Below are 114,335 nucleotides of genomic sequence, written 5' to 3'. Positions count from 1 at the left end.
CAACTTAACCTGGCTTGTGAGCGTTGCATCATTAACTTTTTTTATGCAATCTTTGGATACCACCATGTTATATCTGGCTATCCCCTCCATGGCGCAGGCATTACATCAGTCCTCCCTTAGCATGGGGATGGTGGTGGTGTCTTATATGCTGACAGTGATGGTTTTTACGCCGGTATGCGGCTGGCTGGCGGATACATACGGCTATCGGCGAATCTATCTCTTAGCGTTGGGCTTATTTAGCCTTGGCTCGTTTTTGTGCGCCGCGGCGGATACGTTAACCGCCATTATCCTGGCGCGTTTTTTACAGGGCATTGGGGGAGCGCTAATGCTGCCGGTGACGCGCGTGGTCATTTTAAAAACGACCCTCCCGGCGGATAAATTATCCGCCTTAAATAAGATCACGTTATTGGGGTTGGGCGGAACGCTGCTGGGACCGCCGCTAAGCGGACTGCTGATAACCACATGCTCCTGGCGCATGATTTTTCTGGTAAATATTCCTCTATGCCTGATCTGTGTCGTCCTGGCAAAAAAATATATGCCCGAACAGCTAACATCAAGTATGCGGGGAAAATTCGATACCATAGGATTTATGCTGGTGGTACCGGCATTGTTATTAATCTTGCTTGGCTTGTTGGGCATCGGTAAACACTATTTTACCGGAATGTGGGTAATTATATTCTTCCTAATAGCAATGCTGTTGTTATATCGCTATAAAAACCACCAAGATAATACCAATGATCCTCTATTCACTCTTTCGCTGTTTCGTCACAGAACCTTTGCCGTAGGCATAGCCAGTAATATTTGCGTGCGGATTTTTATAGCGTCGGTACCTTTAGTCCTGTCGCTGATGCTGCAACGGGAATTTAACTATTCACCGAGGGGTGTCAGTATCATTATGCTGTCGCTGGCGTCGGGTTCGATAAGCGCCCGGTTCCTGCTGCGCCCGGCATTGATATGGTGCGGCTACCGGTGTTTGTTGCTTATCGCGACGACGGTAAGTGCTGCGTTAATCTATTCTTTGACTCTTCCTGGGTTGAACGGCTCGCTGGATAGCGTCGTTATATTGATATTTATTCTGGGGGTGTTTACTTCTGTCCTGTATGCCACCATGAATACTCTGACGTTCAGCGAGTTAACCAATGAGACCTATCACGCCGGCAACAGCTTGCTGATACTGAGCCAGCTGCTTTCAATCATAATAAGCGTTACGTTAACATTTACGGTGCTTCATTATGTTAACTACGCCGCTAACGCCAGGGGGCTGGAAAATTACCATGTGTCATTTTTAATGATGAGTTTTGGCTTGTTTTTATGTTGCTTTATTTTTTTACGCCTGGATAAAAACGATGGCGATGTTTTTGTGCAGGAAACGCAGAAGTAATAACGCGGTTATTTAAAGAATAATCCTGACTGCCAGTAATATTAGGTAGTTATGACATCTGATGTTTTAACAAAATGTAATTATCGATGATAACCAGAGCCGGAAAAACAACGCGCTGATAACGCGCCCGGAATAGGGCATGCTATCGCGGTTGGGCCGTCATTGAATATATTCGTGGCCGGCCGTTTCCGTCCTATTACCTCAATGGGATAGAACAATGAAAATAACGCCTCATAATATATGGAATCGAATGCTATGTTCCGGCGCGATCGCCTGCGGCATAGCGCTGACAAGCAGCGCGGCGTTTGCCGCCAGCGACGCGGAATCTTCAGGACGGCCGCTGTCCGATGCCGGGGGATGGCTGTCGGAGCACGGCGTTACCCCACATATCATGGCCTCTCAGCTTTGGCTGGGCAACCCCAGCGCGGGCACCTCCACCGACGAGCAGCAGGCCTACACGATGTTTTTCGCCGGCGCGGATTTCGATCTCGATCGTATGGGATTCATACCCGGCGGCACGGTCCACTTTATGCAACTGTGGGTGCCCTTCGCCCATAATACTCTCTATGGCAATAACGCCGGCGGCATGTTGGCCGGCGATCCGCCGCCCTATATCCCCAAGGTCTCGCATTTGCTGCGTTTCGGTTATGAACAGCAACTGTTTAACGATCGGCTCTCCATTGAACTGGGCAAGAGCAATCCCGGCCAGTTTGTCGGTTTCAGCAACTGTAACGTGCCGTCGTCCTGTATAAATACCGTACTGAATAAAACCGCGGGGTTCGCCCCCGCGCCTTACGCCGGCTGGGGCGCACGCGCCAGCTACCACTTTACGCCGGCGCTGGAGTCCAATATCGGTGTCTGGCGCACCTACCAGGCGTTTCCGTTCACCAACGGCTGGGAACGGTGGGACGACGACTTAGATACCGGCAGTACCCTGCTGGTCGCTAATTTAGCGCGGCGCGCCAGCTGGCGGCAGGAGCCCTATCCCTTCAACTGGGAGGTCCTGGCGTTCCACAATAATTTGCAATACAACGATGCCTACGCCACGGTAAACGGCACTTCGAAGGTATACGACGGCAGCTCGGCGGTGCGCACCCATAAAGGGGTATCCGGCTTTTATCTTACGGCCAAAAAAGCTTTATGGCGGCGCGATGGCGGGGCCGATCCCCACAATCCCGCGCCCAGCGCCGTGAGTCTGCACGGCAGCTGGTCGCAAACCCTGCAATCGGATGCCTACACGGGAATAGCCACGTTGGCTGATGTCGGGCTTATCTGGTCGGGCCCCTGGCAGAGCCGTCCCGATGACAGCTACGGCCTGACTTTCCGCTGGGGCAGGCTGACGGATGGCGAACACCGTTATTTGCAGGATATGTACGATTCCCAGGGAGGAACGGGGTGGCAGGTGCCGCGTAACGAACAGCAGGTCAGTATCGACGCATCCTTTATGCTCACGCCGGAGGTCAATTTAACGATGACCGGGTCTCGGGTCTGGAACAACACCAATTACCAGTATGCCTATACCAACGTCAAACCAGAGGATGGCTACACATTCTGGATCCAGGTCAACGTCATGCTGGAAAAACTGCTTGGTCTGTGAGGGCTGCGAACAGGGAAAACTGCCGGCCCGTCCTGGCGCCGGCAAAATGTGTTTACGGTTATCATTGCTGATGGCAAATCATATTCGTATCCGTACCGAACCTTCTGCGTCCCAGCCCCAGGGATTGCATTTTCCTGACGATGGTGGGCTGGGATACGCCCAGGGCGGCGGCAATATGATAGGTGGTTTTATATTTATCCTGGGCCAGCGCCAATACAGTCCTTTCAATTTGCGACAGAATATCCGGCAGGGTATGGTTAAGACGCAGCTGCCTGGCGCAAAAATTCAATGCTTCGTCATCCAGATGGTCAGGTTGCGGATGCTGTTCATTCTTGCATAGCAGTGGAGAGATGATTTCTTCGGTAATGAAATTTTCCTCGGAACAAATATACAAATATTCAATGATGTTTTCCAGTTCGCGGATATTGCCCGGCCAGGCGTAATTGACTAACAGTGTCAACGTCGGGGCGGGGAATCTGATTATTCTGTTATAAAGAGCATCAAATTTATGCAGGAAATGTTCAGTCAGTAACGGAATGTCGCTTTTTCTTTCCCGTAAAGGGACGAGATGAATCGGAATAAGGTTAATGCGGTAAAAAAGATCTTCACGGAATTTTCTCTCGGCGACTTTTTTATCCAGATCGGCATTGGTGGCGGCAATGACGCGCACATTCAGTTTGACAGGTTTAGTTCCGCCTAAGCGGACGATTTCTTTTTGCTGCAAGACGCGTAACAATTTCGCCTGGGCCTCGAAGGGTAAATCGCCGATTTCATCCAGGAATATTGTTCCGCCGTTGGCCTGCTCAAAAAAACCGGCTCTTCCTGAACCGGCGCCGGTGAATGCGCCTTTTTCATAACCGAAAAGCTCACTTTCTATAAGGCTGACCGGTATTGCCGCACAATTAAGCTTGATAAAAGGCCGGTCTGCCCGCGCGCTTAGTTTTTGGATATTCTCAGCCACCACTTCTTTACCTGTGCCGGATTCTCCGCGTATTAAAACGGATGCATCCGTTTTTGCGACCCGCAGCATGATCCGCTTCAGTTCTTCCATCGGTCTGCTGACACCGATAAAATTAGCGAAAGGTGGGGAAGCCGGCCCTGCTATTTTTTCCAATGGTTCATGATAGGATTCGAATGAATAAATCGGATAGTTGAATTTGGCATGCAGTTTCTGGAAAAAAGATTGCGCATACAAGATAGACACCACATGTTCAATCTCGTTTTCTTCATCAAGCACCGGCATACCTGACACAAAAGCCATTTTTTCCGGTAACAGATGATGAACAAAAAACGCCATGGCCTCTTTCTTTTGTTTGAGGACTTCGGTGGTAATCGCGCTTTTGAAATATTTTCCTTCTTTAATAATATCGTCAATGCTCCGGCCAAGGATGGCATCAGCCTCTATGATGGGGTTTTCCCGCAAGTAAGCCAGGTTGATATATTCCGTTACGCCGCTGGAGTTGGTTATATAGATAGGGCATTCCAGGGTATCGACGATTTTCTTGAAATCTATCCCAGCCTCGTTAGCCGTTTGGAGAAAATTTGCGCTGGACATGATGGGCCTCTTGAAAACCGGTGATGGTAAAACAGACTATACCGGCTCAAGGAACCAGCGAATGTTAGATCAAGTTATAAATAAATTTGATGGCTGGATATGTGAAATAAATCACATATCGATCCGGTCTTAAGCAGCATTTTTATTTATGTTAAGAAGTAATAGATTTCAGGTAAAGATAATGAAAGAAGATCACTTATATTAGGCGAAAGGGCCTCATGGTCTCTTATATTGGCCATCGCCCGCGCTTCAAACCGTCTCCACGGGCGAGGGAGGGTGGCGCATCGCCGTACCCCATCACGGCGCCCACCATCAACCGGCAGGCGGATGCGCCACTAAGCGCAGGAGCGTGACTTCAGAGGGTGCGGCCAGTCGTATCGGCGGTCCCCAATAGCCCGTGCCGCGGCTGGTGTATACCCAAAGATCGTTGAGCTTGTCCAGCCCGTGTACGAACGGCTGCTGCAAACGGACAAAGAACTGCCACGGCAGGAACTGGCCTCCGTGCGTGTGGCCGGACAATTGCAGCGTGAAGCCCGCTTCCGAGGCGGCCGTCGCAGAGCGTGGCTGGTGGGCAAGCAAAAGCCGGAACAGGATATCGCCAGGGGCGCCGCGCATGGCTTTCTGCGGATCGCTTGCGTGCGCCGGGTCGAAGTTGCCGCCGCTGTAATCCGTCACGCCCGCCACGATGGCGCGCGCGCCGCCGTGGTTAACCACCACATGTTCGTTCATCAACACCTGGAAGCCAAGCCGGCGAAACTCAGCGATCCAGGTATCCGCGCCGGCATAATATTCATGATTGCCGGTGACGAAGAAGGTCCCGTGCCGCGCCGATAACGCGCCAAGGGGGCGGGTATCCGCCTCGAGCTGCGGCACGGATCCATCGACGACATCGCCCGTCACAGCAATCAGGTCCGCTTCAAGCGCATTCACGGTTGCGACGATTTTCTCGACATAACCGCGTTTAATGGTCGGGCCGATGTGGATGTCGCTGATCTGCACGATGCGAAAGCCGTCCAGCCCCGCCGCCAGTCCCGCGATAGGGATGTCGATATTTTTCACCGGCGCATTCCGGCGCGCGTTGTAAACGCCCAACAGCGTGAGGAGTATGGCAACGAGCGGTACGCACAGCGCGCTGACGGCGGTGAACTCCGCCGTCGCCGCAGTGACGCCCGGCAAACTGTCCACGGCATGCAGCAAAAGCAACCCTATATCGCGCAGCGCTGTCAGCACCAGCAGCGACGAGAAGAAACCCATCGTGAGTAATCCCGCCCACGCCAGCCGGTCCGACAGCGGCTGTTTTTTTATATTGCGCGCGGCCATGCCGACCGGGATCAGCACAGCAGACATCGCCAGCAGCAGCGCCGCGAGCCATTTGAATGGCGTGCCGACAGGCAAGGCGGCAATGAGCCGCACGCCGATATACACATGCAACAGCGTGACTATGCTGATGAGGCGAATGAAAAATGCGGAACGGAGCATAGATAATCTTTCCTTGTTACATGATATCACCTCTCTCAGGATAGCCGAATTCACTCTCCCGCGTCAGCGTCTGACGTTATCCCCCAGCGGGCGGCGGGGCACTGCTGACGCCGTTTAAGGACGTGCAGATGCCTGACGGTATAGCCGGTTATGACGGCACAGAGACGGCCGGCGGGCATAGGCCGGGCCGCCGCAGGAGGGCAATGGTATTGTGAAGGAGATCAAATAATAGTTAAAACACGGTTTCATTTTTTTATAGTTCGGTGGAGAGTGCTCAGTGTTTAACGGGAAAAGTAGTGTCTAGTGTCTAACTATTCCTTCCGGGCATCGTTTCTCTTACGGATTGTCACCATGACCATGTCAGCAAAAGATAAACTGTACCAGTCCATATTGACCCATTATTCGGGCAATCACAGCGGTTTTACCGCGCTGGATTGCGCGAATTTAGTGCCGATCGGCCGCAGTGTAATCAGTCATTATCTCAATCGGTTATGCGATGATGGGAAATTAATCAAAGAAAACACCCGGCCCGTACGTTTTTTTGTCAATACGGCACAAACACGATCCGTGCTGGCGCGGGTGGAAAAAAAAGCACTGGATGCCTTCAGCCGTCTGATTGGCGTTGAGGGAAGTCTGGCGCAAGCGGTATTAATGTGCCGCTCGGCGGTAGATTATCCCACCGGCGGCCTGCCGGTGCTGCTGGCCGGTGAAAGCGGGGTGGGTAAAAGCCATCTCGCCAGCGTGATATATGACTACGCGCTGGAACGGGGCGTTATCGCGGCTGATAAACCGCTTATCGAGCTGAATTGCGCCGATTATGCCAATAATCCTGAGCTATTGTCCGGCACATTATTTGGTTATATCAAGGGGGCGTTCACCGGCGCCGACCGGGAGAAGCGCGGCGCCTTCGATGAGGCGGACGGCGGTTTTTTATTTCTTGATGAAGTCCACCGGCTCTCCGCCGAAAACCAGGAAAAGCTGTTCCTGTTTATGGATAAAGGCTATTTCTACCGCCTCGGTGATAATCGTACCCGTCGTCCGGCCAGCATTCGGTTTATTTTCGCCACCACAGAAAATATTGATACCGTGTTGCTCAATACTTTCCGCCGCCGCATCCCGGTGCGCGTCACGCTGCCGAATTTCATCTCACGTCCGCTCACTGAACGGGTGGCGCAGGTCGAGTATTTTCTGCATTGCGAGGCACGCAGCCTGGCAAGGGATATTCATCTGGATGCCGCCCTTATGCATCAACTGGTCATGTCGCCGATCAGGGGCAATATCGGCGAATTGAAAAACCAAATTAAGGTGATGTGCGCCAGCGCATGGAGCGACGGGGATAACGCGAAATTTATCACCCTGAATTCGCCGCACCTCCATTCCGGCGGCGGTGAAATGCTGCTGATTTCCCACCGTGACCGGGCCGGTGACGTTGATGTGTCGATGTTGCTGCCTAAAGCGATGCGCGATGACGTCATTTTCAAAGAGTTCTGCCACAGCGGCAATACGCTGTTGCTCAATCGCAAGCTGGAACAATTGCTGACGACGATTGGCGGCGTTCTGAATCCGGCCTCGCCTTACAGCGGTTATGTCTGGCAAAACACCATGCATGCCATCAATGAGCTGGAGAACTTAACCGGCCTGACGTTCAGTCAGGATCACCGCAAAGCTGTCTGGCTGTGCCTGAATTACGCGTTACATCATGCCGGCGGCGCAGCACAGGCCGATGAACTGCGGGCGATAACCGATTATGTTTCCAGCAAGGCGCGGTTGCTGGCCGGTGAGTGCGTAGACCTGTTGCGACAGCACGTCGTTAATGAGGCTTTTTTACTGTTGCCGCCGCTGCTCGGCAGCGCATTTAACACCCTGGCCGGTGACGATGACCTCATCCAGGGGGTGATTGTTTCCCACGGACGCTCCACGGCGTCCAGTCTGGCGGGTATCGCCAATCAGCTGACCGGCGGTTATATATTTAAAGCTTTCGATATGCCCAACGCGACCTCGACACGCGAGATCATTGATATGCTGATCAAGCACCTGGACGCCATCAAGCAGAGCGCCGGATTGATAATCCTGGTGGATATGGGGTCGCTGAAGGCGATTTATGAGGAAATAAAACTCCATCTGCATGGCGAACTGCTGGTGATCAATAACGTCAGCACCGCCATGGCGCTGGATATTGCCTCAAAGATCCAGTCACGCCTGGCGATGAAGGACATTATCGACAGCGTCAAAGGCGCCTATGAAGTGGAAACCCGCTACTACGCCGGCGTGCTGCCGGGAAATAAAATTATCATTACCTGTATTTCCGGCGAAGGCATCTCGCACAAACTCAAAGATATCGTGCAGCGTTATCTGGCCTGCGATCAGATTGATATCGTCACTATGGAATATGACGATGTGAAATGGAAAATCGCCCGCTCTGACCCGGCGCTGAACGGCACGCGGCTTATTATCACTACCACCGATCTGGATGCGGGCTATATTCCGCTGTTAAGCGTGGAACAACTGATTAAAGAGAAAACCGCCGTATTGCGCCGCGACTATTTTACCGATCTGCTGACCTCGGACGGACTGGAAACAATGATTGACGAGGTGGTTAAATTATTTACTGTGGAAGGCGTTGCCGGCAGGCTTAACTTTCTCAATCCGGTGGTGATCATTGATGAGGTGGACGCGGTCATTAAGCAGTACGAATCCTTTTATAAAATACATTTCGAAAGTTATCTGCGCATTAATTTATTTATGCATCTTGCCCTAATGATTGAACGCGTCATGGTCAATGCCGGGATGCGTAACCGTGATGACGCGCAGCTAACCGCTGACCAACACGCCTTTGTCGCAGGGCATGACACCTTTTTCCTGGCGCTGAACCGCAAATATCACATCGCGCTGCCCGTCACCGAGGTTCTGATGATTTATGAAATCATGGAGCCCTGGATCGCCCCACAGCCGGCGTGACCCTGTCCTTTGGCCTTGCGGCATACTTTACCGTCGGGCACATGTTTCCACACTCGGTTTTCCAGTGCTTTGAACAGAAATATTAGTGTGGAAAACAATAATTAATCCTTTGTTTTTAAACAAAATTTATTTAATGGCATAGCTCTTGCATTGCCAGGGCGGGTTATCAGTAATCATTTAAGGAAAGCGGAATGCGAGAGGTCTTTATCGCCAGTCATGGCCAGTATGCTAAAGGCATTATTTCCGGGCTTGATTTACTTATCGGCAACGATCATGGCGTCACTCCCATATGCGCTTACTGTGGCGACATTGGCTCCACGGCTGATTTGACACGGCGCTTCAACGCTATCGCGTTGGAAGCGGCGCGGCGCGGCAATGAGCTGGTGCTGTTTACCGATATGAAAGGCGGTAGCGTTAATAATACGGCGATTCAAGTGATGATGAATTTTCCCCATATGCATGTGATTAGCGGCGCTAACCTGATCATGCTGATGGAGTTCTGCATGTCGGAACTCGCGGAAACGGCGGCGCGCATCGCGGAAGCTATCCATATGGCCACCCAGGCCATGCAGTATATGAATACGCTGCCGGAAATTGTCAGCGCGCGCCAGAATCTGGGCGGCGCTAACCGCGATGACGATGATTTCTTCGCCGCGGAGGAAAAGCAATGAGCGTCGTGCTTGAATCCCTGGACCCGCGTTACGCTGCGGGGCAATCCTATTTGACGCCGGCATGGCTGCAGGCCGCGATTGGCGACGTGCTGAAAAGCATCGATGCCATGTTGCCGCGTTTTACCGCCACGTTCCCAGCGGCCAGCGCGCGGGACGGGCGTTACCCGGCGGTAGAGAAAGTGGACTGGACCGAGGGCTTTTGGACCGGCCTTCTATGGCTGGCGTGGGAGGTCACCGGTGACGACAAATACCGCCGCTGCGCGCAAGGGCTGCTGGTAAGCTTCGAGGAGCGTCTCGACCGGCTGATCAAAGTGGATACTCACGACCTGGGTTTTCTGTATCTGCTTTCCTGCGTCAATGCCTGGACGCTGACCGGCAATGAACGTGCACGCGACCTGGCGTTACGCGCCGCGGAATTGCTGTACCGCCGCTTTAACCCCACCGCAGGCGTTATCCAGGCGTGGGGGGATTTAAGCGATCCGGCGCGCCAGGGGCGCATGATTATCGACTGTAATCTGAATGTGCCGTTGCTGTTCTGGGCGGCGAACGAAACCGGCAACCGGCAGTGGCGGGAGGCGGCCCGATGCCATTTGGCGCAGGCTTCACGTTATCTGGTGCGCGACGACGCCTCCACCTTTCATACCTTCTACCTGGATATCCACAACGGGCAACCGTTGCGCGGCGATACCCATCAGGGGGTCAGCAATGATTCCTGCTGGTCGCGCGGGCAGGCTTGGGGGATGTACGGCTTTGCGCTCGGCTTTAATCACACCGGCGATGCCGCCTATACCGAGCTGTCGCGCAAGCTGAGCCACTACTTTCTTAACCGCTTGCCTGATGACTATGTCTGTTATTGGGATTTGATATTCAAGCCGCAGGACCACGCATTCCGTGATACCTCCGCCGCCGCGATCGCGGTGTGCGGGCTGGCCGAATTACTGAAACAACTGCCGCTCAGCGATCCGCTGCGCCCCGCTTATATCAACGCTATCGGCCTGATGATGCGCAATCTGCACCATCATTATTTCGCGCATCATGAAGATGGCCTGCTGCGCGAGGGGGTATACAACCATGGCCGCAATATGGGCATTAATGTGCCTAATCTCTGGGGCGATTATTTCTATTTCGAAGCGCTGGTGCGCCTATCCCGTATCTGGACACCCTACTGGTAAAGACGAATAACAGGAGAAAAAAACATGATTTCATTGGTTCGTATTGACGATCGATTAATCCACGGCCAGGTGGCGGTGGTATGGACTAAGCACCTGGGCGTGAACCGCATTCTCGTGGCGAACGACCAGATCGTGGCCAACGACGTGCAGAAAATGTCGCTGCGCATGGCGGCGCCGGATACGGCGAAATGCGCCATCATGGCGGTTAAGGACGCCGGGGATACCCTTAACGATCCGCGCTCCGCGGACATGAAAATCCTGGTGATCGTCAACAATGTGGCCGATGCCCGCCGCCTGATTGAGCAAGTACCCGCCATCAAGCACCTGAACGTCGCCAATTACGGACGTATCACCGATAACCTGGCGGCTAAAACCAAAATCAGCGACACCGTTTATGTGACGCCGCAAGACGTGGCGGATTTCCTCGCCATTGCCGGGTGCGGCGTAAAAGTGGACTACCAGGTGTTGCCTTCCCACCCGGTGAAAAATCTCATTGAGATGCTTAATAACGCCTGAAAAGCGAGGACAGTATGTTAACTCCGGCATTACTTGTTGCTCTGGTGATGTATATCGCCAAATTCTTCGACCACACCCTCGGCCAGCCGTTAATTGAACGTCCGCTGGTCTGCGGCGCCATGGTGGGATTGGTGTTGGGCGATTTTCAGCAGGGCATCATTATCGGCGCCAGCCTGGAACTGATTTTCCTCGGCACCATCACTATCGGCGGCTCGGTGCCCGCCGATCTGGCGGTGGGTTCGGTGCTGGCCACCGCCTTTACCATCCTGACCCATGCCGAACCGGCGGTGGCCGTGGCGCTGGCATTGCCGATAAGCCTGCTGGCGGTGTTTGTCTACCAGGTGCTGAAGCTGGTGTACACCGCTCTGGTGGAAAAATATGACGCCCTGCTTGAACAGGGCCATGATCGCGCGGCGCTTGGCCTGACCTTCGGCATGACGATGTTTTATGGCGTGCCGTTTGCGATCATCGCCTTTTTCGGCGTGCTGTTCGGCACCGACGTTATCCGCAGCCTGGTGGAGAACATCCCCGGTACCGTGATGCGCGGCATGACCGCGGTGGGCGGCATCCTGCCGGCGCTGGGGTTCGCCATCCTGCTTAGAGCGCTTTGGCATCGCAATATCGCCGCCTTCTTTTTTATTGGTTTTGCGCTGGCGGCGTATTTGAAACTGCCGATCATGGGTATCGCCATTATCGCCGCCTCCATAGCGGTTTACCTGTGCTTTAACGAATTCAATCAACTCAAATTAAACAAACAAAACGCCGGCAATGCGCATGCGGTTTCCGTCGACGATAAGGATGGGTTCTTTAATGACTGATATCCAGATAAGAGACACTGTCGCCTATAGCAGCGATAAAGACGAAAAGAAAATGTTCCGCCAGTTATTTATCCGCCAATTCCAATTGCTGGGGGCGATGAATTTTACCCGCATGGAGGGCTTGAACTATGGCTGGGCGCTGGCGCCGATGCTGCGCAAAATCTATCCAGAGCCTCATCGCTATCTGGATGCGCTTAAGCGCAATAGCCAATTTTTCAATACTAACCAGCATCTGGCGCCGTTTATTATGGGTTTGACGTTATCGATGGAAAAGGAGAATGCCGGTAATCCGGCATTTGATACCTCGAGTATTAACGGCATTAAAGTGGCGCTGATGGGTCCATTTGCCGGTGTAGGCGACTCATTTTTTTACGGCGTGCTGCGTATTATCGCCACCGGCATAGCCATTGGCTTGTCTTCGCAGGGTAACCCTCTCGGGCCGCTGTTGTTCCTGCTGATATACAACATTCCCAGCTATTTGATTCGATATTACGGCGGGGTCATGGGCTACCGGCTCGGGTCGAAATATATCGCCGAGGCCACCCAATCTGGGCTGCTGGGGTGTATCACTAAGGCGTCCTCCATCATGGGGTTGATGATGGTAGGGGCGATGAGCGCCTCGATGGTAAAGTTCACCACCACGTATAAAACCACCATTGCCGGGCAGCCATTCGTGTTGCAGGAGATCCTCGATAAAATTTGCGTTGGGTTGATTCCGCTCCTGCTGGTGCTGGTTTGCCTGCGTCTGCTGAATAAAAAGGTCAGCCCGAACAAAGTGCTTATTGTCCTGATTGTGCTTGGCTTCGCCGCCGCCGGCATCGGCATTGTCTAACCCCCATCCCCTTTTCATGCGAAGAGGGGATGACTTATGGACTCAGGATATGCTTTGTCACGCCGCCTGCTTTTCCAACCAGCCTGAAAAATTTTTGCACGTTTTCTCCCGTGGCCGTTGGCAACGGCTTTCCGCGCTATGCCGGCTTTACCCGCGTATCGTGACGCAGGATATGCTGGCGCAGGAATTACCAAAGCTGGCGCAGGTTGAGGTGATCTTCTCAAGTTGGGGAATGTTTCCACTGAGCGAACGGCAGCTCGATCAATTACCAAAACTGAAAGCGGTGTTTTACGCCGCCGGGACGACGCAAACGTTCTCAGCGCCATTGCTGTCGCGGGGGATAACCGTGGTCAGCGCCTGGCGGGCCAACGCCGTGTCGGTGGCGGAATTTTGTCTGGCGCAGATCCTGCTGGCTTGCAAAGGCTATTTCCGTAATCATCGCGACTATGGCGCTCCCGCGGTATTTGATGACCTGAGTAACCGGCATCCTGCGCCCGGCGCTTATGGGGAACAGGTGGCATTGCTCGGCGCCGGAGCGATAGCACAAACGTTAACCGGCTTGCTGGCGCCATTCGAGCTTGACGTCGTCAGCGTGCCGTCGCGCGCTGCGCGCCGGACGGTATCGCTGGAGCAGGTGTTTGAAACGGCGTTCGTTATCAGCAACCATCTGCCGAATCGTCCCGATAATGTCGGCGTGCTGAATGGGAGTTTGTTTCGCCGCATGCGCCCTGGGGCGGTGTTTATCAATACCGGGCGCGGCTTACAGGTGAATGAGCCGGAGCTGATTGAGGTATTCAGCCGGCGCCCGGACCTTACCGCGTTGCTGGATGTCACCAAACCGGAACCACCCGTGGCCGATTCGCCACTCTACCAACTGCCGAATATCCAATTAAGCAGCCACATCGCCGGCGCGTTGAATCATGAAACCCAGCGCCTGGCTGACTGTGTACTGGCGGAATTCAGTCGTTGGCTACAAGGAGAAGCCCTTTGCCATCAGATAATGACATAACCGCTGCTGCGAGAGGTAGCTGCTATCGCCTGGTTGTTTTTGATCTGGATGGTACGGCGTTGACCCCGCAAAAAAAACTCACCCCGCGGTTCAAAGACGCGGTACAGCGCGCAGCCAAGCTTGGCGTCACGATCGCCCTGGCCTCGGGACGTTCATTGGACAGCGTGCGCAATGTGCTGCGGCAATTACCGTTGGGCGATATGCCTGGTTACGTCATCGCCTGTAACGGCGCTATTATCTGGAGCCAGCAACAAAGACAGTGTATTGCCGAGGAATGTCTCGACCACCGCGATGTCCTGATATTGAGTCAGCTCGGCCGGCGGTTGGGGTATGCCTGCTATATGCTCGAAAATAATCAGCTACTGACTGATTTTCCGCTCACCTCAGACGCGGGCGGGCATCTGTTTAGTCAACTGCCGGTGATGACATTGCCAGACGGTTGGCAGAATACGCCGCGCCGCCCGCCAAAAATGATGTTTATCGAGCAAAAGGAAAAAATCGACGCGTTACCGATATTGATCCCTGCGGATATCGCCGGATGCTATCATTTTGTTCGCAGTGAGCCTAACTATTATGAAGTGATGAAAAAGGGCGTACATAAAGGTTCCGCCTGCCGAACTTTGGCCGCACGTCTGGATATTCCAGCGAGGCATATTATCGCAGTGGGCGATGAACAAAATGATAAAGAAATGCTTTTCTTTGCCGGCGTAGGGGTGGCAATGGGCAATGCTGCGCCAGAAATAAAATCACTGGCCGATTGGGTGACGGATAATAACGAACATGATGGGGCGGCAAAGGTTCTTGAGCATTTTGTTATTAACAGTAAATTATTTGAGTGTGATTAGGTTCAAATTTAGTGTTGATGATTGCCCTGAGTTTTTTAAACACAATGTTATAGCGGGCGTATTATTTTTGGAGTGTAGAAAAAATAACGATATATACAAATAACCCATTGTAAATAAAGCAATTAATAATCTGGCATAACAATTGCTTTATTGTCATGTCGGCGAAAAGTTTTAACTTTATTTCTTTTGGCCGATAAGGATAAGGTAATGAATTTTTTGATGAGATAAACAATATCGTTGTCATTTAATAAGCTGATACACGGAATGGCTGTTTCCGTGGGTCCCTGTTTATCACAAATGATCAAACAAAAATAAGAGCAGGATAGAATATGAAAAAAATAACTTTTCTGGCCATAGGTCTGCCTGTGGCCTGTTGTACCCTGAACGCCATGGCATCCGCTACCTGGATCGATAACCGTTATGCACATACCACCGCATCAGAGAAAAACCAGTATAAAATTGGCGCCGGTCATATTTTTGATAATGGGGCTGGTGTGCTGGTCTCGTCAATGTATGATTTGGGCCAGGATTTCGGTCAGTTGAGAAGTTCTTTTCAGGAATATGAGGGATGGTATCCGGTACCTTTAGCCGATAAATGGAGTATTACCCCAGGCGGCTTAACGGATATTGATAGTGGCGGCACCAAACTGGCGCCCTATGTCAGCCTGGATTATAAATTCAGTAAAGTTTTTAATGTATCAACGCGTTATCGTTATAATCACATGACCCACCAGGAAAGGGACTATAATAATGAAATGGATTATAATGATAGTCATCAAATTGATCTGTTCCTGAACTATCAGGCCACGGATAAATTATGGCTACAGCTTAATCCTGAGTTTTTCATTAATACAGGCGATTATTATGCTTCCAATGGTAAAAAAACCCATTGGGAACCGAGCATTGTCGCCCGTTATCGTGTTAATCAGCATTGGATGCCCTATGCGGAAGTGGCATGGCTGGACCAGGATCAAAATAATGATAATCAGGTGCGGTTCCGTTTAGGAATTCGCTATTATTTATTCTGATAAAGGGGGTGGGTGAGCGGCCCACCCAAACGCTATGAGAGTAAAACAGGTGGCGCTATTATTGGCGCCGGGATTTGAAGAGGCCGAGGCGATTATTATCCTTGATGTGCTAAAGCGGCTTGATATAGCGGTAACCATGCTGGCCTGCTGCGCCACTCGCACGCTGGTCAGCTACCACGGCCTGCATGTAACGGCTGATGCGTTAATCAGCGAAAGTCCAACGGCGCTGTACGACGCGGTCGTGATCCCGGGCGGCCCCCTCGGGGCGCAAAACCTCGCTGAGAACCAGGCCGCGATCGATTTTATTCGTCGCCATGATAATGCGGGAAAATGGCTTTGCCCGCTATGCTCAGCGGCCGCACGCGTCCTTGCCCCGCATAAGCTGTTAAAAGGACGCCGTTATGTCTGTTCCGGCACTTTGTCGGCTACCGTTACTGACGGCGTGTATGTCGACGCCCCGGTAGTGGAAGACGGTAATTTATTAAGTGGACGGGGGCTGGGGACGGCGTTCGATTTTGCCTTTTCCATTGCAATGCGTCTAACCGGCGATGAGGCGCGGATACGCCGGCAGGCCGAACATATTTACCATCGCTTATCCCTTGGGCTGTAGCGTCTGTGGGGCGGATTTACCGCCCCCGGCGTTATTTTTTCTTAACTGTAAAATAGTCAAAGTGGATATTTCCGTTGGAATGGTGATTCGTTGAAGCCGCATAGATACCCATTTTAGCGCCGACCCATTTTCCCGCGCCGGCGGAAAACCGTGGCGATACCGTTGCCCAGGCCTGCCCAGCGGCGTGATAGCGGAAATGGCAAATCCCGTCATCGCCGACATCGCAGGCCAGCGCCAAAAGCCGATAATCGGTGACATCAGCGACCGGCGCCCTGTGCTCCGTCAAGATACCGCGCTCGCTTATCCAGCCATGGCGCAAGCCAAGCCATAGGCGCTTTTGTTCTAGATACAGCGTCAGCGCGGCGTAGCGTTCTCCATAAACCATCAGCCCGCCTTCATCCCCGGGTTGCAGAAAGTGCGGGGTAACGCCGCAGCACACGGAAAAACGGACGGCTGGAAATTTCTGCAGCAGGAGCTGTGGCGTCGTATATAACGCCGGTACGCCATTCCAGGCAGCTAAGGGCGCGCAGCGCAGCCGTAGCCCCGGCCGGCCGGGGCTTATCCAGTCGTCAGCGGGATTGGCCTGCCATTGCCACTGCTTACCGGGGCGGCCGTCGGCAAAATCATCGCTGGACTGGATTTCGCCGGGGCAGTAAGGCAAATCGGGTATCGGATGTATGAGCACCGGTTGCCCTTTGCCGGGTTCGTCGCTGGTCTCGCCGATCAGCGGCCAGCCGTCGTCGAGCCAACGCAGCGGCTGCAAATGAACTATCCGGCCATACAGGCCTTTATCCTGAAAATGGAGAAACCAATCCTCGCCATTCTCCAGCGCCACCCAGCCCCCCTGATGTGGACCGTTAACAGAGGTGTCGCCCTGGTGCAGTACATCGCGACTTTCCCACGGCCCCTGAAGGCGGGCGGCGCGCAGCACGGTTTGCCAGCCGCGTTTTACTCCGCCGGCCGGAGCGAATATCCAGTATTCGCCTGCGCGTTTGTACAGCTTTGGCCCCTCAAGCGTCGGATGGGAGGGCGTGCCGTCAAAAATAATCTGCCCGTCATCCAGCAAACGCGAGGCATCTGGCGTCATCTCGATTAACTGAAGCTTATTTTTGATGCCGCTGCGGCTATAGGCGAAGGCATGGACCAGCCATGCGCGGCCGTCGTCATCCCAGAACGGGCAGGGATCGATCCAGCCGGACACTTTTTGCAGGCAATGCGGCGCGCTCCATTCCCCCAGCGGATCGGTGCTGTGACAGACAAAAATACCCTCGTCCGGGGTACTGAAAAAAACCCAATAGCGCCCGGCATGATAACGAATACTGGGGGCCCAGATGCCCTTGCCGGGTTGCACTGCGTTATAGCTGGCAAACGGCAGCCGCGGCACCACATGGTTGACCAGCGTCCAGTGGATCAAGTCGCGCGAGTGCAGCAGGGGCAGGCCGGGAACGTGATTAAAACTGGACGACACCAGCCAAAAATCGCCGCCGGTCCTGATGATATCCGGGTCGGCATAGTCGGCGTGGATAATGGGATTTTTATAAAATAAAGACATTGGCCTGTTCGCTGTTGTGTAGAACCTGACAGGATGAGAAGCAATTTTTACGCCAAGAATTAAAATTCATATATATCAATATATTGAGATTTATCGTGACCAGTAATCGCCCTGGGCGGCCTTGTGTTGAATGCCTGCGCCTTACAACTTACTCGCGAAAACTCAGCGTGACCTTAAATGCCGCGGCCGGGGAAACAACAACCCTGTTATGGGTTGCGCTGAACCGGATATCTCCTTTCTCCAGGACGGCTCTTACCTGTGCCAGGGACGATACCCGAAACTCCAGTGCGCTCATTCTCGTTTCCCCGGCGTAATCCTCCGGCAGGGCGATAAACGCCTGTCTGGCTTGCTCGGGAGTGATAAACCGCAGCCGGGTTTTCCCCGCCTGCAGGAAATATTCCCCGCCCATTTTGCTGAACGCATGTTCCGGCCCGAACAGCTGCGCATAGATCTGCATGGCGTTTTCCGTATCGTCCGCCACCATCACAAACCCGCAGAGATCCTGCACGCCATTCGGATGTTGCTGCCACGCTGGCTGCCATACCGCATCGGGCGTCAGATGCTGGCAGAAAAAACTGAAACCGTTGGGGATCCGGCGGGCATCGATACGGGTGATGCAAAACCGGGCTTCAACAATGCGGCTATCGGGCAGGGTAACCCGGCGGGAAAAAGCGGTCGGCGGCTCGGCTGCCAACCGGCAGGCTTGTAACTGCCGAAAGGCCGCACCGGCATCGCCCGTTTTCCAGACCAGACCGGCTAAGCCCAACGGCGGTTGCCACAAACCTTTAGCGGCGCCGGTGTTATCTTGTTCATAGCCCAGCAGTTCCAGGTAGTTTTCGCCAAAAATCGCCAGATGATTACTCGAACCCATCGAGTGATGCCCGCGTGCGGTCAACTGAAATCCCAGGCGGAGAAATAACGCCCGCGCATCGTCAAGATGATCGTCAACATTGATCACCGCGTGATCGATCACCGGGGTTAACTGAGACATAGCCTATTCTCCCAATCTGTTTGTATTGGCGTCGTTGAACATGGGGTGGAGGATAAAAGCATGGTTTACGCGGTGCGCCCTCCAAAGTAGAGTTCGCTCATGCGCGTATCGCTAAGTAAATCACGGGCATTGCCGGTCAGCGCGACGTTGCCGAGCGCAAGAATATAGGCGCGGTCGGAGATATGCAGGGCTTCCATCGCATTTTGCTCGACCATCAGAATAGTGACTTTTTCCAGCTGGCGAATGGCCTGAATCGCGCTGAATACTTCGTCGAGCATTTTCGGTGACAGCCCGGCTGAAGGCTCATCCAGCAGCAAAATGGCCGGTTCGGGCATCAGCGCGCGGGTGAGGGCCAGAATCTGCCGTTCGCCGCCGGACAGCGCCGAGGCCGGCGCCTGCCATTTTTTCCGCAACAAAGGATACATTTCGCAGAGTTGTTCCATGCGCCGTTTACGTTTGGCCGGCGGCAAAAACTGGCCGCCGGTTTGCAGATTTTCCGCCACGCTCAGGCTATTGAACACATTATCGAGCTGCGGAACAAAACCCAGCGAGCATTCGCGGACTTTGCGGTGGATCGGGATGGTGCCGGTTTCCTCGCCGTTAAGACGAACCTCGCCATGGCGCGGCGTCAGAAACCCGGCGATGCATTTGAGCAGGGTGGATTTCCCACAGCCGTTTGGCCCGAGCAGGGTGACGATTTCCGCCTGGGAAACGTCCAGCGAAATGCCCTGCAGAATATCCACGCCCGGGGTGTAACCGGCGACGACATCATGAATTCTGATCATACGGCCTCCTTCAGGGCTCGGCTTGCGCCGCCGAGATAGGCATCCAGCACTTCCTGGTTTTTAGATAAATCATCGGGATGGCAACTGGCGACGATATGCCCGCGATCCAGCACAATGCAACGCTCGCAAAGCGATGTTATAAAGTGCATATCATGCTCGATGATAACCAGTGAAATACCGTTGCCGCTAAGGGTTTGCAGCGTCGCCACCAACTCCTGACGCAGTGTCGGGTGTACACCGGCCATCGGTTCGTCAAGCATCAGGATGTCCGGATCGCCCATCAGCGCACAGGCAATGCCCAGCAGTTTTTTCTGGCCGCCGGAAAGCGCCGCAGCGGGCAGATCCCGTACTTTGGTCAATAGCAGTGTGTCGAGCAATCCGGTGGCTTTCATATGATCTTTCCTCTCAGCCCGCCGCCCGGAAGGCAGTGAAAACAGCCCGTTCCAGATACCGTGATGACGGGTGCCGGCGGCCATCACCACCTCCATGACCGTCATTTTCGCCGGCATGGCCGGGAGCTGGAAGGTGCGCGCAATGCCTGCCCTGATGATGCGGTGTGGGGGCATTTTGTCGATGCGCTCTGCGCCGGCGGTAATCGTGCCGCTGTCGATGGCGGTAAACCCGGAGATCGCGTTGAGCAGGGTGCTTTTTCCGGAACCGTTCGGCCCCAGCAGCCCCAGGATCTCGCCTTTTTGCAGGCTAAACGTGACCGATTTCAGCACCTGATTGCCCCCGAAGGCTTTGCTGATGTTGTCCACGAACAGAGATATCGTCATGGCATGATCCTCAGCTTTTCAGGCAGAATACCGCCCGGACGCAGTAACAATCCGATCAGCATCACCAGCCCCACCAGCCCGAGGCGCAGCGCGCCGGTCAGATCAGAACTCATCTGCAGCCAGTCTTTGGCGAAGGGAATAAAGTTGTATAACCCTTCGACCACCACCACCCCAGCCAACACCCCGCGCACATTGCCGATGCCGCCGATCATCACCATGCTCCAGATAAGGAAGGTTTCGGAAGAAAGCAGGTAATCCGGGCTGACGTAGTTGGTGTACCAGGCAAGCAACATCCCTGCGATAGCGCACATTACCGCGCTGCACATCAGTGCCCGGCATTTGAGCCACAGCAGTGAATATCCCAGGCACATCGCCAGTTGCGGCTGTTCGCGCATCAGCCGTAAAGCACGCCCGAACCGGCTGTTGCCCACGCGTACAGAGATAACAGTGCAAAGAGCGATACACAGCAGGACCAGCACGGTGAAGATCAGTACATCCTGTTGTTGCAGACCCGTAGACCACGGCGCGGAAATGTTGCCGATCCCCTGGCCGCCGCCGGTCAGTCCTTCTTCGTTGATCACCGCAATACGGATGATTTCCGCCAGCGCCAGCGTGGCGATCCCCCAGTAATCGGCGGAAAGCTGACGCCCGAGCAGCGCCATGACGGCGCAGACCATCATGGCCAGCACGATCCCGGCCGGGATCACCAGCCATAAAGGCAAGGAAAACTGGCTGCCGATCCCGATGGCGTAAGCCCCGATACCGACAAACGCGATATGACCGAAGTTGAGCAAACCGGCATAACCGGCCTGCAGGTTAAGCGCCAGCGCAATCATCGCGTAAATGCCGGCGATGCAGAAAATATGCAACAGAAATTCAGACACGGCGCACCTCCCGGTTGAATAAGCCATAAGGGCGTAGCAGCAGGGCCAGCAGCAGCATCACGAACGACGCCGCGTTAATCCAGGTGGTTGGCATAAACACCATTTCCTCGCCATACAGCCATCCCCAGTTAATGTTGGTGACCAGTGTTTCCGTCACGGCAATCAGCAGCGCGCCGAAAATGGCGCCCATCGGGTTGCCCAGCCCGCCGAGAATGGCGGCGGCCAGTACCGGTAGCATCAGGTCATTTCCCTGGTTGATATACGCGCTGCCGTTCATGGCGATCAACGCGCCGCCGACGGCGGCGATCATGCCGGCGATCATATTGACGGTGTGGATGATGGCTTTGGCATTCAGACCGGATGCCGCCGCCAGCTCGCGGTTACTGGCCAGCGCGCGAATGGAACGCCCCTGCGGGGTGAAAAACAGTAAAAAGTTGAAGATAAGAATGATGGCGACCGTGGCGACGAGGCTCCAGCATTCGTCAGCGGAAATGCGGATTTCGCCCCACTGCCAGGTATTGCCGATCGGCAGGTGATAGCTGACGGGCGCCGATCCCTCGACGCCTAATATCAGTGCAATCATGACCATCGAGACGGCGAGGGAGCCTATCATGGCATTCGCCGCCCCGGCGTTAAGCAGGCGCTGAAACACCCAGTGATGCAGCAGCACGGCTAAAATGCCGCACGACAGCGCTGAAAACAACACCGCCAGCGAAAAAGGCATGCCCATTTTCATGCCGCCGGCGGTCAGGAAGGCCCCGACCATGGCGTACTGTACATGGGCGATATTGGCAAACCGTACCAAACCGTAGACCAGGCTCAGCCCGAGCGCGACCAGGGACAAATCGGCGGTGCGGATTAGCGTATCAACAATAAACTGCAACATGATGCTTTCCTGAACAAAATGACACAAGGAAACGATCGCGGCCGGTGACCTTAGCGCGCTACGGGTTCGCCGTTAAAGGCTTTCACCTTCAGGTAAGGTTGGGTCTGGCGCTGATTATCAGCGTCCAGATTCAGCGTGCCGGTTATGCCGGTAAATGTCGGCGCGACCGTTTTCATGGCGGCGATCAGCGCCGCCGGGCTGGCGTCGTGGGCTTTATCGATGGCCGCCGCAGCCAGCATGATGCTGTCATAGGCGTAGCTGCCGTAGACGGAACGGGGTTTTTCGTGGAAACGCTGCTGATAGTTGTCGCCGTAACTCTGGCCGTCGGTTTTTTGCGCCATGCCGGACACTTCCATGCCGATCTGCCCGTTGGTGTATTGCGCCGGTGAATCGGCAATCGCCATGGTCAGATACATGCCATACCACGGCGTTTTGCCCATGCCCAGTTCCCAGGCTTCACGGTTCAGGACGATGGCGTCCTGGCCGTAGCTGGTGTAGACATAGGCGTCAGGTTTGGCGCGGGATAGTTGCTCCAGTTCGCGGCGGTAGGAAGGCTGGCCGCTGGCGTACAGCACTTTCGCCGTCACTTTACCGCCCAGCTTTTCAAACGCCTGCCTGAACTGCTGCGCCATGCCCTGGCCGTAAGCGCCATCCGGCGCGATAAAAGCGACATTGTGATAACCCTGTTTCCACACGTCATCGGCGGAAAAACGGGCGGAAAGATCATCCAGGCCGATCACGCTGTAAGAGGATTGGCCTATTTTTCGTACATCCGCGCTGGTGCCGGAAATGTTGATGTGGACCAGATTGTTCTTCACCAGATACTGGCCGATGGGAATGGTGACGCTTGAGGAAAAATCGCCCACGACCAAGGGCACTTTATCCACCTGGGTGAGTTTCCTGACCGCATTCAGCCCTGTTACCGGGCTTCCCGCCGAGTCTTCCACCACCACATCCAGCTTTTGTCCCGCGACGCCGCCTTTGGCATTGAGCTTCTCAACGGCCAGTTCAATACCACGACGCTGATCTTCACCAATGCTGGCGCTGGTACCGGTTAAGGGCAGGATGGCGCCCAGTTTGATATCGGCTAAAGCGGGGGGAACGGCGCTCAGCAACGGCAGGCTGGTCAACGCAGACAGAATAACGATACGGCGAAAGCGGGTTTTCATTAGGGTTCTCCGGAGCTTTTAGTACTACGATAAAGTGAATGAACAAGTGAATACACTTATGTTCAAAGGCAAGTTTTATGCCATGTGTACACTTATTAAAAAAACAACGCGTGAAGGGTGGGGCAAAAAGATCAAATAATGAAGGAAAACAACGGAAAAAGGTGTAATAAAAAAGGTTAAACCGGGCAGGGCGCTATGATTCATTTATCCAGATTTAAAATATCTCTTTCCGCGACAGGACTATTTTTTCACTTTTTTAGAGCAACAGTCGCACTGCAATAGTGCAACTTGATAATTAATGGATAAATAATAGGCTTAAATAACATATTGTTATTAATTACCTGATATATAAGTATTAATTAAAGTGAACGCAAAAGTGTATGCAATCATGTGTTGAGTGAAGTTTATTCCTGTGATATCACTTTAAACATTACCTATTATTGAATATCTGCTGCAATGTTAAATATTGAGTATTAGCACGGTGTCAGCAAAAAAATTAAGCGCAACAGGAGACTCAGTGATTGTTCCAAAGAAAAAGCCCCGAAGTGCCGACAGCGTTGAGAAGGTTTACGAGAAGGTCAAACTACTGGCTATCGACTACCACTTCCGACCGGGCGAACGTGTTAATGAGGTCGAGCTGTCCGGCCAGCTCGGTGTGTCAAGAACACCCGTACGGGAAGCGCTGAACCGCCTGTCGAAAGAGGGTTTTATGCGTTTTGTCCCCAATCGCGGATTTTATGCCCGTGACATTACGCCGGAAGGCGTGCGCGAATTATATGAAGTACGCATGGTGATTGAGCAGGCGACATTCCGCTTTGCCTGCCAGCGCGCGACGGATGAAGAAATCGCCGTGACCGCCGCTATCTGGGAAGCGATCAGCGACAAACAGCCGGACGCCGGTGAGATCACTGACTGGACGGAAATAGCCAAAGCCGATGAGAAGTTCCATATGGAAATTGCCCGCATCTCGCATAACTCGCGTCTGTACGAGATGCTCGACAGCCTCAACTCACTCATCCGTTTCTTCCGCCGTATCGATCTGGAAACGCCAAGTCGCCGGATTAACGCCTACGATGAACATGTCGACATTATCTCCGCGCTGCGTCACCGCGATGCTGTCAAAGGCGCGCAGTTAATTGAACGGCACGTCTCGCTCAGCGCGGAACATGCGGTTGAAGTGACGAAAGAAGGGCTGGCACGTATTTACTTCGGTAAAAAACAGACGCTGTGACGTTGTCGCCGGATTTGTGAAAAAACCGATATATCAATGCAGATCACCACAGAGGATCTATGGTCGTCATTTCCCAACACATTATCGACCAGGCAAAACAGTTGCGCCGTGAATTCCACGCCCGGCCTGAGCTGGGTCTGAAAGAACACGGTACCGCCAGGAAAATCAGCGAGCGTCTGTTGTCCTTCGGCCTGGAAGTACACAGCGGCATTGCCGAAACCGGTATTGTGGCGACGCTGCGCAACGGCGCAGGGCCATCGATTGGCTTACGCGCGGATATCGATGCGCTGCCGATTCAGGAACTGAATGATTTTGCTCATATCTCGCAAAACCCTGCCCTGATGCACGCCTGCGGTCACGACGGACATACCGCCATTTTGCTTGGCGCGGCGCGTCATCTGAGTGAAAACCGTCATTTCCGCGGCACGGTGCATTTCATTTTCCAGCCTGCCGAAGAAAACGCCGGTGGCGGGAAGATGATGGTGGATGAAGGGCTGTTTGAACGCTTTCCGATGAGCAGTGTTTACGCGCTGCACAACTGGCCGGGTTTGCCGGTCGGCGACGTCGCCGTTAGCCAGGGGCCGATGATGGCCTCCCAGGATAATTTCTATATCACGCTGACCGGAAAAGGCTGCCATGCCGCCATGCCGGAGCTCGGCGCCGATCCGGTGGTTGCCGGCGCGCAACTTATTTTGTCGCTGCAAAGCCTGATTTCACGCCGCTTATCGCCGCTGGAACAAACGGTGATCAGCCTGACGCAGCTTCAGGCGGGGGAGGCTATCAACGTGATTCCCGAAACGCTGCATATGTCCGGCACATTGCGCTGCCTGAGCAACGAAACGCGCGTCACCTGCTGGCGGCTGATTGAAGAGTACGTCAACGCCGTGCCGTTGCCCTATGGCGTGCGAGGCGAGGTCCGCTGGGAATGGGGTTATCCGGTGACAAAAAATCATCCGGAGCAGGCGGAAGCGGTGCGCGCGGCGGCGCTGCATTCCCCCGGCGTGACGCGGGTGCATTTCAATAATGCGCCGTCGATGGCGGCAGAGGATTTCGGCTATCTGCTTGAGCGATGTCCCGGCGCGTATTTCTGGCTGGGCGCCGATGGCGCAACCCCTTCTGCTTCCCTGCATAACGCGCGTTATGACTTTAACGACGATCTTATCCCGCTGGGCATCGGTATATGGGCAACGCTGGTGAACAGATTGCTGAAAGACTAATTCTCACACTGTTTTCATTTTTACGGAGTCAATTATGAGTCAGATTCATTTTGTCGGCGCCGGTCAGATGGCGGAAGCGATTATTCGCGCAGCCCTGAGCCGCCAGGCCGTTTCGGCCAGCCAGATTACGCTTATGGATATTGATGCCGGGCGCATTGCCGCGCTGCGCGAGCGTTATCAGCTTGCTTCGCCGCTGAATGACGGCGAAGCGCTGGCGGCGGCGGAATACATCGTGCTTGGCGTCCGTCCGCAGGACGATATTGCCGGCGTGGCGAAGCATATCTGCCAGCTCGCCTCGCCGCAGGCGACCATCATTTCGATCATTGCGGGCGTTACCCTTGAACGCCTGGGCACATTGTTCGGGGCTACCCGCCCGATTGTGCGCACCATTCCCAACACCCTGACTGACACGGGTTTTGGCTACAGTGGCGTGGTGTTCAACCCGCACGTGCAACCCGAGCCGCTGATGCCGTTTCTGGAAAGTTTCGGCAAAGTGATGCTGCTCGAGGAACGGCTCATTGACGCCTTTACCGGTTTTGCCGTCGCCGGGGTGAATTATGTGTATTACTTTATTGAATCGCTGACGGATGCCGGTGTGTTGAGCGGATTGTCGCGGCCGCAGGCCAGTAAAGTGGTTTGGGAGAATCTGATCGGCGGCGTGGAAATGCTGAAAGCCAGCGGGAGGCATCCGCGTCAACTGATGGACATCAACAATTCGCCTGCCGGTGTGGGAATCAACGGATTGTACGAACTCAACAACAGCGATTTTGCCGCGGGGTTGCAGCGCAGCGTGATGACCGCAGTCAGAAGAACGACGGAGCTTTCTAAAGGTTAGACCGACTATAAATAAAGCTACCGGGCCCTGTTAAGCCAGGGCCCGGTGGTTCTGCATCAGAATTGATAAGACGCGCTGACCGAGAAATTACGCGGCTCGCCGTAAACGTAGTTGTTCATATAGGTGTAGTAGGTACGGTCAAACAGATTATTAACGTTTGCCTGTATAGCTACCTGTTTGGTGACCTGATAGCGTGCAAACAGGTTAGCCAACGGGTAGCTGCTCTGGTAAACGCGTCGGGTGCTGCCATCCGGCCCGGTCACATCTTCAAACACGCGGTTCTGCCAGTTGATGCCGCCGCCAATGGCCAGGTCCGGCAACCTGGGCATTTGATAACGCGTAAACAATTTGAAATCGGTTTGCGGCTGGTCCGGATTATAACGGCCCTCTTTATCGCGCGCGACATAACGCGTCGCGCCAAACGTCAACTGCAGATTATCGGTGAGCGCGCCGTTCAGCTCAAATTCCGCCCCTTTGCTCCGTGCTCCCTTGGTTGCCTTGTAGGCCTGCTCACTGCTGTTATTGACATAAACACCATTCTGTTCAGTACCGACGCTGTTCTGCTCGATACGGAACACCGCGACCGAGGCGGTCAGGCGCCCATCCAACCAGGCGGATTTCAGGCCGGTTTCATAGCTTTTACCGGTAACCGGCGACAGATAGCGGCCGGCGCTGTCGCGATAGGTCTGCGGCTGGAAGATCGAGGTATAGCTGGCGTAGGCCGACCAGGTATCGTTAATGTCATACACCAGGCCCGCGTACGGCGTGATGTTGTTTTTTTCCATATCGCCGCTGCTGCCGTTGGTGCTCCATTGGGTATAACGCGCACCCACAATCAGCGCCAGCGGGTCCGCCAGAGAGAAGCGCGCGGCGGTATACGCTGATTTCTGGCGGATCACATCATCCGCGTTCAGATACCAACCCTGCCATTCCGGCTCGGCAATATTGCCATTCCAGCCATTGTTAAACGCGCCCATATCGCTGGCGGCGATGTTGTAATTGTCGGGATCGGTAATGCCGTCCTGGCTGTAGGTGGCGTTATGCTGGCGGCTGTAGCTGATTCCGGCCATCAACTGATGCCGGCGACCAAACGCCTTGAACGGACCGCTGGCATAGCCATCCACGGAGGTCAGTTCACGCTTGCCTCGGTCCATGCTGCCGTAACCGGTCACACCTTCGCCGGTGCTCTGGTCCGGATAATCCATGACATAGAGCAGATTATCGCTAAAGGTGTTCTGGGCGTGGGTGCCATTAACGTGGACGTTCCAGCCGTTATCAAAGTTATGTACCAGGTCGGCATACGCTTTGCGCGCGTTGGTGTGATAAGACGTCCAGTCGGCGGAGGAGTTCAGGCTGCGGTTGTAGTGCGTCAGTGAACCATTGCTGTAAAACATCGGCAGGCCGCCCCAGGTGGGGTTTGCGGTGTCGGCGTCCTCATAGTCGTAGCCAAGCGATAGGGTGGTGTGATCAGTGATATCCGCATCCACCACACCATAGAGAAATTTTTTGTTTTTCTGGTATCGGTCCAGCCAGCTGTCCTGATCCTGGTAGCCTGTCACCACACGACCTCGTACCGATCCATCTTCATTCAGCGGGCCGGCAACATCGGCAACATAGCGTTGTTTGTTCCAACTGCCATAGCTGGCGCTTACCGTGCCGGTGGGCTCTTTGCTGTCCGCATGCTTACGTACCATGTTAACGGACGCCGATGGGCTGCCTGCGCCGGTTATCAGGCCGGTGGCGCCGCGTACCACTTCAATACGGTCATAAATCGCCGTATCTGAAGCGGCGTCGCCGTAGTTCCACGCATCGCCAACCGAAGTGGGAATGCCGTCAAAGGTGAAGTTGGTGATTTTGAAGCCGCGGGAAAAATACTCGGAACGTTCGCTGTCAACCAGGTTGCTGGTGATACCTGTAGTGTTATTCAGCACATCGGTAACGGTTTGCAGCTGCTGATCCTGCATGCGCTGCTGAGTTATCACGCTGACGGACTGCGGCACATCGCGTGGCGTCAGCAGCAGTTTGGTCCCCGCGCGCGTGGTGGGTACCTGGTAGTCCTGTTTCTCTTCTGCAACCTTGTTGTCGGGGCTTGCGTACACCACCAGCTTCTGCTGGTCATCGCCGGTGGTTGTCGTGTTGTCTGTTTCGGTTGCCTGCGCCGGCATTGGGTTGAGCAGGGCATGTACCACCATTGCCAGCAACGACATCGTGAATGTTTTACGGATGTCGGACGCGCGTGATTCAGCGCGAGTTTCCTTGCGATTCAAAGACATAACCTTACCCGTCAGAAATAAGCGTGACCCGCTGTCATACTGCTTTTGTTGTTTTAGGTGGTGACCCCGTAATAGCGGGAGAGGATTGCCATTGCGAAGCCCGGAAAGTAAAAATACGCACCAGTTGAGAATACCAATGATAATCATTTGCTTTAATAATTATTAATAAGTTTCATTTCTAAATGTAAATGGACGCGGCTTTGCGGGTCAGCGATCGATTGGATTTGCTTAGTTTTCGCGAATGTGTATTATTCTCATTCATTCTTTGACCTGTCCGTGCGGCGATAGCCCGCCGGAAACCGTTCATCCATTGATGGAGTACAGAATGAAATCGTTTTTCAGTCCGGGCAAAGCCGCGGTTGCTGCTGCGGTCGTTGCCTCTTTAAGTCTGACTGCTTGTCAGATGCCGGCCAAAAAAGCGGAAAGTCCGGTAGCTGCTGCTGCGGCAACACCGGTTGATCAGACAGTTAAGCAGCGTGTATTAGGTGATGGACTGTATGAACTGGCGTATTCCGCGGCCGCCAACGCATTGTATGTTGCCAGTGCGCAGAGTTTTAAGGACGTGAACGGCGGCATACTGTATCGCCTCGACCCGGCTACCCTGGCGACCAAAGGCGAGACCCATACCGATCTGAAAAACTTCGGCATGGCCATCGATGACGAAGGTAGCCTGTTCTATACCACCAATTCACTGGATGGTAGCCTGTCCAAAGTGGATGCGCAGAGCGGCAAAGTGCTGCAACGCTTGATGCTGGGTGGCGGTAAAGATAAAGACGGCGATGCGGTAGGCGCACGTGAGATATTCCTGCACGGCGACGAGTTGTATGTCGGTCGTGTGGCTGATCCGGGTTTCATTACCGTGATCGACACCCACGCTTTCAAAGTAAAAACCACCATCAAAAACGCAGGGAAATGGGTGACCGGCATTATCTATTCGCCGCTGACCGATCGCATTTATGCCGCCAATGGCGCGGGTGAGATTGTGGTTATCAATCCGCGCAGCCACAAAATTGAGCAGCGCTGGAGGCCGGATGATGGCCAAGAGTATCTGTTTCTCAATATGGCGGAAGACCCGGCCACCGGTCGCCTGTTCGTCACCGATGACTCTAAAGCCAAAACCACGCTGGTGCTTGATGAGCGCACCGGCAAAGTGATCAAACGTATTGAAGGTGATGCGTTGGGGATTAAATTCAACGCCAAACGCAATGAGATCTACATCAGTCAGCGTGGGACGAAGAAAGTGTTGCAACTGGATGCCACCAGTTATGCGCTGAAAAAGAGCTGGTCGTTCGACACCCATCCGAACAGCCTGTTGGTATCAGCAGACGGTGAAACGCTGTATGTTTCTTTAAAACAAGCGTTTAACAAAGATAATTCTACCCAAGGGCCGGATAGTGTCGCGCGTATTGCGCTGAATTAAATCCGCCAGAGGAGGCCTGAGGGCCTCCTTGGTGTTGCGCCTCGATCCCTACAGTGGCGCGGTGAATAAATCTAACCCGGCCGGGCATTATTCCCCGGGCAGGGGTTTAAATACCGCCCGTTCCCGGGCGTGTAATCTATCCCATAAGCCCTGTTCCCAGGCCAGGTATTGCCTGGCGGCGTCTTTATTGCCCGCGTGGCGGTCATGGGTGAAAAACAGATAATCAATGCGTTCGGCGTCAGCGGGCGCGTCGGGGGTGACGGCCACCGGCAGGCCGCCGTCCCGCCAGGCCGCAAATCCCCCGGCCAGCAAATACACCCGGGCCTGCAATGGCGCGGGGATATCGGCGGCGGCCCAGGCGGCCAGGGCCGCATCCTCCGCCAGCAGGACGATTTTTGCCGGCCCGGCGGCGGGCAAGCGATCCAGCAGCGGGCGGATCGACCAGCGGCTGCCGGGGATATGGCCATTGCGGTAGTGCTGGCTGGCGCGCAGATCCAGTATTTCCACCGGCTGCCCCCGGTCCAGCTCGCCGGCGAGTTCGCGCGCGCTCACCGTTGGCCAGGCGGGGACCCCGACGGGTTGCGGCCGGGGCAGGGACACCCCGTCGGCCAGCCCTTGCGCCAGTCCGCCTTTCAGCACAAAGGCCTGATGCCCCAATTGGCGCAGCCAGCTCGCGGTGACCGGCGCCCGGACGCCGTCATTATCGAATAACACCACTTTGGCGTTTCGGACCCCCAGGTATTGATCGGTGGCCTGTTGCAACTGTCCGCCCGGCGCATGGCGGGCGCCGGGCAAACTTCCGCTGGCAAATTCCTCGGCGGTGCGCACATCCAGCAAAAAGACGGTATGGTTTTTTTGCCGCCATTGCCGGATATCGCGCGCGCCGATCCACGCCACGCCGGCCCGGGCCGCCAGGCGTTCCGCGGCCCGGACCCGGGCGTTATCCGCGTGCAGCGCGTCGGGATAACGCCGCTGCTGCCCATGTTCCAGCTGCCGGTCCGCCAGCATCCAGCCTTGGGTGCCGTTTTCCAGCGCCAACACCGGATTGGCGATCCCCAGATCGATCAGGGTCTGTGCTCCAATGATGCTGCGGGTGCGCCCGGCGCAATTAATCACAATGGTGGTGGCCCGATCCGCCACCAGGGCGTCGACCCTGACGCCCAGTTCGCCGTTCGGACAGCAAATGCTGCCCGGAATGCTCATTTGCCGGTATTCTTCAAACGGGCGGCCGTCGAGCACGATCAACGGGTCGCCGGCGGCCTGCCGGCGCGCCAATTCGTCGGCGCTCAGGTGGGGGGTGGCGCGCCGTGTTTCCACCCATTCGCCAAAGGTTTTGGACGGCAGGTTAACCCCCTGGAACAATGTGTAGCCCGCCGCGGCCCAGGCCTGGGCGCCGCCGGCCAGCACATGCACCGCGCTGTAGCCCAGTTGCCGCAAACGGCGGGCGGCCCGCTGCGCCACGCCTTCGCCCGCATCGTACACCACCACTCTTACCGACGGGTTGGGCGCCAGCTTCGCCGCCTCGGGTTCCAGCCGGCTGTAAGGCAATGATGCGGCGAAAAACAGATGCCCTTCGCCGAATTGTCCATGTTCGCGCACATCAAACAGCGCCAGTTCGCCGCTGTCGTCCAGCCATTGTTCAAGGGTGCTGGCAGTTATAGTGGTAATCATAGGGTCTCTGAATTGTCTGGAAACGGGTTATCCCACCATAACGGCATCAATAGCCATAACCGATGGGGGGCGCCCGGTGGTTCAGCCGATAATCGCCGATCGCCCGGTATTTATAGGCCACGGGATCGTGGGTGGTATGGGTGCGGGCATTGCGCCAGTGCCGGTCGAAATCATGCTTACGCAGCGTGGTGGACGCGCCGCCCACGTCGAATAAGGTCTGGCCGGCGAACAGGGCGGCCTCGGTGGCGATAACTTTCGCCTCGGCGGTGGCGATGGAGGCTTCCACGGCCAGCCGCTCTATCTCTTGCGCGCCGGCGCCGGCGAAACGCGCCCGGGCGGCCAGCTCGATTTGCGCCGCCGCCGCCAGCACCAATGCATGCGCTCCGTGGGTTTGAGCGGCGATTTGCCCGACATAATGCAGCAGATAAGGATCGTCCCGGCCGCGGCTGACGCCGCTTTCCTTCACCGGCCGCACGCCGCCGCGCGCCCAGGCGGCCGCATCATCCAGCGCCGCCATGGCGATGCCCACTTCGATGGCGCAATGGAGGATTTGCGAAGCGGCGCCGGTGTGATGCCGTTCGGTTTGCCAACGCTGCGCCCGCATGACTTCCGCTTCATCCACCAGCACGTCATTTAGTTCGGTGCGGCCGCTCAGGGTGCCGCGCTGGCCCATGCCCTGCCAGTCATCGTGGCGGATAATGCCGGGGCGATCCGCCGGCACCACTGCCAGCACCGTCTCGCCCTGTTCATCCACCGCCAGCACTTTCAGCAGGTCGCCCATCAGCGCGCCGGTGCTGTAATGTTTCAGGCCATTGAGGCGATACGCATCACCGTGCCGGCTTAGCAGCGTGCGCACCTCGCCGCGGAACGCGCCGCCCAATTCCGCCGATGCGCCGCCCACCAGTTTCCCCTGCGCTACCTGGTCAAGATAAGCAGTGATTTGCGCCGGCGTACCCATCAACAGCGTGCGCTCGACAAACACAAAATGCGGCAGCAGGGATTGCGCCACCGACGGGTCGCCTTTGGCCAGCGCAATCATCAGCGCCACCACATCGCCGATCTCGCCGTTGGCCCCGCCATAGCGGCGGGGAACGCGCATCGCGCCAAGGCGCAGCCGGCGGATATGCTCGAACGCGGGCATATTGGCCTTGGCCAGGCGGTCATGCTCCGCCGCCTGGCAGGCCAGCTCCTGGCCCAGTTCGCGGGCCCGGGCCATTAATAATGGGGGTGTCAGGGACGTCGTCGGCATGTTATTCCTCCAGCCAGGCGTCGGCCAGGCTTGAATAGAACAGCATGGGCCCTTTGCGCAGGCCCTGGAGTTTTTTGGAATAAAACCCGAAGAATTTCAGCTCCAGCAAATTGATCGACGCGGCATCGGTTTGCACCAATTCCTGCATCTGATCGATATACTGTTTGCGTTTGGCCACATCCCCTTCCTCCTGGATGCCTTCAATGATGCGATCCATTTCCGGATTGGAGTAACCGGAGCTGTTGCTCGACGGGGTGCCGGGTTTGATATTCTTGGTCCAGAAACGGCGGGTGACCCCGATTTGCGGGTCTGGATAGGCGGAATACCATTGGGAAAACGTATCGAAATCATATTCCCCGAAGACCCGGCGGATCATGGCCGCCAGCTCCAGATTGACCAACTCCATTTCGACGCCGATATGTTTGAGCTGCTGCTGCATATATTCCGCGGCGCGCAGGTAGACCTGCCCGTAAGAGACTTCGGTAATATGGTTAATCCGCAGCCGCACCCCGTCGGCGCCGCGTTTCAGCCCGGCCGCATCCAGCAATTGCTCGGCTTTTTTCGGATCGAATTCATACTGCGGCAAGCCGGGCTTGAAGAATTGTTTCTGGAAGCTCGGCACGCAGCTTTCCGCGACGTTGGCCAGGCCATACCAGACAATCTCCGCCAGCCCCTGCCTGTTGATGGCGTGGGCGAAGGCCTGCCGGACGCGGATATCCTGGAAGGTTTTGCGCCTGAAATTAAAATCGAAAAAGAAAATCGGCGCGGGGACTTCCCAGCCGCGGGTATCCAATTGCAGCGCCGGGTTTTGGCTCAGGCGCGCCACGTCGCTTTCGGCCACTGGATTATTGGGCGCGTATTGGATCTCATTGCTCTCCAAGGCTACGCCCCTGGCGCCGGCGTCCGGCAACATTTTAAAGATAATGCGATCCAGATAGGGTTTGCCGGTATCCCAGTAATCCGGGTTGCGCTCCAAAACGATATGACTGCCGCGCACCCATTCCTTGAATTTGAAGGCGCCGGTACCGATGGGCTTGGCGTTCCAGGGGTTGGTCAGCGGATTGGTGCCTTCATATAAATGTTTGGGCACAATCTGGGTTTCTGTGCCGAACAGCACCGACCAGAGCACCGGCGCGGGGCCGCTGAGCCGGAAAATTACCGTATAATCGTCGGGCGTTTCCACGGCGGTGACTTTGGCGAAGTTGGAGGCGCCGCGGGGATGGGTTTTCTTCACCACGTTCAGAATGGAATAGTGCACATCGGCGGACGTAAAGGGATGGCCGTCGTGCCATTTGACGCCCTGGCGCAGCTTGAAGGTGATGGTTTTGCCATCGGCCGATTGTTCCCAGGATTCGGCCAACTGCGGCTGGGGCCGGTAGTTATTGTCATAGCTTACCAGCCCGTCGAAAATGCTGGACGAGACCACGACCGCCGGGCTGGAAATATTAATGCCCGCCACCAGGCCGGCGGGCTCGGGGTTTACGTTGGCAAACAGCGTTCCCCCTTTGATGATGCCCTCCCCGGAGGCGGCGGCGGACACCTGGGCCGCCAGCGCCGACGGCAGGAATCCCGAGGCCGCCATGGTGCCTGCGCCAATCGCCATCAGCTCCAAAACCTGACGGCGGCTAAACTTGCGTGGATCGGTTGTCATAGGTTTTCATCCCGGATGATTAATAAGAAAAAGTCAGCGGCGGCAAGGTGCCGTTAACGTAGAAATCTCCCAGCGCGCGGTATTTGTAGGCAATGGGATCGTGCGTGGTATGGGTGCGGGCGTTACGCCAATGGCGATCGAAATTGTGCGTGCGCAAGGTCGTGGAGGCGCCGCCGATGTCAAACAGCATTTGCGCCACTTCCAGCGACACGGTGGTCGACCATATCTTGGCCTCGGCCACCGCCAGCGAGGCATGGCCGGCAGCCGCTTCGCAGGCGGCCAAAGAGGATTCGCCCGCGGCGCCGAAGCGGAGCGCGGCGGCGGTTTCCAGCAGATCGGCGGCGCTGAGCACTATCGCTTCGGCGGCGCGGGCGCGGGCCGACATGCGTCCCAGCGCATGCAGGATATACGGGTCGTCGGCGGCCTGCTGCACGCCGCTCTCTTTCACCGGCCTGACCCCCCGGCGCGCCCAGGCAACCGCATCGTCCAGCGCCGCCAGCGCGATGCCTGCGTCGATGGCGCAATGAATGATCTGGGCGCTGGCCCCGCCGTGATGGCGCTGGGTTTTCCAGGCCTCCATCGGTAGGATTTCCCCGGCGAAGACCGCCACATCCCGCAGCTCGGTCGTGCCGCTGGCGGTGCAGCGCTGCCCCATGCCGTCCCAGTCGTCCAAACGCACGATGCCCGGGCGATCCGCCGGCACCAGCGCCGAGATCATGGCGCCGTCCCCGTCAATACAGCGGATTTTCAGCAGGTCGGCATACCATGCGCCGGTACAATACTGCTTGGTGCCGTTGAGCCGGTACTGCTCGCCGTGCCGGGTCAGGCGCGTGGCCAATTCGCCGCGGTACTGCCCGCCGCGTTCCGCTGTCGCCGCGCCGAACAGTAAGCCCGCCGCGGCCTGCGGCAGATATGCCTGCCGCTGCGCTTCGCTGCCCATCAGTCGTATGCGTTCCACCGCCACGAAATGGGAAAGAAAGGCCTGGGCGATATTGGCGTCGCCGGCGGCCAGACGGAGAAACAGGCGCGCCACGTCATGCCAGGTGCCGCCGGCGCCGCCGTAGGCGACGGGGACGCGCAATGCCCCCAGGCGCAGCCGGCGGATTTGCGCGAAAACCGCCACCGGCAGTTCGCGGTTGGCGTCGCGTCCGGCTGATGTTTCGGCCAGTTGCGCGGCCAGGCGATCCGCTGCGGCCAGCAGGGCGTCGACGGTGGGCGGACCATCCTGGCCGGCGGGGGTCGCAGGCGATCCCGGCACGCTGTCCGGGGCATGATGAAGGGGGTTCACGATAGGCTACTCCTGATAATGATATGGGCGGGCTCCGGAGGGATAATCGCCGGATTGTGCAAATGGCAGGCCACCGACTGCGTCTTATCAAGGGGAAGCAGCTGCGGGGCGAGCGCACGGCAAACCGGCTGCACCAGCGGGCAACGTTGCTGGAAACGGCAGCCCGGCGGCAGGGCGTACGGGCTGGGCGGCTCCCTATCTTCCGGCGGGATGGCCTGCAGCCGTCGCGTATCCGGGCTGGCGCCGGGGATGGAATTGAGCAGCAGGCGGGTGTACGGATGCGCCGCCCGGGTCCACAGGCGATCTTTGGGCAGGATCTCGACGATCTGGCCAAGATACATCACCGCGATCCGCCCGGCGATATGCGCCACCACCGACAGGTCATGGCTGATAAATAAAAACGACACGCCGGTGCGCTGTTGCAGGGAACCGAGCAGCGCGACGATTTGCGCCTGCAGGCTGACATCCAGTGCCGAAACCGGCTCATCGCAGACAATCAGCTCCGGCGCGGGGGCCAGCGCGCGGGCGATATTTAACCGCTGGCGCTGGCCCCCGGATAACTGATGGGGAAATCGCTGTAATAATGCGGTCTCCAGCCCCACTTGATCGAATAATTCGCGAATGCGGGCCTGCCGGCCGGCGCGGTCGAGCCTGGTGTGCAGCCGCAGGGGCAAATCGACGGCTTTATACGCGCGCTGGCGCGGATCGAGCGCCGACAGCGGATCTTGGAACACCATCTGGATCGCCTGGCGCCAGGGACGTAATTTGCGCCGCGACAGCGGGGCCAGATTAACCTCGTGGAACAGGATTTTCCCGCTGTCGGCCTTCTGCAGGCCCACCAGGGTTTTGCCCAGCGACGTTTTACCGCAGCCGGATTCGCCGATCAGCGCCAGCGTTTCGCCGTAGCCGATATGAAAACTGGCGGCATCGACGGCGATCAGGGTGCCGCTGGCGGTATGATGGCGCACATTGAGATCCCGGACATCGAGCAAAACAGGATTCATGGCCGGCCTCCCACCGGCGGCCGGGCCGCCAGCAATTGCCGGGTATAGGGGTGACGTGGCGCGCGGTACAGCGCGGACGCGCTCTGGAGCTCCAGGCATTCGCCGTAGCGCAGCACCGCCACCCGGTCGGCCATTTCCGCCACCACCCCCAGGTCGTGGGTAATGAGCAAAATAGCCATCCCCAGTTCCCGTTGCAGCGTCAGCAGCAAACTGACGATTTGCGCCTGGATGGTGACGTCCAGCGCCGTGGTGGGTTCGTCGGCGATAAGCAACGAGGGATTGCCGGCCAGCGCCATGGCGATCACCACGCGCTGGCGCATGCCGCCGGAAAGGCGGTGCGGATAATCGTCCAGCCGGCTTTCTGCCTGGGGAATACGCACTTTTTGCAGCAGTGCCAGCGCCTGCTGGCGGGCGGCGCGCCGGTTGACGCGCTGGTGTATCCGCACCGCTTCGGAAATTTGATCGCCCACGCTCATCAGCGGGTTAAGGGCGGAAAGCGCATCCTGAAAAATCATGCCGATCCGTCCGCCGCGGATCTGCTGCAACCGGCGTTCGTCCGCCCGCAGCAAATCGGTGCCTTCAAAACCCAGGCGCCGGGCTTCGACGGCCGCCGCCGCGGGCAACAGGCCAAGCAGGGCATAGCCGGTGGTGGTTTTGCCGCTGCCGGATTCGCCGACCAGCGCCAGCGTTTCGCCCGCGGCCAGTTCAAAGCTCAGATCCTTGACCGCGGGGGCGGCGGGTTCGCTGCCAGGGGCGCGATAAGTCACCCGCAGGCCTTCCACCTGCAGCAGGGGTGTGGTTAACGTCATTATGGCAATCTCCCGCGCTGCGGATTAATCCAGTCATTAATGGCGCCGCCCAGCAGGCTCAGCGATGCCACGGTAAAGAAAATCGCCACGCCGGGGATGGCGCTCATATACCAGGCGCTTCGCAGGACATCCCGCCCCTGGCCGATCATGCTGCCCCAGGACACGACGTTCGGATCGCCAAGTCCCAGGAACGATAACGCGGCTTCGGTTAGGATTGCGTGGCCCACCAGCATCGCCAGCATGGCCACCACCGGCATCAGGGCGTTGGGCAGGATATGGACAATCAAGATGCGATAATCGCTCATCCCCATCACGTGGGCGGCTTGAATAAAGTCGCTGTTGCGCAGGCGACGGGCTTCCCCCCGGGCCAGGCGCGCCACGTTCGGCCAGGACGTGGCGGCGATGCCCAGCGTCAGGGTATTGACGGTCGGGCCCAGGATAATCACCAGCACCAGGGTAAAAATCAGCGACGGCATAATTTGAAACAGTTCAGTGAGCCGCATAAGCTGATTGTCAACCCAGCCGCCGAAATAGCCGGCGACCGCGCCGATCAACAACCCGACCAGCGCGGTGAGCAAGCCGGTGGTTAAACCGATCCGCAGCGATAGCCGTGCGCCGTAGGCGATGCCGGCCCAGATATCCCGCCCCAGGGTATCGGTGCCCAAAACATGGGCGATATCCTGACCGGGGAACAGATAAGGGCGCGCCACCATGGCCTGCGGATCGTCCCCGGCCAGCAGCGGGGCGAACACCGCGATAGCGACCACCAGCAACAGGCTCAATCCCCCCAGCCAGGCGCGGGGCCGTTTGCGTAATGCGCCGGGCAGGGCGCTCAACAATTCAGTCATCGGCTACCCGCCAATCCGGTGCGGGGGTCCAGCGCGGCGTGCACCACCTCGGTGAGCACATTCACCATCACCACAAACAGGGAGGTGACGAACAAAATGCCCAGCAGCAAATTGACATCCCGAGTCGTGACGGCGGACAGCGCCAGCTGACCAAGGCCAGGCCAGGCAAACACGGTTTCAATGGTCACCGAGCCGCTGAGCATGGCGCCGAATTGCAGGCCGGTCAGCGTGACGATGGGCAGCAGGGCATTGGGCACGATATGCCGCCAAATCAAGCGCCGGCGGCTACAGCCTTTCGCCTTGGCTGTGCGGATGAAATCCTGCAGCGCCACGGTAAGTACGGATTCCTGCATCAGCCGGATATACAGCGCCAGATAGCTGAAGGTCAGGCAGCCGGCAGGCATCGCCAAATGTTTTACGGTATCGGTAACGCGGGCGAAGCCGCGGTGATCGGCCCCCATTTCGCTCATGCCGCTGGACGGCAGCCAGCCCAGGTGCACGGTGAACAGTACGACAATCATCAGGCCCAGCCAGAATACCGGCATGGAAAACCCTAGGGTCTCCAACAGCGCGATCAGTCGTTCAACATACGGGCGTTTGGTGACCGCCGATATCACCCCCAGTATCATGCCCAGGATCACCGCCAGCACCAGCGATACTCCCATTAGCAGCAGCGTGGCGGGCAGTCGTTCCAGGATCAACTGGCTGACCGACGCGCTATAGCGGAACGACCAGCCTAAATCAAACTGCGCGATGTGTTTTAAATATGAAACGAACTGCACGGCCAGGGGCTGATCGCTGCCGAACTGCGCGCGCAACTGGGCCATAAACTCGGGCGTCGCCGCGCCGGCCTCGCCGGCGATAACATCCGCCAGATCGCCCGGTACGCTTTTTAGCAGGAAAAAATTGAGCACCACCACCATCAGGGCGATGGGAACGGCCTGCAGTATCCGCCGAGCTATGAAATATAATACTGTCATCATGGTTACCCAGCCGGTTCAGCGCCGTAAACCCGCGTCTTTAAGCAGGGGGAGTACCGCCTCGCCGAAATACGCCAGGTCAGGTTCGAAATCATAAAACGTCAGCTGCGCGCCATCGCACCCGGCGGCTTTCAGGCGCTGGAGATAACGGGCGATTTGCGCGGGGTCGCCCACCAGTTGGATATTGCCGCCGACGGCTTTTTGATCGCGCTGGTGGCCGAGGAAGGCCTGGCTGTCGCGCTTTTTCAATGAGGCGAAAAAGTTGTCCACCGCCACGTGGTCCTGTGCGGCGACAATGGCGTCGTGGTACTCCCAGGCTTCCCGCTCCGTCGGCCGGCAAATCACCATAGGGTTGATTAACGTGCGCAGGGTGCGGTTGCGGGCGGCGGCGGCGGCCCGGATTTTGGCGGTATGGGCGGGCAGCGCGGCCAGGGAGGCTTCGATCTCCGCTCCCGCCGGGCTGGTGATAAACACCAGATCGGAATGGCGCGCCGCATATTCTATGCCCGCCGCCGAGCCGGTGGCGTTAACCAGCAGCGGCCGTCCGTATTTGGGCTGCGGTGAAATATACGCCTGTTCGGTGGACCAGAATTCCCCGGTAAGGGTGATATTGTCCTCGCTGCTCCAGTAAGCTTTGAGGAAGTCGATAAATTCTTCCGCCATGCGGTAGCGGGTATCATGTTCAATCTGCGGACTGCCGAACATTCTGGCATAGCTGTCCTGGTTGCCGGTCACCATATTCAGTCCCCAGCGGCCGCCGGTAATACTGTCAAGGGTGGCGCCAAAGCGCGCCAGATGCAGGGGATGCCATGGCCCATAAAGGATATGCAGGGTGGATATCAGCAGGATGCGGCTGGTTACCGCCCCCAGGGCCGCGGTGGTGATAAACGGGTCCAGGCTGTTGGCCCGGTAGCCGATCTCGCCGCCATAGCCGCCTTTTTGATTCCACTCCGCCAGGCCGAACACCAGATCCAGCCCTAGCGCTTCGGCTTTCAGGGTCAGGGCTTTGTTGTATTCAAAGTGCCAGTCGGTGGTGCGGGGCAGCGTCGACGGGCTCCAGCCGCCGCTTTGGATGGGTAGAAATAACCCCAGCAGGAAAGGCTGTTTAAGCACTTCATAAAGCGGACTGCCCGGGATCTCCGCGGGTGTCCTGGCGCGGGTTGCACGTTCTGCGCCGGATAAGTGTCTGTTCATACCGCTCCACACGGCCAACATGGGCCTTTTTTAAGGTGAAGCAATACTAGAGGCGGCCGGGAAAAGCGGAAAATGCGAATAACGGATATATTTATGCGTTTTTACCGCTTAAAGGGCCAGCAATGCAGAGAGGACTTAATAACATTCTGTTTTTAATAGATAAAAATAAAATCCTTTTGAGCGATCATGACGGATATACATCCGGAATGCTAATAGATAAATTTATTTCCCTTAACCATTCCTTTAACGGTTGGCATGCAGCCGTTTTTGCCCCGACAGGCTGTTGGCCAGCACGTCGAATGCTTGCCGCACCAGGGTATTACCGCTGCCCGGCCGGCACCACAGATAAAACTGCGTGTCCGGCAAGCGCGGCAAACCATCCCCTTCGCCGAGTACGCGCATATCGCCGTCCAGCATCTCGATGCTGCGCGCGGTGATGCCCAGCCGCGCTTTGATTGCCGCCTTGATGCCCAGCAAATTGGAGGTGGTGTAAGCCTGGTGCCAGCGCACCTGGGCCGCATCCAGCGCCTCCACCGCCACCCGGCGAAAAATGCTGGGATAATCCGCCAGCACCAGCGGCAGCGGCTCCTGCGGCACATGCACATACTGGGCGGCGCACACCCAGACGGTGGGGGAGGTGCGCAGCAAAATCCCGTCCAGCGCCGGGTCCAGCCGGGTGGAAATGGTCATGTCGATTTCGCCCCGGTGCAGCGCTTCCATTAAAAACGGACTGCGCCCGACGTCCAGTTGCAAACTCAGCTTCGGCGCCCAGCGGGCAATATGGCTTAACAGCGGGGGCAGCAGCGTTTCCGATACATCGTGCGGGGAGCCGATGCGCAGCACGCCGGAAAAACGGCTGTCTTTCAGCGATCGGAAGGCGTCATCGTTGAGGATCAACAGATCCCGGGCGTAGCTTAATAATTGCCGGCCCTGCTGGGTGAGCTGCTTATTGCGCCCTTCTTTTTGAAACAAGGTGGTGCCCACCAGCGTTTCCAGCCGCTGCATTTGCTGGGTGACGGCCCCCTGGGTACGGCCGACCTGGGTACCCGCCCGGGAAAAGGTTTGTAAATCGGCCACCGCGACAAAGGTTCGTAACAATTCAATATCCAGATTTTCAGTATTCGTCATGTTCAGGATCGGCCATTGTTTTTCGCGGGTTGCAATCCGCCCGGGGAGATTGTCGTCGGGTAAGGTAAAAGATGTCAAAGAACATAATTAACTAACTAATGTTGCACTACTGACTCTGTTTTCGTGTTCTGCTATCTGATTACAACGCCGCAGGACAGTCACTCTCACGATATCCAGATTAATCATGTCCAGCGTCTCATTGAGTGGTTGATCCCGAAAGCTGCCCTGTAAACCTTGGCCAGCATTATTAATAAGAGTATCAACCACAATATTTCGTTGCTTTAATCGACTGTGCAGATCGCTGATAGCAAACATATCGGATAGATCTACCTGTTCAACGATCACTTTAATTTTGTCACTTTCGCGTAATTCCTGTGCCATAGATTCAAGCTTAGTCAGTCGCCGTGCCACCAGAATGAGCGATTTTCCCTGAGCGGCAAACTGACGCGCACACTCTTCACCAAATCCGCCAGAGGCTCCGGTAATAAGTACCCATTCCTTATTGATGGTTGTCATATTAATCACTCAAGTTGTGTCGTGTAAGGTGTGCCGGAAGCTGTTGCGTTCACCGCGTACGGTTACGTCATTGGCCGGTGTTATTTTCTTTGATAAAGGCTGTACTTTGTCATTGCCGTGAAACCCTACCTATCCCTCACTGGTCATCTACGGCTGGATACCGGCCAAAAAATCAAATTCCGCATCGTTAGTCATTACGCAGGCCTGGCCCAGCAGGGAACAAAAACGCTGTGTTTTTTCACTGGCGTTTGTCAGGAACACTATCGGTTTATCGATTTCTTCGCCATAAGCCAGCCTTATCCTGACGCAGTCAGAGTGCCGGAACAAAGCGCGCAGGGTCTGACAGGAAACATCCGGTACCAGAGAAATTAATGTCTGTGTACTGCGCATTTTCAGCCGGTTTGCCATATCCGCTAAGGCGTGGGGGGCAACGCTGAGAATGATGATTTCAACTTCATCAGTTACCGCCTGATGATCGTCCAATGTCCAGCATGGGAATGCCCGTGCCAGCCTTTGAGCCCGCTCACCGTTTCCGGGCGAGAGAAATACCTGCAGGTCGGGCACGGCCAGAAATAATGCTGTTATTATTTTTTCGGATAACGCATCTACACCAAGAATCCCTATCCTGCTCATGACGCCCCCGGCTATCAGTATCTTTCCGCTGTGTTATCAGCGGTAAAAGTGGGCCACATCTGCGGCGGTAAATGCACTCGGGTCCCTGAAAATAGGCTGCATCTCATGGCGTCTCAGTTTGGGTTGCTGGCGGCTGCCAGCCTCCTCCGAGCGCCCTGAACGCGGCGACAGCGGCGCGGGCAGACTCAGTCTGAGCCTGCGCACGGGTGTCGGAAGCCTGCAGCAGAGTTTCATCATCATGGAGAACATCAATCAGACTCGCCGTCCCTTGCTGGTAGGCGATAAAAGACGACTGGCGAGCGCTTGCCAGGGCGTTTTCACCGCTCATCAGCAAGGCGGTCTGCGTTTCATGGTTGACCAGAGCGGAGAAGGCATTTTCAACATCTTCAGTGGCGCGTAACACCGAAAGACGGTAGGCGGCGAGCGCCTCCGCTTCCTGGCCTTTCGCCTGGTCTATCTGGGCGTTGATACGGCCAAAGTCGAAGAGCCGCCAGCGTAGTCCCAGTATTCCTGCCGACTGGCTGGCGCCGCTGGAGAACAGATTGTCGCCGGAAACCGCCGTCGCGCTGCCGAGTAATGCGCTGAGAGAAAACGTCGGGTAATACTCGCTGACGGCGGCGCCTATACGTGCATTGGAGGCCGCCAGATGGCGCTCCGCCACGATAATATCGGGTCTGCGGCGCAGCAGGTCGGCAGGTGTGCCCGTTGCGGTGATCTGCGGGGCCTGCGGGATGGCCTCCTGCGTAGCCAACTGGGTGCGATGGGTGCCGGGCGGGGTGCCAAGCATAACGTCTAATGCATTCATCGCGGCATCGATGCCTGTCCGCAGAACCGGCACGGTGGCCTGAACCTGTGCCAGCGCCCCTTCGGTCTGGCGCACCTGATACTCGGGAGCCAGTCCTTTATAGTGGAGCAGTCGCACTTTCTCCAGCAGCGCCTGTTGCGTACTGATCTGCTTATTCGCGATGGCCAGCCGGGCCTGTAACCCGCGCAGGGTGATATAGATATCGGCAGTCTGGGCCGCAACGGCAAGGCGGACCGCGGTAACGCCTGCCTCGGAGGCCTGATAATCAGCCAGTGCGGCCTGGCGACCGCGTCTCAGTCCCCCGAAAATGTCAATCTCCCAGCTGGCATTCAAATCGGTTTCATAGCTGTTGCCGTAGCGATTATAATCCGGCGTTGAGCTGAGGACCTGGCCCAGCGGCGTTTCGACCGACTGATACGCCCGCGCGGCCTGTCCGCTGATGTTACCGGACGGCAGGAGGGCAGCGGTTGCCGCGCCAAGCCCGGCGCGGGCCTGTGCCATTCTGGCCGTTGCCTGAGCGAGATCGAGATTCTGGGCGAGCGCGTCAGACACGAACGTACTTAACCGGGGGTCGTTAAAACCTTCCCACCAGACAGCAAAACTGGCGGGGCGGGATACCTCTCTCTGCGTCACGGCGGGCTGAGAAAGATATTGCTTTGAAAGCGGTGCATCGGGACGATGATAATCCGGCCCGACGGCACAACCTGCCAGTAAGCCGGTACTTACCGCCAGGGCAAGAGTACGCAGGAGGAACATTGGTAAGCCTTGAGTCAATTTTGTATTGTGACTACATTACCAAATGGTCACGTGTTGTCAATCGGGGGCTATTGAGCTAAGCTGGAAAAATGACAAAACACACAACGGTACATCCCCCACGGGGACCTTCGGACCACAGCGTTCGGGATCAGGTCGTGGAAGCCGCCACGGAGCACTTCGGGCATTTCGGCTATGAGAAAACCACCGTGTCAGACCTGGCTAAAGCAATTGGTTTTTCAAAGGCTTATATTTATAAGTTTTTTGATTCCAAGCAGGCAATCGGCGAGGTGATCTGCTCTAACCGGCTGGACATGATCATGGCGATTGTCAATTCAGCGATCGCCGGGGCGCCGACGGCATCCGAAAAGTTAAGGCGCCTGTTCAGGGCGCTCACTGAAGCTGGCAGCGATTTATTTTTTCACGATCGCAAGCTTTATGACATCGCGGCTGTGGCAGCGCAGGATAAATGGCCTTCCGCTCAAATACATGAAGAACGTTTGCGGCAACTCATTCAACAGATCATTCAGGAAGGGCGGCTTACGGGCGAATTTGAGCGGAAAACGCCGCTCGATGAGGCTACCCATGCCATATATCTGGTCATGCGACCTTATATCAGTCCGGTACAACTGCAATACAACCTGGAGACGGCCCCGGCGGCCGCTGCACTTTTGTCCTCACTCATACTGAGAAGCCTATCGCCCTAGATTGTGACTATTGACATTATTAGTCACTAGTCTGAGAATGAGGTTACTGTCCAGTTGACTTCATTAAGGGAACCCATGCTCAGGCTTAAACCCGCCACCTTAGCTGTTTGCCTGCTGCCGCTTGCCCTGGCGGCATGCGGCGACACTACCGGCACCGACGATCCACGTACTCAGCCTCCTCTGGTCAGGGCTGCGACCGTGGTGAGCGCTGTCGACGTCTCCCGCGCATTCACCGGCGTTGTTGTCGCCCGTATTCAAAGCGATCTCGGCTTCAGGGTACAGGGAAAAATTCTCGAACGTCTGGTGGATACCGGTCAGGCCGTTAAACGCGGTCAGCCGCTGATGCGTCTGGATCCCGTGGACCTGGGCCTGCAGGCCCAGGCGCAGCAACAGGCTGTCGCGGCGGCGCGCGCGCGCGCCAGACAAACTGCTGATGACGCAGCCCGTTACCGTGGTCTGGTCGCTGCCGGTGCCGTTTCCGCATCGGCCTACGATCAGATAAAGGCCGCGGCAGATACGGCTAAAGCTGAACTCAGCGCTGCTCAGGCTCAGGCTAATGTGGCGCAAAACGCGACGGGCTATGCCGTGCTGCTGGCCGACGCCGATGGAGTGGTCATGGATACGCTGGCTGAACCGGGTCAGGTGGTCAGCGCCGGGCAGCCTGTCATCCGGCTGGCCAGGGCGGGCCAGCGCGAGGCCATCGTACAGTTACCTGAGACGCTAAGACCTGCGCCGGGCAGCGAGGCTCAGGCAACGCTCTACGGCACCGGTAATCAGCAGGTTGCGGCAAAACTTCGCCTTCTTTCCGATGCGGCTGACCCGGTGACGCGCACCTTTGAGGCGAGATATGTGCTGGAGGGCGCGCTGGCTAATGCCCCGCTGGGGTCTACCGTGACGCTTCACATTGCCGAAGACAAAACAACGCTGCAGGTCATGCAGGTGCCCTTAGCGGCACTCTATGATCCTGGTAAAGGGCCGGGCGTCTGGGGCATTTCCGGTCAGCCCGCAAGGGTGTCCTGGCGACCGGTTCAGGTGCTCGGCCTTGGGGATGACGCCGCAAGGGTGACCGGGAGTCTGAAGCCGGGTGAACAGGTGGTCGCCCTGGGGGCGCACTTGCTGCATGACGGTGAAACCGTACGCACGGCTCAGCAAGGCGATGACAGCGTTGCGGGGAGTAAGCCATGAGTAGCGGGCGCTTTAATCTCTCGGCGCTGGCCGTTCGCGAGCGATCCATTACCTTATTCCTGATTATCCTGATTACGATCGCCGGTATTGTGTCGTTCTTTGCACTGGGGCGGGCGGAAGATCCCCCGTTTACCGTAAAACAGATGACGATTATTTCCGCCTGGCCGGGTGCGACAGCGCAGGAAATGCAGGATCAGGTGGCCGAACCGCTTGAAAAACGTATGCAGGAGCTCAAGTGGTATGACCGTAGTGAGACTTACACGCGTCCGGGTCTGGCGTTTACCATGCTGTCGCTGCAGGACAGCACGCCGCCTTCACAGGTTCAGGAAGAATTTTATCAGGCGCGTAAGAAGCTCGGCGATGAAACAAAGAACCTGCCGGCAGGCGTGATCGGGCCGATGGTCAATGATGAATTTTCCGACGTGACCTTCGCACTCTTTGCGCTGAAGGCGAAAGGGGAGCCGCAGCGGCTGCTGGTCCGCGATGCGGAATCGTTGCGCCAGCGTCTTCTGCATGTGCCGGGGGTTAAGAAGGTCAATATTATTGGCGAGCAGGCCGAGCGCATCTTTGTCTCCTTCTCGCATGACCGTCTGGCTACGCTGGGCATTTCTCCTCAGGATATTTTCGCCGCCCTTAACAGCCAGAACGTACTGACGCCAGCCGGTTCCATTGACACCAGCGGACCGCAGGTCTTTATCCGTCTGGATGGCGCCTTTGACAAACTGGAGAAAATCCGCAAAACGCCCATCGTCGTTCAGGGCAGGACGCTGCAGCTTTCGGACGTGGCAACCGTTGAACGGGGTTACGAAGATCCGGCGACCTTCATGGTCAGAAACCAGGGCGAGCCGGCCCTACTGCTGGGTATCGTTATGCGTGAGGGGTGGAACGGTCTGGATCTGGGTAAGGCGCTGGATGCGGAAACGGCTAAAATCAATGAAGGCATGCCACTGGGCATGACGCTGACGAAGGTGACCGATCAGTCAGTCAACATCAGCTCCGCCGTTGACGAGTTCATGATCAAATTCTTTGTCGCGCTGCTCGTGGTGATGGTGGTCTGTTTCGTCAGCATGGGCTGGCGGGTGGGGGTGGTGGTCGCCGCTGCGGTGCCGCTGACGCTGGCTGTGGTTTTTGTGGTGATGGAGGCTTCCGGCAAAAACTTTGACCGTATTACGCTGGGTTCCCTGATCCTGGCGCTGGGATTACTGGTGGATGATGCCATCATCGCCATTGAAATGATGGTGGTGAAAATGGAGGAGGGCTACGACCGCATCAAAGCTTCGGCCTATGCCTGGAGCCATACGGCCGCCCCCATGCTTGCCGGCACGCTGGTCACGGCCGTCGGGTTTATGCCCAATGGGTTTGCGCAGTCCACCGCCGGTGAATACACCAGCAATATGTTCTGGATAGTGGGTATCGCCCTGATTGCTTCCTGGGTGGTGGCGGTGGTGTTTACGCCTTATCTGGGCGTGAAAATGCTGCCAGAGATCAAAACGGTCGAGGGCGGACACGCGGCCATCTACGACACGCGTCATTACAACCGCTTTCGCCGCGTGCTGACTCGCGTCATCGCGCGAAAATGGCTCGTGGCTGGTACCGTTATCGCCGTCTTTACTGTCGCTATCCTCGGTATGGGGCTGGTAAAAAAACAATTCTTTCCCACCTCTGATCGACCGGAGGTGCTGGTAGAAGTGCAGATGCCTTATGGCACCTCTATTGAGCAGACCAGTGCCGCAACGGCGAAAATCGAAGGCTGGCTGAAACAACAGAAAGAGGCAAAAATCGTTACGTCCTACATAGGGCAGGGTTCGCCGCGTTTTTATCTGGCCATGGCGCCAGAGCTGCCCGATCCGTCGTTTGCGAAAATTGTCGTGCTGACGGACAGTCAGGAGGCGCGTGAGACGCTCAAGTTTCGACTCCGTGACGCGGCCGCCGGCGGATTGGCTCCTGAAGCGCGCGTGCGCGTGACTCAGCTGGTGTTCGGTCCGTATTCACCTTATCCGGTAGCTTACCGTGTCATGGGGCCTGATCCCGCCACACTGCGCGAAATCGCAGACCAGGTGGAAAGGGTGATGCAGGCCAGCCCGATGATGAGGACCGTCAACACCGACTGGGGGCCGCGGGTGCCGACGCTGCATTTTACGCTCAATCAGGACCGTCTCCAGGCGGTAGGGCTGACATCAAATGCTGTTGCTCAGCAGCTTCAGTTCCTGCTCTCCGGCGTACCCATCACGTCGGTGCGTGAAGATATCCGTTCGGTGCAGGTTATGGGACGTGCGGCAGGAGATATAAGGCTCGATCCGGCAAAAATAGCCGGTTTTACCCTGGTGGGGTCATCAGGTCAGCGTATCCCGTTGTCTCAGATTGGTCATGTGGACGTGCAAATGGAAGATCCCGTTCTGCGTCGTCGTGATCGTACCCCGACCATTACCGTACGGGGGGATATTGCTGAAAACCTGCAGCCGCCGGATGTCTCCATGGTAATCATGAAGGCATTGCAGCCTGTCATCGCTACGCTTCCGGCAGGATACCGGATAGAGCAGGCCGGCCCGATAGAAGAATCAGGCAAAGCCACCAAAGCGATGGCGCCGTTGTTCCCTATCATGATGGCCATGACGCTGTTGATTATTATCCTGCAGGTGCGGTCAATGTCGGCAATGGTGATGGTATTTCTCACCGCGCCCCTGGGGCTGATTGGGGTGGTGCCAACGCTGTTGCTGTTCAACCAGCCTTTTGGCATCAATGCGCTGGTGGGGTTGATCGCGCTGTCGGGCATCCTGATGCGTAACACCCTGATCCTGATAGGGCAGATCCATCACAACGAGCAGGAAGGGCTGGCGCCATTCCATGCGGTAGTCGAGGCGACGGTGCAGCGAGCCCGACCGGTATTGCTAACGGCGATGGCGGCCATTCTGGCGTTTATACCCCTGACGCACTCGGTGTTCTGGGGAACGCTGGCGTATACCCTGATTGGCGGGACGCTTGGCGGCACCATTATCACGCTGGTCTTCCTGCCCGCAATGTATACCATCTGGTTCAGAATACGTCCCGATCAACAGGCGTCCGCTGAAAACAAATCTACGACGTAATACCGACTGCATGGGGCCGCTGGCACGACGGGCAATAGATAAAATTATGAGGATCTAAGCGGTTTATTTTCCTCAAAGAACGCAAGAAAACCAGCGGCTTGATGTGCCGCCGCAGGCGGACAGGCCGGCTCGTGCGGCCCCAGGCAGCGCTCTTCGCGCGGCAGGTGGGCCGGACGGGGCGACGGGCCGGAGAGTGGCGTTAAGGCCGCCCTGTAACGACGCGATGGAGGCCTGGGTAGCAGGGCTTAGCTTTTAAGCGCGGCGCAGGCGGCGGCTATACGGCGCCCCGCCTCGGCAACGGTGGCATCATCGGTGGCGATGGAAAGGCGGAAATAAGGTGACAAACCATAAGCGCTGCCGCCAATGCCTGATACGCCGCGCTCCAGCAGGTAATCAAGCACATCCGCCTCGTTTTCCAGCCGGCGGCCGTCCGGTCGCCGTTGTCCCAACAACCCCGCGCAACGGCAAAATACAAAAAAACTGCCTTGGGGCGGCAGCAGTTCCAGTCCATCCACGGCGCTAAGATATTCCACCAGCGTATCCCGGCGCCGCTGATAGCTGGCCACCTGCGGCGGCAGGAAATCCAGGCCGCCTTCAAACGCCGCCAGGGCCGCCGCCTGGCTCACCGAGCTGGCGCCCGAGGAGATCTGCGACTGGGTGACCACCATGGCCTGCGTCAACGTGGCCGGACCGGCGCCGTAGCCGATGCGCCAGCCGGTCATGGCATAGGTTTTCGACACGCCGCCCACCAGCAGCGCGCGGTCGCGCAAATCCGGCGCGACGTTCAGCAGCCCGATATGCCGGCGGCCGTCGAACAGGATATGTTCGTACAGTTCATCCAGCATCACCAGTACCTGGGGATGGCGGCGCAGCACCGCCGCCAGCGCCTCCAGCTCCTGGTGGGTATAGACCGCGCCGCTGGGATTGCCCGGGGTATTCAGCACCAGCCAGCGGGTACGCGGCCCGATGGCCTGTTCCAGCTGCGCCGGCAGCAGCTTGTAGCCCTGCTCCAAAGGGCAGGGCAGGAAACGCGGCTCGCCACCGTTAAAACGCACGCTGTCGGGGAAGGTGGGCCAGTATGGGGTAGGTACCAGCACGTCATCCCCATCATCCAGGGTGGCGGCGAATGCGTTGAAAATGATTTGCTTGGCGCCGTTGGCGATAACCACTTCCGCCAGGGGATAGATCAGCCGGTTTTCCCGCGCCAGCTTGCGCACAACGGCTTCCCGCAGTGCGCGCACCCCGGGGGTGGCGGTGTATTTGGTTTCACCTTTGGCGATGGCCCGGTAAGCCGCCTGCTTGATGGCGTCGGGAGTATCGAAATCCGGTTCGCCGGTTGTCAGGTCAAGGATATCCACCCCGGCGCTTTTTAATTCATTGGTACGTTGCTTGGCGGCGGCGTTGGCGGAGAGGGTCACCCGCTGGACACGGCGCGAAAGTTGGATACTCATTGTGGTTCCTCTGAAAAACGTTCTTTACGGGCGGGGCTCTTGGGCCGCGCTCAGGTCGCCGCCGGTAGCCCCAGGTTCTCGCGCAGAGTGGCGAAAGGGTAGGCGGTACGGAACAATCCGCGGCGCTGAAGTTCCGGGATCACCAGTTCAATAAACAGATCCAGCTGTTCCGGCATGATCGCGGGCATCACGTTAAAGCCGTCCGCCGCGTCCGCCTCCAGCCACTGCTGGAAGTCGTCGGCGATATCCCCGGCGCAGCCCACCACCACCCGGTGTCCACGGGAACCGGCGGCCACCGCCGCCAGCTCGCGCAGGGTCAAGCCATCGCGCGCCGCCAAATCGGTCAACAGCTTGATGCGACTTTGATTTCCCTCGCCGTCCGGCACCGGCGGTACCGGCCCGTCCAGCGGGTAGGCGCGCAGATCCAGACCAAAGCGGGCGGAGAACTGGTCAAGCCCGTTGTCGATATCCACCAGCGCGTTAAGCTGACGCCAGGTTTCCCGGGCCTCCTCACGGCTGCGGCCGACGATCGGCATCACCCCCGGCAAGATCAGCACTGCTTTGGGATCGCGTCCGGCGGCCGCCACCGCCTGTTTCTGGCTGCGATAAAACGCCCGTCCTTCCTCTAGGGAGGCGCTGGCGGTGAACACCACCTCGGCGGTCTGCGCCGCCAGCGTCTGGCCATCGGCCGAGGACCCGGCTTCAATAATCACCGGCCGCCCCTGGGGGGAGCGGGAAATGTTCAGCGGTCCCTGCACCGAAAAATGTTCGCCGTGATGGTTGATCGGCTGGATCTTGTCGTCGTCGAAATAGCGGCCGCTGGCCCGATCGGCCACCACCGCCCCATCCCGCCAGCCGTTCCACAGCTTAAATGCTACCTCGAGGAATTCACGCGCACGGGCGTAGCGCGTCGCGTGGTCGGGCATATCTTCCCGGCTGAAGTTGCGCGCCACATCAGTGGAATACGAGGTCACCACGTTCCAGGCGATCCGGCCCCGGCTGATATGATCCAGTGATGAAAATGCGCGGGCCAGCGTAAAGGGATCGCTGAAAGTGGTGGAGGCGGTAGCCGCCAGACCGATATGACGGGTGGAGACCGCCAGGGCGGCCAGCAGCGTCAGCGGCTCCAGCCGCGCCATGGTGGACGGCAGGCGGTGTACGCTGGTGGCCAGCGCGTCACCGACAAAAAACAGGTCAAATTTGGCGTCTTCGGCCTTACGCGCGATGCGCGTCAACCAGGCGATATCCGTGGGCGAACCAAGGTCGCCGGTGGCGCGCCAGCCGCCGACATGATGGCCAAGCGGCTGGACAAACAGTCCCAGCCTCAGTTGACGCGGCGGGGAAAGTTGAGATGACATACACACTCCTGTAAGGTCAGGTTCGGCCGGCGTATCCGCCGGCCGCCCTCGTCAGAACGTCTGGTCGGCGGCGGTGATAACAGCCCGTTCGATGGCCGCGGGCGCAAGCGAAAAGGGCAACAACGCCGCGCTGGCGGACGGAAACTTAAAACTGGCGGCAATATAGCGCGCCGCTTCGGTAAGACGATCGCCCAGGGGGATAAGATGCAGCGGCGCGTCATAGCGGCGCAGTTGTGTCAGCAGTTCGGCATCCGGCCCGTCGTTGCCCCGCGCCAGCAAGGATTGCACCAGCAGGCCGAACCCGACTTTTTCGCCGTGCAACCATCCGTGCAGTTCCGGCAGATGGGTCATCCGGTTGTGAATGGCATGAGCAACTCCCGGAGACGGGCTGTCGTCGCGCATGCTGTTGGCCAGGCCTGCCCCGGCGATATTGGCGTCGATCACTTTTTGCAGCGCGGGCGTTACCTGTTGGCGGGCGTTGGCCGCCAACGCCTGCTCGCCCCAGGCGTTAAAGATATCGCGCGCAAAGGCCGCCGCGTGGATTTTAAAATTGAGCGCGAGGCTGTCACCGTTTTTCGCCTGGTAGGGCTGGAATTCATACCATTTGGCCAACGCGTCGACAATGCCGGCTTTCAGGTAACGCACATCGCTGCGCGCGATGATTTCGCTGTCCACCAGCACCAGCGCCGGCATGCGTTTAAGCGCCAGGGTTCCTTCATGGCCGCCGCGTTCGTTATACATAATACTGATCGGGGACCAGGCCGCGCAGGTCGCGGCGATGGTGGGCATGGTGGCGACATTGCCGCCCTCCAGGCCGTCCGCCACCGCTTTCGCGCAGTCCAGCACGCGTCCGCCGCCGATGCCAATCACAAACGGCGCCGGCTGCCCGGCCAGCCGCGCCTGATGTTCAGCCACAGCAGCCCGGGTACATTCGCCTTGCAGATAACTCACGTCATAACCGATGCCGCTGGCCTCAAGACTGGCGGCGACCTGCGACGCCACCGCCTGCCAGGCGCGCGGGCTGGTAATGATGGCGACCCGGTCGGCAAAGGGCGCGATAAGGCCGCCCACACCGGCGCACAGTCCCGGTCGGGAGTAATAGGTTTGGGGCGATTTAATTGCGAGCACGGTATTACCTTAGTCGATTTCTTAGGAGTGCTTACCATAAGTCAGCGAGAAATAATAAAATCTCCTCACTCATTTGTAACCTTATTAAAAGATATAACTTATAGCGGGTGAATATAAAAGCGCCCGGCGCGACATGGTATATTCCCGGCCATTCTTCATACAGGACAATGAAAATGGCTTTTAATACGCGATGGGCCGCGCTGGCGCTGGTTATGGGCGTGGTTACTATGCTGATAGGCTGCGATAATTCGGGTTCGGCGGGGCAGGATAAGGTGATCCGCATCGGCGCCACGGGACAAAGTTTCCCCAGTTCCTATAAAGAAAACGATAAACTGGTGGGCTACGATGTGGAAGTGGCGGAAACCATCGCGCACGACCTGGGCTATAAAGTCGTCTGGACCACGGCCGATTTCAGCGGCCTGCTGGGACAATTGGAAGCAGGCAAGCTGGATAGCATCGCCAATAATTTCGTGGTAACGGCCAAACGCCAGGAAAAATATAATTTTTCCACTTCCTACCTGACCTACTCGTCGCAGATCGTCACCAGCACGCAGAATAAAGATATCAACTCGCTGGACGACCTGAAGGGCAAGACGGTGGCCGGGGTGCTGGGGTCGAATCATATTACCAACCTGCGCGCGGCGTTCCCGGACAATAGCATTGTCATACGTACTTATGAAACCCGCGACGGCGCCATGAGCGATACGCTGAATAACCGGGTGCAGGGCTATGTTAACTCCAAGCCGGTGCTGCTGGCAGAAATCAACAAGCATCAGCTGCCGCTGAAGCTAGTGGGCCCGGCGCTGACGGACGAAGGCGTCAGCTTCCCGTTTGCCAAAACGCCGCAAGGCGATCGGCTGCTGGGCCTGTATAACCAAGAACTGGATAAAATGCGCCAGGACGGCCGGTTGAAGGCGCTGTCGGAAAAGTATTTCGGCGACGATTTGAGCCAGGTGAAATAACGCCAAATTCCTTAGGATTATATCCCAGGCTAATGCGCCACCGGCTCCCCGGCCGGTGTTGCTATATCCCGTTGGGATTAGGATATATATTTCTGTTATAAGGCGCATTATTCTTCCGTGCTATAGTCCCACACTTAAAAAATTATTTAATCCGAGAAGTGTATGGCGTCCCATTTGATTGACTTTGTCCTGATTGGTAATAACTTTGGCACCCCGGAAATGCGCGAGGTGTGGTCGGAAAACAGCCGCCTGGCCCGGCAAATCGAGGTAGAAGTCGCCCTCGCCCTGGCGGAAGGCGAGCTGGGTGTGATCCCCGAGGCCGCGGCCCAAGCCATCGCCCGGCGCGCCGATGCCAGCCAGCTCAATCTTGACGACATTGCCCAATCCGCCGCCGAGATGAAACATTCCCTGATGCCGACCCTCGCCGCCCTGCAAAAACAGTGCGGCGACGCCGGTGAATATATTCATTATGGCGCCACCACCCAGGATATCGTCGATACCGCCACCGTGCTGCAACTGCGCCAGGCGTTTGGCATCATCGAACGCGATGCGACGTTGCTGGCGGTGGAACTCAGGCGCCTGGCAAAAAAATACCAGCACACCCCCATGACCGGCCGTACCCACGGCATGCAGGCGTTGCCAACAACGTTTGGCTTTAAGGTCGCGGTATGGCTGGATGAGTTTGTCCGCCACCTGACGCGCCTGCAGGAAATCAAAGCGCGCGCGCTGACCGGTAATATCAGCGGCGCGATCTGTACCTACGCCTCTTTCGGCCCGCAGGGTCCGGCGATTGAGCGGCTCACGCTCGACAAGCTGGGGCTGAACACCCCCAATATCGGCTGGCAGGCGGCGCGCGACCGTTTTTCCGAGTTTGCCTCGGTGGCGGTGCTGATCAGCGGAACGCTGGGTAAGATAGGCAATGAATTCTATAACCTGATGCGTTCCGAGATCAATGAAATCGAAGAGGCGTTCTCCGCCGGTAAAATCGGTTCCACCACCATGCCGCATAAACGCAACCCGGCGGCGCTGGAAGGTCTCGCCAGCCTGACGGCGCCGGTGCTGAAAAGCGCCGCCCTGATCTATGAATCGATGCATGTGGAACATGAGCGTGACGCCATGAGCTGGCGCGCGGAATGGATCGCCCTGCCGGAAATCTGCATTTACCTGTCCGCCCAGTTGCAGAACGCGCTGGGCATCCTACGCGGCATTACCGTCAATGAAGCGCAAATGCTGGCTAACCTGCATCTGCAGGGCGGGCTGCTGCTGTCGGAAAAGGTGATGTTTGAACTCGGCAAGACGCTCGGCAAACAAACCGCCCATCACCTGGTTTATGAATGCTCGATGCAGGCCTATGAACAAAAACGCCCGTTTAAAGAGGTGCTGCTGGCGCACCCGACGCTGCGCGCCACGGTGACGGAAAACCAACTGGACCATTGGCTCGACCCGACTAATTATCTCGGCAGCGCGCCGGAGAAGGTCGACGAGGTGATCCTGGCCGCCAACGCGTCCGGCCTGCTGCCGGCTGCGGACCTGGAGGCCAGATGAGCGCGGGGTATCGCCAACTCACGGTGGCGGACGCGGAGCCATTTCTGGCGCTGATGCACGCCGCCTATGCGCCTATCCGCGAGTTGGGCATCCACTTCGACGCCGCCACGGCGGATCTGGCGCGGGTCAGCCGTCATCTGGATGAGCATGGCGTCTACGGCATGTTTCTCGACGGTAAGCTGGTGGCCTCGGCGACGCTGCGCTATCCCTGGGGACCTTTGCCCGGTCCGTTCGGCCTGCCGCATATCGGCTGGTTCGGCGCCGATCCGGATTATCGCGGCCAGCGCCTGGGCAGCCAGATGCTGCAATGGCTGGAGCAGGCTATACTGTTGGGCCAGCTCAGGGCGCCGGCGGTCTCGCTGGGCACGGCCGAGAGTCACCCCTGGCTGGCCGAGATGTATCAGGCGCGCGGTTTCAAACCGATGCACAAGACGGATTTAGGCAAAGGTCATATCACCCTTTATATGAAAAAAATACTTGATGAAACACGCCATGCGATATGGCTGCAACGCACAGCGGCACAAGAGGCGGTAAAATGAAAACAGGTTCTATGGTATTAACCGCGCTGCTGGCCGCCACCCTGCTGTCAGGCTGTGACAAGCCGGGCGACGGCGGGAGTTCCGACGCCAAAACCATCCGCGTAGGCGCCACCGGGCTGAGTTTCCCCACCGCCTATAAAAAAGACGGTAAGCTGGTGGGCTTTGATGTGGAGTTAACCGAACAAATCGCCAAAGACCTCCATTATCGCGTCGAATGGGTCAACGCTGATTTCAGCGGTCTGATGGGGCAACTGGAAGGCGGCAAGCTTGATACGGTGGCTAACGCCGTCGCCATCACGCCGGCGCGCCGGGAGAAATATGATTTCTCCGGTCCGTACAGTTATTACGGCAGCCAACTGGTCACCAGCAGTACCAACACCAATATCAATACCCTCGACGATCTGAAAGGCAAAACCGTGGCCGGGGTGTTGGGTTCCAACCACGTGGCCAACCTCAAGAAGGCGTTCGGGGACAATACCATCACCATCCGCACGTATGAAAATCGCGACGGGGCCATGACCGACACCATGAATAAGCGCGTCGACGCCTATGTCAATGCGCGGCCGATACTGCTGGCGGAGATCAAGGAAAAGAGCCTGCCGCTGAAACTGGTCGGCGCGCCGCTGGTGGTCGAGCCGGTGGGGTATCCGTTCCATAAGGATGATAGCGGCCGGGCGCTTAAATCGGCGTTTGATCGGCAAATTGACGCCATGCGCGCGGATGGTCGTCTCAAGACGCTGTCAATTAAGTATTTTGGCGAGGATATCACCACTCCTCCAGCCGGCGCGGCTCACTAGGCCGGTTCTCGTTTTCACGCCCGCCAAGGTATCAGACGGCGGGCGTTATCTGAGTGCTTCTGCATGAATATCGATATCAGCTATTTGCTTAAAGTCTTCCCGCTCATCATCAGCTATTTGCCGATGACGATGTTTCTGGCGGTGGTATCCATGATCATCGCCATGGTTGTCGGCCTGATGCTGTCGCTGTTGCGCACCAGTAAAATCTGGCTGCTCAGTAAAGCGGTCGAGCTGTATATTTCCCTGTTTCGCGGCATGCCGGCGCTGGTACAGCTGTTTATAATCTACTTTGGCTTACCGCAGCTTATTCCCTCGCTGACCGGCCTGACGGCCACTGCGGCGGCCATCATCGGCTTTAGCCTCAAGACGTCGGCGTATATGGCGGAAATCTATCGCGCGGGGCTGGCCTCTGTAGATCCGACCCAAACCGAGGCCGGGCTGTCGATTGGCATGCGCAAGGGGCAAATTTATCGTCGCATCGTGCTGCCGCAGGCGATGCTCAATGCGCTGCCGGCCACCGGCAACACTTTTATCTCGCTGATCAAAGAAACGTCGGTGGCGTTTGCCCTGGGCGTGTCCGAACTGTTTGCGGAAGGCAAAATGATCGCGGCCGAGTCCCTGCGCTATTTTGAAACCTTCCTGGTGGTGGGTCTGGTGTACTGGCTGGTAATCATCTGCTACGCTCGTCTGCAGGCCCTGCTTGAGAAAAAACTTAGCCACTCGCTGCAACGCTAGGATGACATTATGATCACAGCCAAAAATCTCTATAAACGTTTTGGTGACCAGGTAGTGTTGGACAATATCAGCATCGACATCGCCGCCGGCGAAGTGGTTGCCATTATCGGACCTTCGGGCTCGGGGAAATCAACGCTGCTGCGCTGCCTGAACCTGCTGGAAAAACCCGAATCCGGCATCATCCAGATTGACGACGTCACTCTTGATACCGAGCATTATACCACCCGGGAAGAGTACGCCCTGCGCAGCCAGACGGCGATGGTGTTCCAGAACTACAGCCTGTTTAAAAACAAAACCGCGCTGGAAAATATCACCGAAGGCCTGTTGGTGGTGAAAAAGCTGCCCCGCAGGCAGGCGGTGGAAATGGGCATGTCGCTGCTGGAGCAGGTCGGCCTGGCGGATCAGGCGCATCAGTATCCGGTGACCCTGTCCGGCGGCCAGCAACAGCGGGTCAGCATCGCGCGGGCGCTGGCGGTCAACCCGAAAGCGATTTTGTTTGACGAACCCACCTCGGCGCTGGATCCTGAACGGGTGCATGAGGTCTTGCAGGTGATTCAGACGCTCGCCAAGCGCAAGACCACCATGGTGATTGTCACCCATGAAATGCAGTTTGCCAAAGAGGTGGCCGACCGGGTGATCTTTATGGCGGACGGACACATTATTGAACAGGGGCCGGCGGAACAGATCATCAATTTTTCCGACAATCCGCAGACCCGGCGCTTCCTGAGGCAGTTGATCAATATCGAAACCCCCAGCGAGTTTTCTATTTAGGTGATTTACCGGCGCAGCGCCCGCATCCCCCCGGCGGTATGCTGGCAGGCCGCGTCCGGCCAGCGCCCGCCAGGCTGCGGGCCAATACGCGTTTTGACTGATGGAGTAACGCAATGACCATCCCTCCCGAGTATCAGGACCTGGCGCAACAGATCCAGGACTTTCGCCACCACCTGCACCGGCACCCCGAACTGTCCAACCAGGAATTTGAAACCACCGCGAAAATCCGCGCCGCGCTCGAGCGTGAGGGCATCCGCATTCTCGACTTGCCGTTAAAAACCGGCCTGGTGGCGGAAATCGGCGGCCTGCAGCCCGGCCCGCTGGTAGTACTGCGCGCCGATATCGACGCGTTGCCAATCAACGAGGAATCCGGCGTCGAGTACACCTCCGAAAACCCCGGCGTGATGCATGCCTGCGGCCATGATTTTCATAGTTCGGCCGCACTCGGCGCCGCCATCCTGCTCAAGCGCCGGGAGGAGGGATTACAGGGCAGGGTGCGCGTGCTGTTCCAGGCGGCGGAAGAAACCGGCCTGGGTGCGCCGGATCTGATTGCCACCGGCGCGCTGGACGACGCCGCGGTCATTTTCGGCATCCATAACGATCCCACCCTGCCGGTGGGCGTGGTGGGCGGCAAGGACGGCGCGCTGACGGCGGGCGTGGACAGGTTCGAGATCAAGATCGCCGCCAAAGGCTCCCATGCCGCCAAGCCGCACGAGGGCAACGATCCCATTATTATCCTCGGCCAGCTGATCGGCGCGGTGCAAACCCTGATCAGCCGCAACGTGCCGTCCAACAACAATGCCGTGGTATCCATCACCCAGGTCCACAGCGGCAGCACATGGAATGTGATCCCGGATACCGCCTATATCGAGGGCACGGTGCGGACTTTCAGCCAGGACGTGCGCGATCTTATCGAGCAGCGCTTCCGCCAGCTGGTGCAAGGCATCGCCGAGGCCTATGGGGCGCAGCTGGAATTTTTATGGCACGCCGGGCCGCCGTCGGTAGTGAATACGCCGGAATGGGTGGCTTTTGCCCTGGAACAGGCCACCGAGACCGGCTTTGAGGCAAGGCGCGTCGACGCCAGCCCCATCGGCGAGGATTTCGCCTTTTACCAGCAGAAACTGCCCGGCACCTTCATGATGGTCGGATCCGGCGGCCCCCATGCGCTGCACCACCCGAAATTTCGCGTGGACGATCGCGCTTTATTCCCCACCGCCCGTTATCTTGCGCGCCTGGCCGGCGAAGCGCTGAAGTCGCTGGCGTAGCATGAGCGAAACGCTCACCCGGCGGCTGGCGACGCTTATCGTCGACACCCGGCCAGACGAAACGGCGCGGGGAAAATCCCGGGCCGGAGTGCTGGACTATCTGGCGGTGACCCTCCCGGTGCTGCTTGGACGCGTGGCTGACAGCGGCCTGGTTTGCCTGCGCCGGGTCTATGACGGCCGGGATGCGCGCACGCGGGCGCTGCTGCTGGGTTATGCCGGCCATGCGCTGGACTATGATGATTTTCACCCCGACTTTCGTGGCCATCCCAGCACCGTGATCCTGCCGGCGCTGTTCGCCCTGGCCGCAGAGCATCCGACGGTCGGCGCCGCGAGGTTTCTCGACGCCTATGCCGTCGGGGTGGAAGCGGCGGGGCGGCTGGGATTGGCCGCCGGCCGCCGGCATTACGCCATGGGTTTTCACAGCACCGGCACCCTGGGCACGCTGGCGGCAACGGCGGCGGCGGCGCGGCTGGTGAAGGCCGACGCCGGTGCGACGGCGGTGATGCTGGGCATTGCCGCCACTCAAGCCAGCGGGCTGCGCGCGCAGACCGGTTCCGCAGCGAAACCCTTGCATGCCGGACTGGCGGCGCAGGCCGCGGTGGCCGCTTGCCAGCTCGCGTTGGCGGGGTTTTCCGGACAGCCTGACGGGATTATCGAGGATTTTCTGGCGGCCAGCTGTGGCGGCCGACAGGATCCGGACCTGTTGACCGACCGTTGGGGCGAACCTTGGCGCATTGTCACTCCCGGGCTGGAGTTCAAGCCGTATGCCGCCTGCAGCGGTACCCACAGCGCCGCCGATGCGGCGCGCCGGTTACGCCGGCAGTGGCTGGACAGCGGCCATACCCTCGACGCGCTGCTGGATAGGCTTGATCATATCGAGGTGGCGTTTCCGCCGGGCGGCGATCTCGCGCCCTCGGTGCGCCGGCCCCGTAACGGTATGGAAGCGCGCTTTAGCCTGGAATACGTTATCGCCGCCGGCCTGTTGCTTGATGATCTTACCCTTGCGGAATTTGCCGAAGGGCCGGTGAATCCGGCGATTTCGGCGCTGGCGCAGCGGGTCAGCCGCTGTCCCGACCCACTGGCGCCTCCCGATGAGCTGGACCCCTCCGCCCGTTTCCATCAGGTGACGCTATTTTTCCATCACGATGCGCCGCTGCGTTGTAAGGTGACGCGCCGGGAGAGCCTGTCCCATCCGGTGGACCTGTCGCATAAGCTGCGGCGCTGCCTGGCGGGTGAAACGGATGCGACGATCGACGCCATCGAAAGCCTGAGCCGCCTGGATTCACCCTCGGCGCTGTCCCGGCTGGGGACGTTACTCCTGTCGGCGCTTCATCAGCCCCGCCGATAGACGCGCTTTACGCTTGACTCATCCCGCCGGCCTCCGCGTTTCACTTGCGCGCCGCGGCCGCTCCCTGCCCGCCGCGCCCCGGCACGCTTAATGATGTCCGTGCCGCAATCGATGCTTACCCACCGCTGCTTTCCGGCCGACGTGACACCGCGACCGGCGGCTCAAAGACCCTGACTTCCGGCGCCTCGCCCGCAAAACGGCCGACGCGCACCACGGTAATCTGACCGGCGCAGCCCTGGCTGAGCGAAGAGGTGCCGATGTCCAGCGTCAGCACATTGGGATTGCCATGGCGGCAGACGGGTCTCTCCGCCAACGGATCCACCGGATCGTACCAGGCGCCGGTCGGCAACTGTACCACCCCCGGCATAATACGCGCGCTCACCTCAGCGCTAGCCAGCACCGTGCCGCGGCCGTTGACCAGCTCAACCACGTCGCCGGTGGTTATGCCGAGGCGCCGCGCGTCGTCGGGATTCAGGCAACATATCTCGCGCCCGCCGCGTTTGCGGCTGACGCTGTACTGTCCGAAATCAAGCTGGCTGTGCAGACGCGATTCGGGCTGGTTGGCAATCAGATAAAAAGGATGCTGTTCGTCGGGCCGTTGTTGCGGCTCAAGCCACACCGGATGTCCCGGACAGTCCGCATAACCAAAGCCGGCGATGGTCTGGGAGAAAATCTCGATTTTGCCGCTCGGGGTCGGCAGCGGATTGCGCTCCGGATCCTGGCGAAATGCCCGCAGCAGCCGGCCTCCATCCCGATCCTGCGGCAGTTCCAGGATGCCCTGCTGCCAGAATGTGGCAAAATCAGGCACGCTGACGTCACGTTCACGCAGACGTTCACGCATCTGCTGATAGAGATGCGCCAGCCATTCTCGGGCGCTGCGTCCCTCGGTAAACGCCGCTTCCCGGCCGAGCCGCCGAGCCAGTTCGGTAAAAATGGCGTAATCATCCTTCGCTTCGCCGTAAGGCGTGGCCGCCTGCTGCATGGCAACCAGATACCGGTCCGTCGGTGCGCCGCCGATGTCTTCCCGCTCCAGCGTCATGGTGGCGGGCAGCACGATATCGGCATGACGCGCCGTTGCCGTCCAGGCGGTCTCATGCACGATCAGCGTATCAAGCCGGCAAAACGCCCGGCGCAGGCGCGCCAAGTCCTGATGGTGATGGAACGGATTGCCGCCCGCCCAATAGGCTAGCCGGATGGTCGGATAGGTAAGATGGCGCCCGTTGTAAACGAATTTTTCACCGGGATGCAGCAGCATATCGGCCACGCGCGCCACCGGGATAAACCGGTCGATACCGTTTTTACCCTGCGGCAGCGCCGGGAATGCCACCTGGTTGTGGTGCTTGCCGTAATGGCCCAGCGCGCCCAGCGCATAAGCGTAGCCCCCGCCCGGCAGTCCCGGCTGCCCCAACGCCGCCGCCAGCACGAGCCCGAGCCATACCGGCTGCTCGCCGTGCTCCGCCCGCTGCAGCGAGTGCGCCACGGTCACCATCACCCTGCGTCCATGTAACTGGGCCGCCAGCGCGTCGATACGCGCTGCGGGGATGCCGCAGATGGGCGCCGCCCAGGCGGCATCGCGGACCTGTCCGTCCACGTCGCCGCGGATATAGGCCACCAGCTTTTCCCAACCGACGCAGTAACGTGCCAGGAACGCCGCATCAATCCACTGGCGGTTTGCCAATATGTGCAGCAGCGCGAGGATCAGCGCCGCGTCGGTGCCGGGACGTATCGGCAGCCACTCACCCCGGGCCTCGGCGGGCAGATCGCTTTCCAGCGGGCTGACCGAGATAAAAGTTGCGCCGCGCCGCGCCGCCTGGTCTATAAAACCGCGCTCAGTGTGTTCGCTCATCCCGCCGCTGGCCACCTGGGAGTTTTTTAACGCCAGGCCGCCGAAGGAGATCATGACCTCGGTGTGCTGCGCGATTTCCTGCCAACTGACGCCGCGGCGGGCGATTTCGTTGATATCGCCGATGATATGCGGCAGCAGGACAGACGACGCGCCGGAGCTATAGCTGTTGACCGAGCGGACGTAACCGCCGAGCGTGGTATTAAGGAAACGATGCACCTGGCTTTGGGCGTGATGAAAGCGTCCGGCGCTGGACCAGCCGTAGGAACCGCCAAATATCGCCTCCGGTCCGGATACACCCGCTACCCGTTGCAACTCGGCGGCCACCCGCTCATAGGCCTCCGGCCAGCTCAGGGCGACATACTCGTCCGCGCCCCGGCGGTTATCGGGGCCCGGGCCCTGTTCCAGCCAACCGCGCCGCACCATTGGACCCGCGATACGCGCCTGATGGCTGAGGGCGTTGGCCATGTTCTGCAGCAGCGGGCTGGGATCGGGATCGCCGCTGAACGGGGTAATGACCAGCCGGTCATCCTGCCAGCGGGCGGTGAAAGCCCCCCAATGGGAGCTGTGGGTTTTGTGATGGGTCGAGGTCATCATGGGTATCCAGGTGAAATAGCAAGCCCGTGATTTACAGCACGGTTGCCAGAAAGTGCCGCACGCGATGATTTTGCGGATCGTCCAGCACACGGTTCGCCGGACCGGCGGCGATAATTTTACCTTCTTCCATAAAAACGACGTTATCCGCCACTTCACGCGCGAAACCAATTTCGTGGGTAACAATTACCATGGTGATGCCTGAGTGCGCCAGCGCTTTAATCACCTGCAGCACTTCTCCCACCAGCTCCGGATCCAGCGCCGATGTCGGCTCATCAAACAGCAGAACCGCCGGATCCATTGCCAGCGCACGGGCAATGGCGACGCGTTGCTGCTGCCCACCGGAAAGCTGCTGCGGCCAGTCGTTTTCCCGTTCGGCCAGCCCGACCTGCCGCAATAGCAGCCGCGCCTTGTTGGTAGCCTGCTGGCGGCTCAGTTTTTTCACCAGCATGGGCGCATCGATGATGTTCTGCAGCACCGTGCGGTGCGAAAAGAGGTTAAATTGCTGGAACACCATGCCGATCCGGCTGCGCTGAAGCGCAATCTCGCGGCTGCCTAATTCATGGAGCGCCTGTCCTTTCTGCCGGTAGCCCACCAGTTCTCCGCCGATAAGAATGGTACCGCCATCAAGCTTTTCCAGATGGTTGATGCACCGCAGCAGGGTAGATTTGCCGGATCCGGACGGCCCGAGGATCACCGTCACCGAGCCGGCGGGAATCTCGAGGGTAACATTATCGAGGATCGTGTTGCCGGAAAAGCGTTTGGTGACTTTGCGCAGGGTGATAGTCTCAGCCATTGTTTAGCCTCCCGATCTTCAGGCTATAAAACAACAGATTGCGTTTCGCCCGATCCTGGCTTGGCTGGCGGATAACGCTGCGGCTAAAATAACGCTCAACGTAATACTGGCCCACCGACAGGACCGAGGTCATCAGCAGATACCACAGCGTCGCCACCAGCAACAGCGGGATTACCTGGTAGGTGCGCTGGTAGATAATTTGCGCCGAGAACAGCACATCCTGCAGCGCGATCACCGAGACCACCGCGGTGGTCTTCAACTGGCCGATAATTTCGTTGCCGGCCGGCGGCAAAATGGCCCGCATCGCCTGCGGCAAGATGGTGTGGCGAAAGATCTGCGCCGGGCGATAGCCCAGCGCCCGCGCCGCTTCCAGTTGGCCATGCCCGACGCTTTGGATCCCTGCGCGCACGATTTCCGCGGCATAGGCGGACTGGTGCATCACCAGCGCGATCACCGCCGCGCTGAACGGGCTTATCAGGGTGTTGGCGTCGGCGCTCCACAGCGCGCCGACGCCGGGCAGGGCCAGGGAAATCTTGGGATAGAGCGCGGCGATATTGTACCAGAGGAACAGCTGTACCAGCATCGGCACGCCGCGAAAGAACCAGGTATAAGCCCAGCTTACCGCCACCAGCAGCGGATTGGACGAAAGGCGCATCAGCGCCAGCACGGTGCCGAAGGCAAAACCGAACAAGACTGAAATGACGGTCAGTTGCAGCGTCATCAGCACGCCGCGCAGGATGGATTCCTCGGTAAAGCTCCCGATAATAGTCTGCCACTCGAAGCGGGGATTGGACATCATAGAATGGATGGCGGCGCACAGCAGGAGCAGCACGAAAAACGCGCTGACCCAGCGGCCGTAATAGCGTTTGCCGACGATCCTCAGCTCATCGGCTTCGGTTTCCTGCGGTGTACTGTTCATTGGAATATCTCTTCGTTTCGTTTTGCTTCTTTCACGGCGCCATAGCCGATCCCCCAACGATCGAGGATTTTTTGATAGCTGCCGTCCTGGATAAGGGAATTGAGCGCGGCCTGCACCGGTTCTTCCAACGGCGACTGTTTGGGGAAAGCGATGGAAACCGGCGCGTCATCCACGCTGATCTCGCCGCTCATGGCCAGCGCTTTCACCAGGTTGACCTGCCAGGTGAGTCCTTCGTAAGGGCCGAAAAACAGCGGCACGCGCCCGCTGACCACGGCCTGCACCCCGGCGGGGCGGTCTGGGAACACCGCGATGTTAATCGGCGGTTTGCCCTGCTCCACGCACTGTTTGCTGGCGGCGTCGAGACGGGTCAGCTGGGTAGTGCCGGCCCCGCCGCCGACCTGTTTGCCGCACACCGCCAATAACGAGGTAAAAGGGGCGACATTGGCGTCTTTACGGGAAATAACCCCGAGCCGGGAAGCGTTGTAATAGCCGATAAAATCAATTTGCTGCAAGCGCGTCTTGGTGGCGTTGATATTGGACAGCGCCACGTCATACCGGCCCGACTTCAGCCCGGGAATAATGTTGTCGAACCCGCCGGTATCCTGCCAGTGCACCGTCACGCCCAGCCGTTCGGCAACGGCGTTCATGATATCGATTTCACGTCCCGCCAGCGTGCGGTTGTCTTCCTGGAAAAAAGTAGTGGGCGGCGTATTGGGGTTGGTGCCGGCAATAATATAGCCCCGGGTCACAATATCGGCGGGCAGTTTATTTTTCAGCCTTTCATCGCTCTTGACGTGAAACGAACTGGCCGTGGGAACATTCTGCTCGGCCGCCCAGGCGTTATGCGCGCCCGCCATCATGAAAAGCGATATAAAACCATGGGATAACTTCATTAAAGGCTTCTCTCCAGATGAAATATGACAAAGGGGCCTGCGTGCAGACCTTAGATAGATAAACATTCAAATTAGATAAAGGCGGAAGCGGTCAGGGCGCTTAGGCAAACGTCGGTCTGGCAACGGTTTCGGCATATTGTCCACTCATTAATAGATTGTCATGGAATACCGACGACCTTCACAAGTGACAAAATTCGCTAAGCTTATAAGAAATTTTGGAATGACCCGCGCCGGGAACGGTGATTGCGCCCCTGAGGCCGGGCCGTGTGACCCTACCCCAATAATGAGCGGAGCAAAGTCGGGGGGCAGGTCAATTCTTTCTCGCCACATGCGTTAGAATGCCTGGAATATGTCGATGTGATCACTCCGAATAAAACCGAGGCCTCACCGCTTTCCGGCAGCGATGTACAGGATTTGACCAGTGCCAAAGAAGCCGTGCAACGCATTGTCAAGCAGGGTGCGCAGCGGGTGATTATCACCATGGGGCCGCTGCTGCTTGATGCGGGCCAGTTCCAGCAACCGGGACACCACCGGCGCGGGTGACGCTTTTAACGGCGCGTTTGCGGCAGCATTGGCCCGCGGCGAGTCGGTGGTGCAAGGAGAATGAGATGACTAAAATTGGAGGTATTGTGCCGGTTATGTTGACTCCCTTTACCCCCGATAACCACATTGACTATGACGGCCTGGCGCGCCTGATTGACTGGTATCTGGAGAAAGGCGTCGATGCATTATTCGCGGTGTGTCAGTCGAGCGAAATGCACTTCCTCAGTCTGGATGCGCGGGCGGAACTGGCACGATCCGTGGGGTGACGGTGGTTAAACTCGGCGAGATTACATGGCCGGCGCCGCCCATCGAGGTCTCTGCGCAGCCGGCGAAGCCCCTGCCGGCAGCCATCGTTAAACCCTTGGCTAAGCCGATTGCGCCCTGGGAAAAATACGTTCTGCTGGTGGTAGGAATAGTGCTGTTTGGTCGGCTGGCCAACGTGGCGCCGCAGGCGTTCTTGTCGCATTTTACCGTATTCGCGCTGGCGTGCGTGGTGGGCGATTATGTGGTTTGGAACGTCAGCCATGCGCTGCATACGCCCTTGATGTCGGTAACCAACGCTATTTCCGGGATCATCGTGGTGGGGGCGTTGCTGCAGATGGGTCACCGCGGCCGCGGTTGGCGCGCCGTTCCCGCAGCGCCGGTCCGCCCTAGGTGTCCTTGGCGTGGATGCCGCGTCTCATCTTGGCCAGAATTTGCACCAGGGCCTCGCGTTCTTCGGGGGACAACGTCTGCAATAAGCTGTCCGAGACCTGTTCAGCCACGGGCCGGGCAAGATTCAGCATAGTGCGGCCCTGCTTGGTGAGCCGGATAAGACGCCGGCGGCTATCGGCGGCATCCGGGTGCCGGACAATCAGCTGCCTGGTTTCCATGCGTCCAAGCATTTCCGCCAGGGTTGCCTTGGTGGTGGCGCTAGCCTGCCCGAGCGCGGCCTGATCGAGTCCTTCGGGCGAGGTGGCGAGCGCTTCCAAAACCGCATATTGCGGTTTGGTTAGTTCGGGCATCAGCAAGGTCCAGCGGGCGGTATGCTCCTGCAGGACAACGCGCATGAGGTGGAATAAGGTCTTGTCAAACATCCGCTCTATATCCTGTCCGGTAGTTCCCCGTTCACGCCCGTTTGGCGGGGCGGGTATTATCTCCGCTACGTTTGGCGTGCACAAGCAAATCCCGCCATTGATGCATGCCGGGCTTGACGTTCGTATACGAACTAAATAGAATTTTCCGTGAAGCCTGGGGCGGAGTCTGTTCGTCCGAACATATAGTTCGTATACGAACTATATGTTGTTGCCTTGCTTCGTTTATGCGACTTATCCTCGTTATATCGCGGGCCGCTGACGTTGGGGAAGGGCTGACCGGCGCCGGGTAAAACGGCAGGGTAGATGAGTCGACCCGCCTTTTCACATTGGATACGGGATTTAACATGATATTCGACGATTTGCGCCAGTTTCTGCAGGCGCTGGATGAACATGGCCAGCTGCTGCATGTGAAAGACTCCGTCCAGGCCGAGCCGGACCTGGCGGCGGCGGCCAATGCGGCCGGTCGGATCGGGGATAAAGCGCCGGCGCTTTATTTCGATAATATCGCGGGTTTCACCGACGCCAAGGTTGCGCTTAATACCCTGGGTTCGTGGCCTAACCACGCTATCGCCTTGGGCATGGCTCCCGGTACCTCCACCAAGGATCAGGTTGCGGAATTCATCCGGCGCTGGGACGAGTTCCCCGTATCGGTGGAGCGCCGCGCAAATCCGCCCTGGCGGGAAAACAGCGTCGAAGGCGACGATATCAATCTTTTTGAAATACTGCCACTGTTTCGCCTCAACGATGGCGACGGGGGTTTTTATCTGGACAAAGCCGCGGTGGTCTCGCGCGACCCGCAGGACCCCGATAATTTCGGCAAGCAGAATGTCGGCATTTACCGTATGCAGGTCAAGGGCAAACGCCGTCTCGCCATCCAGCCCGTGCCGGTGCACGATATCGCCATCCACCTCAAGGCGGCGGAGGAGCGGGGCGAGGACCTGCCTATCGCTATCACCCTTGGCAACGATCCGATCATCACGCTTATGGCGTCGACGCCCCTGGGCTATGACCAGTCGGAATACGAAATGGCGGGCGCGCTGCGGCAGGCGCCTTATCCGATCGCCACGGCCCCGCTGACCGGATTTGACGTCCCATGGGGGTCGGAGGTGGTTATCGAAGGCGTGATCGAAAGCCGCAAGCGCGAACTGGAAGGCCCGTTCGGCGAGTTCACAGGCAATTATTCCGGCGGGCACCGGATGCCGGTGATAAGGATCGACCGGGTTTCTTATAGAACGCAGCCGATCTTCGAGTCCCTTTATCTTGGCATGCCCTGGACGGAGGTGGACTATCTCATCGGTCCGGCAACCTGTGTCCCGCTTTACAAGCAGCTCAAGGCCGATTTTCCCGAGGTGCAGGCCGTTAATGCCATGTATACCCATGGCCTGCTGGCGATTATTTCCACCAAGAAACGTTATGGCGGATTCGCGAAAGCGGTAGGACTGCGCGCCATGACTACGCCCCATGGATTGGGTTACGTAAAAATGGCGATTGTCGTGGATGAGGACGTCGATCCCTTCAATTTACCCCAGGTTATGTGGGCTTTGTCCACCAAGGTGAATCCCGCGGGCGATCTGGTACAACTGCCCAATATGTCGGTGGTCGCGCTTGACCCCGGCTCGACGCCCGCAGGCGTGACCGACAAGCTGGTCATTGATGCGACGACCCCCGTCGTTCCGGACACGCGCGGCAATTACGGTCTACCGGTGCGCGATCTTCCCGAAACGGGCCGCTGGATCGAGCGGCTGAACACGCTGATCGCCAACAACCGTTGATCCGATAATAGATAATAAATGAAAAGGAACATATGATGATTTGTCCTCGTTGCCAGCATCCGGAGACGGACGTTTTGTTTGAAAGCCCGGTCCCGGGCGTATTTACCGTATTTCAATGCGGGCAATGCCTTTACACCTGGCGTTCGACCGAGCCGCCGCGCCGTTCCGATCCCCGGTTTTATCCGCAAGCGTTCCGCCTGGACCCCGGGAGTCTGGAACACGCCGAGGAAATACCACCGGTTCCGGTCCTGCGGAAAGTCACCGGAGAGTAATACACCTCGTATCCGGTGCGCCTGGGTAAGGGGTTAAATCATTCCCGCCACACCGCGTCGCGGACTTCAATGGCCCGCGGGGGCAGACCCAGCGCGTAGAAGCGGCCGGCAATTGCCTGCTGCTCGCGAAAAATGGTCAGGTCCATGCGCTGGGTCTGATGGCTGCGACGCGTCAGCACATGACTAAGGGCATCCGTCGCCAGGCCGAGCTCGCCAGAAAGCAGGGCGGCCGCCCCGGCCCGGTGGTGCTGGCCTTGCCGGAGGACACGCGATGGCAATGTTCAGACGTTGGCATAGTTGCCTCAAGCCCACGCCTGGAATCCCATCCGGGCATGACGCAAATGGCGATGCTGCATCGGCTGCAACAGGCGGAACGGCCGTTTCTCCCGGTGGGGAGCAGCGGCTCCGTTAATGCCCAGCATCGGCTACAGTAATTCGCCCACCGATCGCCGCAATAATGACCATGGCGGTATTTTGGGCTTATCAGTGGGAACCCGTATAAAGATCTGAGTTTCAGTGAAACGCGCTTTCTTCATAATGAGGCTCCCGTTGGTTGCATTTTAATCAGAGAACTTCATCAAGCAGTAAGACTAAATTTCGGGGGGACTACACACAACCTGATTTGTTATATGCGAACCAGCCCCATGTTGAAAACCTGAGGTTGGTTTTTCCCAGAGATAGATTGATGAAATCTTAGAATTTGATTTGTATCTTTGACGATATCGTTTTATCGGCGGCGGCAATCAACGCGCTCTCGATGGCTTCCGGCTGATATTCGCCGCTCAGCAGCGGCAGCGGATTGATGCGACCGTCCTGCAGCCATTTCACCGCGGTGTCGAACTCATCTATAAAACGGAAAGATCCGACCCAGCGTATTTCTTTCACCAGCATCGGCATCACCGGGTATTCTACGCTGCTGGCGCCCATGCCCACCTGCACCACGGTGCCGGCCGGGCGGGTGAGGGCGACGGTAGAGCTGATGGCCGCCGGGCTGCCGGAAGCTTCAAACACCACGTCAAAATAGCCCCGGTCCCGCTGATAGAAAGCGGCGCTGTCTTTATTCATCGGGTTAAATGTCGCGGTGGCGCCCATCTGAGCGGCCAGCGTCAGGCAGCGGTCGCTGACATCGCACGCCACGGCTTCGGCCGCCCCGGCGCTTAACGCCGCGGCCAGGATCAGGCAGCCAATCGGCCCGGCGCCGATCACCAGCACTTTTTTGCCGACCAGCGTGCCCGCCGCGTTAACGGCGTGGATCGCCACCGCCAGCGGTTCGGCAAAGGCGATGACTTTCGGTTCGGCGTGCTCATCATAAGGAATACACTGTTTTACGGCAGCCACCACATATTCGGAGAATCCCCCGTTTACATGCGGATCGAACTGCGCGCTGCCCATAAAACGCATGGCGGAGCACAGGTTTTGCTTGCCCTCCAGGCAGAACACGCAATGGTTGCAGGGTTGCGAAGGATTGACCGCCACGCGCTGGCCGACCCGCAGGTTAGAGTCCACCGGCGCCTTGCTTACAACGCCAACGAACTCATGGCCGACCACCATGGGATGTTTGAGTACCGACATCCCGGCGCGTCCATGTTGGTAATAATGGATGTCGGACCCGCAAATGCCGCCGCGGTCCACCTTCACCAGCACATCCTCATCCTGGTATTCCAGCTCGCGTTGTTCTACGCGAATATCTTTCTCACCGTAGGCAAAGCAGGCTTTGCAGCTGATTGTATGGGTGCTCATTATTTGACCTCGATTTTAAGTGCGTCTGGGCCGGGTTGCGGCCGGACAGGTTCAGTTGATTTCGGCGGGACGATCACGTCGATTTTCCCGACCAGGAAGGTGTAGGCCAGCAGGCCGGCCAGTGCGACCGCGGCGATATACCACATCGCGTACTGGAAATTATTGGTGCGCTGCAGGATCACGCCGATGACAATCGGACTGATGATGCCGGACAGGTTGCCGCAGATATTCAGGCAGCCGCCCATGGTGCCGAGAAAGTTGCGCGGGATAACGTCGCTCCATACCACCCAACCCAGATTGGAGAAGGCGTTGGCGAAAAAGGCGATGGACAGGATGGCAATGGCGATGAGGGGCTGGTCTTCAAAATAGTTGACCAGGCAAATCACCATGGTCAGGCACAGCCCGGACATCACGGGCAGTTTGCGGGCCAGCGTACGCGATGCGCCTTTTTTCAGCAGCATGTCGCTCAGGGTGCCGCCGCACAGCACGCCGGCCATGGCCATCAGGTATGGAAAGGAAGCTCCCAGGCCCGCTTTGGCGATCGACAGGTGCAGCCCCTTTTCCAGATAGACGATAAACCAGGTCAGGAAGAAATATAGCGTGGAGGAACAGGCAAACTGGGCAATAAACAGACCCCAGATGGTGCGTTTTTTCAGGAAGAAGCGAATATCGGCCCAGCGTACTTTTTCGCTGACGTTAGCCTGGTTTAGTGAACCGTAGCCGCCGCCGTCGCGGATATAATCCAGTTCTTGCCGGTTGGTCTTGACGCTATGCTGCGGATCGCGGTATTTCATCAGCCAGAAGATGCCGAACAGGACGCCGGCGGCGCCGGAAAGGTAAAATGACATTTGCCAGCCGAATTCCGCCACGATAAACGACAGTGCCGGAGTGAGCAGCGCCAGCCCGATGTATTGCGCGCTGGAATAAATGGCGGTGGCGCGCGCCCGTTCATGATCGGGAAACCAGGTGGCGATTATCTTGGTATTGGACGGGAAAGAGGGCGCTTCGGCTATGCCGATCAAGGCCCGGCAGCCCAGTAACATCAGGAATGACGCGGTAGCGGTGGCAAACAGGTGATGCGAGGCAAACCCCATCAGGAAGGTAAACACGCTCCACAGGATGATGGCGCTGCCGTACAGGACGCGTGAGCCGATGCGGTCCAGCACATAACCTACCGGGATCTGGCTGGCGGCGTAGAACCAGGTGAACATGGAGAACAGCAGCCCAAGCTGGGTGGGACTTAAATCGAAATCGGCCTGGATTTTACTGCCGGCGACGGACAGGTTGGCCCGGTCCATATAATTAATTGCCGTTACGATAAATAACAGCGACAAAATAAAGAATCGCGACTTGGTTGCTTTCATTTTATTTTCCTGGTCAAAAGGTACCATTTTTTTATAAGCAGACGGATACAGGGATATAGCCCACAGCGGCGATGCTGTGGGCATAGGTATATTCAGATCAGGCTGGGCGGGTTACAGCACGGCCAGCCAGCCGCCGTCGACGTAGATAATCTGGCCGTTGATGTAGTCGGACGCGGTGGAGGAAAGGAACACCGCGGTGCCGATCAGTTCTTGCGGCTTGCCCCAGCGCTTTGACGGGTTGCTGGCTTTGACCCAGGCGTCGAACTGTTTATTGTCGATAAGCGCGGTGTTCATATCGGTAAGGATATAACCGGGGCCGATGGCGTTGGTCTGAATGTTGAATTCCGCCCATTCGGCGGCCATTGAGCAGGTCAGCATCTTGATACCGCCTTTGGCCGCGGTATAGGGCGCCACGGTGGGGCGGGCGGCCTGGCTGGTCAGCGATCCGATATTGATGATCTTGCCGCCGTTGCCGCGGGCAATCATCCGTTTCGCGGCCGCGCGCGAAACGATAAAAGCGCTGGTCAGGTTAGTGTCGATGACGCGTTGCCACTGTTCCAGCTCCAGCTCCACCATGGGTTTGCGGTACTGGATGCCGGCATTGTTAATCAGGATATCCACCGGCAGCCCCTGTTGTTCCAGGGCGGCAAACGCGCTTTCCACCGCATCCTCATTGGTGACGTCGAAGGCGACGCCCTGCGCCTGATAACCTTTAGCACGGAGTTTTTGTACCGATTCATCCAGCAGCTCCGCGCGGATATCGTTCAGGACTACGCTGGCGCCAGCGGCGGCCAGCCCTTCGGCGTAACAATATCCCAAACCTCGCGCCGAACCGGTCACCAGTGCCGTTTTCCCGGTTAAATCAAACAAAGCAGACATAGTAATTCCTCATCAGGTGATCCTGGCGATGGATATCGCCCGTTAACTTGTATGACATCATTCATATTTAAGGTGAAGTAATGGATTTTTTAAAGCAATGCACATAGGTTTTTTTTGCAATCAAGATCACAAAATAATTTATCTGTATGTTTTTTATTTTATTTAAAATGTTTAAAAACAATAAAATAAAACAATATTGTTAATTTTATGACCAGGTGCACATTATTGGATTCTCGGGCTTTGCGTCGCTCACTTTCAGGGGTATAACAAAAATAACTTGTAGGACAACAGGTGAGATGCTAGATCTGATAACACGAGCCGGTTGGGTGTCCGGGCGGTTAAGGCGAAGGAACACGCCGCCGTGAAATGAACACGGATGTTAACGGGCAAACATTAAATTTAAGGAGTGACTGTGAGTAATTTGAAAATCACCGCGGTGAAAACCATTCTGACCGCCCCGGGCGGCATCGATCTGGCGGTGGTGAAGGTAGAAACCAATCAGCCGGGATTATATGGCCTGGGCTGCGCCACCTTTACCCAGCGTATCCAGGCGGTGAAAAGCGCCATCGACGGCTACATGGCGCCGTTCCTGATTGGCAAGGACCCGGCGCGCATCGAGGATATCTGGCAATCGGCCTGCGTAAGCGGTTACTGGCGCAGCGGCCCCATCATGAATAACGCGCTGTCCGGCGTGGACATGGCGTTATGGGATATCAAAGGCAAGCTGGCCGGCATGCCGGTGTATGAGCTGCTGGGCGGCAAATGCCGCGATGGCATTCCGCTATACGTGCATACCGACGGCAGCGACGAATTTGAAGTGGAGGACAATGTCCGCGCACGCATGGAAGAGGGCTATCAGTACGTCCGCTGCCAGATGGGCATGTATGGCGGCGCGGGTACCGACGACCTGAAGCTTATCGCCACCCGGCTGGCCCGGGCAAAGAACATTCAGCCGAAACGCTCGCCGCGCGCCAGCACGCCGGGGATTTATTTCGATCCGGATGCCTACGTGAAAAGCGTGCCGCGCCTGTTCGACCATCTGCGCAATACACTCGGCTTCGGCATCGAATTTATCCATGATGTGCACGAGCGCGTGACGCCGATGGCCGCCATCCAGCTGGCCAAGAATCTGGAACAGTACCAGATGTTTTATCTTGAGGACCCCGTGGCGCCGGAAAATATCGATTGGCTGAAGATGCTGCGCCAACAATCGTCCACGCCGATTTCGATGGGCGAATTGTTTACCAGCGTCAATGACTGGAGACCGCTGATTACTCACAACCTGATCGATTATATCCGTTGCCATGTCAGCACCATCGGTGGCATCACCCCGGCGAAAAAGCTGGCGACGCTGAGCGAAATCCACGGCGTGCGCACCGCCTGGCATGGCCCGGGTGACATTTCGCCAGTGGGCGTTTGCGCCAACCTGCACCTGGATATGAGCGTGACCAACTTCGGCATCCAGGAATACACGCCGGTCAACGACGCGCTGCGAGAGGTGTTCCCCGGCTGCCCGGAAATCGAGCTGGGTTATGCGTACCTGAGCGACCGCCCGGGGCTGGGCATTGATATCAATGAGGAAAAAGCGGCGCAATACCCCTGTATCGGTGGTATCCCGTCCTGGACCCTGGCGCGTACTCCTGATGGGACTGCGTCGCGGCCATAGGGAACGCGCGGCATAGGAGGATGGCATCCTCTTATAGCGGCCGGGCGCTTATGCGTCCGGCGCCGACTGTTTCAGTTTCTCAATCGCCGCCACGTTTTCCGACATCGCTTCATTGAGCACCGCCACCGCGGTGGAGGAGTCTCGGTTCTTGATCGCCATGAACACCTTGATATGGGCCTCGACGCTTTCCAGCGAGATGCCGAGTGCGCGGTTCAGCTCTTCCAGATAGTAGTAGTAGATGTCTTTGATGGAATTCATGACGTTGTAAAACACTTTGTTCTGCGATGCCTTGGCGATCGCCAGATGGAAATCAAAGTCGGCCTGTGAATACTTTTTGTAGTCGTCCTTGTTCACCAGCATGCGGTTCAACGCCTGTTCCAGGGCGGTGATGTCGTCGGGCGTGGCGTTGCATACCGCCAGCTCCATGCATTTGAACTCCACCGTTTGGCGGAACACCATCATATCGTGAAACTCTTCGCGGCTCAGGTGCATGATGGGTTGGTGTTCGTTTAACAGACTTTGCTGGTTAAGGTCCTTGGTGACAAAGCTGCCTTTGCCCTGGTGAGTGATGACAATACCCAGATCGCGCAGGCGCTGTACCGCGCTGCGGATGCTGACGCGGCTGACGTTGAACGAGGCGGTCAGTTCGGCCTCGGAAGGTAGCTTGCTGCCCGGGGGCCAACTTCCGTCCAGCAGCTTTTCCTTGATTTGATCATAAACCGCGTTAACCACGTTGTGTTTCTGTATTGATTGAATGCTCATGGTGTCCGTCACATACGTTGTCCTACAACATGCCTGTGTATAGCACGCCCAGCGGGGGCTGTGAAGCCAAAAAGCGCATTTTCATGCTGTCAGGCCGAAACCAGCCGCTGAAAATAAAATATGTGATCGTCACTTCATTTTGGCGGATTGGTCATTGATCGGCGATGGAGAATGCCGCATTTTTAAACATGAATGATGTCATACAAGATGTTGTGTGACAGGTAGTGTTTGGCAATGAAGAAAGATAAACACTCCGGCTTCAGGTACTGACCGGTAATAATTAACCCCCTTGGAATATCGACATGAGTCAACTTTTGCCACAGAACCTAGCGCCGGTACGCTGGCGTAAACTGATCCCGCTGGCTTTTATAACCTACAGCCTGGCCTATCTCGATCGCGCCAACTACGGTTTTGGCGCCGCCTCAGGACTGGCGCACGATCTGAATATCACTCCAGGCATATCGTCGTTGCTGGGCGCGTTGTTTTTCCTGGGTTATTTTTTCTTCCAGGTGCCGGGCGGCATCTATTCGGAACGGCGCAGCGCCAAAAAACTGATTTTCTGGAGCCTGATATTGTGGGGGATCCTGGCGACTGCAACCGGCATAGTGCATAGCGTGGCGGCGCTGGCCGTGATCCGTTTCCTGCTGGGCGTGGCCGAAAGCGTGGTGATGCCGGCGATGCTGGTGTTCCTCAGCCACTGGTTTACCAAGCGCGAGCGTTCCAAAGCCAATACGTTCCTGTTCCTAGGCAACCCGATCACGGTGTTGTGGATGTCGATTGTGTCAGGTTATCTGGTGAATTCCTTCGGCTGGCGCGGCATGTTTATCATCGAAGGCGTGCCGGCGATCGTCTGGGCGGTTATCTGGTGGGTTATCTTTGTTGACCGGCCGAAAGACGCCAAATGGCTGACAGACCAAGAGAAGCAGGATCTTGAGGCTGCGCTGGCGGCCGAGCAGGTGGAAATGAAACCCGTGAAAAATTACGCCGAGGCGTTCCGCTCGAAGAAGGTGCTGGCGTTGTCGTTTATCCATTTCTTCTGGAATATCGGCATGTACGGTTTCATTATGTGGCTGCCTTCGATCCTGAAGACCGCCTCGGGTTTGGGCATCGTGGCCACCGGTTGGCTATCCGCCGCGCCTTACCTGCTGGCGGTGCCGCTGATGCTGACCGCCTCCTATTTCTCCGATAAATTCCAGCAGCGTAAGCTGGTGGTGCTGTTGTTCCTGGGACTGGGGGCGGTATGTTTTTGCGGATCCTTTACCCTGGGCGCCGACCATTTTTGGTTGTCCTACGTGCTGCTGGTGATCGCCGGCGGAGCGATGTACACCCCTTATGGGCCTTTTTTTGCCGCGGTGCCGGAGTTGTTGCCGCGCAATGTCATGGCGGGGGCGATGGCGTTTATCGTCAGCTTCGGCGCGCTGGGCTCGTTTGTCGGGGCGTGGATTGTCGGCTACCTGAATGGCGTTTTCCAGGGGCCGCAGGCGTCTTATGTTTTTATGGGCGGTTCACTGGTGATCGCCGTCATCTTGACCGCTTTGACCGGCTTCAGTAATAAATCCTCTGCGCAGGCGGCGTCGAAGGCGGTGGCGCTACCCTAATCCCTATACAGGCCGGTTACTTTAACGGCCTGTTTTTTGCGTCCATTACCTTCGATTATGTGTAAGTGTTCTACAACCGTACCCGCCGGCACGGCCATCTGGGCGGGGTCAGTCCTGCCAGACGGTCCCGATTTACAGGGCCGCCTTATGAATAGACTTGAAACACCTGTCGTGCAGTCTTAAACCCATTCAGCCAGGGATGCCGGAGTAAATCCGCTCAATGCTGTGTAATTGCCATCTTCCACTTTCGTTACCCAATCCGGATCGCTTAGCAGGGCACGGCCCACGGCGATGAGATCACACTCTTCACGCTCCATGCGCTCAATAAGGCGCTCAAGGCTCGCAGAAGCCGATCCCTTTCCGGCGAAAGCATTAGTCACATCGTTATCCAGACCAACCGAACCTACGCTAATCGTCGCGGCGCCTGTCACTTTTTCGCCTAATCCGCACAGTTCAGGCCGTTTCCGCCATCAATCTCAGGGAATTCCGGCTCCCAGAATCGACATTGCGAACAGTGTAGGATATCGACGCCAGCCTCAACCAGCGGTAATAACCATTCTTCCATCACCGCCGGGGTTTCGGCAATTCGTACCCCGAAGTCCTGCTGCTTCCAGTGGCTGACACGCATGATATCCGTAAAATCAGGACCGACTGCGTGACGAACGGCAGAGATAATCTCACTGGCAAAGCGCGAACGTTCTTTGATTGTTGGGCCACCGTAGCGGTCCGTACGCAGATCAGTACCGGCCCAGAAGAACGGGTCGATTAAAAATCCATGAGCGCCATGGATTTCGGCCGTGTCGAAGCCCAGACGTTTGGCATCCGCCGCTGCCTTTACGAACGCCGAAACGGTATCCGCAATATCTTCTTCACTCATTGCAACGCCGCGTGGGTCTCCGGGCGCATCAAAACCTGACGGGCTTTCAACAGGGGCTGCCGGCTCCCAGCCGTTGATATAACGCACTGCACCGGTATGCCAGATCTGCGGCGCCATGCGGCCGCCTGCACTGTGCACAGCATCAATAACGTTTTTCCAGCCAAAGTGCCGCTTCACCATGGAAAAAGGGAAAAAGGGAAAAAGGGATGCCGCTTCGTGGACTACGCCAATGGACGCTTAAGAAGTTGCCTGAAGTCGAAGCAGCCAGGCGGCAATTTAATCAGGTTGCTGGAATGAAATGAGAAAAGGTGGGCAACCCAATGTGTTGTTTAAGCAAAACGTTGCCTGCTGACGCGCTACCCCTTTCTGATCTTAAACTCCGCTAAGCGCGAGTCCTGATATTATTAATGATACACATTCAGGTTATCCATCAGAATCCGGAGGGTAATCTCGTTTTTTTGGCCAGGCCGACATTGAAATATCAATGAGCTGTGAAAGTGTCTGTCGGCTTGCGCCTGCTGAAGGCAGATTTACCACCGACTGCAGAATGCCAAAGTAATACCAGGCCAGCAGTTCCAGATTGATATCCTGCGCGATTTCTCCCGTTTGTTGCCCCTTCGCCAGAATGTTTAACAATATCTGTCGCTGTTGGCGAATCCCCACGTTCATCGTCATTTTCCCTGCGGCGGTAAGATCGGCTTGCTCACTGAGGCTGCGAGACAGCAGGCAACCTCTGAGGTTATCCAGTCCAGCGTTATCCGGAAGGAATTCACGCAGCAATGCTTCAACCCTTGCTCTTGGGGACGCAAGTTGAATTGAATTCATGCGAGACAGGACGCGGTCCGTATACAGCCTGAGGCACTCATTGAAGAGCCCGTCCTTATCCTTAAATCGCTGATAAAGGCTGGAGCGGGACAGACCTGTTGCTTCAGTAAGGTCGCTGATGGAGGCGTTTGCATAACCATGACTCCAGAAAACGCCGATCGCCGCATTCAGCACGGCACTTTCATCGTATTGCGGTTTACCGCCCATAAATCCTCCGTTGACAATTTGGAATGATCGTACCAAGATTGCTGGACTGATCGTTCCATCATATAATAAGGGTTCACCATGCTTAATCAATCGAATACTCAAGCGCCTGAACTTCGCATCGCTGTCGCGGGTGCCACGGGTCGGGTCGGCTCACACTTAATCAATATGCTCGCATCAGATCCCGTAGCGGTCATTGCACTCACGCGTCAGAAGAGACCTGAAAATATTTCCGACAGGGTATCATCTGTTGTTGTGAATTTTGATAAACCCTCAACGCTCGAAAGGGGGCTAGCAGGTGCCGATAAGCTTTTCATTGCTCATGGGACATCATCTCAACAGGTGGCTAATGAGATAGCACTCATTGATGCTGCTGTAAAAACAGGCGTGCGACATATTGTTAAGCTTTCGGTGATGGGGCCAGCAACGCCCATAAATCCTTTTGCATGGCATGCAGTGATAGAGGCTCATCTGGCCCGACAACCTGTGGCCTCAACCGTATTGAGACCCACTACTTTCATGGATATACTCAAGCGTGCTGGAAGCCAGGTCGCTGCGGGAACCTGGGCGGGCGCTGCAGGTAACGGGCGCGTCAATCTGATTGACACCCGCGATGTAGACCGGGGCGGCACGTGTAGCGCTGCTTGAAAAAGTAGCAGATAACTCCCAACGTGCTTATCACCTAACGGGTCCGCGTAACTGGACAATGCCTGAGATTGCTGAGAAATTATCCGATCTTTTAGGTCGTACGGTCACCTATATTGACCGCTCACCCAATGAACAGCGCGCTGCATTACTTGCTGACGGTCTTTCACCGTTTGTCACTGAACTGCTTATTGGACTTGACCGGATTTTCAACCATTCAGTGCTGATTGAGCGCACTCTGACTGTTGAAGAATTAACTGGATTGCCCCCGCGCTCATTGTCAGATTGGCTGCAGGAAAATATTGCTTTTTTCAATCGGTAGATACGGCGTGTCATCAGACACTACGTTAAAGAGATCTCCTCATCCAATATTGATGAAAATGAACGTTAATCAAATTATTCATAACATTCGCAATGAATAAGATAATTTATCTGATGCTTATTACCTATAAAACGTATGGCCCTAATGAAAGTACTAACGTAACCGCGATGGAGACAGGCCAAAGCGCTGTGTAAATCTTTCAGCGAAGCGTGAAACCGATTTGTAGCCGCAGGCATCTGCCACCTGCGTCATGTTCCAGTTGGTGGTTTGTATCAGCAATAAGCCGTGGTGCATGCGTATATCCACGAGAAGCTTCTCAAAGCGGATACCCTCTTCGCGCAACCGCCTTCGCAGGGTTGATTCGCTCATAGCCAATGCTTCACCGGCGGAGCGGGCAGTCCAGCAGATTTCTGGTGAGGCGCGTAGCAGGCGGCTTAAACGTGGAAAGACGCCCTGTCGTTGTGGAAGGGTAAAATGAATATTTTGCTCGGCAAGGACTAACAGTAAGTCAAAAATTCTTAACCGGATCCTTGCATCGCTAAGACTCGGCTGATCCAGGTTTTTCAGTAACGTTCGCAATGATTCGTGTAGAGCGCTATTAAGATCAACCGTGGTGAACTGAGGTTTCTTTTTAGCACTGGAAATGTCGCCCTGAAAAAACTGATAAAAATATTCCAACACATCTGCACTGAAAGTGAGAAATATTGACCGGAACGGAGAGTCATTACTCGGGGGATATTTGGTATAATCGGCAATCACGCCCTGATCTATAAAACCTACGGCGGCCTTATCAGCTAATGTATGGTTTTCCCCCGAAGCCAGGAACTCAATTCTTCCCGCTAATACGATCAGCACCGTCGGTTCAAAGAAGAAAAAAGAGGGGGTACTCTGCTCCACCCTGAGTTGCGGATAAGCCACCGAAACCAGATTATTACGGCTGGTGTTGCTGCCATAAAAACCAGACCAGGAAAATTGTTCACTGCTCAAGGCGTATTTCTCATCTGATGCGAATAACCTATTTTCTCTGGTCATGGTTTACCTGCTGCTTAGACGCTGAGCGTTACACTTTCACGTCCGGGTTAAGACTGTAGACTCCAGTCAGCGTAGCTTTGGCCAAAACGTCGCTGTTTTCCAGCGTGCGACGGATGTTAGCACCAGTAAGCTCTCCTGCTACGTTCAATGTCGGGGTCGGGAGCGCATATAATGTGAATACATAATGATGGATTATTTCATCATTCCACGGCGGACAAGGACCATCATAGCCATAGTAGGTGCCCGCCATCGACTCATCATTGGCAAACCACCCGGTATAATCATTTATGCCATGGGTCAGTCCATCTGGCGCGGAGGGACCCTGTTTGCCTCCAGCGGAAATGCCATGGGATTGTGACCCCTCAACGATTTCGCTCTGACCCGCCGGGATATTTAACAGTAACCAGTGAAAAAAATCGGCGCGGGGCAACGATGCCGGGACCCTCTTACCTGGCTGATTTACATTTTCAGCACTGGTAGGAACATCGGGATCGTGGCAAAGGAGCACCAGCGACTGCGTACCCGCGGGAACATCTTCCCAGCGGAGGTGTGGGTTAAGGTTATCAGATAAACGGATATTATTTTCAGGATCGTAAACGGCAAAACTATTCTTGCCGGGGATGGCACCGCCATCTTTAAAATTATGGCTATATAATTTCATGCTGTTGCCTTGTCTATAAATGGAAAAATCGATTATACGACTTTCACAAACCTTACCAGTGCCTCATCCAGTCAAATTTCTTCCTGAAGCTATCATTTTGGCTGGACATGCTTAGTTTAAAACAAAAAACGTATCACGTGAATGATGGCTGCTTTTGTTTTGGTGAAGCCGAAGAATGGCCGAAAAGAAGAATAAAATGACCGAATTTAGCAATGTGCTTTGTAATTTATTTAATTATATTACCTTCTCTTGAATAATAATGAGTATCATTATCATATAAAGGCGTGTAAAATGTATCTCAATAAAGCGCGAGTAACAGCCCCATTTCGATTGAAATTAAGTGTTTTTTATTTTCTTACTTGTTTTTCCCAGGCACATGCAACACCGATTGATGAAGGTAGTGAAAATAAACTTAATAACAATAATAAAGACGAAACGATGGTTGTAAGCGCAAGCGCCAATGGAATGGATAAATCTACAAGCCAGGCACCTGCGTCTGTCACTTCGATATCAAGTGAAGAAATCCAAAAAAAACCTTATCGTGATATCGCAGATTTGCTCCAAGGGGTTCCGGGTATCACAACCACGATTGGCGGGGATCACAAGGAGATAAATATTCGTGGCATGGGATCCGATTATACCTTATATATGGTCGATGGTATGAGAATTGACTCCAGGGATACGAGCCGTTTATTTGATGGCTATGGTCAGATGAATGCCTGGATGCCTCCTGCTTCTGCAATAGATCATATTGAGGTTATACGAGGGCCGATGTCCGCTTTATATGGATCAGATGCAATGGGTGGTGTAATTAATATAATAACACGTAAAAATTCAAATAAATGGCAAGGAAGTATTGGCGCCGATTTTACAATGCAGGAGCATAGTGATTCGGGTAATATATTTCAGAATAATTTCTTTTTAACCGGTCCATTGATTGACAATATCCTTTCAATGCAGGCTTATGGAAATTATTCTAAGCGTGACGAAGACGATATCTATAATGGTTATCGAGGTAGCAAAAGAGACAACATAACAGGCAAGATAACACTAACCCCTTCGGATAAACAAGAAATTACTTTTACAGCTAATCATACACAACAGGATATAACTCAGACCGTAGGGAAGTCTATTAGCCCAGCATATAATTATGTCACTGGCGTGCCGACAGATTACAGGAAAAAGACTGAGGTTAACCGTTTTTCTGTAAATCATATTGGCTATTTGCCCATTGGAAAAACAGAATCGTATATCCAAAGCGAAGATTATACGATAGGTTCTGAGGATGTTTGGCTAAAGAATTTAAACATGCGATCCTCACTTTCTTCAAATATAGGCAGCCATATCCTGACCTTTGGTGGAGAACTTAGTATTAAAAAGTTACATGATGGAACATCAAATCAGCTATCCAGTGAGACAGATCTAAAACGTACCGAAAAGTCCTTGTTCCTGGAAGACGCATGGCTGGCTACTGAAGATTTCACTTTAACTTCAGGTGTACGTTTTGATGATGATGATCAGTTTGGGAGTCACTGGAGCCCGAGAATTTATGGTGTCTGGAATGTTGCCACAAACTGGACGATTAAAGGGGGCGTCAGTAGTGGTTTCAAAGCACCGGCTATTACAGAAACTTCAACATCGTTTGGTACCGTATCTTATGTTGGCAACGTTTACGGAAATCCTGATCTGAAACCGGAAAAGTCAATAACCCAAGAAATGGGACTCCTTTATGACAACGATGAAGGATTAACAGGAGGTATTACATTATTTAATAACCAGTTCAAGGAAAAGATAGATACAGTATCTTGCCCAGAAAACCAATGTCTGTCAGTACCTAATGTTTATGGTGCTTACCCACTTATCTATACAAATATTGGTAAAGCAGTAACTCGGGGTGTTGAAGCCTCACTTGCTTTTCCTGTTACTGAAAAAGTAAGCATTGCGAATAACTATACATATACCTATTCAAAACAGCAGTCTGGTGAAAATAAAGGGAAGCCACTTAATAAACTGCCTAAACATCAATTCAATAGTACTGTTAATTATCAATATAGTGAGAGGTTGAAAACCTGGCTGGCAATAAATATTCGCGGAAAGGATAGTGATAATGTAGGTGGCGCACAAGCGACTATATTACCTATCCAGGCACCTTCATTTGCCATGTTAGATATCGGAGCGGATTATGCAGTCGCCAAAAATGTAGATATTAAGGCTGGTGTTTCAAATATTCTCGACAAAAAAATTCGTTATGATGATTATGGTTATGTTGAAGATGGCAGACGATACTGGCTTGCTGTGAATTATTCTTTTTAGGTAATAAAAACGGGGGAGGACGGCACCCCCTTTCTATTTTTTAATTTCATGCAAATCGATAAGTTTTGAAGATGAATTTTTTAAATCATTAAAATAACTCAGCGGTGGTTTACCTAATATTTTTTTGAACATGGTAACAAAACTGCTTGCATTTTCATAACCCAGGTCAAGTGCAATAGCGGTAATACTATCCCCCTCGGAAATTCGCTGAAGTGCTATAACTATATGAAGTTGCTGCTTCCATCTGCCAAAGCTCATGCCCAGCTCATGTTGCACTAACCTGGTGAAGCTTCTTTCACTCATATTGACTCTTAGCGCCCATTCATGAAGTTTAAGTGAATTATTCGGACTTTTAATAAGCTCATTGGTTACTGAATATAAGCGCGATTCTGAAGGCATTGGAAGACTAACTTCGAGTTTAGTCGTAGCTTTTAACTGATCGACTAATACATCTATTATTTTTTTTTCGGATTCTGATAATGTAGATTTGCCGTTAAAATTTGAGGCAAAAAAAATCAATTCACGCAAAAGAGGATGTACAGAAAGAGTTGCACATTCTTCAGGAAGCCCCTTTATTTTAGTAGTGTCAATGAATAAGCAGTAACAGCTAGTATTGCCGGCTCCTCTTGTAGAGTGAACTGTATTAGTTGGTATCCATATAGCACATTGCGGTGGTATTAGGTAGATTGATTTTTTTACTTCACATATTATAATTCCTTTTGGCGAAAATATTAGTTGAGCTTCAGGATGCTGATGTGGCTTGAGTTCCCAGCAATCTGTAAAATTATCTGATTTAATGGATAAAACTGGTAAAAAGGGATTTCTCACTTCAGAAATTTCGTAATGGTTTACTGTATTAAATGAGCGATCAGTTGTCATAGAATTCAAACCTCTTGGTCGAATAACTAAGATTATAACATTAACCATATGAAGTGGAAAGTTTTAAGCTAGGTGAGCGTAAAAATCTCCAATTATAATAACTAAATTGTTGTGATTTTTTTAAGGTTTTTGCTAAAATATGCTTTATTTAAATTATTATCATCTTCACCATTGTGCTCTACTAATTAACAATTTTATTCATTAAAATCTGATGGTTCAAAAGCATCTAATCGAGTTGATAAATCTTAATAGTGGATTCATTTATGTCTACCATTTAATATTCAACTTCATTTTATTCAGATGGTCAATTAGACAATTAATTGATTTTATCCCCAGGCGGTCATTGAGGCTTACACACGGATGGCGGAATTATCGGTATTTTGGAGAATTAATATATTAATGGGTGTGTTGATACAATAAAAGAATACAATTAGGTACTGCTTTTATAAAGGTGATTATATGAGAGGTGTTCTTGCTTTTTTAGATGTGATTTATTTCGCTTATGTTAATCATGTTTTATTTTTATTAATGTCATTCTTTACGTGTTGTTAAATGTTGTTTTTCGAAAGCACTGCATTGTGCAATTGCCTGAATGATGGGGTCCATCAAAGAGTGTTATTGTGTCGGTTTTAAAAATCAGCGGTTAAGCTGAATTTAATTGAGTTGGCGTAGTCAATAGTTGATGATTTGCACTGTTATGTAATTTTTGTGAACTATATGATGATTTATGTCGGTATGAGATTCGTCCACTTCTCTCATTCAGTTGTCTCTCCAATAGACCGGCTTCATACAATTCTCGGGATGCGCGATAAACCACGCTTAGACTAATCTTTTTTTCATCGTACATATTAATATAGATATCCCTTACCTCCAGAAAAGCATCCTGATGCTTTTGCATAACGTCTAATACATATGCTCTGGGGATGGTGTATCGTAATATTTTCTTCATTAAATTATTTCTCATACTGAGCATGCTTTTTCAAATTAACAATGGCTTTTAATTTTTATCTTCAATGCGTTTAAGTAATTCGTGAGCCTTTTCAATTGCTGCGTCTTTATTGCTGGCTATAATTAAAGGAAAGCCCCAAAATTTAGAAAATGTTTTTGAAAAAGCGCTGAGTAATATCGTTTGCTTCTCCTTTGGGATGACCTGGACCTGAGCTATTATATAATTTCTAACATCAGGTTTGTTGTTTTTCATCCATTTAACAATAATCATTTTTTCTTCTTTAGAATGCGCGTGATTTTCCTCATTTCCATAATCATCTCCATTGATCAATATAAAAGGCGTTTTCCTTGCAAAAAGTGCTTTTAGCTGAGAAAAAGTGTTTTCAACATCATAACTGTTATTGTTTAATTCCTTTTCATCATTGACCTGTTTCAACCACACTAAAGGGAATCTTGAATCATCTATTACAAGCATTGCCATGTCCTTTATGGAATATGAGAATGATAAATATTACCATTGGTGTTTTGATTTTAGTTTGGAAATCCGGCCGTTTTATATTCATTTTCAGCCTATTTGTCGTTTTTCTACCCCGGTCTTCGCTAGTACGCTTCTTGTGTCATTCCTTGTCAGGACATAGCTTGAAATGCGTGATCGCAGATACCGGTCTTGGTGTAGTCGCCCATCATTCGTAGCCATTTGTTGACTACGTTTTCACACATTTATTGTTGCGGACACGAATCCTGAGAAACAATGGACTGCCCTCATCCATAAGACGATCCTGCCCCATAGTTTGGCTATAAGAGGAATGTATTTATCCTTTTCACGCCCAGGCCGGGCCTGATGCGGGCCATAGAGCACAAGGAGGAGGGTGTCTGTTTCTTTCAGAAAGCGCGCACAGAAAAGTAAAAGGATTTCATTTCAATAATAAGGAAGCTGTTCAAGCGCATGGGTATAACGTTATGCCTGACCGATCAGCATCGATTCAGACCTCTGAAAATGGCAAAGTTTAAAAAAATATTCTGGGTATTATTCGTAGTAAGTCACTATCCGTTGTCCACACAGTTCATGGACATTAATATTCATATCATAAAGTTGACCGAGACGCTCAGCGGTAATGACATGATTAGGAGAACCTTCATAGTGTACTCTGCCCGCAGACATCGCAATAATGTGATCTGAATAGTACGAAGCAAAGTTGATATCATGAAGCACCAATACGACGGTTTTACCAAGTTCGTCTGCTGCTCTTCGAAGAATCTTCATTGTAGCGGTCGCATGCTTGAGGTCTAGACTATTTAGGGGCTCATCCAGTAGCAGATAGTCGGTGTCCTGACATAGGACCATTGCGATAAAGGCGCGCTGGCGTTGTCCACCGGAAAGCTCGTCAAGGAAACGGTCGCGCAACGATATGATGCCCAGATACTCCAGTGCACGCTCAATATGCCCTCGATCATCGTGGGTGAAACGTCCTTTCGAGTGCGGGTAGCGGCCAAAAGCGACCAAGTCACTGACGGACAGGCGCACGCTGATATGGTTATCCTGTCGCAGGATCGCCAGACGTTGCGCAAGTAGGGCCGTGGGAGTGTTAACGACATTCATCTCGTCAACCTTCACGGTCCCACTCGTTGCCGGCAGTAGCCTGCTAATAAGCATCATGAGCGTGGATTTACCGGCGCCATTGGGGCCGATGATGGATGTCAGTCCGCCTTTGGGGATCCTCACCGAGACGTTGTCCACGACGGTAGTTGTGCCATAGCGTTTAGTGAGTGCGTGTGTTTCGATCATCGCGCCCTCTGCATGATTAATATAATGAAAGCAATACCGCCAAAGAACTCAATGACAATGCTCAGGCTGGTATTAAAACCAAACAGCCTCTCCAGAACAAGCTGCCCGCCAACCAGACATATCATCGCGATCAGCGCGGAGGCAGGGAGCATCAGAGCATGCCGCGCATTCCCGACAAAACGGTAAGCCAGGTTGGCAACCAGTAGGCCGAAGAAAGTGACCGGCCCTACCAACGCTGTAGAGACCGATACGAGAATAGCAATTATCATCAGGATGGTTCTAACAGTCCGGGTGTAATCGATGCCGAGATTGATTGCCGAGTCTCGCCCAAGCACCAGCACATCAAAGCTACGCCGCATTCTCCAGCCTATCACCGAGACGCTGAAGACAAGTATTGCTGCGATGGACAGCAGGCTTGAGTCGATAAGATTGAAGCTTGCAAAGAGGCGATCCTGCAGGACGGCGAATTCACCCGGATCGATGACACGCTGTAGGAAATTCGACAGGCTACGCAGTAGCCCGCCGAACACGAGACCGGCCAGCGCCAGGAACATCAGGTCTCTGCGACCTCCGGCGAAGAGCCAGCGATAGAGCAGGGCCGCTGAACTGACCATGACGAATGTCTCCACGGCAAAGCGCAGATATGGGTTGATGGCGGCGCCGTGGACGTAGCCGATGGTGAATGCCACCAGGGTCTGGATAAGAACGTACAGCGCATCAAAGCCCATGATCGATGGCGTCAGGATATGATTCTGGGTAATGGTCTGGAACAGTACGGTCGACACTGCCATTGCGTAGCCAATCAACAACAGCCCTGCGAGCTTTTGCGCACGAAGCGGTAGCACAAAAGACCAATGTCCTCCGGCACCAACGGTCATGAATGCAACTGATGCGATTATCGTCAGTATAACGAGCAGAATGATGACCATACCGGGCCTCATTTCTTGAAATTCAGCCAAATCGTGCAACTCCTCGTTTGAGGATGAAAAGGAAAATCACGCTGCCAGCAATCCCGATAATGGGGCCCACGGGGATCTCGAAGGGTTGGGTTACGGAGCGGCCTATAATGTCGCAACTCAGTACGAAACCGGCGCCGAGAGTGGCGGTCCACGGTACTGCTCTGCGCAGGTTGTCGCCGATCACCATGCTGATGATATTCGGCACGACCAGACCGACAAAGGGGATCGCGCCTACTGTCGCGACCACAGCAGCTGTTGCGATCGAAACGATAACAAGCCCGGTCATGAGTGTTACCCGATAGTTCAGGCCCAGGTTATTTGTGAAATCCTGCCCAAGTCCTGCCACCGTGAATCTGTCGGCTGCAACATAAGCGACGACAGCGGCGACAAACGAGATCCAGAGCAGTTCATAGCGGCCGCGCAGCACCGATGAAAAGTCCCCAGTAGACCATGTGACCAGCGACTGAATAAGATCGAACCGGTAGGCAAGAAATGTCGCCGCTGCGTTAATTATGCCGCCGAGCATCAGACCGACGAGCGGGACCATCAATGGCGAGCGCATGGGTGACAGCCGCAGTATGACAAGGAACAGTAGCGTTCCCAGCAGGGCGGTAAAACACGCCACAAGCATGCGCGCGGGCACAGGCAGTCCGGGAGCCAGCAGAGCAGCCAGCAATAACCCAAGTGTGGCGGACTCAATCGTCCCTGCTGTGCCTGGCTCCACGAAGCGATTGCGCGAAAGCATTTGCATGATTAGGCCAGCCACCGCCATGGAACTTCCAGCGAGGAGCAATGCAACGGTCCGCGGAATGCGGCTCGCCAGTAAAATGTTTGTGGTAGACGTGGTATAGCCTGCTAAAAGCGATGCAGGCGAAATTGTCGTCGCACCGATAAATAGGCTAATCAGGGAAAGCAACCCGACCACGATCAGTGCGATTACAAGTCCCTTCATTGACGTTTTGCGTGCTGAAAGCGTCATTTTGTCTTGGTTATTGCCAAGGAAACTTCATCAGCCATCGACTGAAGCGCGGTCAGTCCGTCGCCAACAATATACCACGCGACAGGATCGAGGTAGACGATGTGGCCAGCCTTCCAGGCCTTGGTTTGTCGAACCAGTTCATTATCCAGCAGCTGTCTGGCGGATGCTCCCTTTTCCCCAATGGCTGCATCACGATCGATGACATAAAGCCAGTCAGGATTAGTTTCGAGAATGAACTCGGAGGAGATCACCTGACCGTGCGGACCCTCATCAAGCTTGCGCGTCACGGGTTGCACGCCGAAGTCGTTATACAGTGTCCCAAACCAAGATTTCGGGCCGAGCGCTCCGATGCGACCACCGCTGGTCATCACCAGCAGTCCTGTCCCCATCTTTGCCGTGCGTGCCCGAAGCGCGTCGACCGATGCCCGCAACGTGCTGGCACGACGGGCGACCTCAGCTTGTTTACCGAAAATGTTTCCAAGGATCTGCGCATGCGCTATCGCGCTGTCAACGCGGTGTTGAAAGTCAGGAGTCAGATCAATGGTAGGGGCGAGCTTCGCCACCTGAGCGTACTTCGGCGATGAACGCCCGCCCACGATGATCAGATCAGGTGAAAGCGCGTTAAGTGCTTCGTAATCGGGTTCGAAAAGAGAGCCAACCTTCCGGTACCGGCTTTCTCCAAATTTAGCGAGATAAGGTGGATAGTTGAGCGTGGGAACGCCTGCGACATCGACCCCGATGGAGGCAAGGGTATCTAGCGCGGCGATATCAAGAATAGCCACGACCCTGGGATTGACCGGGACGCGGGTCACCCCTTGAGTATGATGAACGGTGATCTCTTCGGCTTGCAGCATGCGCGAAAAGAGAACGAAGCATGTCAGGGAGATTATAGCCAACGTATACATCATGCACGTTGCGACTTTCGCAGGGCGCGGATAATAGCGGTGTGATACGAATAGAAGGGCGATGTGCCTGTTGAACATGCTGAATTTCCGTATTTGTAGGCGTCAACGCGTTACACATAATGTTTGTCGCATTGATCATCTTATTAGTATTGCCGGTGCCGTCCCCCGTTGGCATTGCGAGGCACGGCAGTTCGCGCATAGGGTCAAAATGGAAATGGCCTGCTAAAATGATATGGATAGAATGCTAATGTGTCATTGCACAATATGGCCTATCTGTTATCCAATTCAGCCAAAATGAATTGGATAATCATTCTCATCGGATAAAGCGCAATCCGCGCGACGACCGCAATGCCGGCTCGGTGCTGCCGCCCGCGGTGTGGTTCGCCTACAGCCCGGACCGCAAGGGGGTGCATCCGCAAACCTATCCGGCGCGGTTCAGCGGAATGTTGCTGGCGGATGCGGGCTTCAACCCGCTGTATGAAGAAGGCCCTATCCGCGAGGTCGGCTGCATGGCCCACGCCCGGTGTAAGATCCATGATATCCATGTGCGGCATCCGTCGCCGACCACCGCCGAGGCACTGCACCGGATCGGCGAGCTGTATGCGATCGAAGCCGACATCCGGGGGCGTCCGGCAGAAGAACGACAACAGGTGCGCGAAGCGCGCTCCCGGCCGTTACTGATGGGCCTGGAGAGCGGGAACCGGGAAAAGCTCGCCACATTGCCGCGACAGGCCGATACGGCCAAGGCGTTCAACTACCTGATGAACCACTGGCAGGCGTTGTGTTATTACAGCACCGATGGTTGGGGGGAGATCGACAATAACATCACGGAAAACGCGTTAAGAGCGGTGAGCCTGGGGCGAAAAAATTATCTGTTCTTCGGTTCTGATAACGGCGGCGAACGTGCCGCGCTGATGTATACGCTGATCGGCAGTTGCAAACTGAACGGCGTGGAGCCGGAAGCCTATCTGCGCCATGTACTGGCGACAATCGCGGATCATCCCATCAATAAGATCAAAGATCTCCTGCCGTGGAACCTTATAATACCTGCCGAATAAGCGTCAATACGTCACTGAGTTGACGCTTACCCTAAGCCAAGCCGGGATTCTTTAAGGTTATTTCTCAGGCGACTGTTAGGTTAAGGGACACAGCCTAAGATTGACTAAATTTTACAAATGATTCAGATATGTTCGTTATCTCAGGCTCATTTCATTGAGTTGTACACTTTGAATGCGGGATTTTTTTCAAAAATTTCAGCAACAAAATCCATGAACACAATCGCCCGTTTTGGTAAAAGTCGATTAGCAACATAAACGGCCTGAATGGGAACGGGGGATGCAGTGTAATCAGTCAGTAATAATTGTAGGTTGCCATTTTCCAGTCCCTCCTCGAACAGCCATTCTGGGCCCTGTGCGATCCCAATCCCTGCATTGACAAATTTCTGTACTGCTTCTGGTGAATTGACCCTGAGCCGACCAGAAATAGGAACATTGATATCCTGAAATCTCCAGGTAGCTCCTGTTGTTAGCAAGGTATAGATCAAACAATCATGTTTTTTTAAATCCTCTGGGGTATTAGGGGTTCCGTGCTTAGCTAAGTACTTGTTACTGGCAACACAGACTCGCTCAAACATGCCAAGTCTGCGGGCACGCATAGCACTGTCCTCCAGGTGTCCAATGCGGATTGCCAGCTCAGCCCCTTCATCAACGAGATTGATATAGCGGTCATTAATCTGTAGATCGAGTGTTAGCTCAGGGTAGCGTTCTAAAAAATCTGGGATGTGCGGGACTAAGAATGTGTGAGCCAATGCTGTGGGGCAGGCAACGCGTAATAGCCCTGTGGGTGTAACATTTTCTCTGAAAGAAGACTCTGACTCTTCGACGGCTTCCAGAATACGCCTTGCTTCCAAATAATAACGTTCTCCTTCAGGAGTTAGGGAAAGCTTGCGGGTTGATCTGTGAAGTAATCTGGTCTGCAAATGCTCTTCGAGGGTTGCAACATGACGACTCACGTTCGGTTGCCCTAAGCCTAAATCCCTACCGGCTGCGGAAAAGCTGCCTGTTTCAGCGGTACGGACAAAGCATGTCATCAAAAGTAATCTATCCATCCTAAAACCCATTTATGCTTTTAATGCATGAAACATATTTAAAAACACAATCTTATCACAATATGAGCATGAGCATATAGTGGCTATCAAATCGGTCATTCGCCGATCAGTTGTAAAACTAACAGGAGATATTTACATGTCTAGATTACAAGGTAAGCGCGCACTGATTACGGGTGGAACAAGTGGTATTGGTCTTGAAACAGCGAAGCTGTTTGTTGCAGAAGGTGCACGCGTAATTGTTACTGGTGTTAACCCTGATTCTATCGCAAAGGCGAAAGTAGAACTTGGTAATGATGTGTTAGTCGTGAGCGCTGATTCCGCTGATGTGAACGCACAGAAAGCTCTGGCTCAAACGGTTAAGGAACACTTTGGACAACTGGATATCGCTTTCCTGAATGCGGGTATATCAATGTATATGCCAATTGAGGTATGGACAGAAGAGATGTTCGACCGCATTTATGATATCAACGTTAAAGGTCCTTACTTCCTAATGCAGGCGCTGCTGCCAGTGTTCGCAAGCTCTGCATCAGTGGTCTTTAATACATCTGTAAATGCTCACACGGGACCAGTGAACTCTTCAGTTTATGGCTCAACCAAAGCAGCATTACTGAACATGTCGAAAACACTTTCTAACGAGTTACTTTCTCGTGGGATCCGTATCAACGCAGTGAGCCCAGGCCCTGTTGATACACCGCTTTACGATAAGGCGGGGATCCCAGTGGAATATCATGATCAAGTGATGAAAGATATCGTTGCAACCATCCCTGCAGGTCGTTTTGGTAAGCCTCAGGAAGTAGCGCAAGCGGTACTTTACTTCGCATCTGATGAGTCAGCCTGGACCGTGGGTTCAGAAATCATCATCGACGGCGGCGTTTCAATCTAAGCCACCAAAATCACGCTGGAACAGGCGTATCCACCTGAACAAAACATTGTCATTCACGTTGTGACGGCAAGCGACCTCGGCAACGGATGTACCTGGTTGTAGAGCAAGCTGGACCGGCTTTAACTTCAGTTCTGGAGAGTGGAACTGGCGAGGCGCTGAACGCCAGTCCATCTTGGCCTGAGGCGTTTCCTGGACTGCCCCCCAAAACCGTGGCCAGTTTTGCTTGACCACTACAAAGTTAACGCCCCTCTCACGAAATTAGGAGGGGGCGAAGCTACTAAAATTTCCCTGTGCACTAGATTGTTAAGTAAGCACTCTTTTAATGTAACCCAGATATAAAAATGCGTTCTTTTTACAGATATTCTGAACTGGCTGAAATAGTCATCCCAGCATAGAAAAAGCGACTAATAATATCTTCTTCACAGTTTGCGGATCTTCTCCATGAGCTAGCAGTGACGAAGCATTAATCAACTGTGCGTCGATATAATTAGCTGCAAACTCTGGAGACATATTGGCAGAAAACTCTCCTTTGGCTTTTGAGCGCTTCACCCATTCTTTGAAAGTGGATAAGCCTTGCTCCTCAAGGAAATCGACTTGTGCGCGAGTTGCTTCGCCTAATTGCATCCGTGCCTCACGCATTTTTACAAAAAGGCACCCCATTGGAGACTCATGGTTACAACTCACTGACGTGGCAAATGACACGAGATTGTCAAGTACCTCTCGAAACGGAGAGTCACTATTTAACATCTCTTGCACAGGACTTAGCACTTGTTCCTGGTACCTGATAAGAACAGCTTTCATCAAGCCATCTTCATTCGAAAATTCACGATAAAGGCCAGGCTTCGATACACCAGATCTCCTGCAAATTTCATTGAGGGATAAACTGCCTATATCCTCTTTCCAATAAGAATCCATTGCTACATCTAAAACATGGTCACGATCAAGGGTCTTAGGTCGCCCTCTTGAAGGTTTGATTGGATTTAAATTCATTTTATACTGCCCGGTATTTTAATTTGACAGATCGTATACTAACTTTTATTATACCAGCCGGTATTTAATTTTCAATCCAGTAGGAAAGTAAAGATGAGTGAAGCAAAGAAAAACATCGTGGTCACAGGAAGCAGCAGTGGATTTGGTCAAAAGTCAGTAAAAGATTTTGCAGATAAAGGCTACCAAGTGTTTGCCACGATGCGTGGCCCAGAAGGCAAGAACGCTGCAGTTAAGGCTGAATTGGAAGCGTATAGCGATTCCATCCAAGTAGTCGATATGGATGTTACCAATGACGAATCGGTCAAAACAGCCATTGCAAGCGTACTAGATAAAGCGGGCAAAATTGATGTTTTGCTAAACAATGCTGGTGTAATGTACCTTGGCATTACAGAAGCATTTAGCATTGCCCAAGCTCGCGAGCAGATGGAAACCAACTACTATGGCGCTATGCGTACTATTCAGGCAGTTTTGCCTGCGATGCGTGAAGCCAAGTCAGGCCTGATCATCAACACCTCATCCATGGTTGGCCAAATTTCAGCGCCATATTTTTCTACCTACGCCGCAACTAAACACGCTTTGGAAGGCTACCTCCAAGGGTTACGCTACGAAGTGGCACCATTCGGCATCGATATCGCCATCGTACAACCTGGCCCATTCCCTACAGGTCTAAGTGCAGCAGGACAACAACCGTCACGCACAGACATACTGGACAGCTACGGTGAATTAGCAGATATTCCTGCTGCTATGTTCGAAGAATTCGGTAAATTTATGCAGAGCGATCAAGCACCTGATCCACAAATGGTAGTAGATGCCTATTTAGCGCTAGCCGATATGCCTAAAGGCAAACGCCCAACACGCACAGCGGTTGGCTTAGTTTGGGGGGTTGATGAAATTAACGCGGCTAAACAACCCATTCAAGACCGTGTGTTGAAAGAAATGCAACTAGACAACGTTTTAGGTGGTGCTGACGCGTAATTTTCGGTCACAGGGGCAGACTATCTTTTGCCCCTGTGACCTGCTCCCCGTTGATTAACATCACGCGGTGTTAGTAATATCTTACGAACTTCCGTTTGTGGTGGTGCACGCATCGGGATTGCGCGCATTATGATTACCTAACCTTGAACTCATCAGCGATTTTGGTGTTGGCTATGACGGTATTGATGTTGCCGCGGCAAGAGAGCGTCAGATCGCTGTGACCCATACCCCGGCGTATTGACGGATGACGTTGCAGATCTGTCCATGAGGTTGATACTGGCAACGTCACGCCAGTTCCCCGGAGCACAACGTTTTATCGAACAGGGTGCATGGCAGAAGGGCGGTTATACGTGGACCCGCAAAGTCTCAGGGGCGCGGTTAGGCATTATTGGCATGGGGCGTATTGGGCGTGCTATCGCCAAACGCGCGGTTGCATTTAACATGTCGATCGCTATACGGATCGCGCCGCACTTGCCGACATGGACTACACCTTCCATGCAACATTGCTATCGCTGGCCGGGGCGCGTGATTTTCTGGTGGGCTGTACCAACGGTGGTGCAGAAACCCGCAGCCTCGTTAACCGAGATGTATTTAATGCCTTGGGCGCAGAAGGCATTCTGATCAATATTTCCCGTGGATCGATAGTAGATGAGCGCGGGCGCTAGTTGAAGTCATCGGAGAGGGGGCTCTCCGGGGAGCCGGTCTGGATGTTTTCACCGACGAAGCGCTAGTCCCGCAAGCATTGTTACACCGGGCAAATGTGGTTGTCACGCCGCATAGGGCCAGCGCTACCTGGGCGACGCGCAAAGAGATGTTGCGTCTGGTGCTGGAAAATGTCAGCACCTATTTTGCTGGCGAGCCGTTGTTGACACCTATTCCGTAGTAACCGAGTGAAAACGGATTCTGCATTTAAATCAGAGCGTGGCGTTAAGTCGCGCTTATTTATTGTCAGCGTTAAGCCACCTCCCCGGGAGGTGGTGATTGTCCCGGTGTGGTCATTTACAGGGTTTTCCGGATGGTTTTAAGTTGCGGATTTTTGCGTCGTTAAGAGATATTTGGGGGGAACTCTGTCATCGAACCCACCTGACCCCAAATCTGACCACCAATTTTTCCCGATGCGGAGGGAAAACTGAAAATGCATCGGGAAGACTTTTCACACTAACTTGTTGAATCTAAATCGTATAAAGATTCGTGAAGATGCATGAAAACATAAATTTGGCTCCTCTGACTGGACTCGAACCAGTGACATACGGATTAACAGTCCGCCGTTCTACCGACTGAACTACAGAGGAATTGCGAGAACGGGGCGAATCATATCCGGCCCCTCCAGGCGTGTCAACGTAAAAACAAATGTTACGGCGCGATTGCGCAACCCTTGGTCAAATCACGCGCCGGCATGCCGCTGAGCGTCCAGGCGCGCCATGGGATCCTGACGGTAAAAATGCGTAAAGCAGCGATAGAGTTCGGGGAAGCGTTCGTTTAACAGCTCGGTGGAGCTGAAAAAATACTCGGACAAGACCGCAAAGCATTCGGCCGGATCGCTGGCGGCGTAGGCATCCATGCTGGCGGCGTCTTCGCCGACCAGATCAACCTCATCCTGCAAATCCTCCATGGCCGCGTGCAGCAGCGTTTCCCAGCGCGCCACGTCCCTGATGGAAATCAGCGGCACGCCGTTAACCACCCCGGCATTTCGCGCGTCCAGCTTATGGGCGGTCTCGTGGATAATCAGGTTAAAACCGCTGAGATCGAACGAGTCCTGGATCTCCAGCCAGTTAAGGACGATAGGGCCCTGATCCCAACTTTGCCCGGAATGCACCGCTTCGCCGCGATGCACCAGGCCATACTCATCCTGCCATTCGTCATTCACCACGAACGGCGCGGGATAGATAACCACTTCATGAAAACCGTCCAGCCACTCAATGCCCAGCCCCAAGACCGGCAGGGCAAACATCAGGGCGATACGTGCTTCCATCACGTCATCCAGGGTCAGGCCCTGCAAGGGGACTAATTTCTTCTGCTGGAGAAACTTACCGGCCAGCATTACCAGAGCGTGCCGCTCCGCGGCGCAGAGGGGTGAAAATAACGGGATCGCCAGCGCCTCTTGCCATAGGGCAAGGGTTGCAGCGGATGGCGTAGAACTTTTCCATGGCCATTTTATCATCGTGTTGCTCGATAAGTCGTCACTTGAATCGCCAGGCGAGGTTTAGGACTATTAAAATGCCGTAAAACAGGGCATGATAGCAACCGCTAAAAAGGAGAGATGCCGGAGCGGCTGAACGGGACGGTCTCGAAAACCGTTGAAGGAGCGATCCTTCCCAGGGTTCAAATCCCTGTCTCTCCGCCACTATTCAAACAGTTATCCCCCTGCCGGTCTGTGACTGGCGCCACGCTGGCCACCACACCCCAAAAAAAAACGCACCGATAACCCTGATGGCATCCCATAGGCAGCGGCAGGGGTTGATGATAACCTAGCCCGGTCCGGTCTTATCCGTATTCCCGCTTACATCGCAATATCAAACGGTTAGCTATATGAAGAAAAAGAATAGCCGTGGGAGAGAGTGTCATGTTGTTTAATCTTCCCGGTAAGACGCTGACGCGCATGGCGTCGCTGATGTCGCTTAGCCTGGCTCTGGTGATGGTTGTCGTAAAAATCTGGGCGTGGACGCTGACGGGGTCCATGGCGCTGTTGACGTCGGCCGCGGACGGTTTGGTCGACGTTCTGGCCTCGGTGGTTACGCTGATTGGCGTCTTTTACGCCCAACGTCCCGCTGACAAAGGCCATCGCTACGGGCACGGCAAGTCCGAGGCCGTGGCGGCGTTTGTGCAGGCGCTGCTGCTGGGCGGCGCCGGGCTGGTGCTGGGCATGGAATCCACGCAGCGCCTGTTCCACCCGCAGCCGCTGATGCAGCACGGGCTGGGCATTTGGGTTATCATCGGCAGCACCCTGTGCACCGCCGTGCTGGTTTCAATGCAAACCTTTGTCGTCAGGCAAACGGCCTCCACGGCCATCGCCGCCGATCGCGCGCATTACGTTACCGATATCGCGGTAAACCTGGCGGTGCTGTGCGCCCTGGTGCTTGACAGCGCCTTCGGCTGGACCCGATCGGACGCTATCGGCGCCCTGGCCATTTCCTGCTATATGATCTGGAACGCGCGCGGCATGGTCGTTACCGCCCTGCGGCAACTGCTGGACCAGGAGCTTGGCGCTGAGGATCGCCGGCGTATCCGCGACGCCGCCCTGGGCTGCGAGGGGGTGCGCGGGGTGCATGATATCCGCACCCGCAACGGCGGCGATCGGGTTTTCGTCGAACTGCATGTCGAGGTGGACGGCCAACTGTCGGTAGATGTGGGCCATGAAATCGGCGACGCGGCGGAAGCGGCGGTCAGGAAACTGTTTCCCGCGGCGGAGGTACTGGCGCATCTTGAACCGGCCGGGATCGTCGACGAGCGTCTTGACGATCTGGTAAAATAACGCGCGCGCCAAGGGCGGATAAAAAAAAACACCCACCGAAAAAAACTGTGGGTGCCCAACATCACATATGCCGGCTCTGGAGCGAGCGGACGGTTAAAAAATAACATTGCCGGTCGTCGGCTTCCAATGAGAACGGCTAATCGCAGCGTTATCAATATTCATATAAATTATATGTTTACAACTCCTTGCATCCTTAACCCTTTATTTGCATTGCAGGCGTTGCATAATGGGCGTCCAGAGCAGGCACCCTGCAGTTGCGATCAATTATTAATGGATGGTAAGGATTCTGTTATAGCCGGCTAAAGATGCGTAAATGCACTTGCGAATTCATCCGTTTAGGTCTGTTATGAGAGCATCGGCGACTTTTTTTAAGCATGTGTTTTTAAGCGGGAAGGTTAAAGGTACCTTATGAAAAAATTATTGAGCCTTGTGTTATCGCTTAGCCTCCTGGCGCCGGTGGCGGGTTTTGCCGCTCCCGGCTGGCACGACGGGGGTCACGGCGGCCATGGATGGGGCGGACGGGGACCCGGTTGGGGTGGTCCGCATCGCGGCGCAAGATTTGATTTCCTGCCCGGCGTGGCGGCAACGGTGCTGGTCGCCGGCCTGACGTATTATGTGCTTGACGGTATCTACTACCAGCGGCAGGAAAATCAATATGTGGTGGTCGACGCGCCGCCGCAGCCGCAGGTTTACGCCTCCGGCGGCATGAGCGGCAATATGACGGTGCTTGACCTCAATGGTGAACGCTTTTACGTTAACCAGGGGCATTATTATCGTCGTAGTATCAACGGCCAGTATTTGGAAGTGCCGCGTCCGGCCGGCTTATAAGCCTGGACCGCGCGCCGGTTCGCAAACCGGCGGTTGCACCTGTCGCCACAATGCCCGCTCCGGCGGGCATTGTGCTGTCTGGGGCCCGGTACGTTATCGCCGGTGCGCGTAGGCGGACCGGCAGAAGCGGGCTTCTCCGGCGTATTCCGGCTGGAGACCTGCGCCCGGAGCGTTTATATTATCTCCCAGCCGGTATCAATACGGTGCGCCCGCACCGGGCGATAAACCGCGTTTGGGCGGCGTTTTTTTGCAGACTGCATTTTTGCCAGGGGATCGTTATGCCACAAGATATCGCCGGACAGTTGATTCAACGTTTTTACCGCTACCTGGCGGTGACCAGCCAAAGCCATGCCGCGGCGACCACGTTGCCCAGCACGCCGGGACAGCAACAGCTGGCGGATATGCTGGCGCAGGAGCTGCGCGTTTTAGGCCTGGAGGATATCCAGGTCGATGACCGCGCCACCGTCACCGCGTTGAAACGCGGCAACACGCCGGCTGCGCCGCGCATCGGATTTATCGCCCATCTGGATACGGTGGATGTCGGCCTGTCGCCGGAGATTCATCCGCAGCTGCTGCGTTTCACCGGCGAAGATATTTGCCTGAACGCCGGGCGGGATATTTGGCTGCGCGTGGCCGAACATCCCGAGATCATGCCCTATCGCGGCCAGAATATTATTTTCAGCGATGGTACCAGCGTGCTCGGCGCCGATAATAAAGCCGCCGTCACCGCCATCATGACCATGCTGGAAAACCTGGACGCGGATACGCCCCACGGCGATATTGTCGTTGCCTTCGTCCCGGACGAAGAAATCGGCTTGCGCGGCGCCAAAGCGCTGGATCCGGCCCGTTTCGCCGTGGATTTCGCCTACACCATCGATTGCTGTGAGCTGGGCGAAGTGGTCTATGAAAATTTTAATGCCGCCAGCGCGGCGGTGACCCTGACCGGGGTGACCGCGCACCCGATGTCGGCGAAAAATGTGCTGGTGAATCCGATTTTAATGGCGCAGGAGTTCATCAGTCATTTTGACCGGCGGGAAACACCGGAAAATACCGAGGGCCGGGAAGGCTATTTCTGGTTTAACGATATGGCGGCGAATGCGCGCCAGGCGCGGCTGAATATTTCGATCCGCGATTTTGACCGGGATCGTTTTTTAGCACGCAAGCAGCGTATCGGCGAGGTGGCGGAAGAAATTGCCCGGCGTTATCCAACGGGAAAGGTCGAGTTCAAGATAACCGATATCTACAGTAATATCAGCAACGCCATCGGCGACGATCGTCGCGCCATCGATTTGCTGTTCGCCGGTCTGAAGGAACTGGGCATCGCGCCGAAAGTGACGCCGATGCGGGGCGGCACCGACGGCGCAGCCCTATCCGCCCGGGGGCTGTTAACGCCCAACTATTTTACCGGCGCGCACAATTTTCACTCGCAATTTGAATTTCTGCCGGTCAGCGCCTTTGTCGCCAGTTATGAACTGACACGCAAGCTGTGCCTGTTGGCCGTGCGAGCCTAGTGGCAGCGCTTTGTGGCGGCGCGCGCAAAACGCGCGCCACGCTGCTGGGTCTGCTGGCAATCGTGCTGTGGAGCACCCTGGCCGGCTTAATCCGCAGCCTGAGCGAGCAGTTCGGCCCCACCGGCGGTGCGGCCATGATCTACACCGTCAGCGCCGTATTCCTGCTGGCGCTGGCGGCGCGTCCGCGTGTTGCCGGCTTTAGGCTTAAGTATATGCTCACCGCCGGACTGCTGTTTGCCAGCTATGAGATCTGCTCCTCCCTGTCGCTCGGCTACGCCGCCAGCCGGGAACAATCGATTGAGGTGGGCATGATTAACTATCTCTGGCCCAGCCTGACCGTACTGCTGGCGATGATGATGAACGGCGCAAAGGGCGGTGCCGGTGTTTATACCGGCCTGCTGCTGGCGCTGACGGGTATTGTCTGGCTGATGTGCGGCGACGGCGGATGGACGCCCCGGCATATGCTGGATAATGTATTATCCAATCCGCTAAGCTATGGCCTGGCGCTGGGCGGCGCACTGATCTGGGCGGTCTACTGCAATGTTACCCGTCGGTTTGCCGGCGGACAACATGGCGTTACGCTGTTTTTTATCCTGACCGCGCTGCTGCTATGGGTGAAATACTTGTTCAGCAACGAACCGGGACTGGTGTTCAGCGGCGCGAGCGTCGTCGCCCTGCTGGTGACCGGCGCGGTGATGGGTATCGCCTATGCGTCCTGGAATATCGGCATCATCAACGGCAATATGACCCTGCTGGCCGCCTGTTCCTATTTTACCCCGGTGCTGTCCTCGCTGTTTGCCGCCACGCTGCTCCATATCCACCTGACCGGTAGGTTCTGGCAGGGCGTGGCGCTGGTGTGCTGCGGCTCGCTGCTCTGCTGGCTGACAACCCGCGAACGCCCTGTCGCGGCACCGGCCCCACGCGCCGAGAGTGGTGATCATCTCTAATGTGATGTACGTCACATGATCCTTTCATGCTGTCAGCGCCAAATGGTGATTTGCATCACAAATATTATGTGACGAAGATCACATTTAGCCTGAAGGAATACGTCGTATCATTCAAAAATGAAATATTGGTTCATTTTTTAAGGCATGGCGTTTCTTACAGGTGCGGTTTGAAAATCAAACAAAGCTTAGATAAAATTCCCGGCGGGTTAATGTTGGTTCCCCTGTTCATCGGGGCGATTATCAATACCTTCTACCCGCACGCGGGCGCGTATTTCGGATCATTTACGAACGGCATCCTGAAAGGCACGGTGCCCATTCTGGGGGTCTGGTTCTTTTGCATGGGCGCCACCATTCAATTACGCGCATCCGGCGTCGTGTTGAAAAAATCCGGTACCCTGGTGGCGGTTAAAACCCTCACTGCCTGGGTGGTGGCGCTGGTTGCCTCACGCTTCCTGCCGCTGGACGGCGTGCAAAGCGGCTTTTTTACCGGCATTTCCGCCCTGGTGCTGGCCGCGTCGATGAACATGACCAACGGCGGGCTCTATGCCTCGCTGATGCAGCAATACGGCAGTAAAGAAGATTCAGCCGCCTTTGTGCTGATGTCCATCGAATCCGGTCCGCTGTTGACGATGATTATCCTCGGGTCCGCCGGCGTGGCATCGTTTGAACCCAGGCTATTCCTGGGCGCGGTGCTGCCGTTCATTCTCGGGTTCATCCTGGGCAATCTGGATGATGAGCTGCGCGCGTTTTTTGGCCGCGCGGTGCCGGCGCTGATTCCCTTTTTTGCCTTCTCGCTGGGCAGCGCCATTGATTTATCGGTGATCCGCGATACCGGACTGCTGGGGATCCTGCTGGGCGTGGGCGTTATTATCGTCACCGGCATTCCCTTGATCCTGGCTGATAAATTTATTGGCGGCGGCGACGGCACCGCCGGGATTGCCGCTTCCAGCTCGGCCGGCGCGGCGGCGGCCACGCCGTTTTTAATCGCCGAGATGAATCCGGTATTTAAAAGCCAGGTGGCGTCGGCCACGGCGCTGGTGGCCACGGCGGTTATCGTCACCTCCGTGTTGGTGCCCATCCTCACCGCGCTGTGGGCCAAATGGGCCAGACGGGGACAAGATGGCGCCCATGCGCCCACCGTCTCTGCCGATTAGCGCCGCTCATGCGATCGTCAGCGCAACGCCGCCGGGCGTTGCACGCTCCCGCCATCTTTTGTTGACTATACTGGCTGTTGGCAATAACAATAAAAAGCCGATACATCATCCGCCGGCCAATGCGGCCGCGGGTGTCGGGCGCCTGCCCGAATGACACTGGGAGAGAAAATATGGCCAACGATCCGCTTTATGACGCGCTGCTCAAACGCATCGAGGCGCTGGAAGCCCGTGAAGAGTTGCTTACCGTCACGTCCCATGCCTATCAAGTGGTGATTACCACGATATTGGGCAATATCGATGCCGAAACCCGCGATCGTATCATCACCATGGTCGACGAGGCGCATGAGATTGCCTATTCCCAGGCAGTGAACCGCAGCGATAAACATCTCTCCGAAATTATCAAAGGTGCCGACGAAATCGTCCAGCGGATGTTTAACTACGCGCAGGGCGGCACGCAGCCGGACCATTGATCCCGCGTTTTTTGCCGGCCCGTCCCGTTTCCACCCAGCACGATCCCGGTTCCCCGCCGGGATCGTGCTTTCTTTCTTATACCCGCCGATGACGGTCTGATTTTTGCAAAGCCAGTCAGACGTATTAAGATAGCGCTGGCGGCGCTGGCCGGTTTATTTCAGGGTGGAACAGGGAAATTCATGAAGCGATATGCAGCAATACTGTTGATCATCGGGGCTCCGGTGGTTCTGACGCTGGCCGGGTGCGACCGACCCGCGCCGCCGGACGCCGCGCAGGCGTGGGTCGCCGAAGGGCGGACAATGGGAACCTTTTACCGCGTCACCCTGGCCGCGCCTCCGCCGGCGGCCCTAGAGGGATTAAAGGACAGCATCGCCCGGCAACTGGAGCAGGACAACCATGAATTGTCGACTTATCAACAGGACACGGTTTTGTCGCGTTTCAACCAGTACCGCTGCACCGATCCGCAGCCCATTACCGCCAATATGGCCGATATTGTCACCACCGCGCTGCGTATCGGGGTGAAAACCGGCGGCGCCATGGATATCACCGTCGGGCCGCTGGTGAATCTCTGGGGATTCGGTCCGGATAAACAGCCGCGGGCGTTGCCCGAACAGCAGGACATCGACAGTGCCCGCGCCCGGGTCGGGCTGCGCCACCTGAGGCTTATCGAAGATAGCCAGGGGCAATGGCTGCAAAAAGATCTGCCGGACCTGTATGTGGATTTGTCCACGCTGGGCGAGGGCGCCGCCACCGATCATCTCGCCGCGCTGCTGGAACGGCGCGGCATTACCCGCTATCTGGTCTCGGTGGGGGGCGCCGTGATCTCGCGCGGTCTTTCGCCGCAGGGAATACCGTGGCGCGTGGCGATCCAGCGGCCGACCGATCGGGAAATCGGCGCCCAGGCTATAGTCGATTTGCAGGGACACGGCATCAGTACGTCGGGCAGTTATCGCAATTACTATGAATTGCAGGGAAAACGGCTCTCGCATATCATCGACCCGGCGACCGGCAGGCCAATTGAACATAAGCTGGTGTCGGCCACGGTTATCGCGCCCACCGCCCTGGAAGCGGACGGCTGGGATACCGGACTGATGGTGCTGGGCACCGAAAAAGCCCAGGCGCTGGCCGAGCAGCAGGGTCTGGCGGTTTATCTTATCACCCGTTCCGCCGATGGTTTTACCGCCTGGATGTCGCCGCAGTTCAAGTCTTATATCATCGGTCAGGATGACGCCGCGACCGAGACCGGGCATAAATAATAACAGGAGGGAATATGAGCAAATACGTGATGCTGTCGCTGTTGATGTTAACCTTGCCGTGCGCGTCGTCTTCCGTTTGGGCTGACGACGCCATGCCCGGCATGAACATGGATCATGGGTCGGCGGCCGGGCTCAGTAAGTCCAGCCAGGACTATATGGCCGCCATGCAGGACATGCATAAGGATATGGCGGAAGGGGTGAAAGCCCAAGACCCCGACGTCGCTTTTGCCCGCGGTATGATTCCACACCACCGGGGCGCTATCGCCATGGCGGAGACCGAATTAAAATACGGTAAGGACCCCCGGATGCGGCAGATGGCGGAGAGGGTGATTAAAGCGCAAAAAGCCGAGATCGATACCATGAACAACTGGCTGAAGGATCATCCCGATAAAGCGCGGTAATCGTTCCTTCTTGCATTTAGCGTCCAGGTTTGATAACTCTAGGTGGCCCGGGTGTTATCGGGAAGTCTTTTGGTCAACCCCCTAAATCTGACAAGTAAGCGAGGTGTTTATGAGTAGAGGTAAGGACAAGTCAGCCAAGAAGAGACCGGAGAAGACACTGAAGGAAAAGCGCGCGGACAAGAAGAGCAAGAAAGGGCTCGAAATCTGACCCTGCATTTTTTTCGCGACGTAACCCGGCAATGGCCGGGTTTTTTTATCCAGGGCTCGCAGGGTTAACGTTTTTATACGCAATTGGTTATACTGTCCTCGGTGCTCACTAACGGGATATTTGAACCATGAACGATGATATTTTTGAATTTGATATTGATGCCGAATTGGCCAAGGCGCAGGAACATGCCGAACAAAAAGCCAAGGAAGTGCCGGAAGCCCTTTCGGCAGAGGACGATTGTGAAGGCTGTAAAATTTAAGCATTTTTGTCCACAGCGCCTGACATTATGCCAGGCGCCTTCCCCGGTATGCTGGAAAGATCGCCCGCGGCATAATAAATTGGATAACGACGGGCATTTTGCCTACGCCGGGCAGTGTCGTGGTGATGTGTGATTAGTGTTGCTGATATTTAAAGTCGCGTGTAGAGACAAATGATAATTTCAAAAAATAAAATCTTAGCGACTTCCAAGAAGAGAGGCAGAAAAAAGGAATGGTATATCAATGTGTTATGGGGCGTGGTAAAAAAGCCCGCCGAAAAAAGCGGGCAACATTACTTCTTAAGTTACACCAGGGAAATTAATCTTACTTATACATAGTACGCTAAACTTGGGGAATTACTATTTATTTCAGTCATGTTTTAGCGTGTAAGCGGAAATTAAAATTGAATAACGATATGCTTATTTGAATATCACGTAATGAAGTGAATATTTAAAAGAGCAAAGACATTGATTTAATTAGCATCATGCAGTCTCGCTAATGCCGTGACCCGCGTGTGGCGTGAATTAAATTAATTCATTTGTAATAACACTTTTATCCAGAAATAGACAGGCCCTCGTCCGGGCGATCCTTGACCTTCCTGCTTAATAACGCAGCGGCGGCGTTAATGGCAATATTAGCGAGCAATCGTTACGGCACGCCTGCGGCGTGATGCCAAAATATTTTTTGAACAACGTCGTGAACTGTGATTGGGAGTTAAAGCCATAATCGAGGGCGATGTCCATGATTCTGTTGTCGCTATTGCGCAGGCGATAGACGGCTTCCGTCAATTTGCGCTCGCGGATATAACGACCGACGGCAATGCCGGTGGTCGCGCGGAACACGCCCTGCATATGCCATACCGAATACCCTGACCGGGCGGCGAGCTCAGGCAAGGCGATATCCCGGTCCAGATGATCCTCGATCCACTGCGCAAGGGCGGCGACCAGAGGTTCATTCGGTTTCAGTTCGCGCATAATCATTCTTTTCCGCCCGGACGATGACCGGTTTAGCACAAAGACAATAACGGGTTTATGGCACAGCCAGCCACATGATGAGCAGGGTATCACCGCGCATGACTCATCACCCTGCGGCATAACGAAAGCCGGTGGCGGCCAAACCGGGGGCAGCATGCCAGCGGCCCCGCTGTTTGCCGCCAGCCGCGACTATACGTCGCCGTTATTATCTTCCTCCACCGCATCATAGATGCGCTGCATAATATCGGGGAAAGCGGATTGCACCCGGCTCCAGCTCGGGATAAAGGGTTTATCGTTCGGGCGTTCGATAAAGGCTTGTCCGGCGTCAAGGATGCATTGCATAAACAATTCCACCGCCGCCTCCTCGCTGTGCTGGTCGAATTTCAGTCCGTTCATGATGGCGTCATGATGATAAAACTCCAGGATGTCCAGCGCATTGCGGTAATAGGTAGCCTTGAGCACCCGGAAGGAGTCGCTGGTTAAATTGACGCCCATCGTGGCCAGCTTACGGTACAGGGACTGGATAATATCGTTGCTCATGCGCTTAAGGCCGCCGGAGCCATCCTCTTCCGCCAGGGGCTGGTGCTTGTGGTCATAATTATCGGCGATTTCCACCTGGCAAATATGATTTGGCGAGTAGTTGCGGTAAATCTCGGACAATAACCCAATCTCCAGCCCCCAATCCCCCGGGATTTTCATATCATGCATGACGCGGGTGCGCATGGCGAATTCGCCGGACAGGGGATAGCGGAAGCTGTTGAGATAATCCAGGTACGGGGATTGGCCGTAGACGTTTTCCAGCGAACGCAGCAGCGGCCCCACCAGTAAGCGCACGACGCGTCCGTTCATCTTGCCGTTGGCCACCCGGGCATAGAAGCCTTTACAGAATTCATAACTGAATTTGGGATGGACCACGGGATACAGCAGCCGGGCCAGCATGCCGCGATCGTAGGTGACGATATCGCAATCGTGCAGCGCCACCGCCAGCGTACGATCCGACGCCAGCGTATAGCCGGTGCAGAACCAGACGTTGCGTCCTTTTCCCGGTTCGGTGGGAGAAAGTCCTTCTTTTTCCAGCTCGGCGTCAATAGCCTTTAACCGCGGTCCGTCATTCCAAAGAATGCGGTGATGCTGAGGCAGCCGGGAAAAAAAATCCCGGGCAAAAAGGAATTGATCGCGGTCGGCGCGATCCAACCCGATAACGATTTCCTCCAGATAGGGCACTTTGGCCAATTCATCAACGATATGGGCCAGCGCCGGTCCTTCAAGCTCAGAAAACAGCGACGGCAGGATCAGACCCATTTTGCGCTTTTTGGCAAACCCCAGCAGCTCTGTTTCTAACTCCTCGACCTTGCGATCGGAGAGGTTGTGAAAATTGGCGATAATTCCATTTTGATGAAAATCACTCATGCGTTTTCTCCCCAAGCTTTTTTTTTCTTAAAATTGTTATCCGACTCTGATTAAGCCGAGGTAATAAAATAATCCATCCCTTCGCACCAGCCTTCCGGTCCATAGGCGTTGGTGCGATAAACATACCGCTGCTGCGGGCTGACGGTGACCGGCGTTTTCGTATAACCCCGAATGATGACCGCATAGTCCACCGCGTCCAGCAGCGAAATATCGTTTGGCCCGTCGCCCAGGCCTATGGATTGCCACGGGCGGCCGTCCTGCTGACGATAGTGCTGCAAAAGCCGGCGCACCGCGGCGCCTTTGCTGCTGCCTTGCGACATCACGTGATAAAACCGTCCTCCTTGGGTCACCGCCAGGCCCTCCTTGGCCAGGAGGTCGGTAAAGTCGCGCAGCCGCTCGTCGCTTTCACGCCAGATAAAGGCCTCCGAGGCCTGCCGACGCTGCGCCAGCAGCGCGTCCTGGGCGGATAACCCGGTCCATTCGCCGACCAGCTTCTCATCAACGTCGCCGAAGCCGAAGAATTTGAAACCGTATTCCTGCCGCAGCCGTTCCATCGCCGCGCGTACCGCGGCATAGTCCTGTCCCATGATCCTGCCGGACAGTTCGCCGTCAAGCTGTAACAACGCGCCGTTTTCGGCAATAAATGGCGTTCCCGACAGCCCCATGCTCTCTTGCAGCGGCACAATCTCGGCGGTGGTCTTGCTTGAGCAAAACACCACGGGGATATGATGGGCCTTAAGCCTATCAAGCCAGGGCACGGCAGGTTGCCAACTGTAGGTATGATGGTCGAGCAGCGACCCGTCCAAATCGGTTATGACCACTAACGGGTCGGTGAGACTTGGCATGTTTTTCCCGCCTTTTTGACAGTTGTGACAATGGGCTGACGTCATCTTATAAAACTGAGTATATACGAAGGATTGCCGCGGAAGCGGCAAATGTTCGCCGGATTCGGGTCAAGCTAATCGTGCCGATGTGCTGTAAAGCAGCATTTTTCCTAAAGTATCATTAAGAATAATCCTAAAAAATAGCGCGTAATACCGGCTGGGCCAGCGTGGAAAAATTGGGCGCAAAATCTAATTATTTTTAATAATCATATGAAAGTAAACAATTATTATCGGGGAGGCCAGGTGTTTTTCATCGTGACGACCCTTTTTGGCGCGGTTGTGGTGCGTAATGCGATAGAGTAGCAACCATTATGTTACTTGCCAAATTAAGTGATGCCGCTACTATGGGCGGGTAATTTGATTTCCTAGTGTAACGAACTTTAAAATTCCTTATGCACCCCGCAAAGGAATATGCTTTTTTTCGCCCGGCCTGATCGGCCGGGGTCTTTTTCTGTGTTTAACGCTGCCGCCAGGCCGCCATGGTCACCGATTGACTTCCGCCACGGTATAATCGCGTATATCCAGGTCATAGGCTTCCGCCAGGGCGCCGTAGGTGTTAAATTCGCGCCCGTCGGCCGTGACCATATGGGCGTGTTCATTGCTCTGGTGTTCATGTATTTCCCCTTGCGCCGCCTCCCTGACCGCCTGTAGCAACGCATCCACGTCTATACTTATTTCTCGCTGCAGCTGTTCATTGAATTCTTTGGCAAAGGCCATGATGTTTCCCCTCTGTGAAGACCAGCAAAAACGTGCCTGTTAAGTATAGCTTTTGCCGCGGGTTTGGATCGCCTTGCGTACGTTGGCCGGGGTGGAATAAATGTCCCGGCCGATCGGGTACGGGCTGACTGGACGGGGTGTTTTATACTAAACTAGCTATCGGGCATATTTAGAGGTAAGTCATGAAATTACACGATCGGGTGACGGTGAAAACCGATGGCGGGCCACGGCGTAAAGGCAAAATCCAGGCCATAGAAGAATTCAGCGAAGGGGTGATGTATCTGGTGGCGTTGGATGATTATCCTACGGCCATTTGGTTTTTTAACGAGACCAGCCATCCTGACGGCATTTTTGTTGAACCCTTGCTGGAGGAGCGCTAGTACGACGTAAAAAAACGGTATCAGGCGGCGCCCTGATACCGAAAAGCCCCCGCGCGCCCAGGCATTAAAGCGACGGGGCCTGTGGTCAGCGTACGTTAACGTAGATGCCGTTGGTCACGGTGTCTGTCAGCCGCACGACGTGATAAATCACCTGCTTGTTATGAGTCTTGATTTTCCGCTTGATATTGCCTTTATGCGAAGAGACCGTCTTGGCCTTGATCTGCATGCGGTCCGATATCTGGATGGTGTCGTGACCGGACATCCACATGCGCAGCATATTGGATTCGGTCTGGCTTAACCGCACCGGGTTCAAATCCACCGGCGACTTGTGGGCGCCGTCATCCAGGCATTTATGTTTATTGCAGCCCGTAAGCAGCGAATTGAGCGTCTCGGGCTTAATCGATTTTGAGGTGATAATCAGGTTTTTACGCACAAACAGATAATCTTCAAAATGGATGTTGGTCATTGCCATAAAAATGAAAAACAGCGTATCGGGATGCTGGGTAATGATCTTTTTGATTCTATCCGTCGCATCCGGTTCATGGATAAAACACTCTTCATTCACAAAAACCACATCAGGCTTCACGCGCGTGCATTTTGTCTGCAACTGGCCGATATCAGCTACGATATTGATATTGCGCTTTTTTACACCGGTATCCGTCAAAAATCCGGTAAGACCAAGGCGGGTATAGCTGCATGAATCCATGATGATCGTTGGCATAGCGCACCCTCATTTAATTTGATTATCTGTTTTTAGCAACGATAAAATGCTTCTTATTGGCCTGTAGATTTCATAAAGCTTCACAGTTACCTAATGTTTTAACAACAATTCACAATTAAGTTCAACGATATTTTTTTGAGACCCCTCTCCCAAAAGTGAATCGATAAATTTGACTTAAGTCTAACGATGCACCGTTCAAGGCAGGTAACGCTTTTGCTGGCCGCCACGCGAAGGAACTGCGCACGTTTTGCCAAGCGGCAGGCGCTTCCGTTTAAAGGCAAGCGGTTTGTTCGGAAAATGATATTACAAATTAATCAAAATAAACATAAGAAAAATTCATGGACTTTTTTGTATGATTTTTTATGTTCATGGCGGTTGACAATATGACGCCGATCTATGGCTATTTCAGATTTTTTCTATTAATAATTAATGGCTTAAGTGATGTGTGCGTATAAATGAAACTGATTATCGTTTATATTTGTCTGATTTTTGAGCAAAATGCCTTTTTTTTAGCCTTATACGTCAAGGCGTATTTAACTTTATATACAATTTTTGACTTTTCCGCGCCGCTTTTACCGCATTTAGGCCAGCAGAGACGCTATCAGGAAATGGAACCTATCTATAACGTTGAAGTATTGCCTGCCATTGCTTGGCCGGGCGGGGCGTTTGCCGCCATTTATGACAGATCAAAAATTATTGTCTATACTAACTAAAGTGTTCACTGCCGCCCGAAGGACAGGTGGGACAGAAAGCATGCCTTACCGGCCATGCAAAAGCGTTTTCTTTGCGCCTTATGTTCCGCGATAACGCCAGCGCAGTTTCAAGGAGAACGACGATTTTAAAATTCACCTCAATGCTTCTCACTCCTTTGTTACCGCTTACCACTTGTCATCCGGGCTGCGCTAATGCGCTGTAGCGCAACCACTTATCCAGCGATGCGCCCGGAATGCTGCTCGCTCGCGGTAACAGGAGGATAACAGGTATGACAGACAGTGATTCGCTACCCCCGATACCCTTGGACACCTTCGCCTGTTTTTTTGATGTGGACGGCACCCTGGCTCCCATTGAAAAACGGCCCGAATTAGTGTCCATCCCCGATAATATCAAACAGACTTTATATGCCATCTCCAGCGTCGGCGGGGGCGCCGTGGCGCTGGTATCGGGCCGCTCCTTAACGGAACTCGACGCCCTCAGCGCGCCTCTCCATGGCCCTGCGGCCGGCGTGCACGGCGCTGAACGCCGGGACGCGCGCGGAGAAATCCACCGCACCGACTTATCGCCGGAGCTGGCGATGAAGCTTGAACGGGAACTGACGCAGGCCATCGCCGCATTTCCCGGCTGCCATGTTGAAGCAAAAGGCATGGCCTATGCCTTGCATTATCGCCAGGCGCCGCAATATCAAGACGCGATCATGGCGGTGGCTGAAACCTTTGCCCGCCGTTATGCGGAACTGGCCCTGCAGCCGGGCAAATGCGTCGTGGAGCTCAAGCCGAAGGGCGTCGACAAAGGCGCCGCCATCCAGGCGTTTATGCAGGAAAGCCCTTTTGCCGGAAGAACGCCGCTGTTTATCGGCGACGACTTGACGGACGAAGCCGGATTTATCCAGGTCAACGCCCTGAACGGCATCTCAATAAAGGTCGGACCGGGCGCTACCGCGGCGCGTTATCATTTGGACGATGTGGGGCACGTTCATCTTTGGCTATTGTCATTGCTTAAACAACAAGATAATTATTCTATTAAAACCAAAAGCTCGGTTGGGGAGGATTTATGAGTCGCTTAATAGTAGTATCGAACCGTATTGCGGCTATGGAAGGTAAAAAAGAAAGCGCGGGCGGCCTGGC

104 protein-coding genes, 2 tRNA genes and 7 pseudogenes (2 of these 113 cut by a window edge) are annotated in these 114,335 nt (G+C 55.3%); 56 read left to right on the top strand and 57 right to left on the bottom strand.

The window, feature by feature from the left end:
- Both ACL2XF_RS10905 and ACL2XF_RS10900 read left to right on the top strand, forming a co-directional pair.
- Positions 1–1,381, top strand: partial view of an MFS transporter gene (locus ACL2XF_RS10905; protein ID WP_413728580.1) — the 3' portion only. 5 nt of this gene lie to the left of the window's left edge; 1,381 of the gene's 1,386 nt are visible here — the last part of the coding sequence; the start codon falls outside the window, past its left edge; it ends in the stop codon at positions 1,379–1,381.
- Positions 1,382–1,631: 250 nt separating this feature from the next.
- The gene (locus ACL2XF_RS10900) at positions 1,632–2,978 is read left to right on the top strand and encodes a carbohydrate porin (protein WP_413728579.1); all 1,347 of its coding nucleotides are present in this window, start codon (positions 1,632–1,634) and stop codon (positions 2,976–2,978) included.
- 61 nt (positions 2,979–3,039) lie between these two features.
- Here the strand turns inward: ACL2XF_RS10900 and ACL2XF_RS10895 are convergent, their stop codons facing one another.
- Positions 3,040–4,533, bottom strand: coding sequence for a sigma-54 interaction domain-containing protein (locus ACL2XF_RS10895; RefSeq protein WP_413728578.1), 1,494 nt, complete (start codon positions 4,531–4,533; stop codon positions 3,040–3,042).
- Positions 4,534–4,845: 312 nt separating this feature from the next.
- Positions 4,846–6,012, bottom strand: coding sequence for a metallophosphoesterase (locus ACL2XF_RS10890; protein ID WP_413728577.1), 1,167 nt, complete (start codon positions 6,010–6,012; stop codon positions 4,846–4,848).
- Positions 6,013–6,363: 351 nt separating this feature from the next.
- On the opposite strand from ACL2XF_RS10890, the gene ACL2XF_RS10885 reads away from it, so the two are divergent.
- The 10 genes from ACL2XF_RS10885 (at position 6,364) to ACL2XF_RS10840 (ending at position 16,471) form a co-directional block, all read left to right on the top strand.
- Entirely contained in the window at positions 6,364–8,970 is a 2,607-nt protein-coding gene (locus ACL2XF_RS10885) for a sigma 54-interacting transcriptional regulator (protein ID WP_413722554.1), read from the top strand.
- 191 nt (positions 8,971–9,161) lie between these two features.
- Positions 9,162–9,641: a PTS sugar transporter subunit IIA gene (locus ACL2XF_RS10880; RefSeq protein WP_410015536.1), complete on the top strand. Its 480-nt coding sequence runs from the start codon at positions 9,162–9,164 to the stop codon at positions 9,639–9,641.
- Positions 9,638–10,813 (top strand): glycoside hydrolase family 88 protein, encoded by a 1,176-nt coding sequence (locus ACL2XF_RS10875; protein WP_413728576.1) that lies wholly within the window; start codon positions 9,638–9,640, stop codon positions 10,811–10,813. The genes ACL2XF_RS10880 and ACL2XF_RS10875 overlap by 4 nt, the downstream gene beginning before the upstream one ends.
- A gap of 24 nt (positions 10,814–10,837) precedes the next feature.
- Positions 10,838–11,329: a PTS system mannose/fructose/N-acetylgalactosamine-transporter subunit IIB gene (locus ACL2XF_RS10870; RefSeq protein WP_413728575.1), complete on the top strand. Its 492-nt coding sequence runs from the start codon at positions 10,838–10,840 to the stop codon at positions 11,327–11,329.
- A 14-nt stretch (positions 11,330–11,343) separates the two neighbouring features.
- Positions 11,344–12,147: a PTS mannose/fructose/sorbose/N-acetylgalactosamine transporter subunit IIC gene (locus ACL2XF_RS10865; protein ID WP_413728574.1), complete on the top strand. Its 804-nt coding sequence runs from the start codon at positions 11,344–11,346 to the stop codon at positions 12,145–12,147.
- Positions 12,140–12,979 carry a PTS system mannose/fructose/sorbose family transporter subunit IID gene (locus ACL2XF_RS10860; RefSeq protein ID WP_413728573.1) on the top strand — a complete coding sequence of 280 codons (840 nt, stop codon included), beginning with the start codon at positions 12,140–12,142 and terminating at the stop codon, positions 12,977–12,979. The genes ACL2XF_RS10865 and ACL2XF_RS10860 overlap by 8 nt, the downstream gene beginning before the upstream one ends.
- A gap of 49 nt (positions 12,980–13,028) precedes the next feature.
- Positions 13,029–13,988, top strand: coding sequence for a hydroxyacid dehydrogenase (locus ACL2XF_RS10855; protein ID WP_413722555.1), 960 nt, complete (start codon positions 13,029–13,031; stop codon positions 13,986–13,988).
- Positions 13,967–14,833: a Cof-type HAD-IIB family hydrolase gene (locus ACL2XF_RS10850; protein WP_413722556.1), complete on the top strand. Its 867-nt coding sequence runs from the start codon at positions 13,967–13,969 to the stop codon at positions 14,831–14,833. The genes ACL2XF_RS10855 and ACL2XF_RS10850 overlap by 22 nt, the downstream gene beginning before the upstream one ends.
- Before the next feature lie 329 nt (positions 14,834–15,162).
- On the top strand, positions 15,163–15,861 hold the full coding sequence (locus ACL2XF_RS10845; RefSeq protein WP_413722557.1) for an oligogalacturonate-specific porin KdgM family protein: 699 nt from the start codon (positions 15,163–15,165) through the stop codon (positions 15,859–15,861).
- Positions 15,862–15,895: 34 nt separating this feature from the next.
- The gene (locus tag ACL2XF_RS10840; protein ID WP_410015528.1) at positions 15,896–16,471 is read left to right on the top strand and encodes a DJ-1/PfpI family protein; all 576 of its coding nucleotides are present in this window, start codon (positions 15,896–15,898) and stop codon (positions 16,469–16,471) included.
- Between the two features lie 31 nt (positions 16,472–16,502).
- Here the strand turns inward: ACL2XF_RS10840 and ACL2XF_RS10835 are convergent, their stop codons facing one another.
- The 7 genes from ACL2XF_RS10835 to ACL2XF_RS10805 all read right to left on the bottom strand — a co-directional run bounded on the left by ACL2XF_RS10835 (position 16,503) and on the right by ACL2XF_RS10805 (position 23,514).
- Complete coding sequence (locus tag ACL2XF_RS10835; protein WP_410015527.1) at positions 16,503–18,023, bottom strand: glycoside hydrolase 43 family protein; 1,521 nt, start codon at positions 18,021–18,023, stop codon at positions 16,503–16,505.
- Positions 18,024–18,171: 148 nt separating this feature from the next.
- The gene (locus ACL2XF_RS10830; RefSeq protein WP_413728572.1) at positions 18,172–19,014 is read right to left on the bottom strand and encodes a VOC family protein; all 843 of its coding nucleotides are present in this window, start codon (positions 19,012–19,014) and stop codon (positions 18,172–18,174) included.
- Between the two features lie 65 nt (positions 19,015–19,079).
- Positions 19,080–19,799, bottom strand: a complete 720-nt coding sequence (locus ACL2XF_RS10825) for an ABC transporter ATP-binding protein (protein WP_413722561.1) — start codon at positions 19,797–19,799, stop codon at positions 19,080–19,082.
- A complete protein-coding gene (locus ACL2XF_RS10820) occupies positions 19,796–20,575 on the bottom strand; it encodes an ABC transporter ATP-binding protein (RefSeq protein WP_413728571.1) in 780 nt (259 codons plus the stop codon). The genes ACL2XF_RS10825 and ACL2XF_RS10820 overlap by 4 nt, the downstream gene beginning before the upstream one ends.
- Positions 20,572–21,459, bottom strand: coding sequence for a branched-chain amino acid ABC transporter permease (locus tag ACL2XF_RS10815; protein WP_410015523.1), 888 nt, complete (start codon positions 21,457–21,459; stop codon positions 20,572–20,574). The genes ACL2XF_RS10820 and ACL2XF_RS10815 overlap by 4 nt, the downstream gene beginning before the upstream one ends.
- Positions 21,452–22,345 carry a branched-chain amino acid ABC transporter permease gene (locus tag ACL2XF_RS10810; RefSeq protein ID WP_410015522.1) on the bottom strand — a complete coding sequence of 298 codons (894 nt, stop codon included), beginning with the start codon at positions 22,343–22,345 and terminating at the stop codon, positions 21,452–21,454. The genes ACL2XF_RS10815 and ACL2XF_RS10810 overlap by 8 nt, the downstream gene beginning before the upstream one ends.
- A gap of 50 nt (positions 22,346–22,395) precedes the next feature.
- Positions 22,396–23,514, bottom strand: coding sequence for an ABC transporter substrate-binding protein (locus ACL2XF_RS10805; protein WP_410015521.1), 1,119 nt, complete (start codon positions 23,512–23,514; stop codon positions 22,396–22,398).
- Between the two features lie 517 nt (positions 23,515–24,031).
- Between ACL2XF_RS10805 and ACL2XF_RS10800 the strand changes: the two genes are divergently transcribed.
- From ACL2XF_RS10800 to ACL2XF_RS10790, 3 genes are read left to right on the top strand one after another with little or no spacing between them, the layout of a single operon-like run.
- Positions 24,032–24,745: a GntR family transcriptional regulator gene (locus ACL2XF_RS10800; RefSeq protein WP_410015520.1), complete on the top strand. Its 714-nt coding sequence runs from the start codon at positions 24,032–24,034 to the stop codon at positions 24,743–24,745.
- Between the two features lie 59 nt (positions 24,746–24,804).
- Positions 24,805–25,962, top strand: a complete 1,158-nt coding sequence (locus ACL2XF_RS10795; RefSeq protein WP_410015519.1) for a M20 aminoacylase family protein — start codon at positions 24,805–24,807, stop codon at positions 25,960–25,962.
- Positions 25,963–25,996: 34 nt separating this feature from the next.
- Positions 25,997–26,797, top strand: a complete 801-nt coding sequence (locus ACL2XF_RS10790; protein ID WP_410015518.1) for a pyrroline-5-carboxylate reductase family protein — start codon at positions 25,997–25,999, stop codon at positions 26,795–26,797.
- 56 nt (positions 26,798–26,853) lie between these two features.
- Here the strand turns inward: ACL2XF_RS10790 and fhuE are convergent, their stop codons facing one another.
- Entirely contained in the window at positions 26,854–29,070 is a 2,217-nt protein-coding gene (gene fhuE, locus ACL2XF_RS10785; protein ID WP_413728570.1) for a ferric-rhodotorulic acid/ferric-coprogen receptor FhuE, read from the bottom strand.
- Positions 29,071–29,395: 325 nt separating this feature from the next.
- Here fhuE and ACL2XF_RS10780 point away from each other — a divergent pair, with 325 nt between their 5' ends.
- Positions 29,396–30,490 carry a hypothetical protein gene (locus tag ACL2XF_RS10780; RefSeq protein WP_413728569.1) on the top strand — a complete coding sequence of 365 codons (1,095 nt, stop codon included), beginning with the start codon at positions 29,396–29,398 and terminating at the stop codon, positions 30,488–30,490.
- A gap of 87 nt (positions 30,491–30,577) precedes the next feature.
- Here ACL2XF_RS10780 and ACL2XF_RS10775 read toward each other — a convergent pair whose 3' ends face one another.
- From ACL2XF_RS10775 to ACL2XF_RS10715, 13 genes are all read right to left on the bottom strand, one after another.
- Positions 30,578–32,161, bottom strand: a complete 1,584-nt coding sequence (locus ACL2XF_RS10775; protein WP_413728568.1) for a rhodanese-like domain-containing protein — start codon at positions 32,159–32,161, stop codon at positions 30,578–30,580.
- Positions 32,162–32,207: 46 nt separating this feature from the next.
- The gene (locus ACL2XF_RS10770) at positions 32,208–33,410 is read right to left on the bottom strand and encodes an acyl-CoA dehydrogenase family protein (RefSeq protein ID WP_413722566.1); all 1,203 of its coding nucleotides are present in this window, start codon (positions 33,408–33,410) and stop codon (positions 32,208–32,210) included.
- A 1-nt stretch (position 33,411) separates the two neighbouring features.
- On the bottom strand, positions 33,412–35,061 hold the full coding sequence (locus ACL2XF_RS10765; RefSeq protein ID WP_413728567.1) for an ABC transporter substrate-binding protein: 1,650 nt from the start codon (positions 35,059–35,061) through the stop codon (positions 33,412–33,414).
- A gap of 19 nt (positions 35,062–35,080) precedes the next feature.
- On the bottom strand, positions 35,081–36,349 hold the full coding sequence (locus tag ACL2XF_RS10760; RefSeq protein ID WP_413722567.1) for an acyl-CoA dehydrogenase family protein: 1,269 nt from the start codon (positions 36,347–36,349) through the stop codon (positions 35,081–35,083).
- On the bottom strand, positions 36,346–37,353 hold the full coding sequence (locus ACL2XF_RS10755; protein WP_410015511.1) for an oligopeptide/dipeptide ABC transporter ATP-binding protein: 1,008 nt from the start codon (positions 37,351–37,353) through the stop codon (positions 36,346–36,348). Before ACL2XF_RS10755 ends, ACL2XF_RS10760 begins: the two co-directional genes overlap by 4 nt.
- Complete coding sequence (locus ACL2XF_RS10750; protein ID WP_410015510.1) at positions 37,350–38,162, bottom strand: ATP-binding cassette domain-containing protein; 813 nt, start codon at positions 38,160–38,162, stop codon at positions 37,350–37,352. The genes ACL2XF_RS10755 and ACL2XF_RS10750 overlap by 4 nt, the downstream gene beginning before the upstream one ends.
- Positions 38,162–39,010: an ABC transporter permease gene (locus ACL2XF_RS10745; RefSeq protein WP_410015509.1), complete on the bottom strand. Its 849-nt coding sequence runs from the start codon at positions 39,008–39,010 to the stop codon at positions 38,162–38,164. The genes ACL2XF_RS10750 and ACL2XF_RS10745 overlap by 1 nt, the downstream gene beginning before the upstream one ends.
- On the bottom strand, positions 39,007–39,993 hold the full coding sequence (locus ACL2XF_RS10740; protein WP_413728566.1) for an ABC transporter permease: 987 nt from the start codon (positions 39,991–39,993) through the stop codon (positions 39,007–39,009). Before ACL2XF_RS10740 ends, ACL2XF_RS10745 begins: the two co-directional genes overlap by 4 nt.
- A gap of 15 nt (positions 39,994–40,008) precedes the next feature.
- Entirely contained in the window at positions 40,009–41,184 is a 1,176-nt protein-coding gene (locus ACL2XF_RS10735; protein WP_413728565.1) for an LLM class flavin-dependent oxidoreductase, read from the bottom strand.
- Positions 41,185–41,427: 243 nt separating this feature from the next.
- Positions 41,428–42,312, bottom strand: a complete 885-nt coding sequence (locus ACL2XF_RS10730) for a LysR substrate-binding domain-containing protein (RefSeq protein WP_410015506.1) — start codon at positions 42,310–42,312, stop codon at positions 41,428–41,430.
- A gap of 87 nt (positions 42,313–42,399) precedes the next feature.
- Complete coding sequence (locus tag ACL2XF_RS10725; protein ID WP_413728564.1) at positions 42,400–42,828, bottom strand: SDR family NAD(P)-dependent oxidoreductase; 429 nt, start codon at positions 42,826–42,828, stop codon at positions 42,400–42,402.
- 147 nt (positions 42,829–42,975) lie between these two features.
- Positions 42,976–43,461 carry an NAD(P)-binding domain-containing protein gene (locus ACL2XF_RS10720; protein WP_410015504.1) on the bottom strand — a complete coding sequence of 162 codons (486 nt, stop codon included), beginning with the start codon at positions 43,459–43,461 and terminating at the stop codon, positions 42,976–42,978.
- Positions 43,462–43,564: 103 nt separating this feature from the next.
- Positions 43,565–45,022 carry an efflux transporter outer membrane subunit gene (locus ACL2XF_RS10715; RefSeq protein WP_413728563.1) on the bottom strand — a complete coding sequence of 486 codons (1,458 nt, stop codon included), beginning with the start codon at positions 45,020–45,022 and terminating at the stop codon, positions 43,565–43,567.
- Positions 45,023–45,111: 89 nt separating this feature from the next.
- Between ACL2XF_RS10715 and ACL2XF_RS10710 the strand changes: the two genes are divergently transcribed.
- The 3 genes from ACL2XF_RS10710 to ACL2XF_RS10700 all read left to right on the top strand — a co-directional run bounded on the left by ACL2XF_RS10710 (position 45,112) and on the right by ACL2XF_RS10700 (position 49,997).
- On the top strand, positions 45,112–45,726 hold the full coding sequence (locus ACL2XF_RS10710; protein WP_410015502.1) for a TetR/AcrR family transcriptional regulator: 615 nt from the start codon (positions 45,112–45,114) through the stop codon (positions 45,724–45,726).
- Between the two features lie 75 nt (positions 45,727–45,801).
- Positions 45,802–46,911: an efflux RND transporter periplasmic adaptor subunit gene (locus ACL2XF_RS10705; protein ID WP_410015501.1), complete on the top strand. Its 1,110-nt coding sequence runs from the start codon at positions 45,802–45,804 to the stop codon at positions 46,909–46,911.
- Positions 46,908–49,997 (top strand): efflux RND transporter permease subunit, encoded by a 3,090-nt coding sequence (locus ACL2XF_RS10700; protein ID WP_413728562.1) that lies wholly within the window; start codon positions 46,908–46,910, stop codon positions 49,995–49,997. Before ACL2XF_RS10705 ends, ACL2XF_RS10700 begins: the two co-directional genes overlap by 4 nt.
- A gap of 245 nt (positions 49,998–50,242) precedes the next feature.
- On the opposite strand, the gene ACL2XF_RS10695 is transcribed toward ACL2XF_RS10700, so the two are convergent.
- The 3 genes from ACL2XF_RS10695 to ACL2XF_RS10685 are packed head-to-tail and all read right to left on the bottom strand — an operon-like array spanning position 50,243 to position 53,934.
- A complete protein-coding gene (locus ACL2XF_RS10695; protein ID WP_410015499.1) occupies positions 50,243–51,448 on the bottom strand; it encodes an aminotransferase class I/II-fold pyridoxal phosphate-dependent enzyme in 1,206 nt (401 codons plus the stop codon).
- 50 nt (positions 51,449–51,498) lie between these two features.
- Positions 51,499–52,806, bottom strand: coding sequence for an LLM class flavin-dependent oxidoreductase (locus ACL2XF_RS10690; RefSeq protein ID WP_413728561.1), 1,308 nt, complete (start codon positions 52,804–52,806; stop codon positions 51,499–51,501).
- 51 nt (positions 52,807–52,857) lie between these two features.
- Positions 52,858–53,934, bottom strand: a complete 1,077-nt coding sequence (locus ACL2XF_RS10685; RefSeq protein WP_413728560.1) for an iron-containing alcohol dehydrogenase family protein — start codon at positions 53,932–53,934, stop codon at positions 52,858–52,860.
- A gap of 167 nt (positions 53,935–54,101) precedes the next feature.
- Here ACL2XF_RS10685 and ACL2XF_RS10680 point away from each other — a divergent pair, with 167 nt between their 5' ends.
- From ACL2XF_RS10680 to ACL2XF_RS10645, 8 genes are all read left to right on the top strand, one after another.
- A complete protein-coding gene (locus ACL2XF_RS10680) occupies positions 54,102–54,896 on the top strand; it encodes an amino acid ABC transporter substrate-binding protein (protein WP_410015496.1) in 795 nt (264 codons plus the stop codon).
- Positions 54,897–55,058: 162 nt separating this feature from the next.
- Positions 55,059–56,441, top strand: a complete 1,383-nt coding sequence (gene purB, locus ACL2XF_RS10675) for an adenylosuccinate lyase (protein ID WP_410015495.1) — start codon at positions 55,059–55,061, stop codon at positions 56,439–56,441.
- Positions 56,438–56,980 (top strand): GNAT family N-acetyltransferase, encoded by a 543-nt coding sequence (locus ACL2XF_RS10670; protein WP_410015494.1) that lies wholly within the window; start codon positions 56,438–56,440, stop codon positions 56,978–56,980. Before purB ends, ACL2XF_RS10670 begins: the two co-directional genes overlap by 4 nt.
- Positions 56,977–57,777, top strand: coding sequence for an amino acid ABC transporter substrate-binding protein (locus tag ACL2XF_RS10665; protein ID WP_413722576.1), 801 nt, complete (start codon positions 56,977–56,979; stop codon positions 57,775–57,777). Before ACL2XF_RS10670 ends, ACL2XF_RS10665 begins: the two co-directional genes overlap by 4 nt.
- A gap of 63 nt (positions 57,778–57,840) precedes the next feature.
- Positions 57,841–58,512, top strand: a complete 672-nt coding sequence (locus ACL2XF_RS10660) for an amino acid ABC transporter permease (protein ID WP_162364154.1) — start codon at positions 57,841–57,843, stop codon at positions 58,510–58,512.
- Positions 58,513–58,521: 9 nt separating this feature from the next.
- Positions 58,522–59,283: an amino acid ABC transporter ATP-binding protein gene (locus tag ACL2XF_RS10655; RefSeq protein WP_410015492.1), complete on the top strand. Its 762-nt coding sequence runs from the start codon at positions 58,522–58,524 to the stop codon at positions 59,281–59,283.
- 113 nt (positions 59,284–59,396) lie between these two features.
- Positions 59,397–60,548 carry an amidohydrolase gene (locus ACL2XF_RS10650; protein WP_410015491.1) on the top strand — a complete coding sequence of 384 codons (1,152 nt, stop codon included), beginning with the start codon at positions 59,397–59,399 and terminating at the stop codon, positions 60,546–60,548.
- A gap of 1 nt (position 60,549) precedes the next feature.
- Complete coding sequence (locus tag ACL2XF_RS10645; protein ID WP_410015490.1) at positions 60,550–61,896, top strand: MmgE/PrpD family protein; 1,347 nt, start codon at positions 60,550–60,552, stop codon at positions 61,894–61,896.
- Positions 61,897–62,011: 115 nt separating this feature from the next.
- Here the strand turns inward: ACL2XF_RS10645 and ACL2XF_RS10640 are convergent, their stop codons facing one another.
- The 4 genes from ACL2XF_RS10640 to ACL2XF_RS10625 are packed head-to-tail and all read right to left on the bottom strand — an operon-like array spanning position 62,012 to position 66,941.
- Complete coding sequence (locus ACL2XF_RS10640) at positions 62,012–64,336, bottom strand: molybdopterin-dependent oxidoreductase (RefSeq protein ID WP_413728559.1); 2,325 nt, start codon at positions 64,334–64,336, stop codon at positions 62,012–62,014.
- A 31-nt stretch (positions 64,337–64,367) separates the two neighbouring features.
- Positions 64,368–65,129, bottom strand: a complete 762-nt coding sequence (locus ACL2XF_RS10635) for an amino acid ABC transporter ATP-binding protein (RefSeq protein ID WP_410015488.1) — start codon at positions 65,127–65,129, stop codon at positions 64,368–64,370.
- Positions 65,122–66,048: an amino acid ABC transporter permease gene (locus ACL2XF_RS10630; protein ID WP_410015487.1), complete on the bottom strand. Its 927-nt coding sequence runs from the start codon at positions 66,046–66,048 to the stop codon at positions 65,122–65,124. The genes ACL2XF_RS10635 and ACL2XF_RS10630 overlap by 8 nt, the downstream gene beginning before the upstream one ends.
- Entirely contained in the window at positions 66,045–66,941 is an 897-nt protein-coding gene (locus ACL2XF_RS10625) for an ABC transporter substrate-binding protein (protein WP_413728558.1), read from the bottom strand. Before ACL2XF_RS10625 ends, ACL2XF_RS10630 begins: the two co-directional genes overlap by 4 nt.
- A 318-nt stretch (positions 66,942–67,259) precedes the next feature.
- Here ACL2XF_RS10625 and ACL2XF_RS10620 point away from each other — a divergent pair.
- The 3 pseudogenes from ACL2XF_RS10620 to ACL2XF_RS10610 form a co-directional block, all read left to right on the top strand.
- Positions 67,260–67,539, top strand: a pseudogene (locus tag ACL2XF_RS10620) (PfkB family carbohydrate kinase); the annotation flags it as partial.
- Between the two features lie 10 nt (positions 67,540–67,549).
- A pseudogene (locus ACL2XF_RS10615) lies at positions 67,550–67,744 on the top strand (dihydrodipicolinate synthase family protein); the annotation flags it as partial.
- Positions 67,738–68,097, top strand: a pseudogene (locus tag ACL2XF_RS10610) (proton-translocating transhydrogenase family protein); the annotation flags it as partial. The pseudogenes ACL2XF_RS10615 and ACL2XF_RS10610, both read left to right, overlap by 7 nt.
- Before the next feature lie 37 nt (positions 68,098–68,134).
- On the opposite strand, the gene ACL2XF_RS10605 reads toward ACL2XF_RS10610, so the two are convergent.
- Positions 68,135–68,560: a MarR family winged helix-turn-helix transcriptional regulator gene (locus ACL2XF_RS10605; protein ID WP_410015485.1), complete on the bottom strand. Its 426-nt coding sequence runs from the start codon at positions 68,558–68,560 to the stop codon at positions 68,135–68,137.
- 344 nt (positions 68,561–68,904) lie between these two features.
- Here ACL2XF_RS10605 and ACL2XF_RS10600 point away from each other — a divergent pair, with 344 nt between their 5' ends.
- Positions 68,905–70,332: a non-oxidative hydroxyarylic acid decarboxylases subunit C gene (locus tag ACL2XF_RS10600; RefSeq protein ID WP_410015484.1), complete on the top strand. Its 1,428-nt coding sequence runs from the start codon at positions 68,905–68,907 to the stop codon at positions 70,330–70,332.
- Between the two features lie 32 nt (positions 70,333–70,364).
- Positions 70,365–70,604 carry a non-oxidative hydroxyarylic acid decarboxylases subunit D gene (locus ACL2XF_RS10595; RefSeq protein WP_413728557.1) on the top strand — a complete coding sequence of 80 codons (240 nt, stop codon included), beginning with the start codon at positions 70,365–70,367 and terminating at the stop codon, positions 70,602–70,604.
- 38 nt (positions 70,605–70,642) lie between these two features.
- On the opposite strand, the pseudogene ACL2XF_RS10590 reads toward ACL2XF_RS10595, so the two are convergent.
- Positions 70,643–70,849 (bottom strand): annotated as a pseudogene (locus ACL2XF_RS10590) (AAA family ATPase); the annotation flags it as partial.
- On the opposite strand from ACL2XF_RS10590, the gene ACL2XF_RS10585 reads away from it, so the two are divergent.
- Complete coding sequence (locus ACL2XF_RS10585; protein ID WP_413728865.1) at positions 70,763–71,038, top strand: hypothetical protein; 276 nt, start codon at positions 70,763–70,765, stop codon at positions 71,036–71,038. The pseudogene ACL2XF_RS10590 and the gene ACL2XF_RS10585 sit on opposite strands and share 87 nt — an antisense overlap.
- Before the next feature lie 259 nt (positions 71,039–71,297).
- On the opposite strand, the gene idnD is transcribed toward ACL2XF_RS10585, so the two are convergent.
- The 3 genes from idnD to ACL2XF_RS10570 form a co-directional block, all read right to left on the bottom strand.
- Entirely contained in the window at positions 71,298–72,344 is a 1,047-nt protein-coding gene (gene idnD, locus ACL2XF_RS10580) for an L-idonate 5-dehydrogenase (protein WP_413728556.1), read from the bottom strand.
- Positions 72,344–73,708 carry an MFS transporter gene (locus ACL2XF_RS10575; RefSeq protein ID WP_413728555.1) on the bottom strand — a complete coding sequence of 455 codons (1,365 nt, stop codon included), beginning with the start codon at positions 73,706–73,708 and terminating at the stop codon, positions 72,344–72,346. Before ACL2XF_RS10575 ends, idnD begins: the two co-directional genes overlap by 1 nt.
- Before the next feature lie 111 nt (positions 73,709–73,819).
- On the bottom strand, positions 73,820–74,587 hold the full coding sequence (locus tag ACL2XF_RS10570) for an SDR family oxidoreductase (protein ID WP_413728554.1): 768 nt from the start codon (positions 74,585–74,587) through the stop codon (positions 73,820–73,822).
- Between the two features lie 412 nt (positions 74,588–74,999).
- On the opposite strand from ACL2XF_RS10570, the gene ACL2XF_RS10565 reads away from it, so the two are divergent.
- Complete coding sequence (locus tag ACL2XF_RS10565; protein ID WP_410015479.1) at positions 75,000–76,253, top strand: enolase C-terminal domain-like protein; 1,254 nt, start codon at positions 75,000–75,002, stop codon at positions 76,251–76,253.
- Between the two features lie 48 nt (positions 76,254–76,301).
- Here ACL2XF_RS10565 and ACL2XF_RS10560 read toward each other — a convergent pair whose 3' ends face one another.
- The gene (locus ACL2XF_RS10560; RefSeq protein WP_410015478.1) at positions 76,302–77,015 is read right to left on the bottom strand and encodes a FadR/GntR family transcriptional regulator; all 714 of its coding nucleotides are present in this window, start codon (positions 77,013–77,015) and stop codon (positions 76,302–76,304) included.
- Between the two features lie 302 nt (positions 77,016–77,317).
- Between ACL2XF_RS10560 and ACL2XF_RS10555 the strand changes: the two genes are divergently transcribed.
- Positions 77,318–78,613, top strand: a complete 1,296-nt coding sequence (locus ACL2XF_RS10555; RefSeq protein WP_413728553.1) for an MFS transporter — start codon at positions 77,318–77,320, stop codon at positions 78,611–78,613.
- Positions 78,614–78,792: 179 nt separating this feature from the next.
- On the opposite strand, the pseudogene ACL2XF_RS10550 reads toward ACL2XF_RS10555, so the two are convergent.
- Both ACL2XF_RS10550 and ACL2XF_RS10545 read right to left on the bottom strand, forming a co-directional pair.
- Positions 78,793–79,680 (bottom strand): annotated as a pseudogene (locus tag ACL2XF_RS10550) (12-oxophytodienoate reductase); the annotation flags it as partial.
- A gap of 233 nt (positions 79,681–79,913) precedes the next feature.
- Complete coding sequence (locus ACL2XF_RS10545; RefSeq protein WP_410015476.1) at positions 79,914–80,522, bottom strand: TetR/AcrR family transcriptional regulator; 609 nt, start codon at positions 80,520–80,522, stop codon at positions 79,914–79,916.
- A 78-nt stretch (positions 80,523–80,600) separates the two neighbouring features.
- On the opposite strand from ACL2XF_RS10545, the gene ACL2XF_RS10540 reads away from it, so the two are divergent.
- Both ACL2XF_RS10540 and ACL2XF_RS10535 read left to right on the top strand, forming a co-directional pair.
- Positions 80,601–81,167, top strand: a complete 567-nt coding sequence (locus ACL2XF_RS10540) for an NAD(P)H-binding protein (RefSeq protein ID WP_413728552.1) — start codon at positions 80,601–80,603, stop codon at positions 81,165–81,167.
- 58 nt (positions 81,168–81,225) lie between these two features.
- A complete protein-coding gene (locus ACL2XF_RS10535; RefSeq protein WP_413728551.1) occupies positions 81,226–81,486 on the top strand; it encodes a hypothetical protein in 261 nt (86 codons plus the stop codon).
- Between the two features lie 153 nt (positions 81,487–81,639).
- Here ACL2XF_RS10535 and ACL2XF_RS10530 read toward each other — a convergent pair whose 3' ends face one another.
- Positions 81,640–82,518 (bottom strand): helix-turn-helix transcriptional regulator, encoded by an 879-nt coding sequence (locus tag ACL2XF_RS10530; RefSeq protein WP_410015474.1) that lies wholly within the window; start codon positions 82,516–82,518, stop codon positions 81,640–81,642.
- Between the two features lie 28 nt (positions 82,519–82,546).
- Entirely contained in the window at positions 82,547–83,179 is a 633-nt protein-coding gene (locus tag ACL2XF_RS10525; protein ID WP_410015473.1) for a YbhB/YbcL family Raf kinase inhibitor-like protein, read from the bottom strand.
- 291 nt (positions 83,180–83,470) lie between these two features.
- Between ACL2XF_RS10525 and ACL2XF_RS10520 the strand changes: the two genes are divergently transcribed.
- Positions 83,471–85,492 carry a TonB-dependent receptor domain-containing protein gene (locus tag ACL2XF_RS10520; RefSeq protein WP_413728550.1) on the top strand — a complete coding sequence of 674 codons (2,022 nt, stop codon included), beginning with the start codon at positions 83,471–83,473 and terminating at the stop codon, positions 85,490–85,492.
- A gap of 33 nt (positions 85,493–85,525) precedes the next feature.
- Here the strand turns inward: ACL2XF_RS10520 and ACL2XF_RS10515 are convergent, their stop codons facing one another.
- The 7 genes from ACL2XF_RS10515 to ACL2XF_RS10485 form a co-directional block, all read right to left on the bottom strand.
- Entirely contained in the window at positions 85,526–86,371 is an 846-nt protein-coding gene (locus ACL2XF_RS10515; protein ID WP_413722593.1) for an AraC family transcriptional regulator, read from the bottom strand.
- 643 nt (positions 86,372–87,014) lie between these two features.
- The gene (locus ACL2XF_RS10510) at positions 87,015–87,320 is read right to left on the bottom strand and encodes a transcriptional repressor (protein ID WP_413728549.1); all 306 of its coding nucleotides are present in this window, start codon (positions 87,318–87,320) and stop codon (positions 87,015–87,017) included.
- Positions 87,321–87,368: 48 nt separating this feature from the next.
- On the bottom strand, positions 87,369–87,794 hold the full coding sequence (locus ACL2XF_RS10505) for a hypothetical protein (protein WP_413728548.1): 426 nt from the start codon (positions 87,792–87,794) through the stop codon (positions 87,369–87,371).
- Positions 87,795–88,346: 552 nt separating this feature from the next.
- Positions 88,347–89,105 carry an ABC transporter ATP-binding protein gene (locus ACL2XF_RS10500; protein ID WP_413728547.1) on the bottom strand — a complete coding sequence of 253 codons (759 nt, stop codon included), beginning with the start codon at positions 89,103–89,105 and terminating at the stop codon, positions 88,347–88,349.
- Positions 89,102–90,034 carry an iron chelate uptake ABC transporter family permease subunit gene (locus ACL2XF_RS10495; RefSeq protein WP_413728546.1) on the bottom strand — a complete coding sequence of 311 codons (933 nt, stop codon included), beginning with the start codon at positions 90,032–90,034 and terminating at the stop codon, positions 89,102–89,104. Before ACL2XF_RS10495 ends, ACL2XF_RS10500 begins: the two co-directional genes overlap by 4 nt.
- 22 nt (positions 90,035–90,056) lie before the next feature.
- Positions 90,057–91,016, bottom strand: a complete 960-nt coding sequence (locus ACL2XF_RS10490; protein WP_413722596.1) for an ABC transporter permease — start codon at positions 91,014–91,016, stop codon at positions 90,057–90,059.
- A gap of 23 nt (positions 91,017–91,039) precedes the next feature.
- Positions 91,040–92,026 carry a siderophore ABC transporter substrate-binding protein gene (locus tag ACL2XF_RS10485; protein ID WP_413722597.1) on the bottom strand — a complete coding sequence of 329 codons (987 nt, stop codon included), beginning with the start codon at positions 92,024–92,026 and terminating at the stop codon, positions 91,040–91,042.
- 257 nt (positions 92,027–92,283) lie between these two features.
- Between ACL2XF_RS10485 and tnpC the strand changes: the two are divergent.
- Positions 92,284–93,006 (top strand): annotated as a pseudogene (tnpC, locus tag ACL2XF_RS10480) (IS66 family transposase); the annotation flags it as partial.
- Between the two features lie 146 nt (positions 93,007–93,152).
- On the opposite strand, the gene ACL2XF_RS10475 reads toward tnpC, so the two are convergent.
- Positions 93,153–94,055, bottom strand: a complete 903-nt coding sequence (locus ACL2XF_RS10475; protein ID WP_413728545.1) for a LysR family transcriptional regulator — start codon at positions 94,053–94,055, stop codon at positions 93,153–93,155.
- A gap of 136 nt (positions 94,056–94,191) precedes the next feature.
- Between ACL2XF_RS10475 and ACL2XF_RS10470 the strand changes: the two genes are divergently transcribed.
- Positions 94,192–94,938 (top strand): SDR family oxidoreductase, encoded by a 747-nt coding sequence (locus ACL2XF_RS10470; protein ID WP_413728544.1) that lies wholly within the window; start codon positions 94,192–94,194, stop codon positions 94,936–94,938.
- Here the strand turns inward: ACL2XF_RS10470 and ACL2XF_RS10465 are convergent.
- Together ACL2XF_RS10465 and ACL2XF_RS10460 are read right to left on the bottom strand one after the other, a co-directional pair.
- The gene (locus ACL2XF_RS10465) at positions 94,930–95,109 is read right to left on the bottom strand and encodes a transposase (protein WP_410015462.1); all 180 of its coding nucleotides are present in this window, start codon (positions 95,107–95,109) and stop codon (positions 94,930–94,932) included. The genes ACL2XF_RS10470 and ACL2XF_RS10465 overlap by 9 nt on opposite strands.
- 210 nt (positions 95,110–95,319) lie before the next feature.
- A complete protein-coding gene (locus ACL2XF_RS10460) occupies positions 95,320–95,928 on the bottom strand; it encodes a TetR/AcrR family transcriptional regulator (protein WP_413728543.1) in 609 nt (202 codons plus the stop codon).
- 93 nt (positions 95,929–96,021) lie between these two features.
- On the opposite strand from ACL2XF_RS10460, the gene ACL2XF_RS10455 reads away from it, so the two are divergent.
- Both ACL2XF_RS10455 and ACL2XF_RS10450 read left to right on the top strand, forming a co-directional pair.
- Positions 96,022–96,903 (top strand): SDR family oxidoreductase, encoded by an 882-nt coding sequence (locus ACL2XF_RS10455; RefSeq protein WP_410015460.1) that lies wholly within the window; start codon positions 96,022–96,024, stop codon positions 96,901–96,903.
- A gap of 133 nt (positions 96,904–97,036) precedes the next feature.
- Positions 97,037–97,786 (top strand): annotated as a pseudogene (locus ACL2XF_RS10450) (2-hydroxyacid dehydrogenase); the annotation flags it as partial.
- 333 nt (positions 97,787–98,119) lie between these two features.
- Here ACL2XF_RS10450 and ACL2XF_RS10445 read toward each other — a convergent pair.
- Positions 98,120–98,195, bottom strand: a tRNA-Asn gene (locus ACL2XF_RS10445).
- A gap of 92 nt (positions 98,196–98,287) precedes the next feature.
- The gene (mtfA, locus tag ACL2XF_RS10440; RefSeq protein WP_413728542.1) at positions 98,288–99,064 is read right to left on the bottom strand and encodes a DgsA anti-repressor MtfA; all 777 of its coding nucleotides are present in this window, start codon (positions 99,062–99,064) and stop codon (positions 98,288–98,290) included.
- A gap of 93 nt (positions 99,065–99,157) precedes the next feature.
- On the opposite strand from mtfA, the gene ACL2XF_RS10435 reads away from it, so the two are divergent.
- From ACL2XF_RS10435 to ACL2XF_RS10390, 10 genes are all read left to right on the top strand, one after another.
- Positions 99,158–99,247 (top strand) — tRNA-Ser (locus ACL2XF_RS10435).
- Positions 99,248–99,466: 219 nt separating this feature from the next.
- Positions 99,467–100,375 (top strand): cation diffusion facilitator family transporter, encoded by a 909-nt coding sequence (locus ACL2XF_RS10430; RefSeq protein WP_413728541.1) that lies wholly within the window; start codon positions 99,467–99,469, stop codon positions 100,373–100,375.
- Positions 100,376–100,783: 408 nt separating this feature from the next.
- Entirely contained in the window at positions 100,784–101,203 is a 420-nt protein-coding gene (locus ACL2XF_RS10425; protein ID WP_410015438.1) for a DUF6515 family protein, read from the top strand.
- A 278-nt stretch (positions 101,204–101,481) separates the two neighbouring features.
- Positions 101,482–102,714 carry a peptidase T gene (gene pepT / locus ACL2XF_RS10420; protein ID WP_413728540.1) on the top strand — a complete coding sequence of 411 codons (1,233 nt, stop codon included), beginning with the start codon at positions 101,482–101,484 and terminating at the stop codon, positions 102,712–102,714.
- Positions 102,714–103,661 carry an aromatic amino acid DMT transporter YddG gene (yddG, locus tag ACL2XF_RS10415; RefSeq protein ID WP_410015436.1) on the top strand — a complete coding sequence of 316 codons (948 nt, stop codon included), beginning with the start codon at positions 102,714–102,716 and terminating at the stop codon, positions 103,659–103,661. The genes pepT and yddG overlap by 1 nt, the downstream gene beginning before the upstream one ends.
- Positions 103,662–103,828: 167 nt before the next feature.
- Positions 103,829–104,815, top strand: coding sequence for a 2-keto-3-deoxygluconate transporter (kdgT, locus tag ACL2XF_RS10410; protein ID WP_410015435.1), 987 nt, complete (start codon positions 103,829–103,831; stop codon positions 104,813–104,815).
- Between the two features lie 170 nt (positions 104,816–104,985).
- Positions 104,986–105,285, top strand: a complete 300-nt coding sequence (locus ACL2XF_RS10405; RefSeq protein ID WP_410015434.1) for a hypothetical protein — start codon at positions 104,986–104,988, stop codon at positions 105,283–105,285.
- Positions 105,286–105,465: 180 nt separating this feature from the next.
- On the top strand, positions 105,466–106,542 hold the full coding sequence (apbE, locus tag ACL2XF_RS10400) for an FAD:protein FMN transferase ApbE (RefSeq protein WP_413728539.1): 1,077 nt from the start codon (positions 105,466–105,468) through the stop codon (positions 106,540–106,542).
- 14 nt (positions 106,543–106,556) lie between these two features.
- On the top strand, positions 106,557–106,943 hold the full coding sequence (locus ACL2XF_RS10395) for a DUF305 domain-containing protein (RefSeq protein ID WP_410015432.1): 387 nt from the start codon (positions 106,557–106,559) through the stop codon (positions 106,941–106,943).
- 335 nt (positions 106,944–107,278) lie between these two features.
- A complete protein-coding gene (locus tag ACL2XF_RS10390) occupies positions 107,279–107,410 on the top strand; it encodes a hypothetical protein (RefSeq protein WP_413728538.1) in 132 nt (43 codons plus the stop codon).
- A 600-nt stretch (positions 107,411–108,010) separates the two neighbouring features.
- Here ACL2XF_RS10390 and ACL2XF_RS10385 read toward each other — a convergent pair.
- The 4 genes from ACL2XF_RS10385 to ACL2XF_RS10370 all read right to left on the bottom strand — a co-directional run bounded on the left by ACL2XF_RS10385 (position 108,011) and on the right by ACL2XF_RS10370 (position 111,393).
- Positions 108,011–108,382 (bottom strand): helix-turn-helix domain-containing protein, encoded by a 372-nt coding sequence (locus ACL2XF_RS10385; protein ID WP_410015430.1) that lies wholly within the window; start codon positions 108,380–108,382, stop codon positions 108,011–108,013.
- 189 nt (positions 108,383–108,571) lie between these two features.
- Positions 108,572–109,792, bottom strand: coding sequence for a glycosyl transferase (locus ACL2XF_RS10380; protein WP_410015429.1), 1,221 nt, complete (start codon positions 109,790–109,792; stop codon positions 108,572–108,574).
- Positions 109,793–109,842: 50 nt separating this feature from the next.
- On the bottom strand, positions 109,843–110,637 hold the full coding sequence (locus ACL2XF_RS10375) for a mannosyl-3-phosphoglycerate phosphatase-related protein (protein ID WP_413728537.1): 795 nt from the start codon (positions 110,635–110,637) through the stop codon (positions 109,843–109,845).
- A gap of 522 nt (positions 110,638–111,159) precedes the next feature.
- Entirely contained in the window at positions 111,160–111,393 is a 234-nt protein-coding gene (locus ACL2XF_RS10370) for a DUF2525 domain-containing protein (RefSeq protein WP_410015427.1), read from the bottom strand.
- A 182-nt stretch (positions 111,394–111,575) separates the two neighbouring features.
- Between ACL2XF_RS10370 and dsrB the strand changes: the two genes are divergently transcribed.
- Positions 111,576–111,773, top strand: a complete 198-nt coding sequence (gene dsrB, locus ACL2XF_RS10365; RefSeq protein WP_410015426.1) for a protein DsrB — start codon at positions 111,576–111,578, stop codon at positions 111,771–111,773.
- 85 nt (positions 111,774–111,858) lie between these two features.
- Here dsrB and rcsA read toward each other — a convergent pair whose 3' ends face one another.
- Positions 111,859–112,494, bottom strand: coding sequence for a transcriptional regulator RcsA (gene rcsA, locus ACL2XF_RS10360; protein WP_410015425.1), 636 nt, complete (start codon positions 112,492–112,494; stop codon positions 111,859–111,861).
- Between the two features lie 455 nt (positions 112,495–112,949).
- On the opposite strand from rcsA, the gene ACL2XF_RS10355 reads away from it, so the two are divergent.
- The 3 genes from ACL2XF_RS10355 to otsA all read left to right on the top strand — a co-directional run.
- Positions 112,950–113,207: a hypothetical protein gene (locus ACL2XF_RS10355; RefSeq protein ID WP_413728536.1), complete on the top strand. Its 258-nt coding sequence runs from the start codon at positions 112,950–112,952 to the stop codon at positions 113,205–113,207.
- Between the two features lie 269 nt (positions 113,208–113,476).
- On the top strand, positions 113,477–114,265 hold the full coding sequence (gene otsB / locus ACL2XF_RS10350; protein WP_410015423.1) for a trehalose-phosphatase: 789 nt from the start codon (positions 113,477–113,479) through the stop codon (positions 114,263–114,265).
- Positions 114,262–114,335: the 5' portion of an alpha,alpha-trehalose-phosphate synthase gene (gene otsA / locus ACL2XF_RS10345; protein ID WP_410015422.1), read on the top strand. The gene runs 1,309 nt beyond the window's last position; only the first 74 of its 1,383 coding nucleotides appear in the window; it begins with the start codon at positions 114,262–114,264; the stop codon falls past the right edge of the window. The genes otsB and otsA overlap by 4 nt, the downstream gene beginning before the upstream one ends.

Source organism: Sodalis sp. RH19, from assembly GCF_047324215.1.
Lineage (GTDB): Bacteria > Pseudomonadota > Gammaproteobacteria > Enterobacterales > Enterobacteriaceae > Acerihabitans.
Note: the sequence above shows the minus strand (reverse complement) of the source record. Positions and strands in the feature narration are given on the sequence as shown.

Bases quoted from the DNA above. Each gene is read 5' to 3' on its own strand.
- ACL2XF_RS10775 (WP_413728568.1), bottom strand. From the start codon at position 32,161: ATGATTACCACTATAACTGCCAGCACCCTTGAACAATGGCTGGACGAC.
- ACL2XF_RS10735 (WP_413728565.1), bottom strand. From the start codon at position 41,184: ATGAACAGACACTTATCCGGCGCAGAACGTGCAACCCGCGCCAGGACA.
- ACL2XF_RS10370 (WP_410015427.1), bottom strand. From the start codon at position 111,393: ATGGCCTTTGCCAAAGAATTCAATGAACAGCTGCAGCGAGAAATAAGT.
- ACL2XF_RS10585 (WP_413728865.1), top strand. From the start codon at position 70,763: ATGGCTGCGACGCGTCAGCACATGACTAAGGGCATCCGTCGCCAGGCC.
- ACL2XF_RS10705 (WP_410015501.1), top strand. From the start codon at position 45,802: ATGCTCAGGCTTAAACCCGCCACCTTAGCTGTTTGCCTGCTGCCGCTT.
- ACL2XF_RS10520 (WP_413728550.1), top strand. From the start codon at position 83,471: ATGTATCTCAATAAAGCGCGAGTAACAGCCCCATTTCGATTGAAATTA.
- ACL2XF_RS10795 (WP_410015519.1), top strand. From the start codon at position 24,805: ATGGTCGTCATTTCCCAACACATTATCGACCAGGCAAAACAGTTGCGC.
- ACL2XF_RS10430 (WP_413728541.1), top strand. From the start codon at position 99,467: ATGTTGTTTAATCTTCCCGGTAAGACGCTGACGCGCATGGCGTCGCTG.
- ACL2XF_RS10495 (WP_413728546.1), bottom strand. From the start codon at position 90,034: ATGGTCATCATTCTGCTCGTTATACTGACGATAATCGCATCAGTTGCA.
- ACL2XF_RS10595 (WP_413728557.1), top strand. From the start codon at position 70,365: ATGATGATTTGTCCTCGTTGCCAGCATCCGGAGACGGACGTTTTGTTT.
- ACL2XF_RS10545 (WP_410015476.1), bottom strand. From the start codon at position 80,522: ATGGGCGGTAAACCGCAATACGATGAAAGTGCCGTGCTGAATGCGGCG.
- ACL2XF_RS10725 (WP_413728564.1), bottom strand. From the start codon at position 42,828: ATGACAACCATCAATAAGGAATGGGTACTTATTACCGGAGCCTCTGGC.
- ACL2XF_RS10805 (WP_410015521.1), bottom strand. From the start codon at position 23,514: ATGAAAACCCGCTTTCGCCGTATCGTTATTCTGTCTGCGTTGACCAGC.
- ACL2XF_RS10870 (WP_413728575.1), top strand. From the start codon at position 10,838: ATGATTTCATTGGTTCGTATTGACGATCGATTAATCCACGGCCAGGTG.
- ACL2XF_RS10700 (WP_413728562.1), top strand. From the start codon at position 46,908: ATGAGTAGCGGGCGCTTTAATCTCTCGGCGCTGGCCGTTCGCGAGCGA.
- ACL2XF_RS10695 (WP_410015499.1), bottom strand. From the start codon at position 51,448: ATGAGTATCCAACTTTCGCGCCGTGTCCAGCGGGTGACCCTCTCCGCC.
- ACL2XF_RS10570 (WP_413728554.1), bottom strand. From the start codon at position 74,587: ATGTCTGCTTTGTTTGATTTAACCGGGAAAACGGCACTGGTGACCGGT.
- rcsA (WP_410015425.1), bottom strand. From the start codon at position 112,494: ATGCCAACGATCATCATGGATTCATGCAGCTATACCCGCCTTGGTCTT.
- ACL2XF_RS10665 (WP_413722576.1), top strand. From the start codon at position 56,977: ATGAAAACAGGTTCTATGGTATTAACCGCGCTGCTGGCCGCCACCCTG.
- fhuE (WP_413728570.1), bottom strand. From the start codon at position 29,070: ATGTCTTTGAATCGCAAGGAAACTCGCGCTGAATCACGCGCGTCCGAC.
- purB (WP_410015495.1), top strand. From the start codon at position 55,059: ATGGCGTCCCATTTGATTGACTTTGTCCTGATTGGTAATAACTTTGGC.
- ACL2XF_RS10395 (WP_410015432.1), top strand. From the start codon at position 106,557: ATGAGCAAATACGTGATGCTGTCGCTGTTGATGTTAACCTTGCCGTGC.
- ACL2XF_RS10465 (WP_410015462.1), bottom strand. From the start codon at position 95,109: ATGGACTGGCGTTCAGCGCCTCGCCAGTTCCACTCTCCAGAACTGAAG.
- ACL2XF_RS10880 (WP_410015536.1), top strand. From the start codon at position 9,162: ATGCGAGAGGTCTTTATCGCCAGTCATGGCCAGTATGCTAAAGGCATT.
- ACL2XF_RS10730 (WP_410015506.1), bottom strand. From the start codon at position 42,312: ATGACGAATACTGAAAATCTGGATATTGAATTGTTACGAACCTTTGTC.
- ACL2XF_RS10510 (WP_413728549.1), bottom strand. From the start codon at position 87,320: ATGAAGAAAATATTACGATACACCATCCCCAGAGCATATGTATTAGAC.
- ACL2XF_RS10525 (WP_410015473.1), bottom strand. From the start codon at position 83,179: ATGAAATTATATAGCCATAATTTTAAAGATGGCGGTGCCATCCCCGGC.
- ACL2XF_RS10750 (WP_410015510.1), bottom strand. From the start codon at position 38,162: ATGACGTTAACCACACCCCTGCTGCAGGTGGAAGGCCTGCGGGTGACT.
- ACL2XF_RS10895 (WP_413728578.1), bottom strand. From the start codon at position 4,533: ATGTCCAGCGCAAATTTTCTCCAAACGGCTAACGAGGCTGGGATAGAT.
- ACL2XF_RS10680 (WP_410015496.1), top strand. From the start codon at position 54,102: ATGAAAATGGCTTTTAATACGCGATGGGCCGCGCTGGCGCTGGTTATG.
- ACL2XF_RS10630 (WP_410015487.1), bottom strand. From the start codon at position 66,048: ATGAACAGTACACCGCAGGAAACCGAAGCCGATGAGCTGAGGATCGTC.
- ACL2XF_RS10355 (WP_413728536.1), top strand. From the start codon at position 112,950: ATGAAACTGATTATCGTTTATATTTGTCTGATTTTTGAGCAAAATGCC.
- ACL2XF_RS10650 (WP_410015491.1), top strand. From the start codon at position 59,397: ATGACCATCCCTCCCGAGTATCAGGACCTGGCGCAACAGATCCAGGAC.
- ACL2XF_RS10770 (WP_413722566.1), bottom strand. From the start codon at position 33,410: ATGCCGACGACGTCCCTGACACCCCCATTATTAATGGCCCGGGCCCGC.
- ACL2XF_RS10640 (WP_413728559.1), bottom strand. From the start codon at position 64,336: ATGATGACCTCGACCCATCACAAAACCCACAGCTCCCATTGGGGGGCT.
- pepT (WP_413728540.1), top strand. From the start codon at position 101,482: ATGCCACAAGATATCGCCGGACAGTTGATTCAACGTTTTTACCGCTAC.
- ACL2XF_RS10660 (WP_162364154.1), top strand. From the start codon at position 57,841: ATGAATATCGATATCAGCTATTTGCTTAAAGTCTTCCCGCTCATCATC.
- ACL2XF_RS10715 (WP_413728563.1), bottom strand. From the start codon at position 45,022: ATGTTCCTCCTGCGTACTCTTGCCCTGGCGGTAAGTACCGGCTTACTG.
- ACL2XF_RS10875 (WP_413728576.1), top strand. From the start codon at position 9,638: ATGAGCGTCGTGCTTGAATCCCTGGACCCGCGTTACGCTGCGGGGCAA.
- ACL2XF_RS10425 (WP_410015438.1), top strand. From the start codon at position 100,784: ATGAAAAAATTATTGAGCCTTGTGTTATCGCTTAGCCTCCTGGCGCCG.
- ACL2XF_RS10475 (WP_413728545.1), bottom strand. From the start codon at position 94,055: ATGGATAGATTACTTTTGATGACATGCTTTGTCCGTACCGCTGAAACA.
- ACL2XF_RS10530 (WP_410015474.1), bottom strand. From the start codon at position 82,518: ATGACCAGAGAAAATAGGTTATTCGCATCAGATGAGAAATACGCCTTG.
- ACL2XF_RS10535 (WP_413728551.1), top strand. From the start codon at position 81,226: ATGCCTGAGATTGCTGAGAAATTATCCGATCTTTTAGGTCGTACGGTC.
- ACL2XF_RS10670 (WP_410015494.1), top strand. From the start codon at position 56,438: ATGAGCGCGGGGTATCGCCAACTCACGGTGGCGGACGCGGAGCCATTT.
- ACL2XF_RS10375 (WP_413728537.1), bottom strand. From the start codon at position 110,637: ATGCCAAGTCTCACCGACCCGTTAGTGGTCATAACCGATTTGGACGGG.
- ACL2XF_RS10820 (WP_413728571.1), bottom strand. From the start codon at position 20,575: ATGACGATATCTCTGTTCGTGGACAACATCAGCAAAGCCTTCGGGGGC.
- ACL2XF_RS10390 (WP_413728538.1), top strand. From the start codon at position 107,279: ATGAACGATGATATTTTTGAATTTGATATTGATGCCGAATTGGCCAAG.
- ACL2XF_RS10655 (WP_410015492.1), top strand. From the start codon at position 58,522: ATGATCACAGCCAAAAATCTCTATAAACGTTTTGGTGACCAGGTAGTG.
- ACL2XF_RS10515 (WP_413722593.1), bottom strand. From the start codon at position 86,371: ATGACAACTGATCGCTCATTTAATACAGTAAACCATTACGAAATTTCT.
- ACL2XF_RS10780 (WP_413728569.1), top strand. From the start codon at position 29,396: ATGAAATCGTTTTTCAGTCCGGGCAAAGCCGCGGTTGCTGCTGCGGTC.
- ACL2XF_RS10560 (WP_410015478.1), bottom strand. From the start codon at position 77,015: ATGAGCATTCAATCAATACAGAAACACAACGTGGTTAACGCGGTTTAT.
- ACL2XF_RS10745 (WP_410015509.1), bottom strand. From the start codon at position 39,010: ATGACTGAATTGTTGAGCGCCCTGCCCGGCGCATTACGCAAACGGCCC.
- ACL2XF_RS10505 (WP_413728548.1), bottom strand. From the start codon at position 87,794: ATGCTTGTAATAGATGATTCAAGATTCCCTTTAGTGTGGTTGAAACAG.
- ACL2XF_RS10860 (WP_413728573.1), top strand. From the start codon at position 12,140: ATGACTGATATCCAGATAAGAGACACTGTCGCCTATAGCAGCGATAAA.
- ACL2XF_RS10625 (WP_413728558.1), bottom strand. From the start codon at position 66,941: ATGAAGTTATCCCATGGTTTTATATCGCTTTTCATGATGGCGGGCGCG.
- ACL2XF_RS10485 (WP_413722597.1), bottom strand. From the start codon at position 92,026: ATGTTCAACAGGCACATCGCCCTTCTATTCGTATCACACCGCTATTAT.
- ACL2XF_RS10790 (WP_410015518.1), top strand. From the start codon at position 25,997: ATGAGTCAGATTCATTTTGTCGGCGCCGGTCAGATGGCGGAAGCGATT.
- ACL2XF_RS10455 (WP_410015460.1), top strand. From the start codon at position 96,022: ATGAGTGAAGCAAAGAAAAACATCGTGGTCACAGGAAGCAGCAGTGGA.
- idnD (WP_413728556.1), bottom strand. From the start codon at position 72,344: ATGAGCACCCATACAATCAGCTGCAAAGCCTGCTTTGCCTACGGTGAG.
- ACL2XF_RS10865 (WP_413728574.1), top strand. From the start codon at position 11,344: ATGTTAACTCCGGCATTACTTGTTGCTCTGGTGATGTATATCGCCAAA.
- ACL2XF_RS10500 (WP_413728547.1), bottom strand. From the start codon at position 89,105: ATGATCGAAACACACGCACTCACTAAACGCTATGGCACAACTACCGTC.
- ACL2XF_RS10755 (WP_410015511.1), bottom strand. From the start codon at position 37,353: ATGAATCCTGTTTTGCTCGATGTCCGGGATCTCAATGTGCGCCATCAT.
- ACL2XF_RS10575 (WP_413728555.1), bottom strand. From the start codon at position 73,708: ATGAAAGCAACCAAGTCGCGATTCTTTATTTTGTCGCTGTTATTTATC.
- ACL2XF_RS10635 (WP_410015488.1), bottom strand. From the start codon at position 65,129: ATGGCTGAGACTATCACCCTGCGCAAAGTCACCAAACGCTTTTCCGGC.
- ACL2XF_RS10810 (WP_410015522.1), bottom strand. From the start codon at position 22,345: ATGTTGCAGTTTATTGTTGATACGCTAATCCGCACCGCCGATTTGTCC.
- ACL2XF_RS10825 (WP_413722561.1), bottom strand. From the start codon at position 19,799: ATGATCAGAATTCATGATGTCGTCGCCGGTTACACCCCGGGCGTGGAT.
- ACL2XF_RS10600 (WP_410015484.1), top strand. From the start codon at position 68,905: ATGATATTCGACGATTTGCGCCAGTTTCTGCAGGCGCTGGATGAACAT.
- ACL2XF_RS10720 (WP_410015504.1), bottom strand. From the start codon at position 43,461: ATGAGCAGGATAGGGATTCTTGGTGTAGATGCGTTATCCGAAAAAATA.
- ACL2XF_RS10900 (WP_413728579.1), top strand. From the start codon at position 1,632: ATGCTATGTTCCGGCGCGATCGCCTGCGGCATAGCGCTGACAAGCAGC.
- ACL2XF_RS10890 (WP_413728577.1), bottom strand. From the start codon at position 6,012: ATGCTCCGTTCCGCATTTTTCATTCGCCTCATCAGCATAGTCACGCTG.
- mtfA (WP_413728542.1), bottom strand. From the start codon at position 99,064: ATGATAAAATGGCCATGGAAAAGTTCTACGCCATCCGCTGCAACCCTT.
- ACL2XF_RS10710 (WP_410015502.1), top strand. From the start codon at position 45,112: ATGACAAAACACACAACGGTACATCCCCCACGGGGACCTTCGGACCAC.
- ACL2XF_RS10605 (WP_410015485.1), bottom strand. From the start codon at position 68,560: ATGTTTGACAAGACCTTATTCCACCTCATGCGCGTTGTCCTGCAGGAG.
- ACL2XF_RS10460 (WP_413728543.1), bottom strand. From the start codon at position 95,928: ATGAATTTAAATCCAATCAAACCTTCAAGAGGGCGACCTAAGACCCTT.
- ACL2XF_RS10540 (WP_413728552.1), top strand. From the start codon at position 80,601: ATGCTTAATCAATCGAATACTCAAGCGCCTGAACTTCGCATCGCTGTC.
- dsrB (WP_410015426.1), top strand. From the start codon at position 111,576: ATGAAATTACACGATCGGGTGACGGTGAAAACCGATGGCGGGCCACGG.
- ACL2XF_RS10740 (WP_413728566.1), bottom strand. From the start codon at position 39,993: ATGATGACAGTATTATATTTCATAGCTCGGCGGATACTGCAGGCCGTT.
- ACL2XF_RS10690 (WP_413728561.1), bottom strand. From the start codon at position 52,806: ATGTCATCTCAACTTTCCCCGCCGCGTCAACTGAGGCTGGGACTGTTT.
- ACL2XF_RS10855 (WP_413722555.1), top strand. From the start codon at position 13,029: ATGCTTTGTCACGCCGCCTGCTTTTCCAACCAGCCTGAAAAATTTTTG.
- ACL2XF_RS10405 (WP_410015434.1), top strand. From the start codon at position 104,986: ATGGCCAACGATCCGCTTTATGACGCGCTGCTCAAACGCATCGAGGCG.
- ACL2XF_RS10840 (WP_410015528.1), top strand. From the start codon at position 15,896: ATGAGAGTAAAACAGGTGGCGCTATTATTGGCGCCGGGATTTGAAGAG.
- ACL2XF_RS10380 (WP_410015429.1), bottom strand. From the start codon at position 109,792: ATGAGTGATTTTCATCAAAATGGAATTATCGCCAATTTTCACAACCTC.
- ACL2XF_RS10765 (WP_413728567.1), bottom strand. From the start codon at position 35,061: ATGACAACCGATCCACGCAAGTTTAGCCGCCGTCAGGTTTTGGAGCTG.
- ACL2XF_RS10845 (WP_413722557.1), top strand. From the start codon at position 15,163: ATGAAAAAAATAACTTTTCTGGCCATAGGTCTGCCTGTGGCCTGTTGT.
- ACL2XF_RS10385 (WP_410015430.1), bottom strand. From the start codon at position 108,382: ATGCGCGAACTGAAACCGAATGAACCTCTGGTCGCCGCCCTTGCGCAG.
- ACL2XF_RS10645 (WP_410015490.1), top strand. From the start codon at position 60,550: ATGAGCGAAACGCTCACCCGGCGGCTGGCGACGCTTATCGTCGACACC.
- ACL2XF_RS10470 (WP_413728544.1), top strand. From the start codon at position 94,192: ATGTCTAGATTACAAGGTAAGCGCGCACTGATTACGGGTGGAACAAGT.
- ACL2XF_RS10490 (WP_413722596.1), bottom strand. From the start codon at position 91,016: ATGAAGGGACTTGTAATCGCACTGATCGTGGTCGGGTTGCTTTCCCTG.
- apbE (WP_413728539.1), top strand. From the start codon at position 105,466: ATGAAGCGATATGCAGCAATACTGTTGATCATCGGGGCTCCGGTGGTT.
- otsB (WP_410015423.1), top strand. From the start codon at position 113,477: ATGACAGACAGTGATTCGCTACCCCCGATACCCTTGGACACCTTCGCC.
- ACL2XF_RS10885 (WP_413722554.1), top strand. From the start codon at position 6,364: ATGACCATGTCAGCAAAAGATAAACTGTACCAGTCCATATTGACCCAT.
- ACL2XF_RS10555 (WP_413728553.1), top strand. From the start codon at position 77,318: ATGAGTCAACTTTTGCCACAGAACCTAGCGCCGGTACGCTGGCGTAAA.
- ACL2XF_RS10835 (WP_410015527.1), bottom strand. From the start codon at position 18,023: ATGTCTTTATTTTATAAAAATCCCATTATCCACGCCGACTATGCCGAC.
- ACL2XF_RS10830 (WP_413728572.1), bottom strand. From the start codon at position 19,014: ATGTCTCAGTTAACCCCGGTGATCGATCACGCGGTGATCAATGTTGAC.